The 114,170-nt window shown below is 60.2% G+C and carries 99 protein-coding genes, 4 tRNA genes, 3 rRNA genes and 1 other annotated feature (2 of these 107 only partly in view); of the genes, 43 read left to right on the forward strand and 63 right to left on the reverse strand.

Features of this window, described 5'->3' with window-relative positions; genetic code table 11:
• The 4 genes from I5P96_RS12185 to xerC form a co-directional block, all read left to right on the forward strand.
• Positions 1-1,133, forward strand: the 3' portion of a protein-coding gene (locus I5P96_RS12185; protein ID WP_223382357.1) for a phage/plasmid primase, P4 family. It extends 184 nt beyond the left edge of the window; the window shows 1,133 of its 1,317 coding nt (coding positions 185-1,317); the start codon falls outside the window, past its left edge; it ends in the stop codon at positions 1,131-1,133.
• A gap of 375 nt (positions 1,134-1,508) precedes the next feature.
• Entirely contained in the window at positions 1,509-2,774 is a 1,266-nt protein-coding gene (locus I5P96_RS12190) for a plasmid recombination protein (protein ID WP_223382359.1), read from the forward strand.
• Positions 2,775-2,816: 42 nt separating this feature from the next.
• Positions 2,817-3,131, forward strand: coding sequence for a helix-turn-helix domain-containing protein (locus I5P96_RS12195; RefSeq protein ID WP_223382361.1), 315 nt, complete (start codon positions 2,817-2,819; stop codon positions 3,129-3,131).
• A gap of 15 nt (positions 3,132-3,146) precedes the next feature.
• Entirely contained in the window at positions 3,147-4,535 is a 1,389-nt protein-coding gene (gene xerC / locus I5P96_RS12200; protein ID WP_223382363.1) for a tyrosine recombinase XerC, read from the forward strand.
• A 162-nt stretch (positions 4,536-4,697) separates the two neighbouring features.
• Here xerC and I5P96_RS12205 read toward each other — a convergent pair.
• The 15 genes from I5P96_RS12205 to I5P96_RS12275 all read right to left on the reverse strand — a co-directional run bounded on the left by I5P96_RS12205 (position 4,698) and on the right by I5P96_RS12275 (position 19,528).
• Positions 4,698-4,773: transfer RNA gene (locus tag I5P96_RS12205), tRNA-Lys, on the reverse strand.
• 3 nt (positions 4,774-4,776) lie between these two features.
• Positions 4,777-4,851 (reverse strand) — tRNA-Glu (locus tag I5P96_RS12210).
• 7 nt (positions 4,852-4,858) lie between these two features.
• Positions 4,859-4,975, reverse strand: a 5S ribosomal RNA gene (rrf, locus tag I5P96_RS12215).
• 125 nt (positions 4,976-5,100) lie between these two features.
• Positions 5,101-7,935: ribosomal RNA gene (locus I5P96_RS12220) — 23S ribosomal RNA — on the reverse strand.
• A gap of 205 nt (positions 7,936-8,140) precedes the next feature.
• Positions 8,141-8,217: transfer RNA gene (locus I5P96_RS12225), tRNA-Ile, on the reverse strand.
• 3 nt (positions 8,218-8,220) lie between these two features.
• Positions 8,221-8,296: transfer RNA gene (locus I5P96_RS12230), tRNA-Ala, on the reverse strand.
• Positions 8,297-8,421: 125 nt separating this feature from the next.
• A 16S ribosomal RNA gene (locus tag I5P96_RS12235) occupies positions 8,422-9,932 on the reverse strand.
• The 16S, 23S and 5S rRNA genes sit together here with 4 tRNA genes alongside, the layout of an rRNA operon.
• 397 nt (positions 9,933-10,329) lie before the next feature.
• A complete protein-coding gene (locus I5P96_RS12240; protein ID WP_223382365.1) occupies positions 10,330-11,004 on the reverse strand; it encodes a sigma-70 family RNA polymerase sigma factor in 675 nt (224 codons plus the stop codon).
• A gap of 21 nt (positions 11,005-11,025) precedes the next feature.
• A complete protein-coding gene (gene spoIIAB, locus I5P96_RS12245) occupies positions 11,026-11,466 on the reverse strand; it encodes an anti-sigma F factor (protein ID WP_097791705.1) in 441 nt (146 codons plus the stop codon).
• Positions 11,467-11,468: 2 nt separating this feature from the next.
• Positions 11,469-11,795, reverse strand: a complete 327-nt coding sequence (locus I5P96_RS12250) for an STAS domain-containing protein (RefSeq protein WP_223382366.1) — start codon at positions 11,793-11,795, stop codon at positions 11,469-11,471.
• Positions 11,796-11,884: 89 nt separating this feature from the next.
• Positions 11,885-13,150, reverse strand: coding sequence for a folylpolyglutamate synthase (locus tag I5P96_RS12255; RefSeq protein WP_223382367.1), 1,266 nt, complete (start codon positions 13,148-13,150; stop codon positions 11,885-11,887).
• A gap of 4 nt (positions 13,151-13,154) precedes the next feature.
• Positions 13,155-13,664 carry a VanZ family protein gene (locus I5P96_RS12260; protein ID WP_207685939.1) on the reverse strand — a complete coding sequence of 170 codons (510 nt, stop codon included), beginning with the start codon at positions 13,662-13,664 and terminating at the stop codon, positions 13,155-13,157.
• Between the two features lie 5 nt (positions 13,665-13,669).
• A complete protein-coding gene (locus I5P96_RS12265; protein ID WP_207685940.1) occupies positions 13,670-16,375 on the reverse strand; it encodes a valine--tRNA ligase in 2,706 nt (901 codons plus the stop codon).
• A gap of 59 nt (positions 16,376-16,434) precedes the next feature.
• Positions 16,435-16,669 (reverse strand) — a binding site (T-box leader).
• A gap of 44 nt (positions 16,670-16,713) precedes the next feature.
• Entirely contained in the window at positions 16,714-17,694 is a 981-nt protein-coding gene (locus tag I5P96_RS12270; protein WP_223382368.1) for a glycosyltransferase family 2 protein, read from the reverse strand.
• 43 nt (positions 17,695-17,737) lie between these two features.
• Positions 17,738-19,528: a bifunctional homocysteine S-methyltransferase/methylenetetrahydrofolate reductase gene (locus I5P96_RS12275; protein ID WP_223382369.1), complete on the reverse strand. Its 1,791-nt coding sequence runs from the start codon at positions 19,526-19,528 to the stop codon at positions 17,738-17,740.
• 79 nt (positions 19,529-19,607) lie between these two features.
• Between I5P96_RS12275 and I5P96_RS12280 the strand changes: the two genes are divergently transcribed.
• From I5P96_RS12280 to fabZ, 14 genes are all read left to right on the forward strand, one after another.
• Positions 19,608-19,874, forward strand: a complete 267-nt coding sequence (locus I5P96_RS12280) for a type II toxin-antitoxin system prevent-host-death family antitoxin (RefSeq protein WP_097791698.1) — start codon at positions 19,608-19,610, stop codon at positions 19,872-19,874.
• A complete protein-coding gene (locus I5P96_RS12285; RefSeq protein ID WP_223382370.1) occupies positions 19,871-20,203 on the forward strand; it encodes a type II toxin-antitoxin system RelE/ParE family toxin in 333 nt (110 codons plus the stop codon). Before I5P96_RS12280 ends, I5P96_RS12285 begins: the two co-directional genes overlap by 4 nt.
• A 164-nt stretch (positions 20,204-20,367) precedes the next feature.
• Entirely contained in the window at positions 20,368-20,970 is a 603-nt protein-coding gene (locus tag I5P96_RS12290) for a GNAT family N-acetyltransferase (RefSeq protein WP_223382371.1), read from the forward strand.
• Between the two features lie 72 nt (positions 20,971-21,042).
• Positions 21,043-22,308: a GTPase HflX gene (gene hflX, locus I5P96_RS12295; RefSeq protein ID WP_118552520.1), complete on the forward strand. Its 1,266-nt coding sequence runs from the start codon at positions 21,043-21,045 to the stop codon at positions 22,306-22,308.
• A gap of 260 nt (positions 22,309-22,568) precedes the next feature.
• Positions 22,569-22,796, forward strand: coding sequence for an acyl carrier protein (gene acpP, locus I5P96_RS12300; RefSeq protein ID WP_097791694.1), 228 nt, complete (start codon positions 22,569-22,571; stop codon positions 22,794-22,796).
• An 11-nt stretch (positions 22,797-22,807) separates the two neighbouring features.
• Positions 22,808-23,680, forward strand: a complete 873-nt coding sequence (gene accD / locus I5P96_RS12305; RefSeq protein WP_097791693.1) for an acetyl-CoA carboxylase, carboxyltransferase subunit beta — start codon at positions 22,808-22,810, stop codon at positions 23,678-23,680.
• Entirely contained in the window at positions 23,677-24,630 is a 954-nt protein-coding gene (locus I5P96_RS12310) for an acetyl-CoA carboxylase carboxyltransferase subunit alpha (RefSeq protein ID WP_097791692.1), read from the forward strand. The genes accD and I5P96_RS12310 overlap by 4 nt, the downstream gene beginning before the upstream one ends.
• Complete coding sequence (locus I5P96_RS12315) at positions 24,627-25,577, forward strand: beta-ketoacyl-ACP synthase III (protein WP_223382374.1); 951 nt, start codon at positions 24,627-24,629, stop codon at positions 25,575-25,577. The genes I5P96_RS12310 and I5P96_RS12315 overlap by 4 nt, the downstream gene beginning before the upstream one ends.
• Positions 25,574-26,509, forward strand: a complete 936-nt coding sequence (locus tag I5P96_RS12320) for a DUF561 domain-containing protein (RefSeq protein WP_223382375.1) — start codon at positions 25,574-25,576, stop codon at positions 26,507-26,509. Before I5P96_RS12315 ends, I5P96_RS12320 begins: the two co-directional genes overlap by 4 nt.
• Entirely contained in the window at positions 26,503-27,570 is a 1,068-nt protein-coding gene (locus I5P96_RS12325; protein ID WP_223383763.1) for an NAD(P)H-dependent flavin oxidoreductase, read from the forward strand. The genes I5P96_RS12320 and I5P96_RS12325 overlap by 7 nt, the downstream gene beginning before the upstream one ends.
• Positions 27,567-28,502, forward strand: a complete 936-nt coding sequence (locus tag I5P96_RS12330; protein ID WP_207685948.1) for an ACP S-malonyltransferase — start codon at positions 27,567-27,569, stop codon at positions 28,500-28,502. Before I5P96_RS12325 ends, I5P96_RS12330 begins: the two co-directional genes overlap by 4 nt.
• Positions 28,499-29,248 carry a 3-oxoacyl-[acyl-carrier-protein] reductase gene (fabG, locus tag I5P96_RS12335; protein WP_118552514.1) on the forward strand — a complete coding sequence of 250 codons (750 nt, stop codon included), beginning with the start codon at positions 28,499-28,501 and terminating at the stop codon, positions 29,246-29,248. Before I5P96_RS12330 ends, fabG begins: the two co-directional genes overlap by 4 nt.
• Positions 29,249-29,263: 15 nt before the next feature.
• The gene (fabF, locus tag I5P96_RS12340; protein WP_223382376.1) at positions 29,264-30,502 is read left to right on the forward strand and encodes a beta-ketoacyl-ACP synthase II; all 1,239 of its coding nucleotides are present in this window, start codon (positions 29,264-29,266) and stop codon (positions 30,500-30,502) included.
• Positions 30,503-30,505: 3 nt separating this feature from the next.
• Positions 30,506-30,979 carry a 3-hydroxyacyl-ACP dehydratase FabZ gene (gene fabZ / locus I5P96_RS12345; protein ID WP_223382377.1) on the forward strand — a complete coding sequence of 158 codons (474 nt, stop codon included), beginning with the start codon at positions 30,506-30,508 and terminating at the stop codon, positions 30,977-30,979.
• A gap of 106 nt (positions 30,980-31,085) precedes the next feature.
• On the opposite strand, the gene I5P96_RS12350 is transcribed toward fabZ, so the two are convergent.
• Complete coding sequence (locus I5P96_RS12350) at positions 31,086-32,201, reverse strand: ABC transporter ATP-binding protein (protein WP_223382378.1); 1,116 nt, start codon at positions 32,199-32,201, stop codon at positions 31,086-31,088.
• Between the two features lie 130 nt (positions 32,202-32,331).
• Between I5P96_RS12350 and I5P96_RS12355 the strand changes: the two genes are divergently transcribed.
• Positions 32,332-33,192, forward strand: coding sequence for a helix-turn-helix domain-containing protein (locus I5P96_RS12355; RefSeq protein ID WP_223382379.1), 861 nt, complete (start codon positions 32,332-32,334; stop codon positions 33,190-33,192).
• 28 nt (positions 33,193-33,220) lie between these two features.
• Here I5P96_RS12355 and I5P96_RS12360 read toward each other — a convergent pair whose 3' ends face one another.
• Positions 33,221-34,519: an MATE family efflux transporter gene (locus tag I5P96_RS12360; RefSeq protein ID WP_223382380.1), complete on the reverse strand. Its 1,299-nt coding sequence runs from the start codon at positions 34,517-34,519 to the stop codon at positions 33,221-33,223.
• A 316-nt stretch (positions 34,520-34,835) separates the two neighbouring features.
• Between I5P96_RS12360 and I5P96_RS12365 the strand changes: the two genes are divergently transcribed.
• Positions 34,836-35,663: a PfkB family carbohydrate kinase gene (locus tag I5P96_RS12365; protein WP_223382382.1), complete on the forward strand. Its 828-nt coding sequence runs from the start codon at positions 34,836-34,838 to the stop codon at positions 35,661-35,663.
• A 521-nt stretch (positions 35,664-36,184) separates the two neighbouring features.
• Here I5P96_RS12365 and I5P96_RS12370 read toward each other — a convergent pair.
• The 5 genes from I5P96_RS12370 to I5P96_RS12390 form a co-directional block, all read right to left on the reverse strand.
• Positions 36,185-37,540: a GntP family permease gene (locus I5P96_RS12370; RefSeq protein ID WP_223382384.1), complete on the reverse strand. Its 1,356-nt coding sequence runs from the start codon at positions 37,538-37,540 to the stop codon at positions 36,185-36,187.
• Positions 37,541-37,637: 97 nt separating this feature from the next.
• On the reverse strand, positions 37,638-39,425 hold the full coding sequence (ilvD, locus tag I5P96_RS12375) for a dihydroxy-acid dehydratase (protein ID WP_223382385.1): 1,788 nt from the start codon (positions 39,423-39,425) through the stop codon (positions 37,638-37,640).
• A 282-nt stretch (positions 39,426-39,707) separates the two neighbouring features.
• Positions 39,708-40,448: a FadR/GntR family transcriptional regulator gene (locus tag I5P96_RS12380; protein ID WP_097791679.1), complete on the reverse strand. Its 741-nt coding sequence runs from the start codon at positions 40,446-40,448 to the stop codon at positions 39,708-39,710.
• A gap of 136 nt (positions 40,449-40,584) precedes the next feature.
• The gene (gene rlmD / locus I5P96_RS12385; protein ID WP_223382387.1) at positions 40,585-41,742 is read right to left on the reverse strand and encodes a 23S rRNA (uracil(1939)-C(5))-methyltransferase RlmD; all 1,158 of its coding nucleotides are present in this window, start codon (positions 41,740-41,742) and stop codon (positions 40,585-40,587) included.
• A gap of 151 nt (positions 41,743-41,893) precedes the next feature.
• The gene (locus I5P96_RS12390) at positions 41,894-42,316 is read right to left on the reverse strand and encodes a BlaI/MecI/CopY family transcriptional regulator (protein ID WP_097791676.1); all 423 of its coding nucleotides are present in this window, start codon (positions 42,314-42,316) and stop codon (positions 41,894-41,896) included.
• A 317-nt stretch (positions 42,317-42,633) separates the two neighbouring features.
• Here I5P96_RS12390 and serC point away from each other — a divergent pair, with 317 nt between their 5' ends.
• A complete protein-coding gene (gene serC, locus I5P96_RS12395) occupies positions 42,634-43,716 on the forward strand; it encodes a 3-phosphoserine/phosphohydroxythreonine transaminase (protein ID WP_223382389.1) in 1,083 nt (360 codons plus the stop codon).
• 77 nt (positions 43,717-43,793) lie between these two features.
• Complete coding sequence (locus tag I5P96_RS12400) at positions 43,794-44,954, forward strand: phosphoglycerate dehydrogenase (protein ID WP_223382391.1); 1,161 nt, start codon at positions 43,794-43,796, stop codon at positions 44,952-44,954.
• Positions 44,955-45,050: 96 nt separating this feature from the next.
• On the opposite strand, the gene I5P96_RS12405 is transcribed toward I5P96_RS12400, so the two are convergent.
• The 9 genes from I5P96_RS12405 to I5P96_RS12445 are packed head-to-tail and all read right to left on the reverse strand — an operon-like array spanning position 45,051 to position 56,867.
• Entirely contained in the window at positions 45,051-46,391 is a 1,341-nt protein-coding gene (locus I5P96_RS12405) for a DUF4832 domain-containing protein (protein WP_223382393.1), read from the reverse strand.
• Entirely contained in the window at positions 46,384-47,049 is a 666-nt protein-coding gene (locus I5P96_RS12410) for a DUF4956 domain-containing protein (RefSeq protein ID WP_223382395.1), read from the reverse strand. The genes I5P96_RS12405 and I5P96_RS12410 overlap by 8 nt, the downstream gene beginning before the upstream one ends.
• Positions 47,050-47,072: 23 nt before the next feature.
• Positions 47,073-47,846: a polyphosphate polymerase domain-containing protein gene (locus I5P96_RS12415; protein WP_223382397.1), complete on the reverse strand. Its 774-nt coding sequence runs from the start codon at positions 47,844-47,846 to the stop codon at positions 47,073-47,075.
• A complete protein-coding gene (locus tag I5P96_RS12420) occupies positions 47,836-49,620 on the reverse strand; it encodes a CotH kinase family protein (RefSeq protein WP_223382399.1) in 1,785 nt (594 codons plus the stop codon). Before I5P96_RS12420 ends, I5P96_RS12415 begins: the two co-directional genes overlap by 11 nt.
• Positions 49,617-51,083, reverse strand: coding sequence for an exopolysaccharide Pel transporter PelG (pelG, locus tag I5P96_RS12425; protein ID WP_223382401.1), 1,467 nt, complete (start codon positions 51,081-51,083; stop codon positions 49,617-49,619). The genes I5P96_RS12420 and pelG overlap by 4 nt, the downstream gene beginning before the upstream one ends.
• Entirely contained in the window at positions 51,059-52,519 is a 1,461-nt protein-coding gene (pelF, locus tag I5P96_RS12430; protein ID WP_223382403.1) for a GT4 family glycosyltransferase PelF, read from the reverse strand. The genes pelG and pelF overlap by 25 nt, the downstream gene beginning before the upstream one ends.
• Before the next feature lie 3 nt (positions 52,520-52,522).
• The gene (locus I5P96_RS12435; protein ID WP_223382405.1) at positions 52,523-54,370 is read right to left on the reverse strand and encodes a DUF2194 domain-containing protein; all 1,848 of its coding nucleotides are present in this window, start codon (positions 54,368-54,370) and stop codon (positions 52,523-52,525) included.
• Complete coding sequence (locus I5P96_RS12440) at positions 54,367-55,101, reverse strand: hypothetical protein (protein WP_207685966.1); 735 nt, start codon at positions 55,099-55,101, stop codon at positions 54,367-54,369. The genes I5P96_RS12435 and I5P96_RS12440 overlap by 4 nt, the downstream gene beginning before the upstream one ends.
• A complete protein-coding gene (locus tag I5P96_RS12445; RefSeq protein WP_223382407.1) occupies positions 55,098-56,867 on the reverse strand; it encodes a hypothetical protein in 1,770 nt (589 codons plus the stop codon). The genes I5P96_RS12440 and I5P96_RS12445 overlap by 4 nt, the downstream gene beginning before the upstream one ends.
• Positions 56,868-57,250: 383 nt before the next feature.
• Here I5P96_RS12445 and I5P96_RS12450 point away from each other — a divergent pair, with 383 nt between their 5' ends.
• From I5P96_RS12450 to I5P96_RS12470, 5 genes are all read left to right on the forward strand, one after another.
• Positions 57,251-59,161 carry a 5'-nucleotidase C-terminal domain-containing protein gene (locus I5P96_RS12450; RefSeq protein WP_223382409.1) on the forward strand — a complete coding sequence of 637 codons (1,911 nt, stop codon included), beginning with the start codon at positions 57,251-57,253 and terminating at the stop codon, positions 59,159-59,161.
• A gap of 4 nt (positions 59,162-59,165) precedes the next feature.
• Positions 59,166-61,715 carry an ATP-binding protein gene (locus I5P96_RS12455; protein WP_223382411.1) on the forward strand — a complete coding sequence of 850 codons (2,550 nt, stop codon included), beginning with the start codon at positions 59,166-59,168 and terminating at the stop codon, positions 61,713-61,715.
• Positions 61,716-62,099: 384 nt separating this feature from the next.
• A complete protein-coding gene (locus I5P96_RS12460; RefSeq protein ID WP_223382414.1) occupies positions 62,100-63,785 on the forward strand; it encodes a diguanylate cyclase in 1,686 nt (561 codons plus the stop codon).
• A gap of 22 nt (positions 63,786-63,807) precedes the next feature.
• The gene (locus tag I5P96_RS12465; RefSeq protein ID WP_223382416.1) at positions 63,808-64,635 is read left to right on the forward strand and encodes a substrate-binding periplasmic protein; all 828 of its coding nucleotides are present in this window, start codon (positions 63,808-63,810) and stop codon (positions 64,633-64,635) included.
• Positions 64,625-67,204, forward strand: coding sequence for a response regulator (locus I5P96_RS12470; RefSeq protein WP_223382418.1), 2,580 nt, complete (start codon positions 64,625-64,627; stop codon positions 67,202-67,204). Before I5P96_RS12465 ends, I5P96_RS12470 begins: the two co-directional genes overlap by 11 nt.
• 97 nt (positions 67,205-67,301) lie before the next feature.
• Here the strand turns inward: I5P96_RS12470 and tig are convergent, their stop codons facing one another.
• Positions 67,302-68,444, reverse strand: coding sequence for a trigger factor (tig, locus tag I5P96_RS12475; RefSeq protein WP_223382420.1), 1,143 nt, complete (start codon positions 68,442-68,444; stop codon positions 67,302-67,304).
• A gap of 649 nt (positions 68,445-69,093) precedes the next feature.
• Between tig and I5P96_RS12480 the strand changes: the two genes are divergently transcribed.
• From I5P96_RS12480 to I5P96_RS12495, 4 genes are all read left to right on the forward strand, one after another.
• Positions 69,094-70,266 (forward strand): NADP-dependent malic enzyme, encoded by a 1,173-nt coding sequence (locus tag I5P96_RS12480; RefSeq protein WP_207685972.1) that lies wholly within the window; start codon positions 69,094-69,096, stop codon positions 70,264-70,266.
• 12 nt (positions 70,267-70,278) lie between these two features.
• Complete coding sequence (locus I5P96_RS12485; RefSeq protein ID WP_097791656.1) at positions 70,279-71,118, forward strand: fumarate hydratase; 840 nt, start codon at positions 70,279-70,281, stop codon at positions 71,116-71,118.
• Positions 71,119-71,168: 50 nt separating this feature from the next.
• On the forward strand, positions 71,169-71,723 hold the full coding sequence (locus I5P96_RS12490; RefSeq protein ID WP_223382422.1) for a Fe-S-containing hydro-lyase: 555 nt from the start codon (positions 71,169-71,171) through the stop codon (positions 71,721-71,723).
• Between the two features lie 196 nt (positions 71,724-71,919).
• Positions 71,920-72,315, forward strand: a complete 396-nt coding sequence (locus I5P96_RS12495; RefSeq protein WP_097791655.1) for a metal-dependent transcriptional regulator — start codon at positions 71,920-71,922, stop codon at positions 72,313-72,315.
• Positions 72,316-72,372: 57 nt separating this feature from the next.
• Here I5P96_RS12495 and I5P96_RS12500 read toward each other — a convergent pair whose 3' ends face one another.
• Entirely contained in the window at positions 72,373-72,723 is a 351-nt protein-coding gene (locus I5P96_RS12500; protein ID WP_097791654.1) for a type II toxin-antitoxin system PemK/MazF family toxin, read from the reverse strand.
• 93 nt (positions 72,724-72,816) lie between these two features.
• A complete protein-coding gene (locus I5P96_RS12505) occupies positions 72,817-73,236 on the reverse strand; it encodes a holo-ACP synthase (RefSeq protein ID WP_118552466.1) in 420 nt (139 codons plus the stop codon).
• 186 nt (positions 73,237-73,422) lie between these two features.
• Here I5P96_RS12505 and I5P96_RS12510 point away from each other — a divergent pair, with 186 nt between their 5' ends.
• Positions 73,423-73,668, forward strand: a complete 246-nt coding sequence (locus tag I5P96_RS12510) for an IreB family regulatory phosphoprotein (protein ID WP_097791652.1) — start codon at positions 73,423-73,425, stop codon at positions 73,666-73,668.
• Between the two features lie 56 nt (positions 73,669-73,724).
• Here I5P96_RS12510 and I5P96_RS12515 read toward each other — a convergent pair whose 3' ends face one another.
• Complete coding sequence (locus I5P96_RS12515) at positions 73,725-74,666, reverse strand: tRNA dihydrouridine synthase (protein WP_223382424.1); 942 nt, start codon at positions 74,664-74,666, stop codon at positions 73,725-73,727.
• Positions 74,667-74,759: 93 nt separating this feature from the next.
• Positions 74,760-75,692: a cysteine synthase A gene (gene cysK, locus I5P96_RS12520; RefSeq protein WP_223382426.1), complete on the reverse strand. Its 933-nt coding sequence runs from the start codon at positions 75,690-75,692 to the stop codon at positions 74,760-74,762.
• A 326-nt stretch (positions 75,693-76,018) separates the two neighbouring features.
• Here cysK and I5P96_RS12525 point away from each other — a divergent pair, with 326 nt between their 5' ends.
• Complete coding sequence (locus tag I5P96_RS12525; RefSeq protein WP_097791649.1) at positions 76,019-76,450, forward strand: RrF2 family transcriptional regulator; 432 nt, start codon at positions 76,019-76,021, stop codon at positions 76,448-76,450.
• A gap of 123 nt (positions 76,451-76,573) precedes the next feature.
• The gene (locus I5P96_RS12530; RefSeq protein WP_207685977.1) at positions 76,574-76,987 is read left to right on the forward strand and encodes an EamA family transporter; all 414 of its coding nucleotides are present in this window, start codon (positions 76,574-76,576) and stop codon (positions 76,985-76,987) included.
• A 209-nt stretch (positions 76,988-77,196) separates the two neighbouring features.
• On the opposite strand, the gene I5P96_RS12535 is transcribed toward I5P96_RS12530, so the two are convergent.
• A complete protein-coding gene (locus tag I5P96_RS12535) occupies positions 77,197-77,403 on the reverse strand; it encodes a hypothetical protein (protein ID WP_223383775.1) in 207 nt (68 codons plus the stop codon).
• A gap of 25 nt (positions 77,404-77,428) precedes the next feature.
• Between I5P96_RS12535 and I5P96_RS12540 the strand changes: the two genes are divergently transcribed.
• The 4 genes from I5P96_RS12540 to I5P96_RS12555 are packed head-to-tail and all read left to right on the forward strand — an operon-like array spanning position 77,429 to position 80,371.
• Positions 77,429-78,268, forward strand: a complete 840-nt coding sequence (locus I5P96_RS12540; protein WP_411703333.1) for a metal ABC transporter substrate-binding protein — start codon at positions 77,429-77,431, stop codon at positions 78,266-78,268.
• Between the two features lie 14 nt (positions 78,269-78,282).
• Positions 78,283-78,993: a metal ABC transporter ATP-binding protein gene (locus tag I5P96_RS12545; protein WP_223382430.1), complete on the forward strand. Its 711-nt coding sequence runs from the start codon at positions 78,283-78,285 to the stop codon at positions 78,991-78,993.
• Complete coding sequence (locus tag I5P96_RS12550) at positions 78,990-79,838, forward strand: metal ABC transporter permease (protein ID WP_118552452.1); 849 nt, start codon at positions 78,990-78,992, stop codon at positions 79,836-79,838. The genes I5P96_RS12545 and I5P96_RS12550 overlap by 4 nt, the downstream gene beginning before the upstream one ends.
• Positions 79,835-80,371, forward strand: coding sequence for a hypothetical protein (locus I5P96_RS12555; protein ID WP_118552450.1), 537 nt, complete (start codon positions 79,835-79,837; stop codon positions 80,369-80,371). The genes I5P96_RS12550 and I5P96_RS12555 overlap by 4 nt, the downstream gene beginning before the upstream one ends.
• A 71-nt stretch (positions 80,372-80,442) precedes the next feature.
• Here I5P96_RS12555 and I5P96_RS12560 read toward each other — a convergent pair whose 3' ends face one another.
• The 6 genes from I5P96_RS12560 to I5P96_RS12585 all read right to left on the reverse strand — a co-directional run bounded on the left by I5P96_RS12560 (position 80,443) and on the right by I5P96_RS12585 (position 89,684).
• On the reverse strand, positions 80,443-80,691 hold the full coding sequence (locus I5P96_RS12560; protein WP_223382432.1) for a DUF6061 family protein: 249 nt from the start codon (positions 80,689-80,691) through the stop codon (positions 80,443-80,445).
• A gap of 301 nt (positions 80,692-80,992) precedes the next feature.
• Positions 80,993-82,504 (reverse strand): lysine--tRNA ligase, encoded by a 1,512-nt coding sequence (gene lysS / locus I5P96_RS12565; protein WP_223382434.1) that lies wholly within the window; start codon positions 82,502-82,504, stop codon positions 80,993-80,995.
• 20 nt (positions 82,505-82,524) lie between these two features.
• Positions 82,525-83,010, reverse strand: coding sequence for a transcription elongation factor GreA (greA, locus tag I5P96_RS12570; protein ID WP_118552388.1), 486 nt, complete (start codon positions 83,008-83,010; stop codon positions 82,525-82,527).
• Between the two features lie 308 nt (positions 83,011-83,318).
• Complete coding sequence (locus tag I5P96_RS12575) at positions 83,319-85,403, reverse strand: elongation factor G (RefSeq protein ID WP_223382436.1); 2,085 nt, start codon at positions 85,401-85,403, stop codon at positions 83,319-83,321.
• A 620-nt stretch (positions 85,404-86,023) separates the two neighbouring features.
• On the reverse strand, positions 86,024-87,601 hold the full coding sequence (gene rny / locus I5P96_RS12580; RefSeq protein WP_223382438.1) for a ribonuclease Y: 1,578 nt from the start codon (positions 87,599-87,601) through the stop codon (positions 86,024-86,026).
• 322 nt (positions 87,602-87,923) lie between these two features.
• Positions 87,924-89,684 (reverse strand): tyrosine-protein phosphatase, encoded by a 1,761-nt coding sequence (locus tag I5P96_RS12585; RefSeq protein ID WP_223382439.1) that lies wholly within the window; start codon positions 89,682-89,684, stop codon positions 87,924-87,926.
• A gap of 171 nt (positions 89,685-89,855) precedes the next feature.
• On the opposite strand from I5P96_RS12585, the gene I5P96_RS12590 reads away from it, so the two are divergent.
• Positions 89,856-90,224, forward strand: coding sequence for a RidA family protein (locus tag I5P96_RS12590; protein ID WP_097791611.1), 369 nt, complete (start codon positions 89,856-89,858; stop codon positions 90,222-90,224).
• A gap of 139 nt (positions 90,225-90,363) precedes the next feature.
• Here the strand turns inward: I5P96_RS12590 and I5P96_RS12595 are convergent, their stop codons facing one another.
• From I5P96_RS12595 to I5P96_RS12605, 3 genes are all read right to left on the reverse strand, one after another.
• Positions 90,364-90,963, reverse strand: coding sequence for an ECF transporter S component (locus I5P96_RS12595; RefSeq protein WP_223382441.1), 600 nt, complete (start codon positions 90,961-90,963; stop codon positions 90,364-90,366).
• Positions 90,964-91,085: 122 nt separating this feature from the next.
• Positions 91,086-92,057, reverse strand: coding sequence for a Gfo/Idh/MocA family protein (locus I5P96_RS12600; protein ID WP_223382443.1), 972 nt, complete (start codon positions 92,055-92,057; stop codon positions 91,086-91,088).
• A 23-nt stretch (positions 92,058-92,080) separates the two neighbouring features.
• Positions 92,081-92,959, reverse strand: coding sequence for a type III pantothenate kinase (locus I5P96_RS12605; RefSeq protein ID WP_118552378.1), 879 nt, complete (start codon positions 92,957-92,959; stop codon positions 92,081-92,083).
• Positions 92,960-93,158: 199 nt separating this feature from the next.
• On the opposite strand from I5P96_RS12605, the gene coaBC reads away from it, so the two are divergent.
• Entirely contained in the window at positions 93,159-94,355 is a 1,197-nt protein-coding gene (coaBC, locus tag I5P96_RS12610; protein WP_223382444.1) for a bifunctional phosphopantothenoylcysteine decarboxylase/phosphopantothenate--cysteine ligase CoaBC, read from the forward strand.
• A 93-nt stretch (positions 94,356-94,448) separates the two neighbouring features.
• On the opposite strand, the gene murC is transcribed toward coaBC, so the two are convergent.
• Positions 94,449-95,825 carry a UDP-N-acetylmuramate--L-alanine ligase gene (murC, locus tag I5P96_RS12615; protein ID WP_223382445.1) on the reverse strand — a complete coding sequence of 459 codons (1,377 nt, stop codon included), beginning with the start codon at positions 95,823-95,825 and terminating at the stop codon, positions 94,449-94,451.
• 336 nt (positions 95,826-96,161) lie between these two features.
• On the opposite strand from murC, the gene I5P96_RS12620 reads away from it, so the two are divergent.
• Positions 96,162-97,004: a DegV family protein gene (locus I5P96_RS12620; protein ID WP_223382446.1), complete on the forward strand. Its 843-nt coding sequence runs from the start codon at positions 96,162-96,164 to the stop codon at positions 97,002-97,004.
• A gap of 61 nt (positions 97,005-97,065) precedes the next feature.
• On the opposite strand, the gene atpC is transcribed toward I5P96_RS12620, so the two are convergent.
• The 15 genes from atpC to I5P96_RS12695 all read right to left on the reverse strand — a co-directional run bounded on the left by atpC (position 97,066) and on the right by I5P96_RS12695 (position 112,135).
• Complete coding sequence (atpC, locus tag I5P96_RS12625; RefSeq protein ID WP_097791604.1) at positions 97,066-97,467, reverse strand: ATP synthase F1 subunit epsilon; 402 nt, start codon at positions 97,465-97,467, stop codon at positions 97,066-97,068.
• Between the two features lie 3 nt (positions 97,468-97,470).
• On the reverse strand, positions 97,471-98,865 hold the full coding sequence (gene atpD / locus I5P96_RS12630) for a F0F1 ATP synthase subunit beta (RefSeq protein ID WP_097791603.1): 1,395 nt from the start codon (positions 98,863-98,865) through the stop codon (positions 97,471-97,473).
• A gap of 19 nt (positions 98,866-98,884) precedes the next feature.
• Positions 98,885-99,733, reverse strand: coding sequence for an ATP synthase F1 subunit gamma (gene atpG, locus I5P96_RS12635; protein WP_097791602.1), 849 nt, complete (start codon positions 99,731-99,733; stop codon positions 98,885-98,887).
• A gap of 18 nt (positions 99,734-99,751) precedes the next feature.
• Positions 99,752-101,272 carry a F0F1 ATP synthase subunit alpha gene (gene atpA, locus I5P96_RS12640; protein WP_097791601.1) on the reverse strand — a complete coding sequence of 507 codons (1,521 nt, stop codon included), beginning with the start codon at positions 101,270-101,272 and terminating at the stop codon, positions 99,752-99,754.
• 48 nt (positions 101,273-101,320) lie between these two features.
• A complete protein-coding gene (gene atpH / locus I5P96_RS12645) occupies positions 101,321-101,860 on the reverse strand; it encodes an ATP synthase F1 subunit delta (protein ID WP_097791600.1) in 540 nt (179 codons plus the stop codon).
• The gene (gene atpF, locus I5P96_RS12650) at positions 101,857-102,363 is read right to left on the reverse strand and encodes a F0F1 ATP synthase subunit B (protein ID WP_097791599.1); all 507 of its coding nucleotides are present in this window, start codon (positions 102,361-102,363) and stop codon (positions 101,857-101,859) included. Before atpF ends, atpH begins: the two co-directional genes overlap by 4 nt.
• 39 nt (positions 102,364-102,402) lie before the next feature.
• Positions 102,403-102,684 (reverse strand): ATP synthase F0 subunit C, encoded by a 282-nt coding sequence (gene atpE / locus I5P96_RS12655; protein WP_055187653.1) that lies wholly within the window; start codon positions 102,682-102,684, stop codon positions 102,403-102,405.
• Positions 102,685-102,725: 41 nt separating this feature from the next.
• On the reverse strand, positions 102,726-103,469 hold the full coding sequence (locus I5P96_RS12660) for a F0F1 ATP synthase subunit A (RefSeq protein ID WP_223382447.1): 744 nt from the start codon (positions 103,467-103,469) through the stop codon (positions 102,726-102,728).
• 3 nt (positions 103,470-103,472) lie between these two features.
• Positions 103,473-103,973, reverse strand: a complete 501-nt coding sequence (locus I5P96_RS12665; protein ID WP_097791597.1) for an ATP synthase subunit I — start codon at positions 103,971-103,973, stop codon at positions 103,473-103,475.
• Positions 103,974-103,990: 17 nt separating this feature from the next.
• Positions 103,991-104,251, reverse strand: coding sequence for an AtpZ/AtpI family protein (locus tag I5P96_RS12670; protein WP_223382448.1), 261 nt, complete (start codon positions 104,249-104,251; stop codon positions 103,991-103,993).
• Between the two features lie 338 nt (positions 104,252-104,589).
• On the reverse strand, positions 104,590-106,008 hold the full coding sequence (locus I5P96_RS12675) for a glycogen synthase (protein ID WP_223382449.1): 1,419 nt from the start codon (positions 106,006-106,008) through the stop codon (positions 104,590-104,592).
• 127 nt (positions 106,009-106,135) lie between these two features.
• Entirely contained in the window at positions 106,136-107,263 is a 1,128-nt protein-coding gene (glgD, locus tag I5P96_RS12680) for a glucose-1-phosphate adenylyltransferase subunit GlgD (RefSeq protein WP_223382451.1), read from the reverse strand.
• Complete coding sequence (locus tag I5P96_RS12685) at positions 107,257-108,450, reverse strand: glucose-1-phosphate adenylyltransferase (RefSeq protein WP_223382452.1); 1,194 nt, start codon at positions 108,448-108,450, stop codon at positions 107,257-107,259. Before I5P96_RS12685 ends, glgD begins: the two co-directional genes overlap by 7 nt.
• A gap of 84 nt (positions 108,451-108,534) precedes the next feature.
• Positions 108,535-110,784, reverse strand: a complete 2,250-nt coding sequence (gene glgB, locus I5P96_RS12690) for a 1,4-alpha-glucan branching protein GlgB (RefSeq protein ID WP_223382453.1) — start codon at positions 110,782-110,784, stop codon at positions 108,535-108,537.
• A 286-nt stretch (positions 110,785-111,070) separates the two neighbouring features.
• Positions 111,071-112,135, reverse strand: coding sequence for a 3D domain-containing protein (locus I5P96_RS12695; protein ID WP_223382454.1), 1,065 nt, complete (start codon positions 112,133-112,135; stop codon positions 111,071-111,073).
• A gap of 632 nt (positions 112,136-112,767) precedes the next feature.
• Between I5P96_RS12695 and I5P96_RS12700 the strand changes: the two genes are divergently transcribed.
• Both I5P96_RS12700 and I5P96_RS12705 read left to right on the forward strand, forming a co-directional pair.
• Positions 112,768-113,397, forward strand: a complete 630-nt coding sequence (locus I5P96_RS12700) for a GH25 family lysozyme (RefSeq protein WP_223382455.1) — start codon at positions 112,768-112,770, stop codon at positions 113,395-113,397.
• A 34-nt stretch (positions 113,398-113,431) separates the two neighbouring features.
• On the forward strand, positions 113,432-113,674 hold the full coding sequence (locus I5P96_RS12705; RefSeq protein ID WP_223382457.1) for a phage holin: 243 nt from the start codon (positions 113,432-113,434) through the stop codon (positions 113,672-113,674).
• Between the two features lie 151 nt (positions 113,675-113,825).
• On the opposite strand, the gene rpsI is transcribed toward I5P96_RS12705, so the two are convergent.
• Positions 113,826-114,170, reverse strand: partial view of a 30S ribosomal protein S9 gene (gene rpsI, locus I5P96_RS12710; protein ID WP_097791584.1) — the 3' portion only. It continues 54 nt past the right edge of the window; only the last 345 of its 399 coding nucleotides appear in the window; the start codon falls outside the window, past its right edge; the stop codon is at positions 113,826-113,828.

Below are 114,170 nucleotides of genomic sequence, written 5' to 3' on the forward strand. Positions count from 1 at the left end.
ACATCGAGGAATATGTCACCTCCGGCCTGTCCAAAAAGGTCACCAACATTCTGGAGACTATCAAGCTGCTGGCTTTTTCCGACCCGTTCCCCATCGAACAGGACTGCATCCACCTCCAGAACGGCGTGTACCATCTGCCGGACGGCTCTTTTCAGGAGAGCCGCCTGTTCTGCCAGAACCGCCTGCCTGTGAGATATGACCCCAAAGCCGCCAGCCCTGACCGCTGGCTGACCTTTCTGCACGAGCTGCTGGACGATGCCGACATCCCCACCTTGCAGGAATATCTGGGCTACTGCCTTATTCCCAGCACCAAAGGGCAGAAGATGATGCTCATTGTCGGCAAGGGCGGCGAGGGCAAGTCCCGCATCGGGCTGGTGCTCAAGCGACTCATGGGAGATGCCGCCAGCAATGGCAGCGTCCAGAAAGTCGAGAACAACCGTTTTGCCCGCGCCGATCTGGAACGCCGCCTGCTGATGATTGACGATGACATGGACATGAACGCCCTGCCCAAGACGAATTATATTAAGACCATCGTGACCGCCGAGGCCAAGCTGGACTTGGAGCGCAAAGGTGTCCAGAGCTACCAGCGGGACATCTACGCCCGGTTCCTCTGCTTCGGCAACGGTGCGCTGACCTCGCTGTACGACCATTCGGACGGTTTCTTTCGCCGCCAGCTCATCCTGACCACCAAGGACAAGCCCACCGACCGCACGGATGACCCCTTCCTTGTGGAGAAGATGTGCGCCGAGTTGGAAGGCATCCTGCTGTGGTGTCTGGAAGGGCTGCACCGGCTGGTGCAGAACGATTTCCGCTTCACGGTCAGCGAACGAGCCGCTGCCAACGTGGACACCATCAAGCGCAGCAGCAACAATGTCATCGACTTCATGGAGTCCGAGGGCTACTTCCGTTTCAAGGCGGACTACTCCATCAGTTCCAAGGAGTTCTACGACATTTATAAGCAGTGGTGCGAGGACAACGCCTGCCACAGCGTATCGGCGATCCGTTTCAGCGCCGAACTGCGCCAGAACGACCGCCGCTACAACCTTGAAGCCACCAACAACATCTATCTGCCCGGTGGCCGCAGAGTGCGGGGCTTTGTGGGCATCGAACCGCTTGTCCACCCCTGCCCGTAAAAAGTGCATTTTTCACAGAAGAAGTTCGTACAACCTGTACGGTCTGTACTTGTACGCATCTGTACGGCGAATTAAAGCGTTTTAAAACGTGTTATCGTTTATATTTCGCATTTCCGTACGTCGTACGAACCGTACAGGTTATTTGAAGTCCGTACGCAATTTTTTCAGATGCGTACGGAGCAATCAAGTTCGCATTGTGCGAACTTGATTGTAGCTCTCCCGCAGGAGGCGTTCCCCCTCGGAGAGTCCTCGAAGAGCCCACTACACTTTGCAGCCCATAGGGATGAAAGTGTTATAGTGGGTTATTACACTTCCGAAGAAGTGCATCTTCGTTCCCCGTCACCTTTCGATGAACCTTGAAAGGAGGGATGCCCTTTGGCAAGAAACGATGGCGTTGACCGCACCAGTGTCCGGAATCTCGCCGTTTCGGACAAGGCCGTTGGCAACACCCAGCAGCACAATGAGCGTGAAAAGGACAGCTATCGGAACCCCGACATTATCCCCCAGCGCACTGCATGGAACGTCCACTTCAAAAAGCCAACTGCCAGCTACACCGACCTATTCGCCCAACTGGAAGCCGCCGGAACCATCTCCACGCGCGGCTTGAAGCCGGATGCTATCCACTACTGTGAACTTGTCTTTGATGTCAACTCTGCCTACTTTGACAATCACGGCGGCTATGAGTTCGCCAAGCAGTTCTATGAGGATGCCTACAAAGCAGCCGTTCAAATCGTGGGCGGTGAGCAGTATATTCTCTCGGCTGTCATGCACGCCGATGAAATCAACCGCGCCATGACCGAAGCATTAGGCCGGGAGGTCTACCACTACCATCTTCATGTGGTCTATGTGCCTGTGGTGGAAAAGCAGATCCTGTGGTCGAAACGCTGCAAGGACAAGGCTCTGGTCGGCAAAGTCAAGGAGACCGTCATGCAGGTCAGCCGGAGCAAGAAGTGGGCATCCAAGCCCCTGCTGGACGATGCCGGAAAGCCTGCGCTGCAAAAGAACGGCAAGCCAGTCCTGAAGAAGTCGTACAGTGTCCTGCAAGACGATTTCTTCAACTATATGCGCAACGCCGGGTACACGGATGTAGAGCGCGGTGAACGCGGCAGCACTGAAGAACACCTGACCGTCACCCAGTTCAAAGTCCAGCGGGAGCAGGAACGGCTGGACACCCTGACCACCCAAACCGACCAGCAGGCACAATCGCTTGCTAAAACCAGTCAGACCCTCTCCCAAAAGGAGAAAGAACTTGCCTTCATTCAGAAAAAGACCACGCTCACGAAAGAAGCCCTCATTCATGCGCGTGATCTGGATTATATCGGCAAGCGCACCTTTCTCGGCAACTACTCGCTGACCGAAGAAGAATTCTCCAAGCTGAAAAAACAGGCCGACCACGGCTATATGATGGATGTGGAGAACCGCCGCTTGAAAGAAGAACTTTCCACCGCCAAGAAGGAAGCTGCTCATTGGGGTCAAAAGTATCATGAACTCTGGTATGAAGTGAAGCCCTATCTGGACGCGCTCCACCGTGCGCCTGAACTGGTGCGCAGCTTTTTGGAAAAGATTCTTGCCCCCAAGCAGGAGCGCACCATGAATGTGCCACAGCGAAACCGCAAGCGTGGGCAGGATGTAGAACTTTAAGCTGAATTTTTAGATGATATGACAATATAAGGAGCAATGCTTATGGATTTTGACCGTAATTCTATGACCGTCCCTGTGCAATCTTCCGATTATACGAATAAGTTCTTGCAAAAGGACTCGAATCTCACTACAATGGAGGTGGTCACTCAAACCAATGCCGTCAAGTCTCCGACTGACAGCCCAGCAACCACGAAGCTGGTGTACACGGTGGAAGAGATCGCACGAATGCTGGCCATCAGCCTGCGCTCTGCCTACAACCTGTGCAACAGCACCACCGAGTTCCGTGTCCTGCGGGCAGGCGGAAGCATCCGCATCCCGAAAGACAGCTTCGATGCGTGGCTCCACCGGGCAGCTTGATAAGGAGGCAAATCTATGGCATATATCACGAAACGCGGCAGTTCTTACAGTGTCCGCTACACCTATCAGGACGAGCACGGCAAGAGCTGCGACAAATGGGAGAGCTTTCCCACCAAAGAGGAGGCAACGAACCGAAAGAAGCAGATCGAACATGAACTGGCCGCTGGCACATTCCTGATTCCGTCCTCGGTGACGGTGGCAGAGTTCCTCATGGACTGGCTGCCCAAGCAATGCAGCAAACACAAGTGGGCACCCAAGACCTACGAATCCAATCTATCTACCATCCAGAACCTGATTATCCCCTATATCGGCAGCATGGAGATGCAGAAGCTCAAGCCCTACCACATGGAGAACCTCTACACGACCCTGAGCAAAACGCCCTGCGGTTCGTATATCGAGGGAAAGAAGCAGGAGCTCACCGAAAAGCAAAAGCAGCGGTTCCTTTCCGGCACCACAATCCATGAGGTGCATCGGCTACTGGGTACTGCGTTCCAGTATGCCGTGGAATGGGGCATCCTTGTCAAAAGCCCTGTTCCCGTGGACAGTCCCAAGAAGTCCACACAGGAGCGCACCATCTGGACGGTAGAGGAGATGCGAACGGCACTGGACAGCATGGAGGATCCCATCCTGCATCTGGCGGTGCACCTCACGCTGGTGGGCGCACTGCGAGAGGGCGAGATCGTGGGTCTGACCCCAGAGGATATCGACTTTGATGCTGCGGATGGCATCGGAACGTTCCGTATCAACAAGTCCATGCAGCGGGTGCGAAAAGAAGCCCTGAAACAAGTAGACGATGGCTGCATCATCAAGGTATTCCCGGACAAGCTGGAACGCAGCACCACTTCCCTCATCCTGAAAAGTACCAAAACGGCATCTTCCTGCCGCACCATCTTCATGACCTCCGCACTGAAAGAGGAATTGAAGAAGTGGCTGAATCAACTGGCAGCAGACGAGAGGAAGGACCCGACACGCTACCACGACAGCGGAATGCTGTTCCGTCTGCCCAACGGCCTGGCGGTGGAGCCTGTGCTCATCCGCAAGAAGTTCCTGAAATGGCAGGACGCACACCCGGAGTTCCCACGTATCGTATTCCACGGTCTGCGTCATTCCAGTGCGACCTATCAGCTGATGATCTCCGGCGGCGATGTGAAGGCGGTGCAGGGAACTACTGGACACGCAACGGCAGATATGCTGGTGAACACCTACGCCCATATCCAGCAGTCCTCCCGTGTGGAGCTGGGCAAGAAGTTTGAAAGCGGCTTCTATGCCAAGCCCGACACCCCCAGCCCACAGGCTGTACCCGCCGCAGGCGAACCAACCATCTCTATGACTGCTCTGCTGGAACTTCTGAAGAACGCCGACCCAGAGGTAAAGGCGCAGCTCCGTCTGGCACTGCTGACCTGATGCAAAATTTACCACGCATTTCAAAGCAATTCCAGCCTATGCAGAGGATTCCCACGAAAAAGCCGACCGTGCAAAAACCGTGCATTGACCGTGCAGACCCCGAATTTTCGGGGTTACACAACAAAAAAGAACGCCAAATCTTACAATTTGACGTTCAATATCTGGTGCACCTCCAGGGACTCGAACCCTGGGCCCACTGATTAAGAGTCAGTTGCTCTACCAACTGAGCTAGAGGTGCATATGGTGACCCGTACCGGAATCGAACCGATGTTAAAGGCGTGAGAGGCCTCTGTCTTAACCGCTTGACCAACGGGCCATACAAAAGTCGGCGACTACCTATTTTCACAAGCCGTTTCCAGCTAACTATCTTGGGCACGAGTGAGCTTAACTACTGTGTTCGGAATGGGAACAGGTGGGACCTCACCGTCATCGTCACCGACCATATGACTGAATCAGTATAACATACTTGTTTTACTGTGTCCAGTGTTTTTTGAAGGACGTGCCTTCAAAACTGAATAATCACTGCTAACATTTTTTCGTTGACTCTTTGAGTCTCAAGCGAATTGTGGTCAAGCCCTCGATCTATTAGTACACACTTGCTGAATGGATCACTCCACTTACACATCGTGCCTATCAACCTTGTAGTCTTCAAGGGATCTTACCTGATCAAATCAGTGGGATATCTTATCTTTGGGTCGGCTTCACGCTTAGATGCTTTCAGCGTTTATCCGATCCGTACGTAGTTGCCCAGCTATGCTCCTGGCGGAACAACTGGTGCGCCAGAGGTACGTCCGTCCCGGTCCTCTCGTACTAGGGACAGCTCCCATCAAATATCCTGCGCCCACGACAGATAGGGACCGAACTGTCTCACGACGTTCTGAACCCAGCTCGCGTACCGCTTTAATTGGCGAACAGCCAAACCCTTGGGACCGAATACAGCCCCAGGATGCGATGAGCCGACATCGAGGTGCCAAACCTCCCCGTCGATGTGGACTCTTGGGGGAGATCAGCCTGTTATCCCCAGGGTAACTTTTATCCGTTGAGCGATGGCATTTCCACTCACATACCACCGGATCACTAACTCCAACTTTCGTTACTGCTCGACCCGTCAGTCTCGCAGTTAGGCTCGCTTCTGCGTTTGCACTCTTTTGCTTGATTTCCGTTCAAGCTGAGCGAACCTTTGAACGCCTCCGTTACTCTTTAGGAGGCGACCGCCCCAGTCAAACTGCCCACCTAACAATGTCCCCCGACTCGATTCAGAGCCGCAGGTTAGAATTCCAATATCGCAAGGATGGTATCCCAACGTCCTCTCCATGACCGCCAAAGCGATCACTTCCCAGAGTCCCATCTATCCTGTGCATGCAACATCGAAACCCAATATTAGGCTACAGTAAAGCTCCATGGGGTCTTTCCGTCTTGTCGCGGGTAACCGGCATCTTCACCGGTACTACAATTTCGCCGGGCGGGCTGTTGAGACAGTGCCCAAATCATTACGCCTTTCATGCGGGTCAGAACTTACCTGACAAGGAATTTCGCTACCTTAGGACCGTTATAGTTACGGCCGCCGTTCACTGGGGCTTCGATTCAATGCTTGCACATCTCCTCTTAACCTTCCAGCACCGGGCAGGCGTCAGCTCGTATACGTCATCTTTCGATTTAGCACAAACCTGTGTTTTTGGTAAACAGTTGCTTGGGCCGATTCTCTGCGGCTCCATCTCTGGAGCACCCCTTCTCCCGAAGTTACGGGGTCAATTTGCCGAGTTCCTTAACAACCCTTCTCCCGTTGGCCTTAGAATCTTCTTCCTACCTACCTGTGTCGGTTTGCGGTACGGGCACCTCAGAAATCCACACAGCTTTTCTCGCCATCTTCCATCCCAGACTTCGGTACTATTTTCCCTCGATCTCTACCGGAACCAACACCCGGCTCTGAGACTTCTTATGTGTCCCTGTGCTTAACTCTTTTGGTGGTGACGGAATCTCTACCGTCTGTGCATCGGCTACGCCTTCCGGCCTCACCTTAGCTCCCGACTAACTTGGAGCGGACGAACCTTCCTCCAAAAACCTGAGGCTTTCGGCCATGCAGATTCTCACTGCATTCGCGCTACTCATTCCGGCATTCTCACTTCTATACACTCCACAGCCGCTTGCGCTACTGTTTCGCCGCGTATACAACGCTCCCCTACCCAACGTATTACTACATTGCCTAAGCTTCGGTGCCAGGTTTAGCCCCGTTAAATTCTCCGCGCAAAGACGCTCGACCAGTGAGCTATTACGCACTCTTTGAATGAGTGGCTGCTTCTGAGCCAACATCCTGGTTGTCTGCGTATCTTCACATCGTTTTCCACTTAACCTGACTTTGGGACCTTAGCTGTAGATCTGGGCTGTTTCCCTTTTGACAATGACATTTATCTGACACTGTCTGACTCCCAGGCATCAATATTCTGGCATTCTGAGTTTGATAAGCTTCGCTAACCTCTCGGCCGCTAGGCTATTCAGTGCTTTACCTCCAGATATCTAACCTGAGGCTAGTCCTAAAACTATTTCGGGGAGAACCAGCTATCTCCGGGTTCGATTGGAATTTCTCCGCTACCCACAGTTCATCCGCCGCCTTTTCAACGGAGGTCGGTTCGGTCCTCCATGGAATTTTACTTCCACTTCAACCTGACCATGGGTAGGTCACCCGGTTTCGGGCCCATTGTATGCAACTTAACGCCCTTTTCAAACTCGCTTTCGCTTCGGCTCCAGTCCTGAAGACCTTAACCTTGCTGCATACAATCGCTCGCCGGACCGTTCTACAAAAAGTACCCTATCACACTTTGACGTGCTCTAGGTGCTTGTAGGCACAGGGTTTCAGGTTCTATTTCACTCCCCTCCCGGGGTGCTTTTCACCTTTCCTTCACAGTACTATACGCTATCGGTCACTGGGTAGTATTTAGGGTTGGAGGGTGGTCCCCCCGTATTCCGACCAGGTTTCACGTGTCTGGCCGTACTCTGGAACTTGCTCAGCTCTTGTCGTTTTCACCTACGTGGTTCTCACACTCTCTGACCGGCCTTCCCATGCCGTTCGGTTAACAACTCAAGTCTTAAATGCAGTCCGTACCCCGGAAGTCTTTCGACTCCCGGTTTGCCCTCTTCCGCGTTCGCTCGCCACTACTTACGGAATCTCGTTTGATGTCTCTTCCTCGCCCTACTTAGATGTTTCAGTTCAGGCGGTTCCCTCGATCTACCTATTTTGAAGTTCAGTAGATCGTACCTGAGTATGAACCCAGGTGAGTTTCCTCATTCAGAAATCTCCGGATCAATGCTTATTTGCAGCTCCCCGAAGCTTATCGCAGCTTATCACGTCTTTCATCGGCTCCCAGTGCCAAGGCATTCGCCCTGCGCCCTTGTTCGCTTGACCTTTCAAACGTTCTTTCAAGAACATTTGGTATCCTCTTGATTCTCTCTTGCCAACGAAGATTATGTTACCCTTCCTTTTGAAATTGTAATATTTCTTAAAAAGAACTTACTATAATCTTTGTTTCGCAGTTATTATTCAGTTTTCAAGGTACGTCTTGGTGATGTCCCTCAAAGCCCAGTTTCCTGAAACTTCGATTTTCATCACATGGTGGGCCAAAATGGACTCGAACCATCGACCTCACGATTATCAGTCGTGTGCTCTAGCCAGCTGAGCTATTGGCCCATGTGGTGGAGATTAAGGGAATCGAACCCTTGACCCCCTGCTTGCAAAGCAGGTGCTCTCCCAGCTGAGCTAAACCCCCACATAAGGTTTTGAGTAACCCCTTTTCAGGGCCCTCAAAATCGAACAATATCTACTCTACTTGTCTCTGTCACCTGTTCCAGGAAGAAACCATCTTCGATGCTTTCTTCCTGCCTGACTCCTTAGAAAGGAGGTGATCCAGCCGCAGGTTCTCCTACGGCTACCTTGTTACGACTTCACCCCAATCACCAGTTTTACCTTCGGCGGCGTCCTCCTTGCGGTTAGACTACCGACTTCGGGTCCCCCCGGCTCTCATGGTGTGACGGGCGGTGTGTACAAGGCCCGGGAACGTATTCACCGTGGCATGCTGATCCACGATTACTAGCAATTCCGACTTCGTGCAGGCGAGTTGCAGCCTGCAGTCCGAACTGGGACGTTGTTTCTGAGTTTTGCTCCACCTCGCGGTCTTGCTTCTCTTTGTTTAACGCCATTGTAGTACGTGTGTAGCCCAAGTCATAAAGGGCATGATGATTTGACGTCATCCCCACCTTCCTCCGTTTTGTCAACGGCAGTCTGGCCAGAGTCCTCTTGCGTAGTAACTGACCATAAGGGTTGCGCTCGTTGCGGGACTTAACCCAACATCTCACGACACGAGCTGACGACAACCATGCACCACCTGTCTCTGCGTCCCGAAGGAAAGACATATTTCTATGTCCGTCGCAGGATGTCAAGACTTGGTAAGGTTCTTCGCGTTGCGTCGAATTAAACCACATACTCCACTGCTTGTGCGGGCCCCCGTCAATTCCTTTGAGTTTCAACCTTGCGGTCGTACTCCCCAGGTGGATTACTTATTGTGTTAACTGCGGCACTGAAGGGGTCAATCCTCCAACACCTAGTAATCATCGTTTACGGTGTGGACTACCAGGGTATCTAATCCTGTTTGCTACCCACACTTTCGAGCCTCAGCGTCAGTTGGTGCCCAGTAGGCCGCCTTCGCCACTGGTGTTCCTCCCGATATCTACGCATTCCACCGCTACACCGGGAATTCCGCCTACCTCTGCACTACTCAAGAAAAACAGTTTTGAAAGCAGTTCATGGGTTGAGCCCATGGATTTCACTTCCAACTTGTCTTCCCGCCTGCGCTCCCTTTACACCCAGTAATTCCGGACAACGCTTGTGACCTACGTTTTACCGCGGCTGCTGGCACGTAGTTAGCCGTCACTTCCTTGTTGAGTACCGTCATTATCTTCCTCAACAACAGGAGTTTACAATCCGAAGACCTTCTTCCTCCACGCGGCGTCGCTGCATCAGGGTTTCCCCCATTGTGCAATATTCCCCACTGCTGCCTCCCGTAGGAGTCTGGGCCGTGTCTCAGTCCCAATGTGGCCGTTCAACCTCTCAGTCCGGCTACCGATCGTCGCCTTGGTGGGCCGTTACCTCACCAACTAGCTAATCGGACGCGAGGCCATCTCAAAGCGGATTGCTCCTTTTCCCTCTGGTCGATGCCGACCTGTGGGCTTATGCGGTATTAGCAGTCGTTTCCAACTGTTGTCCCCCTCTTTGAGGCAGGTTCCTCACGCGTTACTCACCCGTTCGCCACTCGCTCAGAGAAGCAAGCTCCTCTTTGCTCGTTCGACTTGCATGTGTTAGGCGCGCCGCCAGCGTTCGTCCTGAGCCAGGATCAAACTCTTTATAAATGATATTTATCACTTAAAAAGTGTTAAATCTTTTTCGCTCAGCACGCAATCGCTTGCGTCCTGTGTGAATTACTTTGTTTGGAATTGTTTACCGTGTTTTTCCAACACGAAAATAGGTTCCGTTACAAGTTTTTCGATATTGTTCAATTTTCAAGGTCCTGTCTCTCAACCTCAGCGGCTGACAGCTTAAATATTTTACCAGATTTGGTTTTGAATGTCAAGCACTTTTTTCAGAAGTTTTTGAATTTCTTGGAAGAACTCGTGAAACTTCGTACTTTTTCATCCGTTTTTGTTGAGATTTGTCTGTCAGACGTCCGCCTGACAGTAATGTATTTTAGCACATCCCCGGACAAAAAGCAAGCCCTTTTTTCAATTTTTTCAAGAAAATCCAATTTTCTTACTCCTCCAGCAATTTTGCCCGCATCAGCTTGAGGAGCTTGCGCTCCCGCCGGGAGATCTGCACCTGGGTGGTGTGCAGGATCTTTGCCGTTTCGCTCTGGGTGCGGTTCGCATAAAAGCGCAGTCGGATGAGGCGCTGATCTTCCTCCGGAAGCGTCCCCAGGACCTCTGCCAGCCCGATTTTATCCGCCAGCGCCTCTTCGGGCGATTCTACCGGGATGTCGATTTGGCGGTCCGGCTCGTCCCGATTCTCCGGCGTCAGGCTCATGATGGGCTGCGCTGCCTGAACAGCCAGTGTGATGTTCTCCACGCTCTCCCCCAGCTCTTCCGCCAGCTGCGAAAGCGTCGGCTCGGTGCCGCAGAGCTTCCGGTGATGCTCCCGCGCTGCGTTGATCCGCAGATTCAGTTCTTTCAGCGACCGGCTCACCTTGACCGTGCCCCCATCCCGGAACAGCTTTTTGATCTCGCCGAGGATGACCGGCACCGCGTAGGTGGAAAAGCAGACGCCGCGCTCCGGGTCAAAGGCATCGCAGGCTTTGACGAGCCCCATGCAGCCTGCACTGTAGAGATCGTCGTATTCGATGCCGCGCCCCCGGAAGCGTCCGGCGCAGGAATGCACCAGCCCCAGGTTCTGTTCGATAAACTCACTGCGCCGGGTCTTGTCCGTTACCATCGTATCCCCTCGTTTTCTTTTTTATGTAGAGGGCTTTTCCTCCAGTCGCTTGGTCAGGGTAACGCGGGTGCCGTGCCCCGGCGTGGAGCTGACCCGTACCTTATCCATAAAGCTCTGCATGACCGCGAAGCCAAGGCCGGACCGCTCTTCGGGGTTTCCAGTGGTGAACAGCGGCTCCATCGCCTTGGGGATATCCGGAATGCCGACGCCCCTGTCTGCCACCGTGATCTTCACCAGCCTCCCCGGATAGACCGCCAGCGTCATCACGATCGGGCCGACCCGGTCCGGGTAGGCGTGAACGATGCAGTTGGTGACCGCCTCGGACACGGCCGTCTTCAGGTCTGCCAGCTGGGGCACGGTAGGGTCGTACCGGGCCAGAAAGGCCGCCGCTGCGCCGCGGGCATAGGCCTCGTTGACGCTGAGAGAGTCAAATTGAATTTTTGTGGTGTTTTCCGCTTTCATCCTCATTCCTCCTGTTCTTCCCGGCCGGGCTCGTCCGCGCACGAAATGCCCGCAAGCCGCAGCACACGGCGCAGCTGTTCCGGGGCGTGCTGGATGCGCAGGGTCCCGCCGAGGCTCCGCGCACAGCGCTGCCGCCCCAGAATGAGCCCCACGCCGGACGAATCCATAAAGCCCACCCCGCCCAGATCCAGCACCAGCGTGTGGGGTGTGCGGGTGAGCAGCGCATCGTCCAATTGGATGCGAAGGTCCTGCGCGGCATCGTGGTCGATCTCGCCCGCCAGATAGGCATAGAGCAGATCGTCCGCCGCGCTGAAGGTCACAGTCGCCATGTTATCAACTCCTTGATGGCATAAAAAAGAGCCTGTACACAGCTTCAGTGTACAGGCTCTTCGGGGTAGATTTTAGAAAACGGTGTCGCTCAGCGGGCTTCCAGCTTCTGTTCGGCTTCCAGCGCGATGGCTTCGCTGCCGCAGATCAGAAGACCGCGGCGGCTGTTGGCTCTGGCCAGACCGATGGCTTCGTCCAGGCTCGTGCAGCGCTCAGCGTCGAAGTGATACCGGGCCTTTTCCAGCAGGCGCTCGGTCAGAGCATCGTCGATGCCCTGCGGCGTGACGAGGAACACCTTATCAAAGGGGCTGTCGCTCATGCCGGGCATGGACTGTTTGTCCTTCTTCTGCTCATCCGGGGTCAGGCCGGTCTCCAGCGCGGTGAAGAACGCCTCGGCGCCTTCTTCCTCGGTCAGGCCGATGACGGCGCTCAGATGGCGCACCTTGGCCATATTGAGGACGCGGAGCAGGGCCATGGCCTGCTGCGGGGTGCGGCAGGCGTCCAGAATGATGAGCGGGCGCTGCGACAGCACCCGGATGCTGCTGCGGTTCTCGACGGCAGCAAGGCCTTCGAGGATCGCTTCGTCCGGGATGTCGAGGCCCTTTTTGCAGAGGGCCAGCGCCGTCTCAACTGCAATGGCCGCGCTGCCCGCCGCATGACGGCCCAGAAAGGCCAGCGGCACGGTGTAGCCGCCGTAATCCACCCTGCTTGTGAATTTCTCGGCTTCGAGGAAGGTGATGTCGTCCGGGTCCGGTACGACCAGTTCACAGTCCTCGCGGCCAGCCGCCACGATAAGCTCGCTCAACGCGGCCTTGGGCTGCTCCGGTGCGGTGACGCAGATGGCACCTTCCCGCATGACGCCTGCAGCCAGAGCCGCCGAACGCTCCACCGAACGGCTCACGCCGTCCGGGCCGATGGAGGTCACCACGCAGACCGGCATATGGGAGAGCGCTTCGGCCAGACCGGCATCCGGCAGCTCCACCACCGCCAGCCTGCAGCCCGCAGCCCCAAAGCAGGCGGCTGCTGCGGCCAGCTCTGCTGCTGCGCGGGGCAGCGGCCTTGCACGGCTCAGCGTTTCCGCTGCGGCGCAGAGCAGGGCATCTGCCACCGGCTCGCCGTTGATGCAGACCCGCTGTTCCAGCGGCTCACAGCCTGCACGGTACAGACCGGTGACGAAACCGGCGGCCTGAAGCACGGCTGCCGTCAGGGCGGCGGCAGCGGTCTTGCCCGCCGTGCCGGCCACCCCCACATAGGCCACCTGCTGCGCCGCTGCGGGCAGCGCCGCGCGCAGTTCTTCCGCCGGGGCGAACCCCTCCGGCAGAGCAGCAAAATATTGATTTGCCTGTTCGATGGTCATTGCGTCAATCCTCGTTTCGATGTTTATAGAGCAGGATGCACATCCGGATGAGCCCCAGCAGGATCAGCCCCACGATGAGGCCGGTCATCACGCCGGAAAAATCGATCCAGACGTCTGTTACCTGACTGCTGCGCCCCGGCACGAACAGCTGGATGGTCTCATCGGTCAGCGCCGTGAGCAGGCCGCCCAGGATGGGCCACGAGACATGCTTGAGCACATGTTTGGTGTAGACCCGCAGGCAGAGCATGAACAGGAAGCCCTCCAGCAGATATTCCGAGAAGTGCGCCAGCTTGCGGATGATGTGCATCGTGAGATGGTTTGCCGCGCCGGGCATGCCCAGCTTGCGCAGGACTTTCTGCATGAAGTCCAGCACCCGTCCGCTGGCTCCCTCGGAGACAGCTGCCACCTGCATCGAGTTCGAGAAGATGAAGACGATGCAGCCGATGAGCGCAAAGGTAAAGATGACCCGCCAGGCGATGAGCCAGGGCGAGGTGCGATTTGATGTTTCTGCCATTGTATTTAACCCAGCGCCTGGATGCTCTGTTCGATGTTGGCCAGCTTATCCTGGCTCTTTGCGTGCTTTGCACGGATATCCTCGACCAGAGCCGCCGGGGCGCGCTCCACGAACTTGGGGTTGTTGAGCTGGTTTTCGAACATGGCCAGTTCCTTTTCGGCCTTGGCCTTTTCCTTGTTCAGGCGGGCCAGCTCCTTCTCGCGGTCGATCAGCTCCATCATGGGGATAAAGCCGCGGGCCGCGTGGGTGGAGACCTGCACCATGCCGTCGGTGCTGCCCTCGTACTTGGCGGTGAAGGTCACCTCGGTGGCAAAAGCGAACTTTGCCAGATAGACCTGTGCGTTCTGGAACGGGGTCGCATCGGCGGTCTCGATGATCATGCTGGTCTTCTTGGCGGGGTGGACGTTCATCTCGGTGCGCATGGTACGCACCGCCTTGATGTAGTCCATGACCTTCTCAAAAGCTTCCTCTTCCTCCGGCCAGTTGTGGGCCTCGTCCACGGTCGGCCAGGCCTGGGTCATAATGGTCTCGGCAGAGCCGGGAAGCGCCTGATACAGCTCCTCGGTGACGAAGGGCATGAAGGGATGCAGCAGTTTGAGGGCCTTGTCCAGCACATACACCAGCACACGGCGGGCGGTGTCAGCCTGCTCGGCATCGCCGGAGTTCAGGCGGGGCTTTGCGATCTCAATGAACCAGTCGCAATAGACATCCCAGATGAAGCTGTTGATCTTGGCAGCGGCCAGACCCATCTCGTAGTGGTCGAGGTTGTCGGTCATGGCACCGGCCACCTGGTTCAGTTTGGTCAGGACCCACTTGTCGCTCATGTCCAGCCGGTCGTCGGCGGGCAGGCCCGGCTCAAAGTCTTCGGGCAGGTTCATCAGCACAAAGCGGGTGGCGTTCCACAGCTTGTTTGCAAAGTTGCGGGCAGCCTCCACCTTCTTCTCGCTGTAACGCATATCGTTGCCGGGGGTGGAGCCGTCCAGCAGCATGAAGCGCAGGGCGTCCGCGCCGTACTTGGCGATGACCTCCAGCGGGTCGATGCCGTTGCCCAGGCTCTTGGACATCTTGCGGCCCTGGCTGTCGCGGACGATGCCGTGGATGCAGACAGTGTCGAACGGTGCCTTGCCGGTATAGGCCAGACCGGAGAAGATCATGCGGCTGACCCAGAATCCGATGATGTCGTAGCCGGTGACGAGGGTGTTGGTGGGGTAAAAATACTTCAGGTCGGCGCTGTCCTCATCGGGCCAGCCCAGTGTGCTGAAGGGCCACAGCGCAGAGGAGAACCAGGTATCCAGAGTATCCGGGTCCTGGGTGAACTTGCTGCCGCCGCACTTGGGGCAGGTGCAGGGGGCGTCCTTGGCGACCACAGTCTCGCCGCAGTCATCGCAGTAATACGCCGGGATCTGGTGGCCCCACCACAGCTGGCGGCTGATGCACCAGTCACGGGTGCCCTTCATCCAGTTCATATAGTTCTTGGTGAAGCGCTCCGGCACGAACTTGATCTCGCCCTTTTCCACGCTTTCGATGGCGGGCTTTGCCAGCGGCTCCATCTTGACGAACCACTGCTTGGAGACCATCGGCTCGATGGTGGAGTGGCAGCGGTAGCAGGTGCCGACCTCGTGCTTCAGAGGCTCGATCTCCTTCAGGAAGCCGCCCTCCTTCAGGTCGGCCAGAATGGCCTTGCGGGCTTCGAGGGTGGTCATACCGGCATACTTGCCGCAGTCCAGCACTTCCGGCTCGTTCACGGTGTTCTTGCCTGCGGCGAAGATGGCATCGGCCGCCGCCTTGTCGGCAGCGCCGGTCATGCGGCCGTCGTAGGTGAAGACGCGGACGATGGGCAGGTCGTGGCGGAGGCCGACCTCAAAGTCGTTGGGGTCGTGGGCCGGGGTGATCTTGACGACACCGGTGCCCTTGGTCATGTCGGCGTGTTCGTCGCAGACGATGGGGATCTCCTTGTTCAGCAGCGGCAGGATGACATGGCAGCCGTGCAGGTGCGCATAGCGGGGGTCCTCACCGTTGATGGCAACGGCGGTATCGCCCAGCATGGTCTCCGGGCGGGTGGTGGCCAGCTCCAGCATCTCGCCGGTCTCCTTGACCGGGTAGAGCAGGTGCCAGAAGCTGCCGTCCTTCTCCTCATACTCGACCTCAGCGTCCGAGATGGAGGTGTTGCAGTGCGGGCACCAGTTGACCATGCGGTTGCCGCGGTAGATCAGCTGCTTGTCGTACAGGCGGACGAACACTTCCTTGACGGCATCCGAGCAGCCCTCATCCATGGTGAAGCGTTCCCGCTGCCAGTCGCAGCTGGTGCCGAGCTTCTTCAGCTGGCTGACGATGCGGTTGCCGTACTTGGTCTTCCAATCCCAGGCGCGCTCCAGAAAGCCGTCGCGGCCGACCATCTCCTTGGTCAGACCCTCGGCGCGCATGGCCTCCACGACCTTGGCCTCGGTGGCGATGGACGCATGGTCGGTGCCGGGCACCCACAGGGCAGCGTAGCCCTGCATCCGCTTGGTGCGGATGAGGACATCCTGCATGGTGTTATCCAGTGCATGGCCCATGTGCAGCTGGCCGGTCACGTTCGGCGGCGGCATCACGATGGTGTAGGGTTTCTTATCGGGGTCTGCTTCCGTGTGGAAGTAGCCGCCGTCCAGCCAGAACTGGTAGATGCGGTCTTCCACCTGGCTGGGGTCGTACTGTTTTGCGAGTTCTTTCATAGGGGTTCCTCCCAAACTGTTGATGACGTGGGACGAAAAAAGCCGCCCCACGGAACGTTCCATGGGACGGCTGTAAATCAATTACACCGCGGTACCACCCAAATTGCACAAAAAGCGCCTTGCATTTTTGTGCCCCTTGATGCCCCGATAACGTGGGACAGGCCCGGAGGCGACTACTGATTTCCCCGCCTCTGCTCAAAAGCGACAGCGCATCTCCGCACACTTACCGGCTTTCACCTGCCCCGGCTCTCTGGAAAGCTGCCTGCGATGCACACTCTTTTTCATTGCATTTATACAAAGAATATAGCCGTTTTTGGGCGTTTTGTCAATCTCTTTTTTCAGAAACCGATCTTGTTCATCCAGCTTTTGGTCAGCAGCGCCGCGCGGTACAGCGTTGGAGAACAGAGGAACAGCCGGAACTTGATCCGGTCGGCCCGCGAGCCGCTCCCGCTTTTCAGCAGGGTCTTTGCCAGCGCGTTCATCCGGCCGCGCATCTCTGCGCACCACCGCCGCTGCGCCGGCTGCAGGTCCTTCCGCCTGTGGGCCTGCGCAAACACCAGCATCGACGTCTTGGCTGCTTCTATGGCAAGCCTGGTGAGCTGCTGCTCCTGCTCGAAACAGGCCCGCTGGAAAATGCCTTCTGCCAGATCCATCGTTTTCTGGGGCGAATCGGTATGGATGATGCTGCCGCCCCGCTGCACATAAAAATACAGCGGCTTTGCTGCAATCGTGATCCGTTCACACTGCCAGTAGAACTGATGCGCCGTGTATTCATCCTCGTGAATCTTCCCCACCGGAAAGCGCACCATTTCAAAGAGCTCCCGCCGGTACAGCCGGTTCCATGCCACTTTGAAGTGGCCCCGGTTCATCTGTTCCAGCGCCCCCACACGGTCGAGCACCTTGTCTTCCTCCAGACGATACGACGACGGAAGCGGTTCTCCGGCTTCCGTCACCAGCAGGTAATCGCAGACCGCGATCTGTGCCCCGTCCCGCCGAGCGTAGGTGAGCAGTGTCTCGTACATCTCCGGGGCGATGCTGTCATCGCTGTCCACAAAACCGATCCATTCCCCGCGCGCAGCCTCCACCCCGGTGTTCCGCGCAGCGGAAAGTTCGGCGTTCTTCTGGTGGATGACCCGGATGCGCGGGTCGCGCGCTGCTGCTTCCTCGCACAGCGCCGGGCAGTTGTCCGGGGAGCCGTCGTCTATGAGAAGGAGTTCAAAGTCCCGGAAAGTCTGCGCCAGAATGGAATCCACACATTTTTCGAGGTAGGCTTCCGTTTTATAGACCGGGACAATGATGCTGATGGTCGGTTCTGCCATAGATTGTCGCTCCTTTCATCGAATCGTTTTGCTGTTTCCCTCTTCAGGACTCCTGCAGCACCTCAGTGCGGAGCCGGGCGATGAGCCGTTCCATCAGGGCGACCCGGTTGAAGGGAGTCATTAGATAGAAGCCGTCGGCATAGGGCAGGGCCTCCCGCACCATCTTCAGCGAGATGGAAAGGCCCAGCTCCTCGCCCTGGGCGCGGTCCAGCCCGGCAAACTGCCGGATGATGTCCTCCTCCACATGGATGCCGTTGATCTCGTTCTCCATGAAGATGGCGTTCCGCTGGCTGACCACCGGCATGATGCCCGCCAGGATCCTGGCCCGGCTGCCCAGCACCTCCCGCGCATGGCGGAGGTTCTCCACCGCCTGCCCGGACAGCACCGGCTGGGTCAGGAAGCCGGACATGCCGTGTTCCAGCTTCTCACCCGCCCGGCGCAGTTCCACTTCAAAGTTGCGGGCATTCAGGTTCAGCGCACCAAAGACGGTCATCGCCGACGGCATCTCGCGGCCCTCGCCTGCCAGCGAGACGATGTACTGCGCCAGCTTGCGGGAGTTGAACTGATAGACGTTCTTCACCTCGTCCCGCTCTGCCGTGGGGATGGGGTCGCCGGTGATGGCCAGCACCTCCCGCACTCCCTCGGCATACAGCCCCAGCAGCAGCGCCTTGGTGGCGTTCAGGTTGCGGTCCCGGCAGGTCATGTGGGGCAGGGTGCACATCCCCAGCTCCCGGTGCACCCGGCAGGCCACCAGTGAGGAATCCATCCGGGCCTGCGCGATGGGGCAGTCCGCAATGGTCAGCAGGTCTGCGCCCGCCGCCTGCAGCTTCCGTGCCCCCTCCAGATAAGCCGTCAGGTCTGCATTGCGGGGGGAGTCCAGCTCAATGGCAATGACCTTTTCGCCCGCATTCAGCTTGCGCAGGAAGGCGTCCTCGTTTTCCACCGGTTTTGCCTCCGGTGTGGAAAATTCTTTCGTCCGCGCCGGAGCCGCCGTTTCGGGCAGGGCGTCCAGCGCAGCCCGCAGGGCCGCGATGTGGGCCGGTGTCGTGCCGCAGCAGCCGCCCAGAATGCGGACCACGCCGTCTGCCGCCAGCCCGCTCAGTTCCTGCGCAAAATATTCCGGCTTGCCCTGATACCGCACCTGCGTCCGGGTCACGACCGGGTAGCCCGCATTCGGCATCACCGACAGCGGCAGTGCACTGCTCAGGCTCCGGGCCAGCGTGCGCATCGCGCCGGGGGCCGACACACAGTTCAGGCCCACCGCATCCACGCAGCCGCTCTCGCTCATCCGGCGGACAAGGTCTTTGCAATACAGACCTTCGCGGGTGTAGCCGTCCGGCAGCACCGCAAACGAGACGAGCACAAAGGCGTCCGGCTCCGCGGCCTTGAGTGTGCGCACAGCCTCCAGAATGCCTGCATCCGAGCTCAGCGTCTCGAACAGGAAGTTCTTTGCCCCCAGCTTCCGGAACTGCTCAGCCACCGCCGTGTAGACCTGCGCCGCCGGGAGCGCTTCGGTCTCCGGAGCCGGGCCAAGGTCTGCAAACACGAAGGCACCGGTCGGCACCGCTGCCGCCTCAGCCAGCTTCCAGCCCGCTTCGGCCAGCGCTTCCCAGCCCGGCATATGCGCCGCCGCCATCCGGGGCAGGCCGAAGGTATTGGTCTTGATGGCATTTGCCCCGGCTTCCAGATATTCCCGGTGGACTGCCTGCACCCCGGCCGGGTCAGTCTGGTTCGCCCGCTCGCACTCAATGCCCGGTGCCGCTTTATAATAGGTACCCATACCGCCATCGAACAGCAGCGGCCTGCGGGATAAGAATTCTCGAATATCGTTCATATAAAAGCCCCTTTTTCCTATTTCGCTTGCTTTTGTACAAAAATTCGGATATAATTTTGTTATAAGGGAGGTGTATTCTATGCCCAAGATCCGTTCCAGCGCAGACCTGCGCAACAACTACAACGATATTTCCACGTTCTGCCACACCTATGCCGAACCCGTGTTCATCACGAAAAACGGCAAGGGAGATCTGGCCGTGATGAGCATCGAGACCTACGAAGAGATGGTCGGCCGTTTTGAATTATACGGCAAACTTCAGGAAGGCCTTGACGATGTCGCCGCCGGGCGGACGCGCCCACTGGAAGATGTTATTTCCGATCTGCGCAGCCGGAGGAATTTCCGATGAATTATTTCGTCCATGTAACCGACAAGGCCGACCAGGACTTGGGAGAATCATTCGACTATATTGACCTTACTCTGAAAAATCCATTGGCTGCCGATGTTCTTGTCGATACCGCCGAAAAGAAGCTGGCACAGCTTTCCACTTTTCCCAAACGCTATCCCGTTGTCCGTGACCCATTTCTGGCCAGCCTTGGCATCCGGTTTGTGCCTGTGCAAAGCTACCTGGCCTTTTATCAGGTCGATGAAGCTGCACAGACCGTCCATATCCTTCGGTTCCTTTACGGCAAAAGCAGTTGGGAATCCATCCTGAAGACCGATCTTGCACCTCATTGAACCCTCTCCCCGATCCTTCGGGGATTTTTTCGTTCTCTCTTCAGTTTAATGAAGTTTTCGCCCTTGTCAAGCATTTTTTCGGCGCATGGGACGGTTTTTGCTTGCACCGGGGGCAATTTTGTGCTATCCTATGCGTAACTTTTATGGATGGGAGTGGAAGAACCATGCGCCATGCAGGCACACAGGAGATCGAAACGGAGCGGCTGATCTTGCGCCGCCTGACCCCGGAAGATGCCGGAATGATGTACACGAACTGGGCCAACGACCCGCAGGTGACCAAATACCTGCGGTGGGAGCCGCACAAAAACGCCGAAGAGACCCGCGAACTGCTGACCGCATGGGCACTGCTCTACCCGAATGGAGATTACTACGAGTGGGGCATCGTGGAAAAGGCCACCGGGCAGGTGTTTGGGTCCATCGGTATTTTCACATCCAGTTCCGCCGAACCGGAGCGCGACCCCTGGCCCGGTTTCGACCACACGAACGGCGTGTGGGAAGTGGGCTACTGCATCGGCAGAGCGTGGTGGAACAACGGGTTTACCACCGAAGCCCTCCGCGCAGTTGTAGAATACTGGTTCAAAAGTACAGACAGTAACTGGCTGGCCTGCGCACACGCATTCGAGAACCCCGCCAGCGGCAGGGTCATGACCAGGGCAGGCTTCGTCTACGACCATGATTCGGCATACCACAAATTCGACGGCACCCCGGTCCCCTGCAAGTGCTATGCTTTGACAAGAGAACATTACAACACCCTTGCCTGCCGGTAAGGGCAGCATTTTCTGCCCGTTTTTCGCAACATTTTGTTGAGTGAACGAGCAATTCAACAGAGAGGAACTATTTTGAGCGAACTTTACGATATTTTAGTCGAAACACCCCCGGCAAAGGTCATCCTTCTGGCACTGGACCAGGGCCTGTGGGACTGCGAGCGCAGCCTTGCCGAGTTGTCGGCCCTGTGCGAAGCCAACCACATGGAGGCCGTGGCCGAGGTGACCCAGAAGCGCCAGACCCCGGAGACCGGCATCGTGCTGGGCAGCGGCAAGCTGGAAGAAGCCCATCTCGCCGCCGAGGAGCTGGGCGCTGTGTGCGCCGTCTTTGACGGCGAGCTGACCGGCAGCCAGATCCGCAACATCTCCACCGCGCTGGGCGGGCTGGAAGTCATCGACCGCACCATGCTGATTTTGGAGATCTTCCGCAGCCGCGCCGTGACCAACGAAGGCAAACTGCAGACTGAACTGGCCCTGCTGCGCTACCGTCTGCCCCGCCTGCAGGGCATGGGCGAGAGCCTGAGCCGCCAGGGCGGCGGCGGTGGCGGCGGCGGTGGTGCCCGCCGCGGTGCCGGTGAGACCAAGCTGGAGCTGGACCGCCGCCACGTCCACGCCCGCATCGACGCATTGGCTGAGAAGCTGGCCGAGATGGAGAAGCGCCGGGGCGAGAGCCGGAAGGCCCGCGCCAAGACCGGGATGCCGGTGGTCAGTCTGGTGGGCTACACCAACGTGGGCAAATCCAGCCTGATGAACGCCCTGTGCGGCCCCAGCGTCGCCGAGGCCGACATGCTGTTCGCTACACTGGACCCCACCAGCCGGAAACTGGTGCTCCCCAGCGGCATGGCGGTACTGCTGGTGGATACGGTCGGCTTCGTCTCCCGCCTGCCCCACAACCTGGTCGAGGCGTTCAAATCCACGCTGGAAGAAGCCGCCTGGTCGGACGTCATCGTCCGGGTGGCCGATGCAGGCGACGAACAGCGCGAAGAGCAGCTGGCCGTCACCGACGAAGTTCTGGACGGGCTGGACTGCGCCGATATCCCCCGCCTGACCGTCTACAACAAGTGCGACAAGCCCGGTGCCCTGTCCTTTGACCCGGATATCCTGCTGACCAGCGCCAAGACCGGCTACGGTCTGGACAAACTGCTGCAAAAGCTGGACGAGACCCTCAGCGACCGGGTCCACACCCTCAAGGTCCTGCTCCCCTACGACAAGCTCGGCCTCGCCGCCCCCATGCGGGAGCGCGGCAGCGTGCAGGTGGAGGAGTACCGGGAAGACGGCCTTTATCTGGAAGGCATCGTCAAGACGGAAGACCTCCACTGCTTCGAAGGGTATCTCGTCTGACGAACGGCGCTGTAGAAAGTAAAATAGGTACGGTCTGCCGGACCGTGCCAGCCGCAAAGCGCGGAGTTTTTGGCCATTCGGCCAAAAACTCCGCGCTTTTTTCGTGCAATTGGAGGAGCCAAAGTGTGTCAGAATTGTAAAAGATAAAATATTTTAACTATTTTTCTTGACTTATCCAACGATTTGGGTATAATGGTCGTGTTCGCAAGAAAACTCAAATTATTTAGATAATCATTGAAACAATAAAGGAGAAACCTACCATGACGTTTGAAGAGATGAAGAAGATCGTTGTTGACACCCTGAACTGCGATGCCGACAAGGTGACTATGGAAGCCAGCCTGACCGAGGACCTCGAAGCCGACAGCCTGGACGCTGTGGAGCTGAACATGGCGCTGGAGGATGCCTGCGGCGTCTCCATCCCGGACGAGGAACTGGCAAAGCTCAAGACCGTGGGCGACATCTACAACTACATCACCGCACACGTCTGAGGCTGAACGCTATGAACGATATCCGAGACCTGCTCCCCGGCCGGATGCGGGAGCGCACCTTCCAGCTGAAGGCCAAACGGGATGCCGGAGCCATCTGGCACGAACCACAGTTCGTGGAGTGCAAGCAGTGCGGCCGCCGCGCCGCCCGCACCCTGTGGACGAAAAGCCTTTATGTCTGCCCCAACTGCGGCTATCACATGCCCATCGGCGGGTATTACCGGCTCAGTCTGGTGCTGGACCACGGCAGCTTCCGGGAGCTGGATGCAGATCTGGCCCCGCAGGATGTGCTGCATTTTCCGGAGTATGAGGAAAAGCTGACCGCCGCCCAGAACAAGACCGGCCTGCGCGAAGCTGCTGTCACGGCAACGGGCCGCATCGGCGGGGTCGCCTGTGTGGCCGCCGTGCTGGACAGCCGGTTCTTCATGGGCAGCATGAGCACCGCTGTGGGCGATAAGATCACCCGCGCCGTAGAGTATGCCACCGCCAAGCGCCTGCCGCTGGTCATCTTTTCTGCCAGCGGCGGTGCCCGGATGCAGGAGGGCATCTTCAGCCTGATGCAGATGGCAAAGACCTCGGCCGCCATCCAGCGCTTTTCCGCCAAAGGCGGGCTGTACGTCAGCGTACTGACCCACCCCACCACCGGCGGTGTGACGGCCAGCTTCGCCAGCCTGGGCGACATCATGCTGGCCGAGCCGGGCGCCCTCATCGGCTTTGCCGGGCCGCGCGTCATTGAGCAGACCATCGGCGAAAAGCTGCCCGCCGGGTTCCAGCGCAGTGAATTTCAGATGGAGCACGGCTTTGTGGACCAGGTGGTGCCCCGCAGTCAGCTGCGGGATACCCTGATCCAGGTCTTGCAGCTCCATGCAGGAGGAAAACACGCATGATCAAAGAGATTTTAGAGCAGCTGGCCCCGCTGGATGCCCAGATCGCCGCGCTGAAAGGCAGCGGCAATGACATGGAGGCCATCACGGCCCATGCGTCCGAACTGGCCGAGCTGGCCGTGGAAGAGGACGAGATCCTGCGCTCCTGCGGCCCGCTGACCGCCGAGGACCGGGTCTTTCTGGCCCGGCACCCGGAGCGTCCCCACATCGACGAAACGGTCTCGGCTCTGTTCACCGATTTCTTCGAGCAGCGGGGCGACCGCCAGTGCAAGGAGGACAGCGCCATCCTGGGCGGCGTGGCCCGGTTCCATGGGCTGCCGGTGACCGTCATCGGCCACCGCAAGGGGTCCACGCTGGAAGAGAATCTGGCCTGCAACTTTGGGATGCCCGGCCCGGAAGGGTACCGCAAGGCCCTGCGTCTGATGAAGCAGGCTGAAAAGTTCGGCCGCCCCATCATCACCTTCATCGACACGCCGGGCGCATACCCCGGCAAGGATGCCGAGGAGCGCGGGCAGGGTGAAGCCATTGCGCGGAACCTGATGGAGATGAGCGGCCTGACCGTTCCGGTCATTGCCGTCGTCACCGGCGAGGGGTCTTCCGGCGGTGCACTGGCACTGGGCGTGGCCAACCACATCCTGATGCTGGAAAACGCCGTCTACTCGGTGCTCAGCCCGGAGGGCTTTGCCAGCATCCTGTGGAAGGATGCCTCCCGCAGCGGCGAAGCCTGCGAGATGATGAAGCTGACCGCGCAGGACCTGTACCGTGACGGCATCGTGGAAGAAGTGATCCCGGAGCCGCTGGGCGGCGCACAGCGCGGCCATGCGGCCCTGTTCGAACACCTGGATACTGCTCTGCGCAACCACCTGCGGGAGCTGTGCCGCATGAATGGCCGACAGCTGGCCGACCAGCGCTATAAAAAATACCGCCAGATCGGAGAAACGAGGAACGCATGAAGGGTTTGCAGCTGATCGCCACCGGCGGGGCACTGCCGGGCCGGACGGTCACAAACGAGGACTTGAGCCGCATGGTGGACACCAGCGATGAATGGATCACCAGCCGCACGGGCATCCGCACCCGACACTGGTGCACAGACGAAGAATCGGCTGCAACGCTGGCCGTCCGGGCGGCAAAACAGGCATTGGAGCGCAGCGGCCTTGCCCCGGCGGACATTGCCTGCTGCATCTGCGCCACGCTGTCTGCGCCGGACGCCACCCCCAGTGTGGCCTGCCAAGTGCAGGCGGCGCTGGGGCTGCCCGAAGACCGGCCTGCGCTGGACATCAACGCGGCCTGTTCCGGCTTCCTCTACGGCATGGGCGTGGCGCGGGGCCTGCTGGCGACACTGGGCGGGCAGTATGCACTGGTCATCGGGTGCGAAGCACTTTCCCGCCTGATGGACCCGGCCGACCGCTCCACCTGTGTGCTGTTCGGAGATGGAGCCGGTGCCGCAGTCTTCCGGCTGGCGGACACCCCCTTTGCGCTCACGCTGGGCGCGCGCGGCAGCGATGTGCTCCACGCCGGCGGGCCGTCCCGTGCAGGCTCCGCGCCCATCACGATGGATGGAAAGGCCGTCTTCCGCTTTGCCGTGGAGGCGCTGCCCCACTGTCTGCACACCGTGCTGGACGAAACGCAGCGCACCCTCGACGATCTGTCGTGGGTGGTCTGCCATCAGGCCAATAGCCGCATCATCGACCACTGCGTCAAGGCGCTGCGGGCCGACCCGGCAAAGTTTTATAAGAACATGGACCGTCACGGCAACACCAGCGCCGCCAGCATTCCGGTCGCTCTCAACGAGCTGGCCGAAAGCGGGCAGCTGAAGCCCGGCCAGCTGCTGGCCTGCATCGGCTTCGGCGGCGGGCTGACCTGGGGCGGCGCGATTTTTCAATACAAAGAGTGCGTATGAAACTGTTGAATGAAATTTTAGGCACAAAATACCCCATCATCCAGGGCGGCATGGCCAACATCGCCACCGGCGAGTTTGCCGCTGCCTGCTCCAACGCAGGTGCGCTGGGCATCATCGGCGCAGGCGGCATGAACGCCGACACCCTGCGTGAGAACATCCGCCGCTGCAAGCAGCTGACGGACAAGCCCTTCGGCGTGAACATCATGCTGATGCACCCGCAGGCCGATGAATTTGCAAAGATCGTGGTGGAAGAGGGCGTGCAGGTGGTCACCACCGGTGCAGGCAATCCGGGCAAATATGTGCCCGCATGGAAAGCCGCCGGCATCAAGGTGATCCCCGTGGTCGCCGCCGCCGTTCTGGCAAAGCATCTGGAGCCGCTGGGAATTGACGCCGTGATCGCCGAAGGCACCGAAAGCGGCGGCCATGTGGGCGAAATGACCACCATGGCGCTGGTCCCGCAGGTCGTGGACGCCGTCAACGTGCCCGTGATCGCAGCGGGCGGCATCGCCGACGGCCGTCAGCTGGCCGCCGCGCTGGCACTGGGTGCCTGCGGTGTGCAGGTGGGCACCTGCCTGCTCGTGAGCGAGGAGTGCCCCATCCACGAAAACTACAAAGCGGCCCTGCTCAAGGCCAAGGACAGCGATACCATCGTGACGGGCCGCATCGGCGGCTCGCCGGTGCGTGTGCTGAAAAACCGGATGAGCCGGGAATATGTCCGGCAGGAAAAAGCCGGAGCCGACAAGATGGAGCTGGAAAAGTACACGCTGGGCAGCCTGCGCCGCGCCGTCTTTGAGGGCGACACCGCCACCGGCAGCCTGATGGCCGGTCAGGTGGCCGGTATGCTCCACGAGGTGCGCCCGGTGGCAGACATCCTCGACGACCTGTGGAACAGCGGGAGGCAGCGCATCGCCGCGCTGAACGAGGAATGCTGACCCTCGGCAAAAAGGCCCTGTCCGTCCCCATCCTGCAGGGCGGCATGGGCGTAGGCGTTTCGCTGGGCGGGCTGGCCGGGGCCGTGGCGGCCTGCGGCGGCATGGGGTGCATCTCCACCGCCGATGCAGGCTACCGGGAACCGGATTTTGCCCGCGACCCGGTCCGCGCCAACCACCGCGCGCTGGCGGCGGAGATCCGAAAGGCCAAAGACCTCGCCAAGGGTGCGGGCATGGTGGCCATCAACGCGATGGTAGCCACGCAGGACTATGCCGCCGCCATCCGCACAGCGGTCGAAGCCGGTGTGGACGCCGTGGTGTCCGGTGCGGGTCTGCCGCTGGAACTGCCCGGCCTTGTGGACACGCCGGACGTGGCCATCGCCCCCATCGTATCCAGCGGCCGGGCGGCAAAGCTCATCCTGCGCCGCTGGGCCAAGGCCTTTGGCCGGACCGCTGACTTTGTGGTGATCGAAGGCTGCAAGGCAGGCGGGCACCTCGGCTTTTCGGAAGAAGAGCTTCTTGCCGGGGCCTGCCAGACGCTGGACGACATCCTGCCGGAGGTCCTGGCCGAAGTCCGGCCTTATGAGGCACAGTTCGGCCACCCCATCCCGGTCTTCGTGGCGGGCGGCGTCTACACTGGTGCCGACATGGCCCATTTTACGAAGCTGGGGGCCGCAGGCGTCCAGCTGGCCACCCGTTTCATCCCAACGGTGGAGTGCGATGCTGCGCAGGGGTACAAGGACGTTCTGCTGAAGGCCCGCCCCGAAGATGTGCGCATCATCCACAGCCCGGTGGGGATGCCGGGCCGGGCACTGAACACGCCGCTGGTGCAGGCGCTGGCGGAAGGCCGCCGCTTTCCGCCCCGGCACTGCGCCCGCTGCCTGAAGACCTGCGACCCCGCCTGTGTGCCCTACTGCATCACCCATGCACTGATCGAAGCGGTCAAGGGCAATGTGGAGGAAGGTCTTTTCTTCTGCGGGGACAATGTGGGCCGGCTGGACCGGATGTATACCGTCCGTGAACTGATGGACGAACTTGTGACCGAATGGAGGCAGAACGCATGAAACTTGCCGTGTTGTATGCCGGCCAGGGTGCGCAGCACCCCGGCATGGGCAAAGAATTTTACGAAGCATCGCCCGCCTTCCGGGCCGCATTCGACAGCGCCGTGCTGGATTTTGACCTGCACCGCGTCTGCTTCGAGGACCCGGACGGCGTTTTGGGGCAGACCCAATACACCCAGCCCTGCATGGTGGCCTTTGCCTGCGGCGTGACCGCAGTGCTGGCCGAAAAGGGCGTACAGCCCGCATACACCGCCGGGCTTTCCCTCGGCGAATATTCCGCACTGGAAGCAGCCGGGGTGTTCACCGCGAAACAGGCCATCGAGCTGGCCGCCTACCGCGGCAAAGCCATGGCCGATGCCGCCAACGGCATCGACTGCGGCATGACCGCCGTGCTGAACCTGGACCGCGAGACCCTTGCGCAGTGCTGCGAACAGGCTTCGGCTCTGGGCTGTGTCCAGATCTGCAACTACAACTGTCCGGGTCAGCTGGTCATCGGCGGCGAAAAGGCTGCGGTGGAGCAGGCTGCTGCGCTGGCGAAAGCCGCCGGTGCCCGCCGCTGCATCCCGCTCAACGTGAGCGGCCCCTTCCATACCCGGCTCATGGCCCCCGCCGGGGACGCCCTCGCCCGCCGGTTCGAGACCGAATCCTTCGGCGAAATGCGCGTTCCGGTGCTGTTCAACTGCCTGGGCCGCGAAAAGGCTGCGGAGGACAGCATCCCGGCCCTGCTGGTCCGGCAGGTACAGAGCAGCGTCTACATGGAAGATACCCTGCGCCGTCTGGGCGAGCTGGGCGTGGACCACATTCTGGAAGTCGGCCCCGGCAAGGCCCTGAGCGGTTTTGTGAAAAAGACTCTGCCCGGCGTCGAATGCGCTGCGGTGGAGACCCCGGAAGAACTGGACGCCGTGCTGGACGCATGGAAAAAGGAGACCGTATGAGCGAACAGACTCTGACCCGCGCCGCCGTCGTGACCGGCGGGAGCCGCGGCATCGGCCGCGCCGTCTGCACGGCACTGGCAAAACAGGGCGTGAACGTGGTGGTCAACTACTGCCACGGCGAAGCCGCTGCGGCCGAGACCGTCGCGCTGTGCAAAGCCGCAGGCGCAGACGCCGTGGCCGTGCAGGCCGATGTTTCCACTGCCGCAGGCTGCAAGGCGCTGTTTGACGCCGCCGCGGCCGCCTTTGGCCGGGTGGATATCCTGGTGAACAACGCGGGCATCACCCGCGACAACCTCATCCTCCGCCTGACCGAAGAGGACTTTGACGCCGTGCTGGACGCCAACCTCAAGGGTGCTTTCCTCTGCTGTAAGGAAGCCGCCCGCCGCATGGTGCGCCAGCGGTATGGCCGCATCGTGAACCTTTCCAGCGTTGTGGCGCTGCGGGGCAATGCCGGCCAGACCAACTATGCCGCCAGCAAGGCCGGCCTCATCGGCCTGACCAAGAGTCTGGCGCGGGAGCTGGCCAGCCGGAACGTCACGGTGAATGCCGTTGCGCCCGGCTTTATTGAGACCGATATGACCGCCGCTCTGCCGGAAGCCGTCCGCGCCGAAATGGCCAAAGGCATCCCGGCGGGCCGGGCCGGCAGCCCGGAGGATGTGGCGAACGCGGTGGCATTCTTCACCGCCGAACAAAGCAGCTATCTCACCGGGCAGGTGCTCTGTGTGGATGGCGGCATGGCAATGTAAAAGGAGAACTTTCGCATGGAAAAACGCAGAGTCGTGATCACCGGCCTTGGCACTGTGAACCCGCTGGGCAACAACGTTTCCGCAAGCTGGGATGCTGCCATGGCAGGCAAATGCGGTATCGGGCCCATCACCCAGTTCGATGCCAGCGAATTCAAGTGCAAGCTGGCAGGCGAAGTCAAGAACTTTGACCCGGAGACCGTCGTAGACAAAAAAGAAGCCCGCAAGATGGCCCGTTTCACCCTGCTGGCGCTGGCTGCGGCCGCCGAAGCCATTGCAGACAGCGGCCTGGACACCGAAGCGGAAGCCCGCCAGATCGGCGTCATCCTTTCCAGCGGCATCGGCGGTCTGCCCACCATCGAAGAGCAGCACACCCGCGGCGAGGAAAAAGGGATGGAGAAGGTCAGCCCCTACTTCGTCCCCATGTCCATCGCGAACATGGCCGCAGCGCAGATCGCCATCCGCTTCGGGCTGAAGGGGATGTGCACCTGCCCGGTGACTGCCTGTGCAGGCGGCACCAACGCCGTGGGCGATGCTTTCCACCGCATCCGTGATGGCTATGAGCCGGTCATGGTCTGCGGCGGTGCCGAAAGCTGCATCAGCCCGCTGGGCATCGGCGGCTTCACCAGCATGAAGGCGCTTTCCACGGCTTCCGACCCGGATGCCGCCAGCCTGCCCTTCGATGCCCGCCGCAGCGGCTTCGTCATGGGCGAGGGCAGCGGTGTGCTGGTGCTGGAAGAACTGGAGCACGCGAAGGCGCGCGGTGCGCACATCTATGCCGAGGTGGTGGGCTACGGTGCCAACTGCGACGCCTACCACTTCACCGCACCGGCACCCGGCGGCGCAGGCGCCATCGACTGCATGAAGCTGGCACTGGCCGATGGTCAGGTCGCGCCGGAAGCCATCGACCACATCAACGCCCACGGCACCGGCACCCACATGAACGACAGTTGCGAGACCGCCGCCATCCATGCGGTGTTCGGTGCCCATGCCGGGGACATCGCCGTCGTTTCGACCAAGAGCATGACCGGCCACCTGCTGGGCGGTGCAGGCGGCGTGGAAGCCGTGTTCACCGCGCTGGCGCTGCGCGACCAGTTTGCGCCGCCCACCATCCACTACGAGCAGCCCGACCCGGAATGCGACCTGGATTACGTTCCCAACACCGGCCGCTCCATGAAGATGGAATACGCGCTCAGCAACAGTCTGGGCTTTGGCGGGCACAATGCCTGCCTCGTGTTCCGGAAATGGGAGGGCTGAGCCATGGCTGAACCCCGCATCGTGCGCGAAACGCCCCATGCCCTCACGGCAGAGCAGATCGCAGCCATCCTCCCGCACCGCTACCCCTTCGCCCTCGTGGACCGCATCCTGGACTACGAGCCGGGCCAGTGGGCCATTGGCCGCAAATGCGTGACCCGCAACGAAGATTTTTTCAACGGCCACTTCCCCGGTGCGCCCGTCATGCCCGGTGTCCTCATCCTCGAAGCACTGGCCCAGACCGGCGCTGTGGCGGCGCTCAGCCTGCCGGAGAATCAGGGCAAGCTCGCCCTTTTCGGCGGCATCAAAAATGCCCGCTTCCGCAAACAGGTCACACCCGGCGATGTGCTCACCCTCCACTGCGAACTGGTGGAGCAGCACGGCCCGGTGGGCATCGGCAAAGCCTCGGCCTATGTGGACGGCAAGTGCGCCGCCACCGCAGAGCTGACCTTTGTGCTGACCGAAAAGGCAGACGCCTGACATCCGTTTTTTCAAGCGAATAAAATACGCAAAAACAGCAGCCGCCGGGAATCTCTTCCCGGCGGCTGCTGCTATTAGGAGGACCAAAAACGATCCCTGGAAAAACTTAGTTCAGGATGGTCTGCTCGGTCTCGACGTCGAAGACATGGACCTTGTGCGGATCGAAGGCGACCTTGACGGTGTCTCCGTTGCGGGCCTTGGAGGTGGGAGCCACACGAGCGGTCATCTTGTTGCCCTTGTACTCCAGGTACAGGTAGATCTCAGCGCCCATCATCTCGGAGACGTCGACCTGAGCTTCCAGGTGGCAGTCCGGATGCTTTGCCATAAATTCGGGCTCGTCGTCGATGTCCTCAGGACGGATGCCCATCTTGACCTTCTTGCCGACATAGGAGTCCAGCTTGCCGTCTGCCGTCTTCTCCTTGGGCAGGGGGATGGAATCGCCGCCCAGGTCGATGGCATACTGGTCACCATTCTTGGTCACGGTGCCGTCCAGGAAGTTCATCTGGGGGCTGCCGATGAAGCCTGCGACGAACATGTTGCAGGGCATGTCATACAGGTTCTGCGGGGTATCGACCTGCTGGATGATGCCGTCCTTCATAACGACGATGCGGTCGCCCATGGTCATAGCCTCGGTCTGGTCGTGGGTAACGTAGATGAAGGTGGTAGCCAGCTTCTTGTGCAGCTTGATGATCTCGGTGCGCATGCTGGTACGCAGCTTTGCATCCAGGTTGGACAGAGGCTCGTCCAGCAGGAAGACGGCCGGGTTACGGACCATTGCGCGGCCCAGAGCAACACGCTGGCGCTGGCCGCCGGACAGAGCCTTCGGCTTACGGTCGAGCAGGTGCTCGATCTCCAGGATCTTGGCAGCCTCGTGGACGCGGCGGTCGATCTCGTCCTTCGGGGTCTTGCGCAGCTCCAGACCGAATGCGATGTTCTTGTAAACGGTCATGTGGGGGTACAGAGCGTAGCTCTGGAACACCATGGCGATATCACGGTCCTTCGGGGGAACGTCGTTGATCAGACGGCCGCCGATGTACATCTCGCCCTTGGAGATCTCCTCCAGGCCGGCGATCATGCGCAGGGTGGTGGACTTGCCGCAGCCAGAGGGGCCGACGAAGATGATGAATTCCTTATCCTGGATCTCCAGGTTGAAGTCGGTAACAGAAGGAGCGGTAGCGCCCGGATAGATCTTGTAAATGTGCTGGCAGCTAATCGAAGCCATAGGTCATTTGCCTCCATTATTTTTTATCAGGTTCGCACCGCTTCTTGACGAGGGGTGCTTTCGTTGTTATTATAATAGCAGATTATTTTGTGATATAAAATAGCATTTTATTGATTTGAGGTGTCAGATATTGATTTTTGATTGGAGCACCACCGCAGCGCTGGCCTCGGTGCAGGATGTCCAGCCCGAAAGCCCCCTCACGCTGGCGGGCGAAGGGCTGTGGGTGTGCCTGGTCTCCAGCGGAAAATGCACGGCTTCCCTGCCCGCTGCCGGGCCGTCCCCGGCGGGGTCGGCTCTCGTCCTGCCGCCCCAGAGCGTGTCTGCCGGCCATCTGATTTTGAGCCGCGCCCCGCTGGCCCTTGCCCCAGAGGGCGGCTGCCATCTGCTCTGCATCCAGCTCACCGGGCAGGCGGCGGCCCAGTTCCTCGCCGGGCTGACCGAGCTGCCCTTTCTGGCCCGCGGCGAGACCTGCCCTGCCGCCGCCGAACTGATGGGGCGGCTGGCCGCAGAGGCCGGAGCAGAGCTTCTCGGCACCCCGCACAGCCGCGCCGTCAGCCAGCTCGCCTTTGCACTGCTGTGCGAGCTGTCAGGGGCCGACAGCGCTGCGCCCTCCCTGCCGCCCCTCGTCACCGCCGCCATCGAGGACATCCGCCAGAACTACGCGGGCCTCTACGGCGTGGAGGAGCTCAGCGAGCGGCTGGGCGTCTCGAAAAGCCACCTCGTCCGCACCTTCACGGCCGCAGTGGGGGTACCGCCGGGGCGATATCTGACCACCATCCGCATCGAAGCGGCCATGCGTCTGCTCCTTCACCGGGAATACACGCTGGACGTCATCGCCAGCCTGTGCGGCTTTTCCGGAGCGAACTACCTCTGCCGCGTCTTCAAAAAAGAGACCGGCCACTCCCCCGCGCAGTGGCGGGCCATGGCCGGTCAGGCAGTGCGCCCCCTCTCGCCCGCCGAAAGCAAACGGGAGCAGGAGCTTTATATCTAATGTACCGGGGCTGCTCTGCCCCGCTTTTTTATGCCCTTCCGGCCTTCCGCTTCAGCAGGAAGACGGTCAGCGACAACGTGATGGCCTCCGAGACCGGGAACGCCGCCCAGACGCCGTTCATCCCGAACAGTGCGCTCAGCACCAGCGAACAGACCACGATGGCCACCATGCCGCGGCACAGCGAGGTGATGGAGGCCTCCGCCGGGCGGTTGACGGCTCCCAGATAACCTGCCGCCACGATGTTGCAGCCCGCGAAGAAGTATCCCACGAAGTAGATGCGCATCCCGCTGTGGGCAAACTCAGCCATGAGCGCGGAGTTCTCGCTGTTGAAGAGGGCCGTCAGCGCATCGGTATACCCGAACACGACGCCGTACAGCAGCGCCGCCAGCCCCAGCGCCGTGCCGCAGCCCAGCAGCAGGAGCTTTCTGGCCCCGACCATCTCATTTTTGCCGTAGCACTGGCTCACCAGCGGCTGAGCGCCCTGCGCCACGCCGTTGAAGATGGCCGTTGCCACCAGCGCAAAGTTCGCCACGACGCCATAGGCCGCCACGGCCACATTGCCCGCCAGGCGCAGCAGCAGGAAGTTGAATACGGTGGTCGTCACGCCGGAGGAAAGCTCCCCGACAAAGCCGGAGATGCCCAGCTGGCAGCTCTGGGCCAGCAGCCTGACGGACGGTGCCTTGCGCACAAAGGTGATGGTGTTGCTCTTCTTTATAAAATGTGCGCTGCATACGGCAATGCTCAATATCGGCGAGATGGCCGTTGCCAGCGCCGCACCGGGCAGACCCAGGCCCATCGGGAAGATGAAGATGTAGTCGAACACCACATTGAACAGACTGCCGCTCAGCGTCGCCACCATGGCCAGCGAGGGGTCGCCGTCGTTGCGGACGAAGGACGCCACCACATAGTTGCACATAAAGAAGGGGGTGAACATCAGAAAGATGCGGGCATAGTTCATGCCCAGCGCCACGATGTCCGCATCGCCGCCCATCAGCCGCAGCAGGCCGTCCGGGCGGAAGATGCCCACCAGCATGAACGGCACCGCCAGGATGCAGACGCTGAAAATGGCATTGGAGAAATAGCGCTGCGCCCGCGCATCCCCCTGCGCCCGCAGGATGGCATAGCGGGTGGCCGCGCCCAGACCGATCATCGAGCCGAAGGCAAAGATGAGATTATAGATGGGCAGGCAGAGGTTCAGCAGGGTCACGCCGTCGGTGCCCGCCGCCTGCGCAATGAAATAGGTATCCGCCAGGATGTAGCACGACGTTCCCAGCAGGCCGAAAATGTTCTGGGAAACGTATTTGAAAAACTGCTTTGTCAGGTTCATGAAGCGTCCTTTCTGTCCATTCTTACACTTGCTCGCCAGTTTAGCACAGTTTTACGCAAAATGTCAATCTCGTGCGGCAGACCACTCCCACGGAACGGTTGCTTTTCCCCGCCGCACGAGGGGAGTTTTACCGGCGAGTATCCGAGGTGGGGACCCGACGCGAAGCGTTGGGGAGGGCATGGAATGCCCTTTGACTCGCCGGGAAAAGCTCCCGGAGATGCGGCTCATGTAGAGCTCCCGCCAGATTTCCCGTTGACGAACCGCTTTTACCGGGTGTATACTTGTACCCTATTTTGATGGAAAGGAGGGAGCCGCCATGCCGGAAAAGCCCCTGCTCTGCCTGGGCGAAACCTGGCTGGAGCTGACCGCTGACACACCGCCGGAGCTTGCCGGACAGTTTCAGGTGCAGGTCGGCGGCTGGGGGGCCGGACTCTGCCGCGCCTACACCCGCTGCGGCGGGCGGGCGGTGCTTCTCTCCCAACTTGGGGCCGACCCCTTTGGCCGCAAGGCAGCAGCCCAGCTGGCGGCAGACGGTGTGGACTGCTCCCGCCTCTGCTTCACGGATGCAGCCCCCACCCCGGTGGTCTTCTCCGGCGCGGGCGAGACGCTCCCCTATCGCACCCGCTCCTCCGAGCTTTGCTATGCCCCGGAACAGCTGGACGCCGGCGCTTTCCGGGACGCCTTCGCGCTCTGCTTCTCCTCCGCCTGCCTGCTGGACTCCCCCGCCCGGCTGACCCATCTCAAGTCCATTGCCGCCGCGCGGGATGTCGGCACCTTCGTCTGCTATGCGCCCCGGATGACCGAGTCTGCGCCTTTCTGGCCGGACGCTGCTTCTCTGCGGGAAACGGCCCGCGCATTTTTTCCACAGGCGGACGTTTTGTTGTTGAAAAGCAGCGACCTTTTTCCGCTGTTTGGCTCCCATGAGCTGCGCACGGCCCTGTTTGCCCTTTTTTCCGGCCATGTTCAGCTGATTTTTTATTCTGATTCGGAAAATATTCATCTTTTTACACGGAGCGTACTGCTTTCTGCGGCAAAAAACGACTTTGCCGAGGCCGAACTGCTCCACCGGCTCTGCCGCCTGAACACCTGGCCAGACAAGCTGGCCGGCCTGCGGGAAAGCACGCTCCGCAAGCTCTTATTCTGAACTGCCTTTCATCCGCCCGCACCCCGTACAACGCACAAGACCCCCGGCCTGCGCCGGGGGTCTTGTGCTGCATTCTGCCAAAAATGCAAAAACAGGCAGCGCCGTGGAAAGGAGGAGAAAGCGGCGCTGCCTGTCGTATGAGAACTCCCAAACATTTGCGGTTGTCAGGAGATGGTTGGTAGTCTGCCCGCCGCATTGGCTATTGCCTCGCATCCGCGGGGGACAGTGTTTTTTTCAAAGGGGGCCGCAGCATCGGTTTTCTGCCGAGGTATGCGGTTTTCATTGCCTGCATTGGCATCCTGCGGGAGGTTCTTTCGTTCCTCCCTGACTGCACCCTTATTGTACCGGATAAAAATGGAGTTTCTTTGTGAGGTTTTTGAACAAATTGAAAATAAAAAAATCAGCCGCTCCGGGCAAAGCAAAAACCGGAGTGGCTGATTTCGAAGGAGGTAATTAGATAAACGAATCGGATCGGAGAACATCCAGACGCTCATCCGGGGGTGCAGGCCCCGGACGGGCGGTCAGGCAAAGAAGGAGATGACCAGTGCCACCAGGAAGCCCACACCGCCGACCAGCGTTTCCATGATGGTCCAGGTCTTGAGGGTGGTCTTTTCATCCATGCCCACAAGGCTCTTGACCAGCCAGAAGCCGGAGTCGTTGAAGTGAGAGCAGACGGTGGAGCCGCCCGCGATGGCAGCGGTGACACAGGCGAGGTACAGCGGGCTCAGCTCGCTGATGCCGGGCATGGCGGAGATGATGCCGGCGGCCATGGTCATGGCAACGGTGGAAGAACCGACCGAGATGCGGACCAGAGCGGCCACGATGAAGGCGACCAGCACCAGCGGCAGGCTGGCGTTTGCCACGGCGTTGCCGATGACATCGCCCAGGCCGGAGTTCTGCAGCATGTAGCGCAGCACACCGCCGCAGGCAGTGACCAGCAGGATCATGCCGGTGGGCTCCAGAGATTTGGTCATGATCTTTTCCAGCTGGGCGTTGCTGTAACCGTGGCGGGTGCCCAGCAGATACATGGCATCGATGGTGGCCAGCAGCAGAGCCATGAACGGCTCGCCGAGGAAGGCCAGGACCGGCTGGATGCCAGCCAGAGCGGGCACAACCTTGGCCACAGAGTTTGCGATGATGAGGACCAGCGGGATCAGGATGATGCCCACGATGGTGCCGAACTTGGGCAGCTTGCTCTCGTCGATATCATCCTGCTGCGCCACATGTTCGGGGACTTCGATTCTGTATTTCCTGCCGCAGATGGAACCCCAGATGGGGCCGGCGGCGATCATGGCGAAGATGCCGCAGAAGATGCCGATGAGGATGACCCAGCCCAGGTCCACGCCCAGCATGGTCGCCACCAGCACAGGGCCCGGCGTGGGAGGGATGAACGCATGACCGACCGCCAGACCGGCCAGCAGGGGGATGACGTAGTACAGAACGGAGCGCTTGGTGCGCTTTGCCAGCGAGAACGCCAGCGGGATGAGGATGATCAGACCGGCATCGAAGAAGACCGGCATGGCCACCACCAGACCGGTGATGCCCAGTGCCCACGCAGCTTTTTCGTCGCCGAACTTCCGTACCATGGTCACGGCCAGCGTCTGTGCTCCGCCGGATTCTTCCAGAATGGCACCGAACATGGAGCCAAGGCCCACCAGAAGGGCGATGCCTTTCAGGGTGTTGCCGATGCCCTCATTGACCGAGCCAACGATGTCGGACAGGGGCATCCCGGCCATCAGGCCGATGCCAACGGCACCCACCAGAATGGAGATCATGGCGTGGACTTTGAATTTGATGATGAGAATGAGCAACAGGATCAGGCCGGCTACGGCAGCAAATACCAGCCGTGCCGCATCGGGAGTCGCAACTGCTGTCATAATAGTTCCTCCATTTTTTGATTTTTGGTTGCACTTATCCAAGCCGTCCGGAAAAACGCACCGGGCAGTTTCCCTTTTGTTATTTCTTCGGCGTGTTTTACTCCATGTAAGCGCCCTTCATGGGGCTGACGGCATGTTGGGAGTAGAGCTTCAGCAGGCCCTTGGTGTACTTGGGAGCCTTGGGCTTCCAGTTGGCGCGGCGCTCGGCGAGGATGGCGTCCATTTCTTCGGGGGTCTTCGGCTCGCCCTTCACGCCCACGATGGCCAGCTTGCGGTTGTGGACGTCGATCTGGATCAGGTCGTCCGGCTCCACCAGTGCGATGGGGCCGCCCACGGCAGCCTCCGGGCTGACATGGCCGATGACCGGGCCGCGGCTTGCGCCGGAGAAGCGGCCGTCGGTGATGAGGGCCACGCTGGAAGCCAGCTTCGGGTCGGCGCAGATGGCTTCGCCCGTGTAGAACATCTCCGGCATACCGCTGCCGCGGGGGCCTTCGTAGCGGATGAAGATGGCGTCGCCGGGCTTCACCTCGCCGTGCAGCACAGCGGAGATGCACTCTTCCTCGCTGTCGTAGGGCTTGGCGCGCAGGGTGGCTTCAAACATGTTCTTGGGGCAGGCGGTGTGCTTGATGACGCAGCCTTCCGGAGCCAGATTGCCCTTCAGGATGGCGATGCTGCCGTCGGTGCCCTTGGCGTTATCAAAGCTGTGGATGATGTCCTCGCGGCTGACCGGGCGGGTAAAACCGGCGGTCTTTTCGGCCAGGATGGCGTCGCAGTGCTCATAGAAGCCGTTCTTCTTCAGCTCTTCGAGGTTCTCGCCCAGCGTCTTGCCGGTGACGGTCATCACGTCCAGATGCAGCATGGACTTGATTTCCTCCATCACGCGGGGCACACCGCCTGCATAATAGAAGTACTGTGCGGGCCAGTCGCCGGAGGGACGGATGTTCAGCAGGTAGTGCGCACCCCGGTGCATCCGGTCGAAGGTGTCGGCGTCGATCTCAATGCCGAACTCATGCGCGACAGCGGGCAGGTGCATGGTCGCGTTGGTGGAGCCGGAGATAGCGGCGTGGACCATAATGGCGTTCTCAAAGCTCTCCTTCGTCACGATGTCCTTGGCGGTGATGCCCTTCCTGACCAGCTCCATCAGCTGCTTGCCGGCATCGTAGGCGGCCTGCTTCAGCTCCGGAGCGGTGGCGGGCATCAAAGCGGTGCCCGGCAGCATCAGACCCAGTGCTTCGGCCATGACCTGCATGGTGGAGGCGGTGCCCATGAAGGAGCAGGCACCGCAGCTGGGGCAGGCGTTGTGCTTGTAGTAGTCCAGCTGGCTGTTGGGGATGACGCCGGTCTTTTCCCAGGCGTCAAATTTGCCGATCTGCTCCAGCGTCAGCAGCTCGTTGATGGCGCAGGCCGGGTCGTTGACCACATACTCTTTCGGCAGGGTGTGAGCCTCCATGACGCCGCCGGTGACGACGATGGCGCTCATATCCTTCAGGCGGCCGATGCTCATCAGCATGGCGGGCACGGACTTGTCACAGCTGGCGATGAACACGCCGCCGTCGTAGACGCTGGCGTTGGCCTGTGCTTCCACCAGATTCACGATGGCGTCCCGGTGGGGCAGCGAGTAGTTGATGCCGTCATGACCCTGTGCAATGCCGTCGCACATATCGGTGGCAAAATAGCGGGCAGCCTTGCCGCCGTTCTCGTTGACCGCCTGCACGGCCTCTCTGACGAATTGATCCAGATGAGCGCTGCCAGGGTGGCTGTCGCCGAAGGTGCTCTCCACCAGGATCTGGGGCTTGGAAAGGTCCTCGACCTTCCAGCCCATCCCCATTTTCAGCGGGTCGTTTTCAGGTGCCAGCGTGCGGACTTCCTGTGAACGAAGTTCCATAATCCCTACCTCCAAATATCGCTTGTTCTCGTCCTTTTTTCTGTGGGACTTTTTGTGATTCAATTGTAAATCTGCAGACATCTTTTTGCAAGTTGTTCCATATACGTCCTACTATTTGCGCAAAAAATCTGGGATACATCATGCACTCTGCCCAATTTCGGGCGACTTTTTCATAAAATTCACCCTCACAGCCGGTTTTTGCAAACTGCCGGGGTAAAAAGTCATCAGATGACTTTGGACATAAAAATACCCTGCACGGTATTTCGCCGTGCAGGGCCGGTATCATTTGAGAAATCCCGCCATTCCAACGGTCCCATCATCGGGATCTTCGCCGTCGTAGATCTTCTTGATATAGGTGCGGTTGAAGTTCAGGTGCATCACCATGGCCGACTTTGCCCCGATGGGGTCGTGCCTGGCGATGGCCTCCGCGATCATCCGGTGGGTCATGATGGTCTCGTCGATGAGCTTTTTGTGGGTGACGTTCACGAACATCATCACCGCCGTATCAATAATGGGGATCAGCTGCCCCACCACCAGATTCTTGCTGCTCTCGGCAATGCAGGTGTGGAAGGCGATGTCGTCTTCAATGTAGCGGTCGCCATTGTGGATCTTGGTCTCGACCCGCTCGCACAGCCGCCGCAGCCGCTCAATGTCCTCGTCGGTCGCGTTCTGGGCCGCGATCTCCGCGATGCCCGGTTCCAGCAGCAGCCGCAGGTTGACCAGATCAAAAGCCAGCGCATTCTTATCCTGCACACTGCGCAGATTCAGCGGGTCCGAAAGCCCTTTCACCGTTGTGACCACATAGGTGCCGGAGCCCTGCCGCACCTCCACGATGCCCTTGCTGGACAGCAGCTTCACCGCCTCCCGGATGGTGCTGCGCCCCACCCGGAACTTTTCCGCCAGCGCAAACTCGTTGGGCAGCTTTGCCCCCGGCTCCAGCGGGGTATCCAGAATATAATGGTAGATCTGGTCTTCGACCTGCTCGGCCAGCAGCTTGTTTTTTAAGTGTGAAAATTCGCTCATGGCTTCCTCCCCTTTTGTACCGCTTATGGGTCAGGGTCTCCCGCACGAGATCCCAGCGCTCCGCGCAAAGGCCAGAAAAAACGTTTCTGCTTTTTGTTCCGGAACTTGCTGAACGTTGTCCGGATGCACAGGACGCTCAGCGCTTCTGTCGGGACAGGGCACATACCACCTCAATATGTTCGCTGTTCGGGAACATATCGACCGGGGTGAAGCCCTCGGCCCGGTAGCCTTTTTTCGTCAGCAGGGCCAGGTCACGGGCCATGGTCTCCGGGTTGCAGCTGACGTAGACCACCCGTCTGGGGGCCATGCGGACGACGCTCTCGATGAACTGGGGCGTCGAGCCTTCGCGGGGCGGGTCCATGAAGATGACGTCGGCCCGCTCCCCGGCGGCAGCGGCTTCGCAGATCCAGGCCGTGGCGTCGGCGACAAAGAACCGGGCGTTTTTGACGCCGTTGTGCTTCGCGTTTCCGATGGCGTCGCGCACTGCGTCCCGGTTGATCTCCACGCCCACCACCTGCTTTGCCCGGTCGGCGGCGGTCAGGCCGATGGTGCCGATGCCGCAGTAGGCATCCAGCACGACCTCTCTGCCGGTCAGCTGGGCGGCCTCCACGGCCAGACCGTAGAGCACCGCCGTCTGCACCGGGTTCACCTGATAGAAGCTGCGGGGGCTGAGCGCGTAGGTCTTGCCGCAGAGTTCATCCAGAATGAACCCCTTGCCATAGAGCACCTTTTCCTGCTCGCCCAGCACAACGCTGGTGCGGCGGGGGTTGTAGTTCTGCACGATGGTCGTCACGGGGACCTGCCGCTTTTCAGCCTCTGCCAGCAGGGCGCGGACAAAGTTCTTTGCGCCGGGCAGAATGGGCTGGGCCGTGACCAGCACCACCATCACCTGCCCGGTGGCGGTGCCCCGGCGCAGCAGGCAGTGGCGGAGCAGGCCGGTGCCCTGATCTTCCCGGAAAGGCTGATAACGGCAGGCCGCTGCCGCTGCGCGGACGGCTTCCAGCACGGTATCCAGCACCTCGTCTTCCAGCAGGCAGCGCTCCACTGGCAGCACCTTATGGGTCCCGGCGGCATAGATGCCGGACACGAGTTTTCCACCCTGCCCGGCGGCAAAGGTCGAGATCACCTTATTCCGATAGTGGTAGGGCGTCTCCATCCCCCGGATGGGGTGCACCGGGCCGTATCTGCCCAGCAGGGCGCGGACTCTTTCCTCCTTCTGCTTCAGCTGGTCTGCATAGGGTAGTTCCAGCAGCGGGCAGCCGCCGCAGTTCTTTGCACGATTTTTACAGTTCATTTTACTCTCCTTTATCTCTGCTCCCGCTGCCCAATCAGCGGAGCCCTGTCGTTCCTCATTTACAAAAGCCTTTTCACCCAGCACAACTTGACCGGCCTGCCAATGGCTCTCCCTTCGGGAGAGCTGGCACGCGAAGCGTGACTGAGAGGGCTCACCCATATGGGTCATACAGATCGTATTCTTCGGCCTCGGCGTGCTTTTCTTCCAGCACGGCCATCGCCTGTTCCAGCTGGCTTTGGGAGCAGCCGCTCTCGCTGACAAGGGCGCGGACGGCCTCGGCCAGGTCGCCGCCAAAGACGGTATCCAGCCGCTGGCGCATGGTCCAGACGCCGTAGGCGCGTTTCGTGAGGGTGGGCGTGTAGGTGTTGCGGTTCTGCTCCTTGCCGCTCTTCACCCAGCCCTTGTCTTCCAGCCGGTAGAGAAAATTCAGCACGGTGGCCGGCCGCCAGCCTTTTGCGGCCAGCTTCTCTCCGATGTCCCGCCGGGAGGCGGGCTGTTTGCAGCTCCACACGGCCAGAAGCACCTGTTCTTCCGCCGCCGAAAGCGGTCTCAGACGGTCCGGGATGCCATACATTGCAGGGTTCGCCCTCCTTTTTTGTTTTACATTTGTCTCTGTTTATTTGATTTTACCGAAAAGTCCTGCTTTTTTCAAGGGCAGAATTTTGGCTGTTCTGCCCTGTTTTGCGGTCTATTTTACATTCGTCTCCGTTTTTGTATTTGTATCAAATACATTTGTGCGTTCCGTGCTTTCAGTGCGCAGTCAGGTGAGCATCTTTGTGCAAAGATGCTCTTGTTTTCGCACCCTCAAAACCATTATACTACGGACAAAACCAGAGCACAATGCCGCCGGAGGTTCAGGCGGCGCGGAATCAGGAAAGGGAGAGTCGCATTATGGCACGAGTTTACAATTTCAGCGCAGGCCCCAGCATGCTGCCCGAAAAGGTCCTGAAGCAGGCCCAGGCCGAACTGCTTGAATACGGCAGCAGCGGCCAGAGCGTGATGGAGATGAGCCACCGCAGCAAGTGGTTCGATGCCATCATCACCGAGACCGAGGCCTCGCTGCGCCGGGTGATGAACATCCCCGACAACTACAAGGTCGGCTTCTTCCAGGGCGGTGCGACCCAGCAGTTCGCCATGGTGCCGCTGAACTTCATGACCACCGGCAAGGCCGACTACCTTGTCACCGGCAACTTCTCGAATCTGGCCGCCAAGGAAGCCGCCAAGTTCGGCGAAGCCAACATCGTGGCCTCCAGCAAGGACAAAAACTTCACCTACATCCCGGATGTGAACGCCATCGCCTACGACAAGGATGCCAGCTACATCCACATCTGCCAGAACAACACCATCTTCGGCACCCAGTACGTCGAAGTCCCACAGGTGGAGGGCATCCCGCTGGTGGCGGACATGAGCTCGATGATCCTTTCCAAGCCCGTGGACGTGACGAAGTACGGCTGCATCTACTTCGGTGTGCAGAAGAACGTTGCCCCCGCCGGCATGGCCATCGCCATCGTCCGGGACGACCTGCTGGGCCACGCCGCTGACACCGTGCCCACCATGATGAACTACACCACCCTGCTGGCCAAGGACAGCATGTACAACACGCCCCCCTGCTGGTGCATCTACATGACCGGTCTGGTGCTTCAGTACCTCGAAAACGACATCGGCGGTCTGGCCAACATGCAGAAGATCAACGAAGCCAAGGCCAAGGTGCTGTACGATTACCTCGATGGGCAGGACTTCTTCACCAACCCTGTCGAGCATCGCTACCGCAGCACGATGAACGTCACCTTCACCAGCCCCAACGCCGATCTGGACAAAAAGTTCTGCGCCGAGGCCGCAGAGGCAGGCTTCGTCAACCTGAAGGGCCACCGCCTCGTCGGCGGAATGCGCGCCTCCATCTACAACGCCATGCCCGCCGAGGGCGTTGACAAGCTGGTCGATTTCATGGAGCAGTTCCGCAAAAACAATGCGTGAACCGCCCCGTCTCGCTCCCGCTCGACCGGGCCTTGTTTTCAAACAAACGTTTGCGATTACAGAAGGGATATGCTTCTATGTTTACGATCAAAACTTTGAACGCCATCAGCCCGGTGGGCCTGGCGAAGCTGAACAAAAACCTTTTTGACGTCTCGGTGGGTGCCGACGCGCCGGACGGGATCCTCGTCCGCAGCGCCGACCTGCTGAACACCACCTTCAACGAGAATCTGCTGGCCATTGCCCGCGCTGGTGCCGGTGTGAACAACATCCCGCTGGACCGCTGCAGCGAGCAGGGCATCGTGGTCTTCAACACCCCCGGTGCCAACGCCAACGCCGTGGCCGAGCTGGTCATCGGGATGCTCATTGCCGGCAGCCGCAATGTGGCCGCCGCCGCCCAGTGGACGCAGGGCCTTGCGGGCGACCCCGCTCTGGCCAAGAGCGTGGAAAAGGGCAAAAAGCAGTTCGTGGGCAACGAGATCAAGGGCAAGACGCTGGGCGTCATCGGTCTGGGTGCCATCGGCTCCCGCGTGGCCAACTGCGCCATTGCGCTGGGCATGGAGGTCTACGGCTACGACCCCTACATCTCCATTGATGCCGCCTGGAACCTGAGCAGCCAGGTCCACCACTGCGTGAACCTGAACGACATGCTCCCCCTGTGCGACTACATCACCATCCATGTGCCCTATCTGCCCACCACCAAGGACACCATCAACGCCCAGACGCTGTCCCTGTGCAAGGACGGCGTGAAGATCCTGAACTACGCCCGCGGCGAGCTGGTGAACACCCCCGCCCTGCTGGAGGCGTTGGAGAACGGCCGGGTCTCCGGCTACATGACCGACTTCCCCGCCGAAGCGCTGCTGGGCAGGCCGGGCGTCATCTGCACCCCGCATCTGGGCGCTTCCACTCCGGAAGCCGAAGACAACTGCGCCGTTATGGCCGCGCAGGAGATCAGCGATTACCTCAAGAACGGCAACATCACCCACTCGGTGAACCTGCCGGAGGTCGTCCAGCCCCGTGCGGGCGGCCGGCGCATCTGCATCATCCACAAGAACGAGCCCGGCATGATCAGCCAGATCACAGCGCTGACCACCGAGGCCGGTCTGAACATTGAGAACATGGTCAACAAGAGCAAAAAGAGCATGGCCTATACCATGCTGGATGCCACCGGTGCCGTGAACGTGGCTCTGGCCGACAAGCTGGCGGCGATCCCCGCTGTCATCCGGGTGCGCATCCTGTAAGTTTCTGCCATTCTCCATTTCCTATATTCCTGATCGCTGCATCCGCAGCCCAAAAAGCCTGAGGCCTTTTTTGCAAGGTCTCAGGCTTTTTGGGCTCTATTCTCCCGCAAAGAGGACGGTGCGGCCGCCCTCCTGCGCCGTCTGCATCGCAAATCGGACGGCATCCCGCCCGGTCATCGGGTCCACGATGCCCAGCGTGATGCGCCGGTCCTGCTCCTCCCACCAGCGGCCCGGCACACCGGCCAGTTTCGTTTTCACGGTCTGGCAGCCGCCGGGCAGCAGATCCGGCAGAGAAAGCGCCAGCGGCTGGGCCTCCACGGTCGTGCCGTCCGCCTCCTCCACATAGACGTTCACGGGCCAGTCCCAGTAAAACGGGGCCGTACCATCGTTCGTAAAAGTCAGGGTCAGCACCGTGCCGCCCGTCACCCGCCGCAGCGACGCTTCCGTGACCCGCAGCCGGTAGCCGAGAGCGGCCAATACGGCATCATACCCCTCCCGGAAAGCGGTCTCCGCCGTCTTCGGCCCCAGAAAGCTCATGTGCGACTGCCGGATGAGGGAAACGGTCTGGCTCAGGTCGGTGGTGAGCAGCTGCTCCATCGAAAGTCGGCTGGTCAGCTCCCCGCCGATGGGGGCCGTCTGCCAGGCGTCCGGCATGGGGACCAGCCCCTCCGGGTCGCCCTCATACCAGCCGCCGCAGGCGATCCAGCCCAGCCACTCTTCGGTGTCTTCGGGCAAGCCGGTCATGTCGTTGTAAAGGCCGAGCCCGTGTTCGGCCGCGAACCGGAAGGGCCGCCGCATCAGCAGCGCAGCCTGCGGGAATGCCTCCCGGTAAAGCGCCGCATAGCGGTCCCGGACAGCCTCATCGGGCATGGAGGGAAGCCCCTCCCCGGACTTGACGTGCCACTCGCCCCAGTGGCCGAGGCTCCCCAGCTCCACATAGCTGACGAAACCGTCGGCCCCCAGCCGCTCCCCCACCGCCCGCAGCAGCCGCTCGTGGGCGGCAAAAAACACAGGGTCGGTATAGTCCGGCGCATAGCCCTTTCCGTAGGCGATGTCGTACCAGCGGCCGGTGCCGGTCTGTTCATAGAGCCAGTCCGGGATGTCGAGATGTGCTTCGTCCCCCGGCTCGTCGCAGGAGATGCGCAGCACCAGATGGACACCCCGCGCCCGCAGTTCTGCCAGATGGCAGGTCTGCTCGATGGCCTCCCAGGCGTAGGCCCCCTCTTCGGGTTCCAGCTGCCGCCAGGTCAGGCCCAGATAGCGCAGGGTGGCACCCTCGGTGCCGCTGTCCAGCACACCGGGCGCATAGCCGATCTGCGCATTGGGGAAGGCGCTCTCGTCCGGCAGATAGGTCACGGTCCGCTTCCGCCCCGCCCAGACCAGGCACCCGGCCAGCAGCAGGCAGGCGGCCGCCGCAGCGGTGTGCCGCTTAGCCATGGTATTCTCCGTTGTACTGGATCATGGTCACGTCCTCCACGCCCTCGATCTCCTGCAGCCGGTCGGTAACATCCCGGACATCGTCCCTGCAGCAGACCTCCACCGCCATCTCGACCGCCTCGCCCCGAAGCGTCTTCGATTTGACCGCGTACCGGTTCCGCCCCAGGGCACGGACGATTTCATCCCCCGGCTTTTCGCCCTGATAGTGCAGCACCGCCACATAGATGCGGCCTGCCGTCTGCCAGCGGGAGAGCAGGGCGAGGGCCCCGATCATCACCGCAGACGCCGACGCGGCCAGTAGGTACATTCCCGCGCCGGTGGTGATGCCCGCCGTGATGGCCCAGAACAGATACAGCAGATCCAGCGGGTCCTTGACCGCCGTGCGGAACCGCACGATGGACAGTGCGCCCACCATGCCCAGTGAGATGACCACATTGGAGCTGATGGCCAGCGTGACCATGCAGGTGAGCACCGACATGCCCACCAGCGTCATTGCAAAACTGCGGGAAAAGAGGACCCCCGCATAGAACCGCTGGTAGACCCAGTAGATGAGCGCCCCCAGCAGCACAGCCGCCAGCAGAGCCGCCGCCATCTGCGGGACATTGTAGGGACTGAAATTTTCCAGCACCGATTTTTTGATGAAATCCTTCACACTCATAGCGTTGTTCCTTTCGCATTGGTTCAGCCCTGCCAGCCGGAACTGCCGTGGCAGTAGGCCGTTTTGTCGCAGCAGAGCACATATTTGGACACGGCCGTCCACTCCTGCGCTTTGGGCGGCAGCAGCTCCCGGAGGGTCTGGGGCAGAAATTCCGTAAACTTCACCTCCATCACCAGGGTGCCGGGGTCCAGCACCGGCAGGGTGGGCAGGTGCTGGTCGAACAGGTCCCAGCCGCCCACTGCCGCCCGGATGTCCCGGTCAAAGGTGATGCGCACCGTTCCCTCCTTCTGCACCCACGGTTCCCGCTCGTAGTCCACGACCACGCGGGGCCGCAGCAGGTTGGAGACGCACTCGAAGTAAAACTCCCGGCAGAGCGGCTGCGGCGAAGCGAGCAGGAAGCCGTAGTCCCCGCTCAGAAGTTTCTCCAGCTCCGCACGAGTGAGGGCGGCCTCCTCTTTGCAGATCCAGCTGCCCACTTTTTTCTTCCGCTCCAGCCGGATGACGGCATCACTGCCGTTGTAGATGCGGATGCGGTATTTTTTGCGGGCCAGGATGCCCGCATCCTTTTCGGCATAGGCGGAGTTCCAGCAGTCGTCAAAATAAAGGCTCCGGATGAGATACCCGCCCGGCCCGGCGTGGGCGTCCCGCTGCAAAAGCGGCGCGAGCCGCAGCTCCAGCACCGCCTTTTCGCCGTACGAGATGCGGTACTTCAGCTCATGGCGGTAGCGTTCGCCGGTGCAGGTGCGCGGCTGCGTTTTTGCGTGGGCCGGTGCGGGGAAGATGGTCTCACTCTTCATACAGGTCCTCCGTCACGCTGCCGTCGGCCTCCACAAAAAAGCTCTTCATGCCGTAGGCCTTGCCGGTCTCCATCACGTAGTAATCAAAGGCATCCTGCGTGTAGCCGGAGGCGTTCGTCGCCCGCACCCGCAGGAAATAGTGCCCCGCCGGGAGGGCATAGACCACCGTTTCCGGCAGCCGGATGTCCGCCTCCGACCAGAACGTTGTCGTGAACTGGTAGTCCTTCGCCAGCTCGGCGGTGTAGACGATGTCCTCGGCGTTCAGGTCGAACGAGGCATCCCACAGCAGCCTCAGCTGTTCACCGGCTGGCTCCGGCATCCCGATGTAGAACGGCATCGGCTTGTGCAGGCTCTCACGGTAGGCGTCCCGGTTCTCGGTGATCTCCCGGTGCAGCCCTCTGGCCACGGTGTCGTACTCCGTCCGGCTCAGCGGCTCGTGGAGGATATCCGGCTGCTGCCAGACGAAAGGCTCCACCACGCTGCGGTACTGCGCCGTCATCTCCCCGATGCGTTCCGCGCTGCAAAAGCGGAACAGTTCCTCCACGGCGGCGTCCAGCTTTTCCCGGAAGCACCGGGTCTGCAGACAGCGGCGGAAGAGCACGTTGCCCCAGTAGTTGCTCACGCCCCGCTCCCAGCTCAGGCTGTCGGAATAGTTCCGGAACGCCCACTCGGTGCGGGAAAGCATGGCGTCGTTGTCCCAGTCGAGGAGATACCACCGCGCGCTGTTCAGCGGGCTGTAGAGGTACATGTTCCGGCTCTGGGTGTCGGTGTTGCCCATCAGGAGCTGAAACGCCATCCAGTAGGCGATGTTCTCGGTGTCGAAGGTCGTCTCAAAGAGTTCCTCCATCGGCACGGTCTCGTCGTTGAGCGCTTCCAGCATTTCGATGAGCTTTGTGTGGTCGTCACTGCCCTTGATCTCCAGATGCTGTTCAAAGGCGACCGGGTCATAGGCCGGGTCGGTCTTCCGGCGGATGGCGTCCTCATACCGAAAAAACTCGAAGAAGTTCACCTTGTACAGCTGGCCGTTCTGGTCCAGCCCATGGGCCTTCAGGGCTGTCGGGTTCAGCTGCTCCACCTGGGTATAAAGCCCGTAGTCCACAAAGGCCCCACTGTTCGCCTGAGTCAGGTCCTTCACATACAGATGCACGAACTGGGTGCGCAGGCCCACCATCTGAGGGATGCCCCGGATGAGGTCATACGCCATCTTGTTGCGGAAGCGCAGGCCGTCGCCCTGATGCTTGTTCAGTGCAATGGTCCGCTGGCCCCGCCAGGTCCCCTTGTTCTTCTTCAGCTTGATCTTATAGTTTTTCTGGGCGTTCCGGCTGGACGTCTGACCGCGGATCTGGACCGTCGCGTTCGGCACCGTCTCCCCATAGCCCACCTCCGAGAGGAGCGGGCCGTTCTCGTCTCCCACCTGCAGCAAGGCCGCCGTCTGGTAGCGGGGCACCTGCATGTACTCGTAGTCGTAGACCGAATAGGAATTGATCTCCGCCCAGGTATGGTCGGTGTTCTCGGCTTCGTTCCCACGGGTGACGGTCAGATACATGGTCACGACGCCGCTGTCGTCATAGACCGTATACAGCCCGTCATTGTCCCGCAGGTGGATGCTGTCATCGGGCTGTTTTTCCACCGGCGTTCCCGAAATCGTGGAAACTTCCTCCGACGCCGCCGTTTCCTCCGCCGTGGGCAGAACGCTGCACCCCACGCAGAACCCCGCCAGTGCAGCCCCCAGGGCCAGCACCCTGCGGCGGGGGATCGTTTTTCCCTGCATCATGCTTCCTCCTTTTTCTGCAGGCTGTGCCGCTCCAGAAACAGCCCCAGCCGGGTGAATACCCCGGCCTTTTCCTCGGCCACGACGGGCTGCTGGCCGAGGATGCGGTAGGGCAGGTTCCGGGTGAACCGGTCCAGCCGCAGCAGCGCCGTCAGGAACAGCACCGCTGCCCCGGCCAGGAACCCGAAGCCGTAATACGCCGGGTCAAAGCGCAGGGACAGGGCCGTCAGCCCCGCAGCCGCCCCCGCAAAGCTCAGCGCCGCCCCCAGCGCCCCCTTGTAATCCGTGAAATAGAGCAGGATGAGCAGCACCGTGTTGCCCACCGCATACAGCCCGTACCCCACGCAGAGGGTGCGGAAGTATCCGTGCATCAGATCATTGAAGCCGAGCGGCAGATACCCCATGACCAGCGCTTCCAGCGAGATGACCCCTGCCGTGGTGAACAGCTGCTTGAGGGCCGTGTAGAAAAGTTCCCGGTTCAGCACCGCCAGCATCTCTTCCCCGGCGGCGGTGATATCGCCCACCACGCCGCCGTCGTTGAACAAGCTGTAATAGGTGCGGTAGCGGGGGTAGAACTGCACTTCCACCGACACCACGAAGTTCACCGTGGTGACCAGGATGCTCAGAAAGGCCAGCAATGCCGGGACGTCGTAATACGGTGCCCCGTAGAACAGCCCCTTCACCTGCACACCGATGGGGCCCAGCCAGACCAGCACGAGGTGGGCAAACAGCCCGATGTCGGTACACAGGCCCGTCAGGGCCAGCGGCAGAAAGCGGTCCACCCAGCGCAGAAAGAGCCAGGGGCTGCCCTGCCGGTCCGGAAAATAGCGGCAGAGCCGCCAGACGTCCAGCATCAGCATGACGCCGTACCCCAGCGCCACTGCAAAGAGAAAGCCTTCCAGCGCCGGAGCGCGCGCCAGCAGCACCAGCAGCGCCCCGGCCCCGAAGGCCGTGCCCACCGCCGCCGCAAAGGCGATGAGGACGCTGCGGTAGTCCTTGAGGGCGGTCAGGAAGCTCATGGCGTTCCAGTTCACGATCATCTCCGCAAAGAGGGCCAGGCAAAGCAGCCCCTGCAAAAGCGTCGCACCGGACACCAGCAGAAACAGCCCATACAGCCCACATCCGCCCGCCAGCAGCAGAGCGTTCGCGCCCCAGAATGAGGGCAGCACCAGCTGCTCCTGCTCTTCATAGAGCATGTCCGCCAGAAACCGGGTCACCGGCATGGCAAACAGGCTCGTCACGGTGAGCGAAGCCAGCAGGGTGTCCGTCACCATGCAGACCAGAAGGTCCTGCTCGGTCTTCGCCGCCCCGGCCCAGCCGCAGAGCACCAGGATGCCCAATTGCAGCAGCACACCCAGCAGCATTGGCCCGGTGCAGAGGATGCCCGCGCAGCCGTAGGCCCGCAGACCCGCCAGCAGCCCTTTGCGGCGGAACAGCTTTTTCAGTTCGAACCCAATTCCAGCCATAACTCCTCCGAATCCGTTTCATCCGGCAGACCGTGCGCCCGCGCGGTCTCTGCATACAGAGCACGGTACTGCTCCAGCATCTGTTCGCAGCGGTAATCCTGCGCCACCCGCTTCTGCCCGACCGCGCCCAGCTTCTCCCGCAGGGTGCGGCTCGCGCAGAGTTTCTCCATCGCGTCCGCGAGGCCCTGCCGGTACATGGGCGGCACACAGTACCCGGCCCGGCCCAGTGTGTCACCGGGGGCTCCTTCCAGCAGCTCCCGGCAGCAGCCCACATCGGTGGTCACACAGGGGCGGCGGGCCGCCAGCGATTCCAGCACCGAGAGCGGCTGCCCCTCCGAAATGCTGGTCAGGACGGTGAAGTCCAGCCGGTGCAGGTACGCGGCGCTGTCCACCCGCCCGGTGAACCGGACGTTCTCCAGCCCCAGCTGCCGGGCCAGTGCCGTGCACTCGGCCGCGTACTCCGCATCGTCCACCCCGCCCAGGATGTGGAGCCGGACGTTCTTCCGCCGGGCGCTCAGTTCCCAAAAGGCATAGAGCAGGGTCTTGATGTCCTTGATGGGAGCCAGCCGCACCAGCGCCCCGATGTCCACCCAGCCGTCCTCCGCCTTGAGCGGGATGCCGCAGAAGGTCTCGTACGGGATGCCGTTCGGGATGACGACGCACTTTTCCGCCGGGCACCCCATCCCGATCTGGATGCTGCGGGCGCTCGTGAACAGGCTCGTCACCCGGAACGCCTGCCGGTAGATCTGCTCCGACAGCATGTAGAAGAATCGGATCCACCGCTCCTTGAAATCCGGCCGCACCCACTCGGCCCGGATGATCTCCTCCTCCCGCTCGCGGGTGTAGATGCCGTGTTCCGTCAGCAGCACCGGCCGGTGAAAGGTACTGCCGCCCCGGCAGGCCAGCAGCCCGCCGTAGCCGGTGCAGATGGCATGGTAGAGGTCCGCTTTGGGCACCTCCCCCGTGAGCAGATAGAGCACTGGCAGCAGCATGGACCGCACCGTGTGGAACGCATCCGCAAAGGCCGTGTAGGGGTACTCCTCCGCGCAGATCTTTGTGAACATCTGCATGAACGCCCGGCTCTGCAAAAAGGCCAGCGGGTGCGCCTTTTTTTCGCCGAACAGCCGGAACAGCACCGCCCAGTCCGGGCTGCCCAGCCGCACCAGCTCCTCCAGCGCGGCCTGCTCCTCTTCGGTGAACGGCTGCGGCTTTGCCTCCCCGCGCAGCCGCAGCGCATCATCCAGAAATACTTCGTGCACTTCCACCACGTTGGGCGGCAGCTCATAGACGAAGCGGCCTCTGTCCTTCGCGTTCGCACCGATGACCCAGAGAACAAATTCGTGCTCCGGCATGGAGCGGATGCAGCTGTGCATCCAGGTGGATACCCCGCCATAGACATACGGGTAGGAACCTTCCAGCACCAGACAGATGCGCATGATTCACCCCTCCTTTCGTTCGATGGTCACGACCGCGTTTTCCGCCTTGAGCAGGTAGAGTTTCCCGGTCAGGCAGGTCAGCTGCCCGCCGGTCACGCGGCCGGGCACCCTCTCGTTCGCGCGGAACAGCAGCCACGCTTCGTCGGTGAAATTGCCCAGCGTCAGGGTCCAGGCGTCAGCGGCGCTCTGCAGCGTCACATTCACGCCCGAAAACCGCTGGATGGCCCCGGCGCACTCGCTGGCCGTCTGCATCCGCAGGCCGGGCGCTGCCGTCGAGAGCCAGGTCAGGTAGCGTTCCAGCCCGCCCTTGTAGACCTCCCAGCCTTCCGCCGCGCCGCGGTCCACGTCCAGCAGGTCATCCGGGTGCATGAAGTGGGTGCTGACGAAGTGGAAGTTCAGCTCGCTCAGCGCGGCCAGCTGCATATAAGGCTCGTTCACCATGCCGCCGGACACAATGCGCGGTTCTTCCACGATGCCGTCCGCTGCCACGCCAAATTCCTGCACATAGGGCAGGTCGGTGCCGTCTTCGAGGTAGGAGCTGGCGATGGTGCGCACCTGCGGCACCCGCTGGCCTAAGACCGCCCGCCCGGAGGCCGACAGGATGTTGGACGGCGGCACATACACCGAACCGGCGGCATAGGGCAGGACCGCCCGCTGGAACGCCGTCAGCTCGTCCATGGCTGCGACGATGGCGTCGGCGCTGGGCCATGGGTTGTAGTCGTACAGACCGGCGTAATCGGTCTGTGGCAGAACGAGGGGCTGGTGGTTGTAGCCGTGGAAGCCCACCTCCCCGCCCTGCCGCAGCAGCAGCCCGCCAAAATAGCGGAACGGCTGGGTATCGCTCTGGCGGAGGGGCGGGGAGGTGGTGTCGTCCTCATAGTTCTCGATCATGACGCCCGTGTACCGGATGCCGAACCGCTCGGCCAGCTGGACGAGGTCCGGCCACCAGACCTTGGCGTAGAAATCCGCGATGCTCAGGCCGTAATCCTGCCGGATGTACTGGCCGTCGCCCTCCGGCACCGGCGAGGGAAAGTCGTCCAGAAAAAAGACGGCGCTGTTGAGCACCGGGTAGGCGCAGGCCTCCCCCAGCAGGCTGTACGAGGCCGCATAAAAGCCTCGCATGACCTTGTCGTAGACGCCGATGTTGTCCACCACCACCCGGCCCTTGCCGAGTTCGGTGCTCCAAATCAGCGGGACGCCCTCGTCCCCGGTGACGGCATACACCGCCGCATCGTCTCGCAGCTGCACCGCCATGGAGGATTCGAACGGGTCGCTCAGCTCATACCGCTGCCCGCCGCCCAGCAGGAAGCCCTCGGCCGGCACGATGCTCTCGGCCGTTTTGCAGTTCCACGCCGAGGCCAGCACCCCAAGTTTCTGGGCCACCACATCGAACGCCCCGCACTTTTCGGGCGTCATCGCAAAGAGGACATTGCCGCCCTGCTCCACCCAGTCCATCAGGTCGAGCAGGCGCAGGCCCAGCGGCTCGAAGTTCGGCACCAACACCACGATGGTCTCGTAGTTTTCAAAGGCCGGAAGTGCTTCCGGGGCGGTGTCGGCAAGGTCTGCGGCCTCGGCGGGGACCTTCATATCCTGCAGGATCTGTTCCAACTGTTCTTTTGCCTCTGCCACGCTCACCTGGCGGCTGTCGCAGAGCAGCAGGCAGACGGGGGCCTGCCCCGCCAGTGCTTCTTCCTTGGTCAGGGCATGGTCGAGCGCCCCGATCTGAACATGGGCCGCGGTGTACTGCACCCCGCTGCGCTCCGCAAACAAAGCTCCTGCCAGCAACAGGAACACCAGCCAGACCAGCAGCAGCCTGCCCCACCGGAACCGCCCCTTCCACAGCCGGTTCATGCGGCACCTCCTTTCCAGAACGCCAGTTCCTGCCGCCCCGCAGCGCTCAGGTAGACCTGGGTGCGCTCCATCTGCTGCAGGATGCTCCGCACTTCGGCACCGCTTTTCCGGGCGGCGGCGCTGCGCAGCCGCAGCAGCCAGGGCGTTTCCCGCACCGGCCAGCGGCGGACCAGCTCTTCGAGCGTCTGCTCCGCAGCCTTGTATTCCTGCAATTGCAGCTGCACCTCTGCCAACCGGCAGCCGAGGCTGTAGCCCTCCTCTCTGGGGCTGTCGGCCAGCTGCAGCTTGAGCAGCCGCTCCAGCTGTCGGCGCTGCAGTTCGGCTGCGCGGCCCTGCGCCAGCCCCAGCTTCAGCGAGCGTTCCAGCGCGTTGGCGTAAGCCGCCAGCACCTCCCGGTCATTCGGGTCGTCGGCAAAGCGGCGGGCGTCCTGCTGCAAGGCAAGGTCCGCCTGCTTGGAGATCTGTGCCATGGCCGTGGCCGCGTAGTGCACCACCTCGCTGTCGTCGTTCATGCGGGCCTGCTGCAGCAGGTCGTAATACTGCACCGGGTCCTCTGTGAGCACCGACAGGATCAGCTTCCGCCGCTGCTCGGCGGTGTCCAGGATCAGTGCCTCTTCCAGCGGCACCGTTGCCGCCGTGCCGGCCCGGTCTTCGACCCGGATGCTGCGGTGGAGCTCATCGTCTACCCGCAGTTTTTCCACAAGGTCTGCGTGCAGTCCGTTCCGTCTCATACCCGCACCTCCTGCTTTGCTGCGGGCTTCGTTCCGGCCCGCACCATGGCCGTTTCGGCCAGCCCGCAGAGGATGCGGAACATGTTCTGGTAATAGAGCGACATCTGCTCCCCTGCCGCATCGTGCAGCAGGATCAGCGCCCGCAGCTCCCCGTTTTCCCGCACGGCCGCGCCGAACATGGGCAGGCCGGGCGTCAGTTCCCGGTTCACCCACAGCCCGTCCTGCTCGATGCCACGCAGCACCGGGCCAAGGCCCGTGCCTTCCAACAATTGCGGGCAGCGGGCGGCAAAGTCCGCGCTGCAGGCGGCCCGCCGGGCCAGATGCCGCCGGGCGTCCACGCGGTAGACCGCCGCGCTGTGATTTTCGAGCACATCTTCCAGCACCTCCACGATCTTCCGGGGCAGCTCCTGCGCCGGGGCCGCGTCCAGTGCTTTGGTCACGGCATACACCTTGCCGAAGCTGTCTCTCCGGCCCAGGATCTGCCGCCGGAACGAGCGCTTGTCCTCCAATGTATCCTGATACAGCTGCCGCACGAACCGCAGCCGCTCTTCCAGCAGTTTCCGCTCCTCCTCGGCAAAGCGGAGGTCCTCGGCGCTGCGCAGCTGCACATAGCCGCACACCGCCCCCACCACGAAATACACGAGGAAGGCCAGCCAGTTGGACGGCTCGTAGAAGAGCAGCAGCGGCGACGCGCCCTCTGCCCAATAGCCCGCCGCCAGCGAGAGCGACGCCAGAAACGCCGCCGCCACGCCTGCGTTCAGGCCGTAGACATCGGCGATGAGCACGATGAACGCCAGCCGGAAATCCACCACCCGGAACTGCGCCTGGGTGCTGGTCATCCGCACCAGCAGTTCGGATACGCCCCAGGCCCCCAGCAGTTCCAGCACCGGGGCCAGCAGCTGGTGCCGCACGGCAAAGCCGCTGAGCCGTTCCGGCCATTTTTTGCGGCGGGGCTGCTTTTCCTGCCGGAAGAATCGGGGCAGGTCGTCCAGCAGGTCGTACCGGGGGAACCACCCATACGCCCGGCGCAGCTGGCCGTCGTCGGGCGGGTACTCCCGGACAAGGTCGCTGCCGTAGGTCACGGTCAGGCCGGGGCAGAGGGCTTTCCACGCCTCGCCCAGCTGCTCATAGTTCCAGTGGAAGACCACCGGGGCGGTCAGGCTCTCCCACTCCGGAGTCCAGTTGTCGAACACCCGCAGCACCAGCTCGGACAGGTCTTCCATGCACAGAGCCGCCACCGGGGCAAGGGCCTGCTCTTCAAAATGCAGTTCCCCGCTCTTCGGGCGGGTCAGCAGCTGCGCGATGCCCACCGGCGCACCGGTGCAGTCGGTACCGTAGAGATAGGGCAGGTGCAGCACCTTGATCTGCACCCTGCTCGTCTCGGCGTAATGGCGGCAGAGAGCCTCCGCCGCCTGCGCCAGCACCGATTTGCCGATGAACGGCGTCAGCACGGCTTCCGGCCCAGCCAGATAAAGCAGCTGGCTGGGCCGCTCCCGGTTGGCCTGCAAAACACGGCGCAGGCGGTCCAGTTCGCCCTCCTGCTCGCTGTGCGGGGTCAGATACTCCGAGAAATAGACGATGCGGTCAAACTCGTAGCTGTCCACCAGCTGGCCGATGCGCTCCTTGCTGTCCAGCGTGATGGTCCGGATGCGCGGCGGGTGCGGCTGGCCCCGTGCGCAGGTAATGAGGACATGGTCCTCTGGGAACGCCATCTCCACCCAGGCAGGGGTCACGAAACAGGTGTTCCCGGTCAATAGAATCTCCACAGCAGTTCCTCACTCATCCTCAACGTTCTACCGGCCCGCCCCCTCTCCGGCAGGGGCGTTCCGCTAGGGCAATTATAAGCGGTATCCGCCGCAAGGTCAAGCAAAAAGATGCGACAATACGCATATTTTTGTTCACTGTTTCGATTTACTTCGGATGCTTGCCCGCGCATTCTGCAGCATCCGACAGCCTTTTGGGCGCAGCATTTTCACACAAGTCGGAGGTGCACGTCTTCTTTCGGGTCGCTCCACTGCGCCGCATTTCGCCAAAATCCACATGGATTTGCAGAAACATTAACGAACTTTATGTTGCGTTTGTTCCAACTTTGCTGTAAAATGAAGAAGCGACAGTCTTGGAAATATCAGGAAACTGTGAGGACGATAGTATGATGAAAAAGCTCTCCCGCCGCTCGTTTCTACAGGCCACCGGTGTGCTGGCAGCCACGGCAGCGCTGACCGCCTGCGGCGGCAAGGCTGAAGCCGACAAGAGCAGCAGCCAGAACGGCAAAATTCAAATCACCTTTTATCTGTGGGATCGCTCCATGATGAAAGCGCTTACTCCGTGGCTGGAAGAAAAATTCCCGGAGTATGCGTTCACCTTCATTCAGGGCTTCAACACCATGGACTACTACCGCAACCTGCTGAACCGTGCGGAGCAGCTGCCGGATATCATCACCTGCCGCCGCTTCTCCCTGAACGATGCGGCACCTCTGGCAGAGCACCTGATGGACCTGAGCACTACCGAGGTCGCAGGCACCTTCTATTCCAGCTACCTGAACAACAATCAGGAGCCGGACGGTGCGATCCGCTGGCTGCCCATGTGCGCCGAGGTGGACGGCACGGCTGCCAATGTTGATCTGTTTGCGCAGTACAACATCCCCCTGCCCACCAACTATGCCGAGTTCGTGGCGGCGATCGAGGCCTTTGAAGCGATCGGCATCAAGGGCTATCAGGCAGACTGGCGGTATGACTACACCTGTCTGGAAACCATGCAGGGCTGCGCGATCCCGGAGCTGATGAGCCTGGAGGGCACCACATGGCGCATGAACTACGAGAGCGAGACCGAGGACGGCTCCACCGGTCTGGACGATGTGGTATGGCCGAAGGTCTTTGAAAAATACGAGCAGTTCCTCAAGGATGTGCGGGTGCAGCCCGGTGACGACCGGTTGGAGTTGAACCCCATTGCCAAGCCTTTCTATGCGCGGCAGACCGCCATGATCCGCACCACCGCAGGCATAGCGGATGTAATGCCTGACCAGTACGGCTTTAACGCGTCTATTCTGCCCTATTTCGGCGAGACCGCCAACGATAGCTGGCTGCTGACCTACCCCATGTGTCAGGCGGCAGTTTCCAACACGGTAGCGCAGGACGAAGCGAAGCTGGCTGCTGTGCTGAAAGTGCTTGAGGCTGTGTACAGTGCAGAGGGTCAGAGCAAGATGGCGGTCGGTGCTGCCGTGCTTTCTTATAACAAGGAGGTCGATATTACCTCCTCCGCTTCTCTGGAACACGTTGCGGATATCATCAGCGCAAATCATCTGTATATGCGTCTGGCCTCCACTGAGATGTTCCGTATTTCGGAAGACGTAGGGCACAAGATGATCACCGGCGAATACGATGCCAAGGCCGCATACGATGCGTTCAATGAGCAGCTGGTCACCCCCAGAGCAGACCCCGAAGCCGAGGTGCTGTTCACCCAGAATACCGCATACTCCATCGACATGACCGACCACGGCAGCGCTGCGGCTTCCTCGCTGATGAACGCCCTGCGCGCCACCTACGATGCGTCTATTGCAGTCGGCTATTCGCCGCTGGTGTCCACCTCCATCTACTGCGGCGATTACAGCAAGCAGCAGCTTTTGTGGGTGATGGCCGGCAACTACGCTGTCTCGCAGGGGGAATATACCGGTGCAGAGCTGCGGCAGATGATGGAGTGGCTGGTAAACGTGAAGGACAACGGTGCAAACCCCATCCGTCACCGGAATTATATGCCCGTGACCAGCGGTATGGAATACAAGGTGACCGAATACGAACGGGGCAAGTTCCGTCTGGAAGAAGTCACCATCAACGGTGCACCGCTGGACGATACCGCCACCTATACCGTCTTTGTGGCGGGCACGGATGTGTGGATAGAAAATGAGGCCTACTGCAACTGCCCCATGCCGGAGAACCTGAAAACCAAGCGGACGGAATACGCCATTGAAGGGGCAGAAAGCCGCTCCTGCCTGAAGGATTCGCTGGCGGTCAGCAGGCAGTTCCCCGCCCCCTCCGAGTATCTGACCATTGTACAGGGAGAATAAACTCTTGAAGAATGAAACTAAGATGTGGTCTACGATAAAAAAACGTATCCTCGCAGTTTTAGCAGCACTGCTGCTCGGCATCGGTATTTTGACGAGCCTTGTTGTCTTTACGGATTTCATGGAGCAAACCATCTACGAGGAAAGCACGGCACACCTTACCGAGATCTACCATCAGGCAAACCAGACCCTTTACAATAAGGTATCCTTCAACTGGGGTGTCATGCGGATGTGGACACCTTATCTGGAACGTTCGCAAAGCGATGCCGATGTCTGCTCTTTCCTTGCACAGGCAAAAGAAGAATACCAGTTTACAGACTTTTTCTTCGTCTCACGGGATGGCTCCTATATCACGCTGGACGGCGAACAGGGCTATCTCGATCTGGGACGAATGCTGTCGCAGCTGATCCTGGAGCAGCAGCCTATCGTGGCAAACTCGGTGGTCCCGGACAAGCCGGAGATCATGGTGTTTGCCGTTCCCACGGCAAAAGGCAGCTATCAGGGCTTTGCGTACGAAGCCATTGCCGTCACCTACAACAACCGAGATCTGGTGGACTCCCTGAAGATCTCTGCCTTTGAGGGGCACGGCAGCACCTTTGCCGTGCTGCCGGATGGCCGTGTGGTACTGGACAGCAGCAGTGCGGACATGCGCGGTGTGCACAACATCCTTGCCATGCTCAAAAATTCGGCTGGTTTTACGGACGAACAGATCACTGCCCTGCAAAAGGCTTTTGCCGCCGGGAAGAGCGGCAACCTTGAGTTTTCCATCCATGGCGTCGGCTATTACATGGTTTATGGTTCTGCCTCCTTCCAGAACTGGACGGTCCTTGGCATTGCCCCCAAAAGCATTGTGAACGCCAACATGAACCGGCTGCAATACACCACCATGGCTGTGATGAGCGGCATCGTGGGGATGCTGGCCGTTACCGTTTTGCTGCTGATGGTACAGAGCAACCGGCAAAAGCTGCGGAAAAAGGATCAGCAGCTGCTGGCCCGTGAAGAGCTGTTCTCAAGCCTTTCTCGCAACGTGGACGATGTGTTCCTGATGATCGACACCGGCACCGGCAAGGTGGAATACATCAGCCCCAACGTCCGGCGCATTCTGGGCATCTCCCCCGAAACGGTGCAAGAGGATTTCCACGTTCTATGTTCTGCCGAGGGCGATAATTGCACATCACGGCTGGACGGTCTGATGCAGATGGAGCAGGGTACGCAGCAGGAATGGGATCGGGAGTTTATCCATCAGGAGACTGGCGAGCCACACTATATCCACGTGACCGGCTTTATCAATGAGGTACAGGGCGCAAAAAAGTGCATCGTGGATCTGTCTGACCGCACAGGCGAGCACCAGACCACGCTGGCCGTGGAAGCCGCACTGGAAGTAGCCGAAAAGGCCAGCCAGGCCAAGACCGACTTTCTTTCCAACATGAGCCACGATATCCGCACCCCCATGAACGCCATCGTCGGGTTGACGACCCTGATGGAGAACGAGCTGGACCAGCCGGAAAAGCTGGCCGAACACCTGCACAAGCTGGAAAGCTCCGGCCAGCTGCTGCTGGGCATCATCAACAACATTCTGGATATGAGCCGCATCGAGAGCGGCAAGACCACCCTGAGCGTTGAGCCGATGCACCTTTCCCAGCAGCTCGACCAGCTCAGCACGATGATCCGCGCACAGGCCAGCGAAAAGGCGCAGACCTTCACCGTCTCCACCCATCTCCGGCACGAAAACCTGCTGGCCGACCCCACCCGCCTGAATCAGGTGCTGATGAACATCCTCTCCAACGCGGTCAAGTATACCCCCTGCGGCGGGCACATCCGGTTCGAGGTCGAAGAGCTGCCCCGGAACGAGCACTACGCCAAATACAGCTTTGTGGTGCAGGATGACGGCATCGGCATGAGCGAGGCTTACCAGAAGACCCTTTTTGACCCCTTTACCCGCGAAGAGCGCTCCGGCACCAACAAGGTGCAGGGCACCGGCCTTGGCATGGCCATCACCAAGAACATCGTGGACCTGATGGGCGGCTCCATCAGCGTGGAGAGTGCCACCGGCAAGGGCACCCGCTTTGAGGTCGTGCTGGAATTTCCCATCGACGCCGAAGCGGACGCGGTGCCAAAGGCGCAGGCGCTTCCGGAGGAGCCGGAAGACGTCTCTCCCCTGTGCGGGATGAACTTCCTCTGCGCCGAGGACAACGCCATCAACGCCGAGATCCTGGAGCTGCTGCTGGAATCCAAGGGCGCACACTGCAAAATTTACCCCAACGGGCAGGAGCTTGTGGATGCGTTTGTCCGCGTCAAGCCCGGCGAGTATGACATGATCCTGATGGATGTGCAGATGCCGGTGATGGACGGCCTCGAAGCCGCCCGCCGCATCCGCAGCAGCGAAAACCCGCTGGGCCGGGTCATCCCCATCCTCGCCATGACGGCAAACGCCTTCTTGGAAGATATGCAGAAGAGCAAGGAAGCCGGGATGGACGAGCATCTGTCCAAGCCCGTGGACATCGACGCGCTGGAACAGACCGTCAAGCGCTTCCGCGTTACCCCCCCCCGAAAATAAATAGTGGAATCGCACGGTTTCGCAGATGACCGACACCCACGACCTGGCAGGGCCGCCCATTTGCGGCCCAGCTCTTTTTTGTGAGAGAGCAATCATGATGAATCAAAGGATTGGATGGTATTGCGTATGGAACGACAGCCAAATAAAATTCAGCCTATGTTGCTATCGGCACTTGCCCAATTGAGCGCCTGCCTGATCGTCTGGAATTTTCATATTCCAAATCCAAATATCGTGCTTTTTGTTGTTCTTTCTGCTGTGCTCGTGAAATGCGGCTATGCAGCAGGAATCGTAAGCGGCCTCATTGCATTCCTATACTCCGCGTTTTTCTTTTCTACCGACCACAGCTTTTTTCTTTACACCTCTTTGAACCTTCAAAAGCTCATCGTGATCGGCCTTGGTATCGCTGCGAACATTCTGCTGATCGGTCATCTGCAAAGGCAGTTCGAGTGTTCCAACATGGAAAAGATGCAGGCCGAAACCGAGGAAAAGCTTCAAGAAACAACAGAGAGCTACCGTGCAAAACTTTACCATGATGCCTTGACTGGCACATACAACCGCCGCTACTATGAGGATATCGCATCCCGTATCGTCGGCTCCGCAGGCATCGCGCTGATGGATGTGGACGATTTCAAGATCTGCAACGACACCTATGGGCATCACGCCGGAGATCTGGCGCTGGAAGCAGCGGCAAACGCCATTCAGTCCTGCATCCGCAGCTCCGATCTGCTCATCCGCTACGGCGGGGATGAATTTCTGCTGGTGCTGCCCGGCATTCCGAGCGATATCCTGCAAACCAAGCTGGAGCAGATCAGAGCCGCCGTGCAGCAGGCTACTGTACCCGGTTATCCGCATTTTCGCCTCTCACTGAGCATCGGCGGAACGATGCAGGCCATCACCGACTCGATGGAGAATGCGGTTCGCCGGGCAGACCGGCTGATGTATCAGGCAAAGTGCCGTAAGAATGCCGTCACGGTGGAACTCCCCGAAAACGCGCTGACCGCGCAGGAAGAACTGGTGGAGGAGAAGCCGCAGATCCTTCTTGTGGATGACTCTGAAATGAACCGCCTCATCCTGGCCGAAATCCTGCAAGGCGACTACCGTATTCTGGAAGCAAAAGATGGCCGGGAATGTATGGATGCCTTGCAGGCCGAAGCCGGGAATCTTGCACTGGTGCTGCTGGACATCAACATGCCGGTCATGGATGGTTTCGAGGTGCTCAAGGCCATGAACGCCAACCACACCATCGAGGACATCCCGGTCATCATGATCTCCAGCGACGACTCCGACGCCGCGATCCGGCGCTCCTATGAGCTGGGAGCCAGCGATTACGTCAACCGCCCCTTCGATGCCCGCATCGTCTACCGCCGCGTGACCAACACCATCAAGCTGTATGCCAAGCAGCGGCGGCTGGTGCAGATGGTGTCGGACCAGATCCGCGCCCGCGAAAACAACACCGATATGCTGGTGGGTGTGCTGAGCCATATCGTAGAGTTCCGCAACGGCGAGAGCGGCGCCCATGTGCGGCACATCCGCATCATCACCGAGCTGCTGCTCCACCGCCTGCTGGAGATCAGCAGCCAGTACCCCATCACCGCCGAGCAGCAGGACAACATCCCGCTGGCCTCCGCCCTGCACGACATCGGCAAGATCGGCATCGACGAAAAGATCCTCAACAAACCCGGCAAGCTGACCCCGGAAGAATTCGAGGTCGTCAAGACCCACAGTATGCTGGGGGCCGAGATGCTGCACCAGCTGGAAGACTTCAACGAGCAGCCGCTGCTGCAGACCGCCTACGAGATCACCCGCTGGCACCACGAGCGCTGGGACGGGCGCGGCTACCCGGATGGGCTGAAGGGCGATGCGATCCCCATCAGCGCACAGCTGGTCGCGCTGGCCGATGTGTACGATGCACTGACCAGCGAACGCTGCTACAAAAAAGCCTTCTCCCACGAAAAAGCCGTGCAGATGATCCTGAACGGCGAGTGCGGAGCCTTCAACCCCTTGCTGCTGCAATGCCTGACGGATGTGCAGACCGACCTGAAAGTCCAGTTGCAGCAGCGGACGCAATAACAACAGGAGAACAAAAGTCCCCATGAAACACCTCATCTCACGCCGTGCATTCCTGAACGGATGCACCCTGCTGGCGGCCTCGACGGCCCTCGGCGGCCTGACTGCCTGCGGCGGAACGGACGCGAAGAACAGCGATCTGCCGCAGATCCTCATCGGAAGCGACACCTACCCGCCCTATATTTATCTGAACAATGACGGCACCCCGACCGGGATCGACGTGGAGATCGCCACCGAGGCATTCCGCCGCATGGGATACGCTGCACGATTTGAAGTCATCGACTGGGAGCAGAAGACCGCCCTTGTGGAAAGCGGCGCCATCGACTGCATCTGGGGCTGCTTTTCCATGCAGGGCCGCGAAACGCTCTACCGGTGGGCCGGGCCTTACATGGTGAGCCGTCAGGTCGTGGCCGTGAACGCCGACAGTAGCATCCAGTCCCTCAGCGACCTTGCCGGGAAGACCGTTATGGTGCAGAGCACCTCCAAGCCAGAGAGCATCTTCCTCAGCGGCTCCGACCCGCGCATCCCGCAGACCGTCGAGGTGTTCAGCATCGAAGACCGCAGTGTGCAGTATGCCATGCTGGCCTGCGGCTATGTGGACGCCATCGCTGCCCACGAGACGGCCATCCTGCAATACATGAAAGACAACAACGCGGTGTTCCGCATCCTCGAAGAGCCGCTGCTGGTCACCGGGCTGGGCGTTGCCTTTGCCAAAAATGACAGCCGCGGGCTGGACCACCAGCTGAATGATACCTTCGCGCAGATGCGCGAGGACGGCACACTGGAACGGATCGTCGGCAAATACCTGGAACATGCTTCGCAGTATCTGGAGGTGGACACCATTGACGCGTAACAACAAAACCACTCCGAACACGCGGACCTGGGTGCTCTACATTCTCGTCGGTGTGCTTTTCATGGCGGGGGTCGTCCTGGCTTCCGGCTGGAAAGCCCTGCATGCGACCGAAGAGCGTTTCTGCCAGACGATCGCGTTCGTCAAATCGCAGTCCACCAGTTTTGAGCAGTACAACGATACCATCACGGCCAAAGCGCTCCGCCGCACGGCGGTCTCGGTGCACCAGCTGGCCGGTGACGCCGCACTCGACCTCTCCGACCCGCACTGCCTGAAACAGCAGACTGAGACGCTCTGGCTCACCGGCATTTCCGTGCTGCGCCCGGACGGCACGCTCCTGTGCGAGTACACAGCGAACGGCATCGGCTACGCCCAGCTGGAAGACCGGCTCAAAAAGGAGACCGCGCTGGACGTCTTCCGCTTCCCGCAGAAGACCTACCTGAAGCGCGTTCTGCTGGCAGACGGGTCTGCCGTGGATGTGGCGGCACACCGGGCCGACCACCAGGAGGTCATCCTGCTGGCCTATCGCTGCACCCCGGCCAAATTTGTCGAGGGGACGGCACTGTCGGTCCAGAGCATTCTGGACGGCTACCCAGAAGAGACCAGCGGCACCCTGTTCATCGTGCAGAACAATCAGGTCATTGCGTCCAACCGCCCGGAGCTGATCGGGCAGGACACCACCGCAAGCCCGCCGGTGCAGGAGATCCGCAGCACCGGGCTTGCGGAAAAGCTGACGCCCACCCACGGCTGGAACGGCTCCGGCTGCTATTTCGGCATGTACAGCCACGGCCGGTCGTTCGACCTCTATGCGTACACGGATGAAAAAACCGTGTTCCACGAGTCGCTCACGCTGGTCTTAACGGCACTGGTCTGTTACATCCTGCTCGTTTCGGTCTTGCAGATGCTGCGCCGACGCTCGGTGCAGGAGATGGAGCAGCAGAAAAAAGAGCAGGAGAAGAAGTATCAGACCCAGCTGGAAGAGCAGAACCGCAAACTGGAGATCGCGCTCCAGCACGAGGGCGCGGCCAACCGCGCCAAGCGGGAGTTCCTGTTCAACATGAGCCACGATATCCGCACCCCGATGAACGCCATCATCGGCTTCACCTCGCTGGCTGCGACCCACATCGACAACCGCGAGCAGGTGCTGGACTACCTGAAAAAGATCTCTACCTCCAGCCAGCATCTGCTCTCCCTCATCAACGATGTGCTGGATATGAGCCGCATCGAGAGCGGCAAGGTCAAGATCGAGGAAAAGGCGGTGCATCTGCCCGACCTTGTCCACGATGTGCGCTCCATCATCCAGCCCAACGTTGCGGCCAAACGGCTGTCGCTCTTCATTGATACCATGGACATTGAGGATGAGGACATCATCACCGACCCACTGCGGCTGAACCAGATCCTGCTGAACATCCTGTCCAACGCCATCAAGTTCACCCCCACCGGCGGCATGATCAGCATCCGCATCGCCCAGAAGAACGGTGCGCCCAAGGGCTGCGTCTGCTATGAGTTCCGCATCAAGGACAACGGCATCGGCATGAGCGAAGAGTTCCAGAAGCACATCTTCGAGGAGTTCAGCCGGGAGGAAAGCTCCACCGTCAGCGGCATTCAGGGCACCGGCCTGGGAATGTCCATCACCAAAAACATCGTGGATCTGATGGGCGGCACCATCGCCCTCACGAGCGAGCCGAGCAAGGGCACCGAGTTCATCGTGACCCTCTGCTTCACACGCAGCGGGCAGAAAGCAGAGCCCAAGCAGCTCCCCCAGCTGGAAGGGCTGCGCGCACTGGTGGCAGACGATGATACCAACACCTGCCTGAACGTCAGCACCATGCTGTCCAAGATCGGGATGCGGCCGGAGTGGACGATCTCCGGCAAGGAAGCGGTCATCCGCACCAAATATGCGGTGGAGCAGGGCGATGAGTTCAGCGTCTACATCATCGACTGGCTGATCCCCGATATGAACGGCATCGAGATCGTGCGGCAGATCCGCAAGGTGATCGGGAATCGCTGCCCCATCATCATCCTGACCGCCTACGACTGGGCGGACATCGAGGACGAGGCCCGCGCTGCCGGAGTGACCGCGTTCTGCGAAAAGCCGCTCTTCCTCTCGGAGCTGCGCCGCGTTCTGGCCGAACCGTTCCGTGCAGAGCCTGCCTCCGAGCCCGCTCAACCCACTGCGGCCGACCTCAAGGGGAAGAAGCTCCTGCTGGTGGAAGACAACGAGCTGAACCGTGAGATCGCGCTGGAGATCCTGAAAGAAGCCGGTTTTGTGGTGGATACCGCCGAGGACGGCGCGGTCGCCGTCCAAAAGATAAAGCAGGCGGCCCCCGGCCAGTATGACCTGATCCTGATGGACATCCAGATGCCCAATCTGGACGGTTACGAGGCCACGCGGCAGATCCGCGCCCTGCCGGACGCTGAGAAGGCCAGCATCCCCATCTTTGCGATGACGGCGAATGCCTTTGAAGAAGACCGTCAGAACGCGCTGGCGGCCGGTATGAACGGCCATATCGCAAAGCCGCTGGACGTCCCGCACCTGCTGCGCGTCCTCGCAGATGCCCTGAAAAAATAACCCCCAAAAAAGCCGAAACGGCCTGAACTCTGTGTCGCACAGGGTTCAGGCCGTTTGTGGTGTTATTCGATTTTGGGGGCGCAGGAACAAGATCGGATCACTTCACCTGTGCCCCGGTGGTCAGCGCCTCGGACACGGCGTCCATCAGCGCGACCATGGTGCAGTAGTTGGCACCGTAGGTCTCGGTGTAGGCAGAGTAGGTGTCGATCTGCTCCTGCGTGGGGGCGATGTCCATCGCCTCAGCCACTGCCTGGTAGAGCAGCGCTTCGCGGGCATACTCGGTGATGCTGTCGCTCATGGCATCCAGCAGGTCGTCGGCACTGTTGTAACCGGCAGCAGCCTGCAGGAAGCTGTCGAGATCATAGCCGTAATACTGGGCCATGGTGTAGTAGTAGTTCAGGCACTGGTTGACCTGATAATCGGTCACTTCCTTGGGCAGGTCCTTGAAGGTGGAGTTTGCCAGCAGGTAATCCATCACCGCAGTGTTCAGGTTGTTCTGATACAGCATCTTCTGGTATTCGGCCCGCAGGTCTTCCACGGTGTGGACGCCGTCGGTGCTGCTGAAATTCTCCTCGACCCAGGCATCGGTCAGTTCCGGCAGGATCTCCTCGCTGATGTAGTTCAACGTGACGGAGAAGACCGCCTTTTTGTTGCTCAGGACCACCGCATTGCCCTCGGCGTCGGTGGAGTCGCTGTAGCCGTCCGGGAAGGTGACATTGACATCGAAGGTCTCGCCGGGCTTGTGGCCCACGATCTGGTCTTCAAAGCCGTCGATGAAGGAACCGCTGCCCAGCGTCAGGCTGTAGCCGCTGTAGGTGCCGCCGGTAAAGGCCACGCCGTCCACAGTGCCCACATAGTCGATGTTGACGGTGTCGCCGTCGGCGGCGGCACGGTCGGTGATCTGCTGCGTGGTGGTGTTCTGGCTGAGCAGGCTGTCGATCTGGGACTGCACGTCCTCCTCGGTCGGCTCGATGTCCGCCTTCTTCAGCGGGATGGAAGCGTAGTCCTCCGGCAGGGTCACATAATCCAGTGCGCGGATGCCGGACCAGTAGCCGTTCTCGTCCAGACCGTCACTGTAGGCAAAATTCTGGTAGTCATAATCCGAAGCGCTGCCGTAGACAGACGCTTCCGAGCTGGCCGATGTGGAAGAGGACGCCGCAGACTTCGAGCAGCCCGCAGCCGCCAGCGCAAGCGCACCGGCGCAGAGAAGGCAGACTGCCTTCGAGATGATTCGTTTCAAGTGGATACCTCCTGTATCCCGGACGCCGCCGGGAACTGCATTTTTTTCAGACAAATCTTATTATAAAGGGTAAAAATGAAAAAGAAAAGGATTTTGCGAAATTTCCACAAGTTTCACGCTGCCTGCCACGTGAGGTCGTTGCTTTTCGTCAAAAGCTGTGATATCCTATAATTGCCGCAGCAAAGCGGCAAGGCGCTGTGTCCAGAACGCAGGCGGCAACTCCCTACCGGATGGCTTTGTTTCCATAAACAGGGCGCCGGGAGGGCGACTTTTGAACGTTTCTCCCCGGAGGCTCTGGCCGAAAGGGGGAATGTACCCATGACATTGACCGAGATTCTTACGCTGTTGACGTTCCTCGTCACAACGGTTTACGACACGATCGACATCGTGCTCCGATTCCGAGAGTTTCGCACAAAAAATGGACAAAAGAAATGACCGCCCCACGTTTAGCACCCGTTGGCGGTCATTCTTTTGATCTGCTGGTAGGGAGCTAGCCGTTTGTTGGGCCAGCGCCTTTTCTATTTGTAGTATAATCGTTCTATCGTCGTTTGTCAAGCTGTCGCCCCGCACACGCAAAAATCCTCTTGCGCTGCGGGGCCTGCGGCTTTATTATAATAAGAGAAGCACATCAACACAAGGAGGAACATCCATGGATTACAACAAAGCCGCTCTCGAAATGCACGAGAGCCACCACGGCAAAGTCGGCATCGTGAGCAAGGTCGAGGTCAGGACCCGCGACGACCTGTCCACGGCTTACACCCCCGGCGTCGCCGAGCCCTGCCGCAAGATCAAAGAGAACCCCGACGACGTGTACAAGTACACCTTCAAGAGCAACATGGTGGCCGTCGTGTCCAACGGCACCGCCGTGCTGGGCCTGGGCGACATCGGTCCCGAAGCCGGTCTGCCGGTCATGGAGGGCAAGGCCGTGCTGTTCAAGGAATTCGGCGGCGTGGATGCCTTCCCCATCTGCATCGACGCCCACGACGCCGCCAGCGTCATCGCGGCCTGCAAGGCCATCGCACCGACCTTCGGCGGCATCAATCTGGAGGACATCAAAAGCCCGGAGTGCTTCGAGATCGAAGAAACGCTGGAGCGTGAGCTGGACATTCCCGTCTTCCATGACGACCAGCACGGCACCGCCATCGTCGTGACGGCTGCGCTCATCAACGCCCTGCGCGTGGTGGGCAAGAAGATGGAGGATGTCCACATCGTCCTGAACGGCCCCGGTGCCGCCGGCACGGCCATCATCAAGATGCTGATGACCGCCGGTGCCAAAGACATCGTGGCGGTGGACCAGTTCGGCACCCTGTACAAGGGCTGCAACAGCGCCGAGGCCCACAAGAACTGGCTGGGCGAAGTGACCAACCCCCGCCAGATCAAGGGCGGCCTGAAGGAGGCCATCGAGGGGGCCGACGTCTTCATCGGCGTGTCCCGCCCCGGCATTCTGACCACCGAGCTGTGCAAGACCATGAATCCGGACGCCATCGTTTTCGCCATGGCCAACCCCACCCCGGAGATCATGCCCGACGAGGCCAAGGCAGGCGGTGTGCGGGTCATGGCCACCGGCCGCAGCGACTTCCCGAATCAGGTGAACAACGTGCTCTGCTTCCCCGGCCTGTTCAAGGGTGCCCTGAGCGTCCGCGCACGGGACATCAACGATGCCATGAAGCTGGCCGCAGCCTACGCCATCGCCGACCTCATCACGGATGAGGACCGCAGCGAAGAGAACATCATCCCCGGCGCATTCGACCCCCGCGTGGCCGAGGCCGTGGCCTCTGCCGTGGCAAAAGCTGCCCGCGAGACCGGCGTGGCCCGTCTGTAAAGGAGGCGCGGTATGAGGACGATCTCCGCACAGTCCATCACCGATACCGTCGCCCGCCTGTGCATCGAGGCCAACACCCGCCTGCCCCAAGACGTGGAAGCGGCTCTGGCCAGAGCGCGGGAGGAAGAGCCGTGGCCGCTGGCGAAAACCACCCTCGACCTGCTGTGGTCGAACCTCGGTGCGGCGCAGGAGAAGGCTCTGCCCATCTGTCAGGACACCGGCATGGCCTGCGTCTTCGTGGAGCTGGGGACGGATGTCCACATCGACGGCAGCTTTGAGGCCGCCATCCACGAGGGCGTCCGCCGGGGCTACACCGACGGCTACCTGCGCAAGAGCATCGTGGCCGACCCCCTGCGCCGGGGCAATACCGGCGACAACACCCCTGCCGCCATCACAGTCCACCTCGTGGACGGCGACGGCTGCACCATCACCGTGGCCCCCAAGGGCTTTGGCAGCGAGAACATGAGCCGCATCCAGATGCTCAAACCGGCCGACGGCGTGGAAGGGTTCAAGAAATTCGTGCTGGAGACGGTCACGCTGGCAGGCTCCAACCCCTGCCCGCCCATCGTGCTGGGCATCGGCGTGGGCGGCAGCTTCGACAAGGTCGCCTATCTGGCCAAAAAGGCTCTGCTCCGCCCGCTGGACATCCCCAACCCGGACCCCTACTATGCCGCCCTCGAACGCGAACTGCTGGCCGCCGTCAACGAGACCGGCATCGGCCCGCAGGGCTTTGGCGGCAGGACCACCTGCCTGGGCCTTGCCATTGAGCAGATGCCCACCCATGTGGCGGGTCTGCCCGTGGCCGTGAACGTTTCCTGCCATGTCACCCGCCGTGCCAGCGCGACGCTGTAAACGATCCCCTTTCCGTCAAAGGCGTGAGCCTATTAGGAGGCTTGATGAACATGCAATACGAACTGACCACCCCCTGCACCGCACAGGACCTGGCCCCGCTCCAGGCGGGCGACACCGTTCTGCTGTCCGGTGTGGTCTACACGGCCCGCGACCAGGCGCACAAACGGATGCTGGAAGCACTGGACCTGGGCGAACCGCTCCCCTTCGACCTCGAAGGCAGCGCCATCTACTACGTCGGCCCCACACCGGAGCGCCCCGGTGCGGTCATCGGCTCGGCCGGGCCCACCACCAGCGGCCGGATGGACGCGATGAGCCCCCGCCTGCTGGACCTGGGCAACAAGGTCATGATCGGCAAGGGCAAGCGGGATGCCGCCGTCAAGGAAGCCGTCGTGCGCAACGGCGCGGTCTATCTGGCTGCGCTGGGCGGGGCCGGTGCCCTGATGGCCAAGAGCGTCAAAACGCTGGAAGTCATCGCCTGGCCGGACCTCGGCTGCGAAGCCGTCCGCCGCCTGACTGTGGAGCAGATGCCCCTGACCGTCATTCTGGATGCCCACGGCGGCGACCTCTATCTCTCCGGCCCGGAAGCCTACCGCGCGTCCAGATAAGCACGTTCCACAAGATTTCAGGCCCTGTTTCCGGTCAAAATAGCAAAATCATGCAGAAGAAGCTCAGTTTGTTTTAGCAAACTTCCGTCGAACGACTTGCATCCCCCGGCAGAATGTGGTATCCTATAACAAACCGAACCGATGTGCGTTTTTCTGCTCCGGGCCGGAAATCAAGAAAGGCAGGAGGCCGACAACCATGCAGATCCACCAATCCGCAGAAGATTACCTTGAAACGATCCTGATGCTGAATCAGAGGATGGGCCGCGTCCGTTCCATCGACGTGGTCAACGAACTGGGCTACACCAAAGCCAGCGTCAGCATCGCGATGAAAAAGCTGCGGGAGAACGGCTACATTGCGGTGGACGGTGAGGGTAACCTGACCCTGCTGGAGCCGGGCCGCGAGATCGCCGAGCGCATTTACAGCCGCCACCGGCTGCTGACCCACTTCTTCGTGCAGCTGGGCGTGGAAGAGGACATCGCCGCAGAGGACGCCTGCAAGGCAGAGCATATCCTCAGCGAGCAGACGCTGGAAAAGATCCGCGAGTATGCCCTGCTCCACGACGCCGAGAGCACCCTGAAAAACGAAGACTGACCCAAAACCAGAAAAGGGACTGCCCGAACCGGCAGTCCCTTTTCTGGTTTCACATCTTCAGTAGGCATCCAGCCCCAGGCTGACATCCAGTGCCTGATCGACCCGTTTCTGGTCTTCCGGCGTGATCTGCCCTGCGCGCTCCCGCAGGCGGTGTTTGTCCAGCGTGCGGATCTGCTCCAGCAGCACGACGCTGTCCTTGGCGAGGCCGGTGTCCGCTGCCCGGATATTGATATGGGTGGGCAGGCGGGCTTTGTCCAGCCGGGATGTAATGGCCGCCGCGATGACGGTGGGGCTGTGGCGGTTTCCGATCTCGTTCTGCACGATGAGCACCGGCCGGATGCCGCCCTGCTCGGACCCCACCACCGGCGAAAGGTCTGCGTAGAAAACTTCTCCTCTGTGTACTTCCATGGAATCAACCCTCCCTGTCTGCCTCTAGTATGGGCTGTGCCGGGCAGCGGTATGCACGCGGGGGCTTTCTTCCATTTTATGCAGCGGAGTGGATCAGGTTTCCGCCTGTTCCAGGACGCAGAACGCCAGCGCCATACCGCCGTCGTGGCTGAGGGAAAGGCGGGCCGTCACGTGATGCTCCTCCACCCAGGCCGCCGTCCGGCCGGAGAAGCGATACACCGGTGCCCCGGAGGGCAGGCGCAGCACCTCGATCTCGCAGAGCGAAAACGGCTCCCGCAGGCCGGTGCCCGCCGCCTTGAGGAAGGCTTCCTTCGCCGCAAAATCCGCAGCGGCGCTGGCGGCTCTGTGGGTGCACCTGCGGGCGGAAGGGTCGGCCCGACACTCGGCCAGCGCAAGCGCCTGCCGCTCCCCGGTGCCAAACACCCGCGCCTCAAACGCCGCCCCGTGCGCCCCAAACAGGCTTTTTTCCATCCGTGCCACCTCACAAAGATCACATCCTACCCCGAACAGCATGAAATCCTCCCCTTTCCAGGGCAAACGCCCCGTTGTTTTGACTTAAAATTTCCGTTGATTTTGGTGAATATGTGCAAATAGAGTCTGGAATCTTGAAGTTTACACTCGCTTCGTGTACAATGAACTATAGTTCTAGTTCCACTTCCGCTTTGGGCGTGGATAGAAATACCGAAGGGGGTGTACTGCGTGGGCGACGCAACTGCTATTTTTTCGATCCACGACAAAAAGGACGACGAAATTCATGAGATCGTACAGCAAGTGTACGACGCATTGAAGGAAAAAGGCTACAATCCGGTCAATCAGCTGGTGGGCTACATCCTGTCCGAAGATCCCACTTATATCACGACCTACAAAGGAGCCCGCTCCCTCATCCGTAAAGTTGACCGGGACGATCTGCTGCAGGCTCTGCTCCGCAGCTACCTGAACGTCTGATCCGCTTTGTCCTTTCCGGCCCGCTGTCTCGCAGAAGACGGCGGGCTGTTTTTTATTTATTTCAGCTGCCGCGTAAAGATCTGGTTCACCACCGTCTCATACTCCCACCCCTCGCGGGCCTTGCGGAGAGGCTTTTCCAGCGGGTCGGCCCCTTCGAACCGATGGATGAGATAGAACCAGTGCGCCTTCATCCGGCTGACGGCACAGCTGGCCGCGCCAAAGGCCTCGGTGTAGCCGTGGTAGAGGTCGTCGCAGTAGCCGCGCAGTTCCTCTCTGGAAGCCGGTGCGCCGCCCCGCGCGCGGCGGAACAGTGCCGGGTCTGCGATGAGCCCCCGCCCCACCATGATGCCCGACAGCTGCGGGAACTCCGCTTCTAGCGTGTGCAGTTCTTCCGGCGTCGTGACATCGCCGTTGTAGCAGACCGGCATCCGGCACTCCGGCAGCGCCGCAGCAAAGGCGGCACGGTCGGCCTCGCCCCGGTACAGCTGCTTCATCACGCGGGGATGGATGGTCAGCTCGCAGATGGGATAGTGATCGTAGATATCCAGCAGAGCCGCAAACTCCTCCGGCTTCTGGACGCCGATGCGGGTCTTGACCGAAACCGGCCCCTCCACCGCCGAAAAGACGGCGTCCAGAAAAGCGTCCAGCCGGGCGGGGTCCCGCAGCATCCCGGCTCCCTTGCCCTTGGCCGTCACCGTGCCAGAGGGGCAGCCGAAGTTCAGGTTGACCTCCGTGTAGCCCAGCTTCCGCACTTCGCCGATCATCCAGGCGGCCAGTTCGCCGTCTCTGGCCAGCAGCTGCGGGATGACGACCGTGCCTGCATTGGCCTCCGGGGCCAGCTCCGCCATCTTTTTCGGGATGAGGACGCGGTTTTCCGGCGGCGACAGGAACGGCGCATAGTAGCGCGTGGGCGCATCGGCTGCGCCAAACCATTTCTGGTGCACCTGCCGCCAGATGCGGTCGGTCAGCCCCTCCATCGGGGCAGCGTAATAGTTCATAGAAGACCTCACAGTGTTAAGATGTCTCTATTGTAGCACAAAAAATGCCGCCGCGCATCTGTTTTGCGCAGCGGCATTGCTCTATCTTGCGGGTTATTCGGCGAACAGCGGCGTGGACAGGTAGCGGTCGCCGGTATCGGGCAGGAGGACAACGATCTTCTTGCCTGCGTTTTCGGGGCGCTTTGCCAGCTCCAGAGCAGCCCAGACAGCTGCACCGGAGGAGATGCCCACCAGAACGCCCTCCTTGTGGCCGATCAGACGGCCGGTCGCAAAGGCGTCTTCGTTGGTGACGGGGATGATCTCATCGTAGACCTTGGTGTCCAGCACAGCGGGGACGAAACCGGCACCGATGCCCTGGATCTTGTGTGCGCCTGCAACGCCCTGGCTCAGCACCGGAGAGGATGCAGGCTCCACGGCCACGACCTTGACGCCGGGGTTCTTGCTCTTGAGGTACTGGCCCACACCGGTGACGGTGCCGCCGGTGCCGACGCCTGCCACGAAGATGTCCACTTCGCCGTCGGTGTCTTCCCAGATCTCCGGGCCGGTGGTCTCAATGTGCGCCTTGGGGTTGGCCGGGTTGACGAACTGACCGGGGATGAAGGCGTTCGGGATCTCCTTTGCCAGCTCATCGGCCTTGGCAATGGCACCCTTCATGCCCTTGGCACCCTCGCTCAGGACCAGCTCTGCGCCGTAAGCCTTCATCAGCTGGCGGCGCTCCACGCTCATGGTCTCCGGCATGACGATGATGATGCGGTATCCCTTGGCCGCCGCCACAGCGGCCAGACCGATGCCGGTGTTGCCGGAGGTCGGCTCAATGATGACGGAACCAGGCTTCAGCTTGCCGGTGGCTTCTGCATCGTCGATCATCTTCTTGGCGATGCGGTCTTTGACCGAACCCGCCGGGTTGAAGTATTCCAGCTTTGCCAGGATGGTGGCCTTCAGGTCCTCCTGCTTCTCGATGTGGGTCAGCTCCAGCAGCGGAGTGTGACCGATCAGCTGATCTGCGGACGTATAAATCTTGCTCATAAGAATGTTCCTCCCTCTGCGGGCACCCGGCCCGGAACGATTTCGTCTCTCCATATTCCCTGCAAACCAACATCGTTTATGGGTTTGATGGTATTATAGCCCTCTTTCCCCCGGTTGTCAATGGAAAAGTGCAAAAAACAGATTGAAAAGTTATAAACCCCATTGTATAATAGGTTAAAATCAAAATTTCTCCCTCCCCTGCGGTGACATCTCCCCTGTTCGGAGGTCGGGCGGGCCGCTCTACGGCGTTGTCGCCTGCGGCTGCTGCCCATTTCCGCAGGACCAACGGTGAGACGGAGAGGTTGCTATACAATAAGGAGTGCACTATGATCGTTTCAACCAAAGGCCGCTATGCGCTGCGTGTGATGATCGACCTGGCCGAGCATCAGGCCGAACGCTATGTCCCGCTGAAGGAGGTCGCCGCGCGGCAGGATATCTCGGAAAAATATCTGGAGAACATCCTGAAAGTCCTGGTGCAGAACGGCTTTCTGGAAGGGCTGCGCGGCAAGGGCGGCGGCTACCGCCTGACCCGCAGCCCGGACCAGTACACGGTGGCGGAGATCCTGCTGCTGACGGAGGGCAGCCTTGCCCCGGTGAGCTGCCTGACGCCGGGAGCCCCGGCCTGCGAGCGGATGGCCAACTGCCGCACCTATACAATGTGGAAAGGTCTGAACGACCTCATCGCCGACTACTTCGGCAAGATCACCCTCGCCGACCTCGCCGCACCGGAGCAGGCGGGAAATGATTATGTGATCTGATCTGATCTGCATCCCCCGCATGAAAACGCAGGGAGCACAGAGCGGCCCCACAGCGGCCGTCATACCAGCCGCGCCCACGCCGACCTTCATTCCATGGCAGTGTGAGGAAAAGGAGACTATTTTATGTGGTTTGTTTTTGCGCTGGGCTCTGCGGTATTTGCCGCACTGACTTCCATTCTTGCGAAGATCGGCATTGACGGCGTGAACTCCACGCTGGCCACGGCCATTCGCACCGCCGTTGTGCTCCTGATGAGCTGGGGCATGGTGTTTCTGACCGGGACGCAGACCGGCATCGGGGATATTTCTCACAAAAGCTGGCTGTTCCTGATCCTATCCGGCCTTGCCACCGGTGCAAGCTGGCTGTGCTATTACCACGCCTTGCAGATCGGTGCAGCGTCCAAGGTGGTCCCCATTGATAAACTGAGCGTGGTCATCACGCTGGCTCTGGCATTTTTCATCCTGCATGAGCCGTTCACGGCCAAAAGCCTGATCGGCTGTGCGCTCATTGCTGCGGGGACTTTGTTCATGGTATTATAAAAGAGTATGAAAGCGGGAAAAGGCTGCGGCACGTTGTTTTGTGCCGCAGCCTTTTTTGTGATTCTTCCAGCCTGCTGTGTTACGGTCATGTGAGAGGGAAACTTTGGCAAAAAGAGAGAGGGTTGGACGACACCAGCCCTCCTGACAACAACTTTCCGATAAACGTAGTGTCTACAAAAATTTCCACTTGACAATCCAATGTTGCCTTGCTATAATTCAATTTGCAACCAAGTTGCAAATTCAAGAAGAGAGGGCAATGGGCGCATTTCCATGAAAAAACTCAAACGTATATTCGCTGTATTTTTTTGCCTTTTGCTGGCTGCTGGTATTTTGGGCGGCTGCGGAAAGGCCGAATCCTCGTCCATTTCTGCATCATCCGCATCACAGAGTGGCAGCAAGCCGCTGAAAATCGTCACGACTATTTTCCCGGAGTATGACTGGGTGCGCGAAATTCTCGGCGATAAGGCCGATCATGCCGAAGTTACCATGCTTCTGGACAACGGCGTAGATTTGCACAGTTATCAGCCCACCGCAGATGATATTATTAAAATCTCGGACTGTGACTTGTTCATCTATGTTGGCGGCGAATCGGATGGCTGGGTGGAAGATGCCTTGAAAGAAGCCACCAATAAGGAGATGCAGGTCATCAACCTGCTGGATGTGCTGGGCGAACAGGTAAAAGAGGAAGAAGTCGTAGAAGGCATGGAGGCCGAGGAAGAAGAATCCGAGGACGAAAATGAGCCGGAGTACGATGAACACGTCTGGCTGTCGCTGAAGAACGCTGAAACTCTCTGCAATGCGATCACCGATGCACTGGAAGAGATCGACCCGGCTAACAAAGATGCCTATGCTGCCAACGCTGCATCCTATCTGGAAAAGCTGGCCGCTCTGGATGGCGAATATCAGACGGTGGCGGACAATGCCGCCCGGAAAACTGTGCTGTTCGGCGACCGTTTCCCGTTCCGCTATCTGGTGGACGATTACGGTCTGAGCTATTATGCCGCGTTTGCAGGCTGCTCTGCGGAAACGGAAGCCAGCTTTGAGACCATTTCTTTCCTTGCTGGCAAAGTGGATGAACTGAGACTGCCCTGTGTACTGACCATTGAGGGCGCACAGCACAAAATTGCCGAAACTATCGTGCAGAATACCGCCGAAAAGAATCAGTCCATCCTGACGCTGGATTCCATGCAGTCCACCACATCCACCGATGTGGCAAACGGCACGACCTACCTTTCCGTGATGGAAAGCAATCTGGATGTGCTGAAACAGGCTCTGAACTAAAGGAAGGAACCGTCATGTCTCAGCTCATTTGTAAGAACCTTCTCGTTGGCTATGAGGGAAAGGCCATTCTGGATCCTCTGAACTTTGAGATCCACACAGGCGACTATCTTTGTGTAGTTGGTGAAAACGGTGCAGGAAAAAGTACCTTGATGAAAACTCTGCTCGGTTTGCAGCAGCCTATTTCCGGGCAAATCGAGATGGGCGATGGCCTGCGCCGGAACGAGATCGGCTATCTGCCTCAGCAGACCATCGTGCAGAGGGATTTTCCAGCGTCGGTGCAGGAAATCGTGCTGTCTGGTTGCCAGAGCCGTTGTGGACTCCGCCCATTTTACAGTCGAGAGGAAAAGCAGCTTGCGCAGGATGCCATGCACAAAATGCAGATCGGATCGCTGGCAAAATGCTGTTACCGGGAGCTTTCCGGCGGTCAGCAGCAGCGCGTCTTGCTGGCGCGCGCCCTCTGCGCTACCCGGAAAATGCTGCTTCTGGACGAGCCTGTTTCCGGTCTTGACCCAAAAGTGACTACGGAAATGTACCATCTGATTGAAAAACTGAACCAGCAGGAGGGCATTACCGTCCTGATGATCTCCCACGATATTCAGGCTGCGGTTTGCTACGCAAGCCACATTCTTCATGTTGGTGAAACGATCTTTTTCGGCACACGGGAAGCGTATCTGCAAAGCCCGCAGGGGCGGCTGTTTGCGGCTGGGAAAGGCGGTGCCGTATGAATGTGTTGGAAAAGCTGATCTTTTACTGGAACTATCCCTTTGTCCGCTATGCGCTCATCGTGGGCGTTCTGATTGCCCTGTGTTCTTCGCTGCTGGGCGTGACGCTGGTGCTGAAACGGTTTTCCTTTATCGGAGATGGCCTTTCTCATGTGGCGTTCGGCGGCATGGCCATTGCGACCGTGCTGGGAATGTCCGACCATATGCCGCTGACGCTGGCCGTGACTGTGGCCTGCGCGGTCCTGTTGCTGCATACCGGACAAAACACCCAAATCAAAGGTGACGCTGCCATTGCTATGGTGTCCGTTGGCGCGCTTGCAATGGGCTATCTGCTGATGAATCTGTTCTCGACCTCGGCGAATCTGTCTGGCGATGTGTGCAGCACCCTGTTCGGCTCTACCTCGATCCTGACCCTGACAAAATCGGAAGTTTGGCTCTGCATCGGGCTTTCCATCATCGTGGTCGCAGTGTTTATGCTGTTCTACAACAAGATCTTTGCAGTCACCTTTGACGAAACCTTTGCACAGGCCGTCGGAACCAATGCAAACGGATACAATCTGCTGATTGCCATTGTCATTGCCGTCATCATTGTGCTGGCCATGAACCTTGTCGGCTCTCTGCTGATTTCTGCACTGGTGATTTTTCCGGCTCTTTCGGCCATGCGCCTGTGCAAGAATTTCCGCGCTGTCACCATCTGCTCAGCGGTATTGTCCGTGAGCTGTGCCTTTGTGGGCATCGTGGCTTCCGTCCTGGCCGGAACGCCGGTTGGTTCGACCATTGTTGCGGTTGACATGGCGGCGTTTGGCCTGTGCTGTCTGGCCGGAAAACTGCTGGGGAGGGCATCATGAAACGACTTTTGAAGGGCTTTCTGCTGCTCTGTGCCGCCGCTGCATTGACCGCCTGCGGTGCAAAGCCCGAAGCGGCATCTTCCGTGGCGACGGTCTTGCCGGAGTCTGCATCTTCTAGTGCTGTTACTGCACCCGCCCCGGAACATTCTGTGCAGCTCCCGGAAAGCAGCACTGCTGGCGCAAGCGATATTCACACCGGTATGGATGCAGACATTGACCTGACCTTACTCAGCGATACGGTTGTGAACGCAGAAGTTTACAATATGCTCGTTACCCCGGAGAACTACACCGATAAAATTGTTCGTATGACGGGCGAATATCAGGAGTACACAGATGAGCAGACTGGTGAGCTGTACCATTCCTGCGTCATCTACGATGCGCTTGCCTGCTGCCAGCAGGGAGTGGAGTTCGTGCTGACCGATGGCGATTACCCGGAAGAAGGCACAACCATTACCGTAGTGGGGCGGTATGAAACCTATACTACGCCTTATTATGATTATTTTCATCTGGTGGATGGAGTAAGGGAAAAGTAAATCAAACAAAACGAATCCCGGCAAGTGCCTACCTTGTAGAACACCTGCCGGGATTTGTTGTTATGTTGGACTTAATCTTCCAGCCTGCCATGCTCACATCCCAGTGACAGATAGTGCTCAATCTCCCCACTCAGCACAAGCTGAGCATACTCCAGCGGATTATTGTACAGCAGCCAGTCCAGCTCTGCCCGCTGTGCCGGGGTGTTGCCGTATTCGTCCTCGATGGCGATGCAGTCAATGGCAACGGTGGTGCCATCCTCGAACCGGACTTTCACCCGGTCGGTATCCATATTGAAGTGGCAGGAAAGCAGTTTGTTCATAAGTGTAACCTCCAATTTTTCACTTCAACTTCTCTTCCGGTGGAAAGTTCCGGCTGTCCGTTTGCAGATTTATGAATCCGTTTTCTGATGTATCTCCTTACGAGCCTACATCCATCCACCGCATCTTCAATTTCATCACCAAACCGGAACAACACTCTTTTTGCACTGCATTAATCTTAGCACCGTTTGGCGTAAAATTGGCGTATGGTGTAAAAATTGCTGGAAATCGCCGTAAACAAAAAGCCTGAAACTTCTCGGTACATCAAGAAGTTTCAGGCTTTTCTAATTGCAAATTGGAAATTTACTGCTCAATCGGCTTCATCGTGGGGAACAGCAGCACATCACGGATGGAGGCACTGTCGGTCAGGAGCATGACAAGGCGGTCCACGCCGAAGCCGAGGCCGCCCGTGGGAGGCAGGCCGTACTCCAGAGCGTTGACGTAGTCGTAATCGACCTGGGCCTTGCAGTCGGGCTCGATGGCCTTACGCTCGGCGACCTGGCGCTCGAAGCGGCCCTTCTGGTCGATGGGGTCGTTCAGCTCGCTGAAGGCGTTGCCGTACTCGGTGCAGTCGATGAAATACTCGAACCGCTCGGTGAAGGCGGGATCATCCGGCTTGCGCTTTGCCAGCGGGCTGATCTCGACGGGATAATCGTAAATGAAGGTGGGCTGAATGAGCTTGTCCTCGACGAAAGCGTCGAAGAACTCGGCCAGAATGGCACCCTTGGTGGGCACTTCGGGCAGCTCGACGTGGTGCTCCTTGGCCGCAGCGATGGCATCCTCGTCGGTCTTCCAGTCGTTGAAATCCACGCCGGAATACTTCTTGACGGCCTCGATCATGGTCAGACGCTCCCAGTGGCCCATGTCGATCTGCTTGCCCTGATACGGGATGACCATACCGCCGCAGATCTTGAGGGCCAGGCGCTTGTACAGCTCCTCGACCAGGTCCATCATGCCGTGGAAATCGGTGAATGCCTGATACAGCTCGATGGTGGTGAACTCCGGGTTGTGCTTGGGGTCCATGCCCTCGTTGCGGAAGATGCGACCGACCTCATACACACGATCCATGCCGCCGACAATCAGGCGCTTCAGATAAAGCTCCGTCTCGATGCGCAGGACCATGTCCATGTTCAGGGTGTTGTGGTGGGTGTAGAAGGGGCGGGCCGAAGCGCCGATCTCAAACGGAGTCAGGATGGGGGTATCGACCTCCAGGAAGCCCTTCTCGTCCAGATATGCGCGGATCTCCTTCAGGATCTGGCTGCGCTTGACGAAGGTCTCCTTGACTTCGGGGTTGGCGATGAGGTCCACATAGCGCTGACGGTAACGGGTCTCGGTATCGGTCAGGCCGTGGAACTTCTCCGGCAGGGGGCGCAGGCTCTTGGCCAGCAGGGTGAGCTCTTCCGCGCGGACGCTCAGCTCACCGGTCTTGGTGCGGAACACTTCGCCCTTGACGCCGATGATATCGCCGACGTCCAGCTTCTTGAACGCAGCGTAGGACTCTTCGCCCAGCTCATCGCGGCGGACGTACAGCTGGATATCGCCCTTATCGTCGCGCAGATGGGCAAAGCTGGCCTTGCCCATGACGCGCTTGGACATCATACGGCCGGCCAGAGCCGCCTTCTTGCCGGAATCGGTCTCGTTGGGCAGGTCCTTGAATTCTTCCTTCAGGTCAGCCGAATAGGCATCCTGCGGGAACTTGGTCAGGGTGAACGGGTCGTGACCCGCAGCCTGCAGATCGGCCAGCTTCTGGCGGCGCACCTGCACCTGTTCGCTCTCGCTCAGACCGGCAGCAGGATTTCTCTTTTGTTCTTCCATTGCTTCCTCCCGTGTTCTGCTCAGTTGGCTGCGTGGGTGATGCTCCGCACCGTGTACTCCACGGTGTGGCCGGTGGGCAGCAGGACCTCTGCCTTCTCGCCCACTGCCTTGCCCAGCAGGGCATGGCCGACGGGGCTTTCATCGCTGATCTTGCCGCTCAGGGGGTCTGCCTCGGTGCGGCCGACGATATCGTACTCCTCGGTCTCATCCTCGCCGGTCATCAGGATGGTGACATGGGTGCCGACGGCAACGTTCTCCACGCTCAGCTCGCTCTCGTCGATGACGACAGCGTTCTTGACCATCTGCTCCAGCTCGGTGATGCGGTTCTCGACCAGGCCCTGGGTGTTCTTGGCCTCATCGTACTCGCTGTTCTCCGACAGGTCGCCGTGGCTGCGGGCTTCCTTGATCTCTTCTGCCAGCTCCTTGCGGCGGACGGTCTTGAGGTATTCCAGTTCATCCTGCACGGCCTTCAGGCCGGCAGCGGACATCTTGATTTCTTGTGCCATTTTGGGATTCTCTCCTTGTCTATTGGATTGGCGCAGCCGCAAAGCCGCGCACGAGTGCTATTTTGACTGTTCTATTATAATGGCAAGCCTGGATATTGTCAACAAAAACGACGGTTCTGCAATGCAAAAAACTGCAAAAGGCCCCACCGGCAGAGGGAATTGCCGACGGGGCCTTGAAGATGTTGATGTTTACCCTCTCAGTCATCGCTGCGCGATGCCAGCTCTCCCGAAGGGCGAGCCATTGGCAGATCGGGCAGCGAATACGGACTGCTTGGGTTCAATTGGCGGTAAAATAGCGGGCGCTGTGCTCAATCATCCGCAGCTTCGTCCAGGTTGCCCAGCTTTCTGGCCTGCTCGACGACGGCGGGCACCAGCATTTCGGGCAGGATCTCATAGCGGGCAAACTCGGTGGTGAACCAGCCGCGGCCCTGCGTGGTCTGACGGATGAAGGTGGTGAAGCTGCTCAGCTCGGCCAGCGGCACTTCGGCGATGATGGTCTGCATCCCGTCCTCATCCGGCTCCATGCCCAGCACACGGCCGCGGCGCTTGGTGACGTCGCCCATGATATCGCCGGTGTTGTCGTTGGGAACATGCGCTTTCAGGGTGTGGATGGGTTCCAGAATGACGGGGCCAGCTTCGGGCATCGCGGCCTTATAGGCCAGCTTGGCCGCCATAATGAAAGCCATTTCGGAGCTGTCCACGGGGTGGTAGCTGCCGTCCAGCAGGGTGGCCTTCAGGCCGACCACAGGATAACCGGCCAGCACACCCTTTTCTGCGGCCAGACGGACGCCCTTTTCAACGGCCGGGAAGAAGTTCTTCGGGACACTGCCGCCGAAGACCTTTTCCTCAAAGACGACCTGCTCGCTGTCGCAGGGCTCGAAGTTAATGACGACATCGCCGAACTGGCCATGACCGCCGGTCTGCTTCTTATGACGGCCCTGTTTCTGGCAGGCCTTGCGGATGGACTCGCGGTAGGCGATGCGGGGAGCCTCCAGACCGATCTCAACGCCGAACTTGTTCTTCAGCTTGGCCTTGACGACGTCCAGATGCTGCTCACCCAGACCACCGATGATCTGCTGATGGGTCTCGGCGTTGTTCTCGTAGCTCAGGGTGGGGTCTTCTTCCATCAGGCGGGCCAGCGCACTGCTGATCTTACCCTCGTCGCCCTTCTTGGCCACGGTGACGGCCATGAACAGGCTGGGCAGCGGGAAGACCGGTGCGGGCAGTTTGACCACGCGGGAAGCATCGCAGAGGGTATCGCCGGTCTTTGCGCTGACCAGCTTTGCCACAGCGCCGATGTCACCGGCACCGATGCCGTCGTTCTCAATCTGCTTCTTGCCGATGACGGTCAGGGGCTTGTTGATCTTTTCGATGTCGCCGGTGCGGGCATTGGTCAGGGCCAAACCTGCGGTGACTTTGCCGCTGATGACGCGCAGATAGCTCAACTTGCCCACGAACGGATCGGCCACGGTCTTGAAGACGTAGGCTGCGGTAGGCTCCGATTCGGTGCAGTGCAGCTCGACAGACTCGCCGTTGGCGTCCTCGGCCATGGTGCACTCCTCGTGCTCCGGGCTGGGCAGCAGCTTGTGCATGTTGAACAGCAGCATATCCAGTGCCTGCTGGTTGACCGCGCTGCCGCAGAAGACAGGGGTGATGAGGCCGTCCTTGACGCCCTTGCGCATTCCCTCGACGATCTCCTCGGTGGTGAAGGGCTCACCGCCGAAGAATTTCTCCATCAGCTCATCGTCGGTCTCGGCGATGGCCTCGCTCATGGCCTCGATCAGGCCCTGGAAGCGGTGGCCGATGTCGGGCAGATCCACCTGGATTTGTTTGCCGCCCTCATACTTGAAGGCCTTCTGGCTGAACAGATTGATGTACACTGGGGTGCCGTCGTCGAGCTTGGCCGGGACGACGCAGGGGCAGATCGTGGAGCCGAAGCGGATCTTCATATCTTCCAGGATCTTGAAGTAGTTCGCGTTTTCCAGGTCGCACTTGGAAACAAAGACCATGGTGGCTTTGCCGTTCTTGCGGGCCAGTTGGAAGGCCTTCTCGGCACCAACGGTCACGCCGCTGCGGCCGGAGACACACACCAGCACACTCTCCGCAGCCCGGATGCCCTCATACTCACCGGCCTCAAAATCGAACAGGCCCGGTGCATCAATGAAGTTGTACTTGATGCCCTCGTACTCCACGGGGACGACCGACGCCGACAGGCTGGCCTTGCGCTTTGCTTCCTCAGGGTCAAAGTCCGAAATCGTGGTGCCGTCTTCGACCCGGCCCATACGCTCCGCTGCGCCCGAAAAATAGACCAATGCCTCAGTCAGCGTCGTTTTGCCGCTGCCGGCATGGCCTGCAATCAAGATATTACGGATGTTGTTGCTTGCGTATTTCATATCGGTTTTTCCCTCTTTCCGCCGCACGGAGCGTTCTCTCCGTTTTTGTGGCATATTTTACAAAGATAATACCACACTTCAAGCGATTTTCAAATAGATTGCTTTAAAATTTTGCTCCTTGACCCGCCAAACTTGCCGCCCTGCTTTTGTGCATTTTGACCGTCCGGCTCAAAAATCGACTAAAAACCGCGCAGAACGTTCTCGTAAGCAGAGGGCCGCCCGCTCACTCCCGCCGTGCGCATCGACCGCCGGAGTATCTTCCCCCGCCAGTGCAGGCCTGAGCGATGGTACAATGGCAATGGCACGGTATCCCCTCTCCTCAGTCAAAACCACCGGCTGAGCCGGTGGCTTGAGTAAGCCCTAGAAGGGCACCTTACTGGCAAAGCCCCTGCAAGGGGCCACGAGCAAGCATCTTTCATCTGCATTACTTGCCCTACCGCTCTAACGAGCTATGCCCATAAAGTGCATCTTCTAAGATGACAATTTCTTTGTCATCTCGCTTCGCTCGAAGCTTATAGCTAAAGCATTTTTACTCCACCAGCCTAGCTGGTGGTTTTGAATCGCTCAAGCTAACTAAAAGAAGCCCGCTGCAACCATACAGCGGGCTTCGGGAAAGGATCTTATTTTGCGTAATCGACGGCGCGGCTCTCGCGGATGACGTTGACCTTGATCTGGCCGGGGTAATCCAGCGTGTCCTCGATCTTCTTTGCGATCTGGCGGGCCAGCAGGATGACCTGATCGTCGCTGATGACATCGGGCTTGACCATGATGCGCACTTCGCGGCCTGCCTGAACAGCAAAGGCCTGCTCGACGCCCTCGAAGCTGGAAGAGATCTCCTCCAGATTCTCCAGACGCTTGACATAGCTCTCCACGTTCTCACGGCGGGCACCGGGGCGGGCGGCGCTGATGGCGTCGCAGGCCTGGATTATGAAGGCCAGCGGGGTCTTCGGCTCCACATCGCCGTGGTGGGCCTCGATGGCGTGGATGACCTGGGTGTTCTCCTTGTACTTGCGGCAGATGTCCACACCGATCTGCACATGGCTGCCCTCGATCTCGTGGTCGAGCGCCTTGCCGATATCATGCAGCAGACCGGCACGGCGGGCCAGCGTGACGTTCACGCCCATCTCGCCTGCCAGCAGGCCGGCCAGCCAGGCCACCTCCATGCTGTGGGTCAGAGCGTTCTGGCCGAAGCTGGTGCGGTACTTCAGGCGGCCGATGAGCTTGATGAGGTCGGGGTGCAGGCCATGGATACCAAGCTCCATCACGGCCTTCTCGCCCTCGCGCTTCATCTGCAGTTCCAGATCGTGGCGGCACTTCTCCACCGTTTCCTCGATGCGGGCGGGGTGGATGCGGCCGTCGCCGATCAGGCGTTCCAGGGTCATGCGGGCCACTTCGCGGCGGGTCTGGTCGAAGGAGGACAGGGTGATGGCCTCCGGGGTATCGTCGATGATGAGGTCCACACCGGTGGCCGTTTCCAGCGCACGGATGTTGCGGCCCTCGCGGCCGATGATGCGCCCCTTCATCTCATCGCTGGGCAGCGGCACCACGCTGACGGTGGTCTCGCTGCAATGGTCGGCTGCACAGCGGGCAATGGCCTGCCCGATGAGGTTGCGGGCCAGATTGTCGCAGTTCTCCTTCAGGTCGGTCTCGTAGGCTGCCACACGGACGGCCTTTTCGTGGGTCAGTTCCTCGTCCACCTTGTGCAGCAGCACTTCGCGGGCGTCTTCCTGGCTCAGACCGGCCAGCGTTTCCAGCCGCTCCATCTCCTTGGCGCGGATGGCGTCCACCTCCGCCAAATGGGCGTCAACTTCCTCGTTCTTCTTCTTCAGCTCTTCTTCTTTTTTCTCCAGAGCTTCGGTCTTGCGGTCCAGAGCTGTTTCCTTCTGGTCGATGCGGTTCTCCTGACGGGTGATCTCAGCGCGGCGCTGCTTGATCTCCTTGTCGGCTTCCGCCTTCTGGGCATCCACCTCCGCTTTCAGGCGGAAGGCCTCGTCCTTTGCTTCCAGAACAGCTTCTTTTCGTTTTTGGTCTGCGGTCTTGATCGCTTCGTTCACCAGCCGGGTCGCCTCGGCTTCGGCGCTGCCGATCTGGGCCTCGGCGGTCTTTTTACGGTTGTTGTAACCAATAAAATAACCCCCGCCGATGCCGGCAGCAGCTGCGATCACGGCCACGATCAAAACCAATGCGATCGTGGGCATCGTGTTCACTCTCCTTAACGTTAAAGTTCAAATTCAACGAAATACTGGAGACGCTGCCAGGCAAGGCGTGGGCAACAAGACAAAATCAAGCTCTCAACACAAAAGAAGCCGGACCGGAACACACCACCGGAAAGACCCTTCGGGTGCGCGTTCTGCACTTCTTTTTTATTTACAAGGTTTTCATATAAAAACGGGCAGATGAAGCCCCATTGAAATTTGGTTGCGGAATACCCCTGCACACAGCGTCATGGATTCCATACTACTTCTTATATTACGAAACATTTGAAGCAATGTCAAGGGAAGCGGGCGCAATTTTGAAAATTTACTCCAGATACATCCGCCGCAGCCGCATCAGGCGGGCCGGGGTCAGGCCGTATTCGGCTTCGAGGTAGGCCTCGGCGCTGCCGCATTTCTCCCGGATGGCGGAGAGCACCAGGTCCACCGATTCGGGGTGCACCCCTGCGATGCCCTGATAAAACTTCTTCTGTTCCGGGCGGGCGGCGATCTCGTCGGCATGTTCGGCCCAGATCTTTTCCAGCTCCGGGCGGCGGCATTCGTTCGTCCGGACGAAATCCTGACGGATCGTCTCGTCCGAAGCGCCCAGCGCCAGCAGGATCAGCATAGCCGCCACGCCGGTGCGGTCCTTGCCGCCGGAGCAGTGGAAGAGCACCGGCGTCTCGCCCACTTCCAGAGCACGGAACAGCTCCTTGTAGGCCTTGTTGCCGAAGAGCATCTGCCGGTACATGGCATCGGCCATCCGGCGGCCTTCGTCCGGCTTGCCTTCCAGCAGGCGCTCGCGGTCCTCCGGCGAAAAATCCACTTCCTTGCCGTCGTCCAGGCAGAGCCCGCAGATGCGCACCATCCGGGCACCGTCCGGCACATAGTCCGGCATCTTCTCGGCCTCCTGCGCGCTGCGCAGGTCGAGGATGAGGCGCAGCCCAAGGGAATCCAGCAGCTTCCGGTCGGCGTCGCTCGTCAGCAGACCGGTGGGGATGCCCCGGTAGATCTGCCCCCAGCGGACGTGTTTGCCCTCATCGGCCGGGTAGCCGCCCAGCTCCCGGAAGTTGTTCCCGCCCGCAAAGGGCAGCTGGGTTCCGGGCGCGGGGTGGGGCGCAGGCTTTTCCACCGCCGTGCTGGACAGCACCGGGCGGCTGTAGAACGGCTTGGCCGGGCGGCCCCGCCGGGGCGGCAGCGATGCCGTACCGCCCAGCACCTCCATCAGGTAGCTGCGCAGCAGGTCCAGATAGGCCGAGTTGTGGTCCCGCCGCTGCACCATCGAGACGCAGAGCGGCGGCATATCCTCGATGAGCACATCGCGCACCCGGTCCAGCTCCCGCCGTGCCCCCGGCTCGTACCGGGTCAGACAGGTACACAGCTGCTCCTGCACCAGATAATAGGCCTGATAGAAGCTGGGGCCGATCTCGGCGTCGGGCGCAAAACCCGCCTTGGCGCAGGCGTCCCACAGGGGCGCAAACAGGTCCTGCCGCAGGCTGGGCAGCAGCACCCGCTGCCCCCGCAGCGCTGCCAGCGGCACCCGCTCCTTTTCCCAGAAGGGGTGGCCGCGCGGCACCAGCAGGCAGGCAGGGTCTGCCCGCAGGGTCGTGCGGGCCAGCACCTGCGCCGCGCAGCCCAGGTCCATGACCAGCCCCGCGTCCAGCTCGCCCTGCTCTACTCCGTCGGCCACGGCATCGTTGTCCAGCAGGCGGAACCGCATCTCGATGTGCGGGTACTGCTGGCGGAACTTGTCCAGCTGGGTCTCCAGACCGGGCAGATAGTCCGGCACCAGCGAGACGCTGATGCCGATGCGCACCGGCTGGGCGGACTGGATCTCGGCATGGAGGGCCGCCTGCATCTGCTGGAACTGCTCCACCACCGGGGCCGCATGGCGCTGCAGGCTCAGCCCCCGCTCGGTGAGCGAGAGCTTGTGATGGGCGCTGATGAACAGCGGCCCGCAGAGTTCGGCTTCCAGCGCGGTGATGCTCTGCCGCAGCGCCTGCCGCGACAAAAACAGCCGCTGGGCCGCGCGGGTGTAGTTCATCTCCTCGCACAGGACCAGAAAATAATGCAGCTGGCGGATATCCATGGGGCTCCTCCTGAAACAGTGGTTGGTACATAAAGAATACCGCCTTTTGCGCGGAATGTAAAGCCGGACGGCGAAAAAAGTGCCGAACGATTGACAGCACCCGCCCGCCGGGTGTAGACTCAGCATAGCAAACGCATTTCACATCTCAGATGAAGAAAGAAGGAGTATCCTATGAAAGTGATCGCTACAGAAAAGGCCCCCGGCGCCATCGGCCCCTACTCGCAGGGCTTTCTCACCAACGGTTTTGTTTACACCTCCGGCCAGATCCCGGTGAACCCCGCCGACGGCACCATCCCCGAAGGCATCGCCGCACAGGCGGAGCAGAGCTGCAAGAACGTCGGCGCCATTCTGGAAGCCGGCGGCAGCGGCTTTGACAAGGTGGTCAAGACCACCTGCTTCCTGGCCGACATCGCGGATTTTGCGGCCTTCAACGAGGTTTACGCCAAGTTCTTCACCTCCAAGCCCGCCCGCAGCTGTGTCGCCGTCAAGGACCTGCCCAAGGGCGTCCTGTGCGAGGTCGAGGCCATCGCAGAGGCGTGATCCGCCGTCTGTACCCGGTTCCGGGTGCTGCATGAAGCTGCAAAAAAGCCAGAACTGCGCTGCCGTTTGGCAGACCAGTTCTGGCTTTTGTTATTTTATGATCGGGCCGGACGCGCTGCCCTGACGTGTGGCGCGTCGCTTACTTCAAAAACTTGCGCACAGCACGGGCGACGATGCCGCCCAGGATGCCGGACACCAGGAACTCGGCCACGCCCTGCACACCGACCAGCAGGACGACGAACATGAACGGGTTGGCCGCGCCCTTGACGGACACGAGGTTCTGGACATAGTCGCAGCCGTAGAAGGCCAGCACGATGTAGCCCATGAAGAACAGGGTGTTCAGGGCCGGGGCGCACATGGCGCTGAGGATGTAGCTCCAGGTGCCGGGCTTGTCCAGCTTCTTCAGGCCGTTGAAGATGAGGCCGACGCACAGGCCCATCAGCACACGCATCCCCACGCAGAGGATGAAGGTGTTGACCGGGCTGACCTGGAACAGGGCCCCGGTCATGGCCGAAGCGCCGGTGATGGCGTCATAGAAGCTCACCGCGCCGAACACGCCGCCCAGGATGGCACCCGCAGCGGGGCCCATGGTGATGGCACCCACGGCGATGGGAAGGGTCAAAAAGCTCATGTAAAGCGGGCCCATGGGCACACTGCCCAGGCCGATGGCCTTCATGACCAGCTCGATGGCGACCAGCAGTGCCAGCCGGGTGAGAGTACGAAGATCGTTGTTTTTCATTCTGTTTTCCTCCTGCTGCCGTTCCGCCCTTACGTCGGATACGGCGCAAACCTGCCCGCTCTATGCGGGATAAATTTTGTTGATACGGACTTCAGACACGCTTGTCAGGGCATTGTCCGTGGTCAGAACTTGAGTCCTGCTGACCGCCGGGCCACGGTCAGCACCTTGCTGACGGCCACAGAGGTATCCAGCATCCGGCTGCAAAGCTCCTGGTCCCCGCCCTCGATGGCGCGGGCGAACGCATGGAACTCGGCCGCCTGCCGGGGGCGGCCGCCGTTGAGGTTGTAGTGCTCTTCCTTGCCCTCATTGGGGTGGAAGGTCACACCGCCGCACCAGTTGGCGGTGGATTTCTGCAAAATATAGCCCTTCGTGCCCTGGATGATATACCGGGCCGGTGCGCCGCAGTCCTTGGCGGCGATGCTCACCGCGCGGAAGCTGTTGTATTCCATGGTCAGGATGCCGCTGGTGTCGATGCCGCGCTCGATGTTGGCGGTGTAGTGCACCTGATTCGGCTCGCCGAACAGGCCCACGATGTAGCTGATGTTGTAGACGTTCAGGTCCATCAGTGCGCCGCCCGCACGGGCCGGGTCAAAGGAGACCGGCGTCTCCCCGGCGCAGAAGGCATCGTACCGGCTGGAATACTGGCTGAAGTTGCACTGCACCAGCTTCACCTTGCCCACGCGGGGCAGCAGCTCGCGGATCTTGTTGTAATTTTCCAGATACTGGGTGGTCATGGCCTCGAACAGGAAGACTTTCCTGCGGCGGGCCAGATTCGCCAGCTCCTCTGCCTGCAAGGCATTGATGGCCATTGGCTTTTCCACGATGACGTGCTTCCCCGCCTCGATGGCCACCTTGGCATAGCGGGCGTGCTGGTTGTTCGGCACGGCCAGATAGACCACGTCCACGTCCTGTAACAACTCAAAATAGTTGGTGGTATGCTGGGGGATGCCGTACTGTTCGCACAGCTCCCCCGCCGCCTCTGCGCTGCGCTGGGTGCTGCAGATGCACTGCACCGTAAAAGGCGAGTCCGCCCCGGTCAGCCACGGCAAAAATTCCCGCACGATCATGCCCGTGCCCAGAATCCCTAATTTCATTCTCTTCTCCATCCTGTCTGTCGTCAGCCTGCTTTGGCCTCATCCTCGCGGCGCTCCCGGCGCTGCGGGTGGGGTCGGCGGGCGCGGCGGAAGTTCTGGTTCCGCTTTTTGCCGCCGCCTGCGTGGTGCTGCGGCGCATTCATCTGGTACAGCAGCGCCAGACCCTTCATCAGCAGTTCGGGGTCGTAGGTCAGCGGATGGCGGCAGAGCGGGGTGACGTATTTGGCCAGACCGCCGGTCACGACCAGCGTTGCCGGGCGGCCCAGTTCTTCTTCGATGCGCTGGGTGATGCCGTCCAGCAGCACCGCCGTGCCCAGCACCGAGCCGGACAGCATACAGCTCTCGGTGTTCACACCGATGGCGCTCTTCGGGGAGCCGAGACGCACCTGCGGAAGCTGGGCACAGCGCTCCCCCAGAGCCCGCAGTCCGGTGGACAGGCCGGGGCAGATGACGCCGCCCCGGAACACCCGGTCCTCATCCACCACATTGAAGGTGGTGGCCGTGCCCAGGTCCACCGTGATGACCGGCAGCGGGAACTTTGCCGCCGCATAGGCAGCATCGACCAGACGGTCCTTGCCCACGGTATGGGGGTCGGGCACGCCCATGGTCAGGCCGGTGCGGATGTCCGGCGATACGATGACCGGCTTTTTGCCGGTGTAATGGCGGGCGCACTCGGCCAGCGCCCCCGTGATCTGGGGCACAACGCTGGTCAGCACCGCACCCTCAAAGCGCATGGGGCGCTCCGGGTGGCGGCGGTGCGAAAACACCTTTTCCATCTCGGCGCGGTACTCCGCCGCCGTGCGGGTGCGCACCGTATCCATGTGGGCCACAAAGCATACACGTCCGTCCTTGATGCCCCCCAGGGCGACGGTGGTGTTGCCTATATCAATGGCTAAGATCATATTTGGGAAACCTTTCTGAAGATACGTACAACCTCTCCGTCTGCTTCGCATTGACTGAGAGGTTCCTTTCACTCTAAGTCAAGGGTTATTTTACCGCATTTTGCCTTCCGTTACAAGTGCTGCAAAAAGATTTTATTGTGCTGGCGGCAATTTTGCATTATACTAAGGAGAGCAAACCAGAGATTTGGGAGGTTTTTGGATGGATCTGAACGGAAAATGCGTCCTTTTGGGCGTCACCGGCGGCATTGCCGCCTATAAAATGGCGAATGTCGCCAGCGCACTGCGCAAGCTGGGGGCCGACGTCGAGGTCATCATGACCCGGAACGCCACCCAGTTCATCACCCCCATCACGTTCGAAACGCTCACCGGCCACAAGTGCATGGTGGACACCTTCGACCGGGATTTCAAGTTCGAGGTCACTCATATCGCGCTGGCCAAAAAGGCCGATGTCATCCTCGTTGCACCGGCCACGGCCAATGTCATCGCCAAAATGGCCCACGGCATTGCCGACGACATGCTGACCACGACCGTCCTCGCGGCCAAATGCCCGAAGCTGGTCTCCCCTGCCATGAACACCGGGATGCTGGAAAACCCCATCACCCAGGACAACATCGCCACGCTGGAGCGCTACGGCTTCACCGTCATCCCGTCCGAGAGCGGTGTGCTGGCCTGCAAAGATGTGGGCAGCGGCCGCCTGCCGAAGGAAGATGTCCTCATTGAGTACATCCTCCACGCCATTGCCCGCCCGAAGGACCTGGCTGGGCTGCGCATCGCCGTGACCGCCGGCCCCACCCAGGAGCCGCTAGACCCTGTGCGCTACCTGACCAACCACTCCACCGGCAAGATGGGCTACGCCGTGGCCCGCGCCGCCGCGATACGGGGCGCAGACGTCACCCTCATCCACGGCCCCACGGCCCTGCCGCCGGTCCGGTTCACCGAGGATGTGCCCATCACCACCGCACAGGACATGTACGACGCCGTGACCAGCCGCTTTGACGCGATGGACATCCTCGTCATGGCCGCTGCCGTGGCCGACTACCGCCCCGCCACCGTCGCCAACGACAAGATCAAGAAAAAGGACGGCGACCTGTCCATCCCGGTGGAGCGCACCGCCGACATCCTCGGCACCATCGGCCCCCGGAAGACCCGGCAGTTCCTCTGCGGCTTCTCGATGGAGACCCGCGACATGCTGGAAAACTCCTCGGCCAAGCTGACCCGGAAGAACCTCGACATGGTGGTCGCCAACAACCTGAAGGTGGCTGGTGCCGGTTTCGGCGTGGACACCAACGTCGTCACCTTCATCACCCCGGACGGTGCCCGCGAACTGCCCCTCATGAGCAAATCGGACGTCGCCGACGCCATTCTGGACGAGATCCTGAAGCGGCGGAACGGGTGAACAGGCGGTTCGCATCCCACAAAAAAGCTCCCTGCCGCACATTTTGTGCCCGGCAGGGAGCTTTGGTTTTATTGGTCACCGGATGCGGCGGTTTCAGTCCTTTGCCACCATCATCTTGCTGGCCTTATAGATATCGCCGCAGCCGAGGGTGATGACGAGGTCCCCTTCGCGGGCATTGTCCTTGACCCACTGCGCCGCAGCTTCCAGGCTGTCCACCAGGACTGCGTTCGGGATCTGGGCGGCCAGCTTGGCGCTGGTGATGGAGGGGTCGTTCGGCTCACGGCTGCCCATGATGGGGGTCAGCACTGTGATGTCGGGGATCTTGAAGACATCCACGAAGTCGTTGAACAGCATCTTGGTCCGGCTGTATGTAAACGGCTGGTGGACAGCGATGAGGCGCTTGTAGCCCATCTCGCGGGCCGTGGTCAGGGTCGCACGGATCTCGGTGGGGTGGTGTGCGTAGTCGTCCACGACCACTGCACCGTTGCACTCACCGTACAGCTCAAAGCGGCGGCCTGCGCCCTTGAAGTTCAGGGCTGCATCGGCGCACTGCTCTACGGTCAGGCCCACAAAGCGGCAGACGGCGCACATGGCCAGCGCATTGTACACGTTGTGACGGCCGGGCACCGCCAGACGGATGTGGCCGGTGACCTTGCCCCACTCCTGGAGGTCGAACTCAAAGAAGCCGGGCTTGTACTCCTGCACATTGATGGCACGGTAGTCACCGTCGTTGTCGATGCCAAAGGTGCGGACGCGGCGGTCCAGGGTGTACATGACATCCATGGTGTTCTTATCGTCGGCGTTGGCGAAGATCATGAACTGGGTCATCAGGGCGAAGCGCTTGAACGCGAACTTCAGCTCGCCCATGCTGCCGTAGTAGTCCAGATGGTCGTTGTCGATGTTCAGCACGACCGACAGATACGGGGTCAGCTTGAGGAAGGTCTCGGAATATTCGCAGGCCTCGATGACGATGTCGTCGCCCTTGCCGGCCTTGCCGTAGCCGCCGATGAGGGGCAGCTTGCCGCCGATAACGGCAGAGGGGTCGCGGCCTGCCAGCTCCAGCGCCGTGGTGATCATGGACGTGGTGGTCGTCTTGCCGTGGGTGCCGGAAACGCAGATGCTGTCCTTATACAGGCGGCTGACGTAGCCCAGCAGGACGCTGCGCTCCACGGTGGGGATGCCGTAGGAAACCGCCGCATTCAGCTCCACATTGTCCTTCGAGATGGCAGCCGAGTAGACCACGAGGTCGGTGCCAATGACGTTGTCGGCGCTGTGGCCCAGCGAGACCTTGACGCCCATCTCCCGCTCGTACTGGATGATGCTTCCGTCCAGCACATCGCTGCCGGAGATCACATAGCCCTTGGCGTTGAGGATCTGGATCAGCGGATACATGCCGCTGCCGCCGCAGCCAATGAAGTGGATCTTCTTCACATTATCAAGCAGATGCTTGGTATAGTCGGTAACAAACATAATAAGGCAACCTCCAAATAAACATAAAACGGCCGCAGCGCAGACCGATCTCATTTTGATCCATCGTGTGGTACTACTTATTATATAATTTTTGGCGGACAAAATAAACAGTTCCGAGCGAATTTTCGGAAAGAACCATAAAAAACCGGTTTATTTTGTGACAACTGTACACAAATGCCAGCCTTTTTCCGCCAGAATCAGCGATTCACAAAAGATTCACATTTCATTTTTGTGATTGCCTAACAAACTTTAAGCTTTTGTGCTATGATAATTCAGGATTTTGAAGAAACCAACGCGCTGCGGCCCGGCCCGGCGAACAGAAGAGGAGTATCGAACATGAAGATCAAGATTACTGCGGACAGCACCTGTGACCTGTCCGAAACGCTGCTGCGGCAGTGGAATATCTCGCTCATCCCCATGCACATCCTGATGGGCGAGGAAAGCCTGCTGGACGGCGTTACCGTCCGCCCCGCCGATGTATTCACCCATGTGCAGAACGGCGGCAAGATGCCGAAATCCGCTGCCCCGAACCTCGTGGAGTACACGGATTTCTTTACGCCCTTTGCTAAAGACTACGATGCCGTCATCCACATCTGTGTCGGGTCCAAGTTCTCGTCCTGCTGCCAGAACGCAAAACTCGCCGCGCAGGAGTTCGGGAACGTCTCGGTCGTGGATAGCGAGAACATCTGCACCGGGCAGGGCTATCTCGTCCTGCGGGCAGCCAAGCTCGCGGCGGACGGCCTGCCGCCCCGGAACATCTGTATGCGGCTGCAAGCCCTTGCCAAGAAGGTCGATCTCAGCTTCGTGCTCAACCAGTTGGACTACATGGCCAAGAGTGGCCGCTGCTCCGGCGTGCTGGCCTTCGGGGCCAACATTCTGGGCATCAAGCCCAGTCTGGCCGTCATCGACGGCGAGCTGAAGGTGGTCAAGAAGTACCGCGGTCAGCTTCCCATCTGCGTGGGCAAATACATCACCGAGAAGCTGGCTGACCGAGACGACATCGATACCAGTGTCGTCTTCCTCTCCTCCTGCCAGCCCAAACCCGGCTGTTTGGAGGCCGTCAAGGCCGGGCTTGCACAGTACGGCAAGTTCGAGCAGATCATCGAGACGGACATCGGTACCACCATCGGCGGCTACTCCGGCCCCGGCACCATCGGTATCGTTTTTGCCACAAAGTAAATCGCACCGCACAAAAGCACCCCACCGGCAGCAGGCGCTGCGGATGGGGTGCTGTTTGCTGTTACGGGTGGATGGAGGTGCGGACGAGAGCGCGCTTCAGGCGGGCCTGGGCCAGCTCATAGTCGCGCTTGTCCAGGTTCTTCTGTGCCAGAAGCTCTTCGGCGCGCTTTTTGGAGGCCTCGGCGCGGGCCTGGTCGATCTCCTCGGCCCACTCCCAGGTGGTGGCGACCAGCCGGACAGTTCCGTCCAGCACGGTGAGCATCCCGCCCATGCAGGCAGCACGGCGGCGCTGGCCCTCCGCGTCCACGATGTGGGCCTCGCCCATGCCCAGCGCGGTGCAGTAGTCGCCGTGCTTGGCCAGAATGGCAAGGTCACCGTCGATGGCGCGGCAGACCACCCGCTCGGCCTGCCCGTCAAAGGCACAGCCGTCCGGCGTGACCACCGTCAGATGAAAGGTCGTCATGGTTTACCCTTTCTTCGCCTTGGCGAACACATCGTCGATGGTGCCGGCGAACAGGAATGCGCTCTCCGGCAGGTCATCGCACTCGCCGTTCAGGATCATCTTAAAGCCGCGCAGCGTCTCCTTGAGCGGCACATACTGGCCGGGCATACCGGTGAACTGTTCGGCCACATGGAAGCTCTGGGACAGGAAGCGCTGCACCTTGCGGGCGCGGCTGACGGTCCGCTTGTCTTCCTCGCTCAGCTCGTCCATGCCCATGATGGCGATGATGTCCTGCAGCTCCTTGTAGCGCTGCAGCACCTTCTGGACGGCGCGGGCGATCTCGTAGTGCTCCTGACCCACGACTTCGGGGCTCAGGATGCGGCTGGTGGAATCCAACGGGTCCACAGCCGGGTAGATGCCCTGGGATGCGATGTCACGGCTCAGGACGGTGGTGGCATCCAGATGGGTGAAGGTAGTGGCAGGGGCCGGGTCGGTCAGGTCGTCGGCAGGAACGTAGACGGCCTGAACGGAGGTGATGGAGCCCTTGCGGGTGGAGGTGATGCGCTCCTGCAAAGCACCCATCTCAGTGGCCAGCGTGGGCTGGTAACCGACGGCGGAGGGCATACGGCCCAGCAGAGCCGACACCTCAGAACCAGCCTGGGTGAAGCGGAAGATGTTGTCGATGAAGAGCAGCACGTCCTGATTCTTGACATCGCGGAAATACTCCGCCATGGTCAGGCCGGACAGTGCCACACGCATACGGGCTCCGGGAGGCTCGTTCATCTGGCCGTAGACCAGCGCCGTCTTGTTGATGACGCCGCTCTCGGTCATTTCGCCGTAGAGGTCGTTGCCCTCACGGGTGCGCTCGCCGACGCCGGTGAAGACCGAGTAGCCGTTGTGCTCGGTGGCGATGTTATAGATCAGCTCTTGGATCAGAACGGTCTTGCCGACACCGGCACCGCCGAACAGGCCGATCTTGCCGCCCTTGGCGTAGGGGCAGATCAGGTCAACGACCTTGATGCCGGTCTCCAGGATCTCGGTGGTGGACTGCTGCTCCTCATAGCTGGGAGCCGGGCGGTGGATGGGCCAGTAGGCCTCGGCCTCCGGGGCGGGCTTGTTGTCCACCGGCTCGCCCAGCAGGTTGAACACGCGGCCCAGGCACTGGTCGCCCACCGGCACCTTGATGGACTCGCCGGTATCCACGGCGTCGGTGCCGCGCACCAGACCATCGGTGCTGCTCATGGCGATGCAGCGCGCCACATTGTCGCCGGTGAGCTGGGCCACCTCGACGATGAGCTTCTCGCCGTGGTTGTCGATCTCAATGGCGTTGAGCAGCTCCGGCAGCTCGCCATCCTTGAACTGGATGTCCAGCACCGGGCCGATGACCTGGATCACCTTGCCGATGTGTTTTTCGGACATAGGCTACAACTCCTTACTTTCAAATCTCCGCGCCGGCCACGATCTCGGTGATCTCCTGCGTGATGGCAGCCTGACGGGCGCGGTTGTAATACAGATTCAGATGGTCGATCATTTCGCCCGCATTCTTGGTCGCGGCGTCCATGGCGGTGCGGCGGGCGGCCAGCTCGCTGGCCACGCTCTCGCACACGGCACCGTAGACGATGCCCGCGACGTATTCGGGGATGATGGCACGGAACACTTCCTCGCTGCTGGGCTTGTACAGGATCTGGCTGCGGCGGGCCGCTGCCTTCTGCTCCTCGGTCGGCTCGATGCTCAGGGGCAGCACCTCCATTGTGGCGGCCGTCTGGGTCATCATGGAGTCGAACCGGGTGTAACAGATCTTCACGGCGTCGTAATCGCCCTTCAGAAAGCCCTCGGTGATCTTGCGGGAGAGCGAGAAGCACTCGCCCACCGAGATCTCCGCCGCCAGCAGCACCTCGTCGGTGAACAGGTCGGCCTCGTGGTGGGCGAAATACTCCGCCGACCGCTTGCCGATGGGCAGCACGGTCACGGGGCCCTGCTGGGCCTCGGCCTGTTTCAGCACGTTGCTGTTGTAGCCGCCCGCCAGGCCGCGGTCGCCCGCGATGACGATGAGCAGCGTCCGCCGGATCTCGTCCCGGCGCAGATACGGGCTGCGGGCGCGGGGGTCCGCTGCCGCAATGCCGGTCAGTGTTTCGTGCAGGGTCTCAAAATAGGGGCGGCTGTGTTCGACACGCTCCTTGGCACGGCGCATTTTGGAGGAAGCCACCAGCTCCATGGCCTTGGTGATCTGCATGGTACTTTCTACGCTTTTGATGCGCAGCTTGATGTCCTTCATGGAACCTGCCATGCGTTACGCCTCCTTCCCTCAGTGCGCCTTGACGAAGCTCTCGGTGTAGGTGGACAGAACGCCCTTGAGTGCTTCCTCGGTATCCTTGTCCAGATTGCCGGTGGTGCGGATGGTCTCCATGACCTTGGCACCGTCGGCACTGTTGTCGAGATATTCGTACAGGCCCTTTTCGTATTCCGCCACGTCCGGCACCTTGACCTTGACGAGGTAGTCGTGGATGGTGGCATACAGAATGGCCACCTGCTTTTCCACTGCCACGGGAGCCGAACGGTTCTGCTTCAGCACCTCCACGATGCGCTCGCCCTGTGCCAGGCGGGCCTTGGTGTCGGCGTCCAGATCGGAGCCGAACTGTGCAAAGGACTGCAGCTCGCGGTACTGGGAGTAGATCAGCTTCAGGGTGCCCGCGACCTTCTTCATGGCCTTGATCTGTGCGTTGCCGCCGACGCGCGACACCGAGATGCCGGGGTTGACGGCCGGCATGACGCCGGAGTGGAACAGCTCGGTCTCCAGGAAGATCTGGCCGTCGGTGATGGAGATGACGTTCGTCGGAATGTAGGCGGAAACGTCACCCGCCTGCGTCTCGATGATGGGCAAAGCCGTCAGGCTGCCGCCGCCCAGCTCATTGGAGAGCTTGGCCGCGCGTTCCAGCAGACGGGAATGCAGATAGAAAACATCGCCGGGGTAAGCTTCACGTCCCGGCGGACGGCGGATCAGCAGCGACAGGGCGCGGTAAGCGACGGCGTGCTTGGACAGGTCGTCGTAAATGATGAGGACATGCTTGCCCTTGTGCATGAAGTATTCGCCCATGGCACAGCCGGAATAGGGGGCGATATACTGCAGCGGCGACAGCTCGGACGCCGTGGCGGACACCACGATGGTGTAGCCCATGGCACCGGCTTCGGTCAGGCTCTGCACGAGGTTGGCAACGGTCGAGCGCTTCTGGCCGATGGCGACATAGATGCACAGGACGTCCTTGCCCTTCTGGTTGATGATGGTATCGGCTGCGATGGTGGTCTTGCCGGTCTGGCGGTCGCCGATGATCAGCTCACGCTGGCCGCGGCCGATGGGGATCATCGAGTCGATGGCCTTGATGCCAGTCTGGAGCGGCTCCTTGACGGGCTGGCGGTCGATGATGCCGGGGGCCTTGCTCTCGATGGCGCGGAACTCGGTGGTCTCGATGGGGCCTGCACCGTCGATGGGCTGGCCCAGTGCGTTGACGACACGGCCGATCAGTGCGTCGCCCACCGGCACGGAAACGACCTTGCCGGTGCGCTTGACGGTGCTGCCTTCCTTGATGCCGACGTCGGAGCCCAGCAGAACGATGGAGACGGTGTTCTCCTCCAGGTTCTGGGCCATGCCGTATTCGCCGTTGTCAAACTGAAGCAGCTCGCCTGCCATGCACTTTTCCAGACCGCTGGCGCGGGCGATGCCGTCGCCCACCATGATGACCGTGCCGACTTCGCTCTGCTCGATCACGTTCTCATAGTGCTTGATCTGCGCCCGGATGATCTTGGAGATTTCTTCAGGTTTCAGTTGCATTGTCTTGTGTTCACCACTCAATTCTTTTGTTCAAAATCTTGGGGCGGATTAAACGGTAATGCCTGCAATGCTGCGGCGCAGGCTGGCCAGCCGGTTTTTGACCGTGCCGTCCAGCTCGGTGCCCTCGATGTCCAGCCGGATGCCGCCCAGAACGGCTGCATCCACTTTGGTCCTGAGGTCGATCGTTTTGCCGGTGACAGCCTCCAGCTTCTCGTGCAGGCGGGCGGTCTGGTCTGCCGACATGGGCACGGCCGTGACCGCAGTTGCTTCGAGGATGCCATGCGCCTGATTGTATTTCACGCGGAAGGCCCGTGCGCAGCCGGGCAGCTCCCGCAGGGTGCCCTTTTCGCAGAGGATCTTCACAAAGTTCAGCACATAGAGGTGGACTTTGCCCCGGAACGCCTCGTCCAGCAGGGCGCAGCGCTCCTTTTTGGGGATGCTGGGGATGCTGAGCAGGTGGAGGTACTCCGGGTCCTGTTTCAGGATGTCCGCCACCGCGTCCAGCTCTTCCAGGATGCGGGTCTCAAGCCCTTCCTCCGCGGCCAGGTCGTACAGACTTCCGCCGTACATCCTTGCGATCTCGGTCATGATGCTTCACCCACATTTTTGATAAATTCGTCGATCAGGTCCTTGTGGTCGGCTTCCTTGATCTCGCGCTCGACCACCTTGGAGGCGATCTCCATCGCCATGCCGCCGATCTCGTCCTTGGCCTCGTTGACGGCCTTCTTGCGCTCCTGCGCAATGTCGGCCTCAGCCTTCTGCTTCAGGGCAGCAGCCTGGGCGCGGGCCTCACCCAGCAGCTCTTCGCTGCGGGCTGCGGCGGTCTTCTGCGCCGACGCCACGATCTGGTTGGCCTCGTTGCGGGCATTCTGCAAATTCTGCTCATACTCCGCCTTCATGGCCTCGGCCTCGGTGCGGAGCTTCTGGGCGTCCGCGATCTGGCTGTCGGCCTTGGCCTTGCGCTCGGCGATGACCTTTTTGACCGGGTTCAGCAGCAGCTTTTTGAAGATCACCAGCTGGATCATCAGGTTGCAGATCTGGGCCAGAAAGGTCCAGCCATCCAGCGTGATCAATGCCTGATAAAGTTGCATAAGCGTCTCCCCTTTCGTTTCTTATTGTTCGGGGAGTGCTCAGCCCAGATAGTTCATGAACATGCCGGGTGCGAGGAAGATCAGCAGCAGGCCGGTGACGAAGCCGTAGATACCGGTCGTCTCAGACAGTGCAACGCCCAGGATCAGGGTGCTGGTGACGTCGCTCTTGCATTCGGGCTGGCGGCCAACGGCCTCACAAGCCGCAGCGGCGGCGTTGCCTTCGCCGATACCAGGGCCGATACCTGCGATCAGTGCCAGGCCTGCGCCGATGCCGCAGCCTGCCAGAGCGATACCACGAGCCAGAAGTTGAAAGTCAGTCATAATAGTGTCCTCCTGAAAAAATGTTTTTGGGGGATGCCGGCTCAGTCTTCACCGGCAGCACGTTTGATGAAAATGGTGGTCAGGGTACAGAAGATGAATGCCTGGATGCAGCCGCCGAACCAGTCGAAATACAGGCCCGTAAAGGCCGGGATACCGATCTGGAACAGCTGGAGCTGGCTCAGGAAGCCGGGCAGCCAGCCGAATACGACATGGCTCAGGCTTGCCAGCGCCCAGTACAGCAGGGTGGAGATGACTGTGCCGGACAGGATGTTGCCAAAGTGACGGAACGCCATGCTGACGGGGGTCGAAAGCTCCGACAGGACGTTGATGGGTGCCATGATGAAGATGGGGTCGAGCAGGCCCTTCAGATACGAGAGGATGCCGTTCGTCGTGATCTTGTAGTACATGATGAGGACGAAGACGACGATGGCCCACGCAGCCTCGGTGTTGAGGTCGGCCGTGGGGCTCCACAGGCCCACCACGCTGATCAGGTTGCACCCGATGCTCAGCGCGAAGATCGCGCCGACCAGCGGGATATACCGGTCAAAGTGTGTGCCCATGTTTTCGTGCACGAACTGATCGAGCCGTTCCACGATGAACTCGGCGGCGGCCTGCCGCTTGGAGACATTTTCCAGTTTCAGGTCATGCCCCAGCCAGAAGGCCAGCGCCGTCAGCAGCGCCATCACGATCCAGGTACTCACAAGGGTCTGGGTGATCTTGAAATCGCCCAGAATGGGGATATCCGTATGGATGGTATACAGGATCTTTGCGCCGTTCAGTTCCATTTGTTAGGTTTCACCCCCTTTTTCGCCGGGAGCTTCGGCCTGCGCGGCGGCCTGCACCGGTTCGTCTTCCACCGAGACGTCCTGTGCGGGGGCTGCCTGCGCAAGGGGCTTGTACTTGCCCGTTATTTGCAGGTAATAAATGGTGATCCGCGGGAAAAACAGCGGCAGGACACTGGCAAACGGCTGGAAGCAGGGCGCGGCGATGGCCACGATGACCCAGACGGCCTGCAGCAGCATCCGGCTGTTGTGGGAAAGCTGTAGTTTGGCTTTGCGGCGCTTCTCATCCTGCTCGTCGATGATCTTCTGCACCACGAAGCAGATGCCCGCAAAGTTTGCGATGGCGACGGCTGCACCCACCAGACCGCCCAGCACGACCGTGTAGTCGAACCGGACCCAGCCCACAAGGTGCAGCGCTGCAAAGAGCACCCACATGGCCGCCGTACAGATGGCGGTGCCGCAGGCGATGCGCAGCAGTTCCTTTTTGGACTCCGGCTGCAATTTCATAGCAAACCCTCCAACGTTCATTGATGCGAATTGAAGCCGACACGAGAAGTCTTCTCCTTTTTGGTGCGTTCCATCCGCTCCCTGGCAAAGACCCAGAAATTTTGTGCCCCTGCGGCCAGCCCCAGAAAAACGCCCGGAAGATACACCCACTCCGGCCAGCCCCAGCGGTTCACTGCCCACCAGCAGCCGCCCAGACAGAGCAGCAGCGGCAGCAGCATGGACAAGCCCAGCTGCGTCAGCCACACGATATCCTCCAGTGCTTTGTATAAGCCCTTCAACGGCGTTCCTCCTTCTGGTCTGCCCGCCGCAGGCACCCCACGCGGCGGCTCTTTCGCAAAGGATCTTTTCCATGCAAGACCCTCATAGGGATAGTATAATTCAAACCGTCGGTTTTTTCAATCAATTCTCCACCAAATTCTGTGAAAGCTTCATAGTTCGTTTACACTTACTTCACAACTGTCCTCCCCCGGTGGATTTTTGTCCGCCGTTCATTGCATCCTCCACAAAAAATTGGCGGCGTCTTTGTTCAGTCTGCCCCTTGACAGCAAAAAGACCCGCCGGGCCCCTGTGCAGTACAGAGGCCCGGCAGGGCTGGAGTGTATGGAATTGGTCGAATTTACCAGAGGTTTGCGGTCTCGTTGTACAGACCCTCGTAGCTCTTGGCCGAGAGGTCCCAGCTGAAGTCGCATTCCATGTCGTGCTTGACGAGGTTGTGCCAGTCTTCCTTGTTGTAGTAGCGGTCCTGTGCACGGCAGCAGGCGTCATACAGCTCGTGGGCGCTGTAGCCCGCAAAGGTGAAGCCGTTGCCCTCGCCGAGGGTGCAGTCGTGGATGGAGTCGCGCAGGCCGCCGGTCTCGCGGACGATGGGAGGTGTGCCGTAACGGCAGGCGACCATCTGGGCCAGACCGCAGGGCTCGCTCTTGGACGGCATGATGAAGACGTCTGCACCGGCGTAGATCTCCTGCGACAGTGCCGGCTCGAAGCCGATGTAGGTGCCGACGCGGCCGGGGTGGCGGGCGCACAGCTCGGAGAAGAAGTTCTCATACTGGCTCTCGCCGCTGCCCAGGATGACCAGCTCGATGCCGCGGTCCACCAGACCGTCGGCGATGCTCTGCACCAGGTCGAAGCCCTTCATGCCGACCATGCGGCTGACCATGGCGAAGACAGGGCTGCCGTCCTTGTGCAGGCCGAACTTGTCCTGCAATGCTTCCTTGCACTTTGCCTTGCCCTCTTCAAAGTTGGTGATGTCGTAGTTGAAGGGGATCTTCGGGTCGGTGGCGGGATCATTCGCCTCCATGTCGATGCCGTTCAGGATGCCGCACAGCTTATACTGCTTTTCGCGCAGCAGGGCATCCAGACCGTAGCTGAACCAGGGGTCCAGGATCTCCTGCGCATAGGTGGGGCTGACGGTGGTGATCTTGTCAGCCGTCTCGAAGGCACCCTTCATGAAGTTGGCGCAGCCATCGTACTCGACGATGTGCTGGTCGCGGCGGCCGATGCCGCAGGTGTCCTCCAGAATGTCGGTGCCATACTTGCCCTGATAGGCGATGTTGTGGATGGTGAAGATGGTCTTGATCCGGTTGAACTTGTCCAGATGACGGTAGTACAGATTCAGGTAAACGGGCACCAGCGCGGTCTGCCAGTCGTTGCAGTTGATGATGTCCGGGGTGAAGTCGATGTAGAACAGGGTCTCCAGCACGGCGCGGGAGAAGAAGGCGAAGCGCTCGCCGTCATCGTAGAAGCCGTACAGACCGCGGCGGCGGAAGTAATACTCGTTGTCCAGGAAGTAGTAGGTCACGCCGTTCACTTCGGCCTTGAACAGGCCGCAGTACTGGCTGCGCCAGCCCACCGGCACCGAGTAGTTGGTGACGTATTCCAGCCGGTCACGCATCTTCAGGTCACCGTACAGCGGCATGATAACGCGGGCGTCCACGCCGTCCTTGACCAGAGCCTTGGGCAGAGAGCCTGCAACATCGGCCAGACCGCCGGATTTCGCAAAGGGAGTTGCTTCCGAAGCAGCATAGAGGATTTTCATAAGATCGCTCCTTTCAGAAAAGCGGTTGAAACAAAGAGTGGGCGGGGGCAAAACTGCCCCCGCCCCTCTTTCCGAGAGGGGCTACCGGGGAGGGAGCCGCCCCTGTGAAAAAATCAAAGGAAGCGCATCAGACCATGTGGTTCTTCTGCACGTAAACAGGGAAGCTCTCGGTGCCGGACAGCTTCTTGCCAGCGGTCACGCGGACGTTCTTGTCGGTGACAACGCACTCCAGCTGCGCATCGGCTTCCACAATGGTGTCCTGCATCAGGACGCAGTTCTTGACGACCGCACCCTTCTTGACCTTGACGCCGCGGAAGAGCACACAGTTCTCGACCGTGCCCTCGATGACACAGCCGTCGGCCAGCAGAGAGTTCTCCACGCAGGAACCGTTGACGTAGCGGACGGGGTTGTCATCGCGGATCTTGGTGTAGATGGGGCTCTCCTTGGGGAACAGAGCGTTCAGGTTCTTCTCGTCGATGAGCTTCAGGTTCTCGTCGAAGTAGCTCTTCATATCGCAAATGTGGGCCACATAGCCGGTGTACTCCACAGCGCGGATGTTCAGGATGTTGACGTTGTGTGCCAGGATGTCGCGCTCAAAGTAGATCAGGCCGCGGGCGGTGGCGTCCTTGACCAGCTTGATCAGGGTCTCGCGCTCCAGAACGTAGATGTTCAGGTCCAGATTCTGGATGCCGGAGCGGTAATCGTTGAACAGCAGCTCGGTCACGCGGCCGTCGGCATCAACGGTCAGGGTGTAGTTGTCGTTCTTGCGGCCTTCGGGGATCTCGGTCTTCTGGTATGCGATGGTCACATCGGCACCGCTGGCCTGATGAGCGGCCAGCAGAGCGTTGAAGTCGTAGTTGATGGCGATGTTGGCATCGCTCATGACGACATAGCGCTCCTTCTGGTTCTCCAGGAAGTTCAGGATGGAACCCAGAGCCTCAACACGGCCGGAATAGATGCGCACACCCTTTTCTGCAAAGGGAGGCACGATGTTCAGGCCGCCGTGGCGGCGGGCCATATCCCACTCGCGGCCGGTGCCCAGATGGTCCATCAGAGAGTGGTAGTTCTTGCGCACGACGATGGACACGTTGGAAATGCCGCAGTTCGCCATGCTGGACAGCACGAAGTCCACCATGCGGTAACGGCCTGCAAACGGGATGGATGCCATCGCGCGCTCGGTCACGAGTTCAGGCACGGTGGTGTCATAGCTGTTGGGGAAAATGATACCCAACGCATTGTTGTTCTGGCTCAGCATACTTCCTCGCCCTCCTTGACGGAATCAAATACTTTGGCGCCCTCTTTGACGGTCGCGCCTGCACCGACGGTCAGGCCGGTGCCCACATGTGCGATGGCGCCGTCGCCGCCGATCGTTGCACCGGCACCCACGACGACATCCTCAGCGAGGATGCAGCGCTTGACCACAGCGCCCGCCTTGACCACGACGCCGTCCATCAGAACAGCATCTTCCACGGTAGCGCCCTCTTCCACGACGACGCCTGCGCTCAGGACCGAGTGCCGGACATTGCCGTAGATCTTGCAGCCCTCCGTGACGAGGGAGTCCTGCACGACGGCGCGGGGGCCGATCTTCTGGGCCGGCAGAACGGGGTTGCGGCTGTAGATCTTCCAGGTCTTATCGAAGATGTCGATGCCGGAGTGCTCCGGGTCGAGGACCTCCATGTTGGCCTCCCACAGACTGTCGATGGTGCCGACGTCGCGCCAGTAGCCTGCAAAGCGGTACGCATACATCCTGCGGCCGTCACGCAGCAGGGCCGGGATGATGTTCATGCCGAAGTCGTTCTTGGAGTTGGGGTCTGCCTCGTCCTCTTCCAGATACTTCTTCAGGACGTCCCAGTTGAAGATGTAGATGCCCATGGAAGCCAGGTTGGACTTCGGGACCGGGGGCTTCTCCTGGAACTCGGTGATCTTGTCGTTCTCGTCTGCGACCATCAGGCCGAAGCGGGAAGCTTCTTTCCAATCGACTTCCATAACGGCGACCGAGAACTCTGCGCCCTTCTCCTTGTGGAAGCGGAGGAAGTCTGCATAGTCCTGCTTGCAGATCTGGTCACCGGACAGGATGATGACATACTCCGGGTCATAATTGTCGATGAAGCTGATGTTCTGGTAGATGGCGTTTGCGGTGCCCTTGTACCAGTCGGTGCCCTTGGCCTGCTCATACGGCGGCAGGGTGTGCACACCGCCGTGCAGGCGGTCAAGGTCCCAGGGCTGGCCGTTGCCGATGTACTCGTTCAACTTCTGGGGCTGATACTGGGTCGCGATGCCAACGGTATCAATGTTGGAGTTGACGCAGTTGGACAGCGGGAAGTCCACGATGCGGTATTTGCCGCCGAAACCGACCGCCGGTTTTGCCGTTTTCTGTGTCAGCGCATACAAGCGCGAACCACGTCCGCCGGCAAGGATCATTGCCACAATTTCTTTTGCCATAGCTTTATTCTCCCCTTTTACACATTTCCGAGTTGGTTTGGAATTGGAAATGGTCTAACGATGTGAATGGTCTGGGCGCACGGCTCACTCTTTGGGCTCTGCTGCCTTTTTGGCGCGGGGCTTGCGGGTGGGCTTTGCCGGTGCAGCGTCTGCCGCAGGGGCAGCTTCTGCTTTGGTCTTGCGGGTGCGCTTGGGCTTTTCCGCCGGCGCAGCCTTCTCGGCCGGTTCAGCCTTTGCAGAGGTCTTTCTGGGTTTTGCGGCCTTGGCCGGTTTCTCTGCCTTGGCGGGCTTTTCCTCCGCGGCCTTCTCCGTCTTCGCCTTGGTGGCGCGGGTGGTCTTTTTGGGGGCCTTTTCGGTCTTGGCAGCGTTCTTCTTGGGTGCTGCCTTTTCGTCGGCCTTGGCCGGGTCTGCTGCCTTGCGGGTGCGCTTGGTGGGCACCTCGAAGTAGAGGGTGCTCATAGGCGGCAGGGTGATGGTGATGCTCTGTTCAAAGCCATGCAGCGGCTTCTTGTGGGTGCGGACGGCCTTGTTGTGGACCGCGCCCGAACCGCCGAAGGCTTCGTCGTCGCTGTTCAGCACTTCCCTGTAGGTACCCGCCACCGGTGCGCCCAGGGTGTAGCCCTCCCGCAGGACGGGGTTGAAGTTGCAGACGATCAGGATCTGCTTGCCCGCTGCATCCTTGCGCAGGAAGGCGACCACGCTCTGCTGCGAGTCGTCCGGCACGATCCACTGGAAGCCTTCCCAGCTGTAATCGATCTGCCAGAACGCCGGATGCTCTTTGTAGAAGGCGTTCAGGGTCTTGACGTAGTTCTGCAGCTCGGTGTGCTTGTCGTAGCCCAGCAGCATCCAGTCCAGCTGCTTGTTCTCGTTCCACTCGGCGAACTGGCCGAACTCCTGGCCCATGAACAGCAGCTTCTTGCCGGGGTGGGCCATCATGTAGCCGAAGAAGGTGCGCAGGTTGGCGAACTTGGCCTCGTACTCACCGGGCATTTTATTGATGAGGCTCCCCTTGCCGTGGACGACTTCGTCGTGGCTGATGGGCAGCACGAAGTTCTCGCTGAAGGCATAGAAGAAGCTGAAGGTGACTTTGTTGTGGTTGCCGGCGCGGAAGAGCGGGTCGGTCTTCATGTAGCTGAGCATGTCGTTCATCCAGCCCATGTTCCACTTGAAGTTGAAGCCCAGGCCGCCGTCCGATGCAGGCTTGGTGACCATCGGCCAGGCCGTGGATTCCTCCGCGATCATGTACTTGTGGGGGTGGCGGCCCAGGACGGTATCGTTCAGCTTGCGCAGGAACGCAACGGCTTCCAGATTCTCCTTGCCGCCGTCCTTGTTGGGCTCCCATTCACCCTGCTTGCGGTTGTAGTCCAGATACAGCATGGAGGCCACGGCGTCCACGCGCAGGCCGTCGATGTGGTACTGCTCCAGCCAGTACAGTGCGCTGGAGATGAGGAAGCTCTGCACCTCGCTGCGGCCGAAGTCGAACACCATGGTGCCCCACTCCTTGTGCTCGCCGCGCTTGGGGTTCGGGTCCTCGTAGCAGGGCTCGCCGTCAAACCGGTACAGGCCGAACTGGTCCTTCGGGAAGTGCGCGGGCACCCAGTCCATGATGACGCCGATGCCGGCGGCATGGAGCTTATCCACAAAGGCCATGAGATCCTTGGGGGTGCCATAGCGGCTGGTGGGGGCAAAATAGCCCGTGACCTGATAGCCCCAGCTGCCGTCAAAGGGATATTCCATGACCGGCAGCAGCTCGACATGGGTGTAGCCCATCTCGGTGATGTACGGGATAAGCTGGTCGGCCAGCTCGGAATAGTTGTAGGGGATGTTCTCGCCCTTGGTCTTCCAGCTGCCAGCGTGCATCTCGTAGATGTTCATCGGGCCGTTGATGACATCGGCCTTCTTCTGGGCCTCCTGCCATGCGGCATCGTGCCACGCAAAGCCGTTCAGGTCGTAGACCTTGCTGCCGTTGGACGGCCGGGTCTCGGCGTGGAAGGCATACGGGTCAGCCTTGTAGACAAGGTCGCCCGCGCGGGTGGTCACGCAGTATTTGTAAACGTCATATTCCTTCATGCCGGGGATGAACAGCTCCCAGACCGAGTCCTGATCCACCTTGTGCATCGGGTGGCTGCCCGGCTTCCAGCTGTTGAAATCGCCCACCACACTGATGGCGGCGGCATGAGGTGCCCAGACGCGGAACACGACACCGGACTCTCCGGCGCGGGTCTCGATGTGTGCACCGAAGTAGCGGTATGCTTCGCAGTTATTGCCCTGCTTGAACAGATAGATCGGCAGATCCGATGGATCCGTATGGATTTTTTCTTCCGTCGGTTTCATAAACAGCTCCTCCCCGTACAGGCCGCAGAGGGGCCTATACCTTTTTACTCTCTTATATTAAAGAATTTTGGCACATTTTTCAAGGCTTTTTCCGGAAAATGTACCATAATCTTTTCGAGGATATTTTAGTGATATGGACAACCTGGCCAAATTTATGCAAAAATTATAGGTAAACCTGACGGAATATAAAACAAAAAAGAACATCTGCGCCCGTTCTCTGTGCAAAATGCAGCAAAGAGCGGGGGCAGATGTTCTGTTCATTCCGTGTGCGCGGGGGGCCAAAGACTCAGTTCACAACGTAAACATTGACCTGGATCGCCCCATTGATGACCGACTCGGCGTAGGTCTCGTAGAACAGGTCCACGAGGATCTCGCCCTTCTGAACGGCGATGCCGGTGTCGGTCGCGATGGCGTAGCCGTAAACGAAGCGGCCATCGGTGGAAGTGATATACAGCAGGGTGCCGTAGGGGATGACGTCCGGGTCCACGGCAACCGTGCCGTAGCCCAGGCCCAGACCGGAAGAGCCCTTGCCGGACTTGGAATAGTAGCCGGTGGCTTTGCCGGTGAGGACCCTGCTGTAGGAAGCGGGCGCATTGGTGGTGCCGTCCGTGCCGGTCAGCGGCGAGACAGGCGCACCGGCACCGTAGGTCTTGACGACATGATTGGTGGGCTCCACCGTGGTGGTCACATCGACCACCATGCTGTTCTCCAGCTCACCGTCCACCCAGCGCTCGCGGGTGGTCACGGCCTGCTGGCCCTCCGAGCCGTGCTGCAGCGTGGTGGCGCGGCCGGTGTTGCGGAAGTACAGGCTGGTGTAGACATACTCGGTATCGTAGGGGATGGCCTGCGTCTCGACCTTATCCTGATAATCGACGCGGTGGACCACGATGCTGCTGCCTGCTGTGACCAGCTGGTCCAGTGCAGGCTCGGTGTAGTCCTCTTCATCCAGGGTGATGCCGGCGCGTTCCAGCGCATCGGCAACGGTGCCAAAAGCCATCCTCACCGGATACTCCTGGTCGTCTGCCTGGATGGTCACGGTGAATGCGCGCTCGATGTTCAGGGAAGCCAGGCTGCCGCTGAACGCGGTGTAATAGACATGGTCGCCCTCTTCGGCCTCCATGCCGGAAAGGCTCATCACGCGGGCGGGGTCGCTGTCAGCGTCAGTGCTGACCACCAGCTGCCGCGCACCATAGGAGTCAGTGACGTAGGTCAGCCGCAGATTCGCGGCGGTCACGGCCAGCGTGAACAACAGGCTCACGGCCATGACGCAGAACGCCAGCACACGGGGGGCGGCGGCACGGGTGCGGCCGCTCAATGCTTTTTGAAATTTGACGGAAGCGATACGGAACAACTCCTCTCTTTTTACAGTTTGGAATACGATGCGGGCCTTCCAATACCCGCCGTGGCACGGAGTTTCTTCACTCCGTATTCGGGAGCCGCAGTGCGGCTTTTCACTTCAATGTGATGAATTTTATACGCTGCAACGTCCGTTGAGCGGAAGCTATTTTAGCAGACCAAAACCGATTTGTCAAATTTGACATTTCCGGTTTGCCAGATTCTTAACATAGTTTTTTGTGAATTTTGTACACAGTTTTCCCGGATGCGTGAAATTTTCGAGCGATTCTTCCCGATTTTTTTGCAAAATCCGGGCATGATTTGTTCACAATTTTTTAACATTCAAGTGCTGTTTCAAGGCCGGAAATCGACCGAATTTCCCTTGATTTTTGTCATCACAAACCATTCACAGACGCCATTTTCCGCCCGAAAATGCACCCAGAATTACTCTCAAAAAGGCCCTGTTCTTCCCCTGCTTTTCTGCCCCGGAAACACCCCTTGGCAAAATGCCGAACGGCAAAGATCCGCAAGAAAAAAGACCACACTTCCGCATTTCGTATCCCGGCTGTACAATCGGGACAACAGCAGAAAGGAGGTCTGTTCCATGACACAAACACCAGATTCTACTCACCGCCCGGAGGTCATCCGATGACCCCGCTGCGGGTGCTGGATGTCTCACGATGGCAAGGCTGCATAGACTGGGACGCGGTGCAGCGTTCCGGTGCCATCGACGGCGTGATGCTGCGGGTGCTGGGCAGCCGAAACGGCCAGCCCTACCCCGACCCGCAGTTCGAGCGCAATCATGCTGCCTGCACGGCGCGCGGCATCCCGGTGGGCGGCTACTACTACACCTGCGCCGTCACCTCCCGGCAGACCGAAGCCGAGCTCAACGCCCTGCGGGCCGCGCTGCGCGGGAAAACGTTCCAGCTGCCCCTTGCCATTGATGCGGAGGACGCCCGGCTGCGCTCCCTCTCCCCTGCCGCGCTCGCGCAGCGGGTGGCCCAGGCCGCCGCCCAGCTCGAAGCCTGGAATCTCTACGCCATGGTCTACACCTACACGAATTTTGCGGACACCGCCCTTGCGATGGATGCACTCACCGCCTACGACCTCTGGCTCGCCGATTACCGCGGCAAGCGCCCCACCCGCCCCCACGGGATGTGGCAGTACACCAGCACAGGCCATGTGGCGGGCATCGACGGCCCTGTCGATCTGAGCCGCGCCTACAAGGACTACCCCGCCCTCTGCCGCCGCGCAGGGCTTGGCCGCTTCTCCGGCTGAACCCCGCACATCACCCGGAACGAAAGGAGTTTTTATGAAGCACAAGATCTCGCCCTCGACCATTGCCCGCACCGCCGCGCTGGCGCTGGCCCTGACCAACCAGATCCTCAGCGCCACCGGCCACGCGGTGCTGCCCATCGAGTCGGCCCAACTGGAGCAGCTGGTCTCCACCGGCCTGACCGTGGCCGCCGCCCTCGTCAGCTGGTGGAAGAACAACTCGTTCACCCCGGAGGCCATCGAAGCCGATGACTACTTCTACAAACTGAAGAGCGGCTAGTAAACAGATGAGGGCCCGGTGCATGGCGCACCGGGCCCTCCGTGCTGTCCGGGGCCGCGATGCAGCCGCGCACCCCCGTTCAGCGAAAAAACAGCTAGAACAAAAACAACCCTGCCGAAGCAGGGTTGCAAAAATACATTTTGAGGGTAAATCAGCGCTTGCTGAACTGAGGTGCGCGACGAGCAGCCTTCAGACCGTACTTCTTACGTTCCTTCATACGAGGATCGCGGGTCAGGAAGCCAGCCTTCTTCAGGACTGCACGGTTCTCATCGCTCTGCTGCAGCAGGGCGCGGCTCAGGCCGTGGCGGATTGCGCCAGCCTGACCGGAAACACCGCCGCCGGAAACGCGGACGACGACGTCATACTTGCCCTCCAGGCCCAGCAGGACCAGCGGAGAACGGACGATCAGCTTCAGGGTCTCCAGACCGAAGTAGCTGTCGATGTCGCGATCGTTGATGGTGATCTTGCCGGTGCCGGTGTAAACGCGAACGCGGGC

This window comes from Faecalibacterium prausnitzii (assembly GCF_019967995.1).
GTDB classification, from domain to species: domain Bacteria; phylum Bacillota; class Clostridia; order Oscillospirales; family Ruminococcaceae; genus Faecalibacterium; species Faecalibacterium prausnitzii_E.

What these genes read in the sequence shown, in the direction of transcription:
- I5P96_RS12195 (WP_223382361.1), top strand. Translation starts at nt 2,817, where the DNA reads ATGGATTTTGACCGTAATTCTATGACCGTCCCTGTGCAATCTTCCGAT.
- xerC (WP_223382363.1), top strand. Translation starts at nt 3,147, where the DNA reads ATGGCATATATCACGAAACGCGGCAGTTCTTACAGTGTCCGCTACACC.
- I5P96_RS12240 (WP_223382365.1), bottom strand. Translation starts at nt 11,004, where the DNA reads ATGGTAACGGACAAGACCCGGCGCAGTGAGTTTATCGAACAGAACCTG.
- spoIIAB (WP_097791705.1), bottom strand. Translation starts at nt 11,466, where the DNA reads ATGAAAGCGGAAAACACCACAAAAATTCAATTTGACTCTCTCAGCGTC.
- I5P96_RS12250 (WP_223382366.1), bottom strand. Translation starts at nt 11,795, where the DNA reads ATGGCGACTGTGACCTTCAGCGCGGCGGACGATCTGCTCTATGCCTAT.
- I5P96_RS12255 (WP_223382367.1), bottom strand. Translation starts at nt 13,150, where the DNA reads ATGACCATCGAACAGGCAAATCAATATTTTGCTGCTCTGCCGGAGGGG.
- I5P96_RS12260 (WP_207685939.1), bottom strand. Translation starts at nt 13,664, where the DNA reads ATGGCAGAAACATCAAATCGCACCTCGCCCTGGCTCATCGCCTGGCGG.
- I5P96_RS12265 (WP_207685940.1), bottom strand. Translation starts at nt 16,375, where the DNA reads ATGAAAGAACTCGCAAAACAGTACGACCCCAGCCAGGTGGAAGACCGC.
- I5P96_RS12270 (WP_223382368.1), bottom strand. Translation starts at nt 17,694, where the DNA reads ATGGCAGAACCGACCATCAGCATCATTGTCCCGGTCTATAAAACGGAA.
- I5P96_RS12275 (WP_223382369.1), bottom strand. Translation starts at nt 19,528, where the DNA reads ATGAACGATATTCGAGAATTCTTATCCCGCAGGCCGCTGCTGTTCGAT.
- I5P96_RS12280 (WP_097791698.1), top strand. Translation starts at nt 19,608, where the DNA reads ATGCCCAAGATCCGTTCCAGCGCAGACCTGCGCAACAACTACAACGAT.
- I5P96_RS12285 (WP_223382370.1), top strand. Translation starts at nt 19,871, where the DNA reads ATGAATTATTTCGTCCATGTAACCGACAAGGCCGACCAGGACTTGGGA.
- I5P96_RS12290 (WP_223382371.1), top strand. Translation starts at nt 20,368, where the DNA reads ATGCGCCATGCAGGCACACAGGAGATCGAAACGGAGCGGCTGATCTTG.
- acpP (WP_097791694.1), top strand. Translation starts at nt 22,569, where the DNA reads ATGACGTTTGAAGAGATGAAGAAGATCGTTGTTGACACCCTGAACTGC.
- accD (WP_097791693.1), top strand. Translation starts at nt 22,808, where the DNA reads ATGAACGATATCCGAGACCTGCTCCCCGGCCGGATGCGGGAGCGCACC.
- I5P96_RS12310 (WP_097791692.1), top strand. Translation starts at nt 23,677, where the DNA reads ATGATCAAAGAGATTTTAGAGCAGCTGGCCCCGCTGGATGCCCAGATC.
- I5P96_RS12315 (WP_223382374.1), top strand. Translation starts at nt 24,627, where the DNA reads ATGAAGGGTTTGCAGCTGATCGCCACCGGCGGGGCACTGCCGGGCCGG.
- I5P96_RS12320 (WP_223382375.1), top strand. Translation starts at nt 25,574, where the DNA reads ATGAAACTGTTGAATGAAATTTTAGGCACAAAATACCCCATCATCCAG.
- I5P96_RS12325 (WP_223383763.1), top strand. Translation starts at nt 26,503, where the DNA reads ATGCTGACCCTCGGCAAAAAGGCCCTGTCCGTCCCCATCCTGCAGGGC.
- I5P96_RS12330 (WP_207685948.1), top strand. Translation starts at nt 27,567, where the DNA reads ATGAAACTTGCCGTGTTGTATGCCGGCCAGGGTGCGCAGCACCCCGGC.
- fabG (WP_118552514.1), top strand. Translation starts at nt 28,499, where the DNA reads ATGAGCGAACAGACTCTGACCCGCGCCGCCGTCGTGACCGGCGGGAGC.
- fabF (WP_223382376.1), top strand. Translation starts at nt 29,264, where the DNA reads ATGGAAAAACGCAGAGTCGTGATCACCGGCCTTGGCACTGTGAACCCG.
- fabZ (WP_223382377.1), top strand. Translation starts at nt 30,506, where the DNA reads ATGGCTGAACCCCGCATCGTGCGCGAAACGCCCCATGCCCTCACGGCA.
- I5P96_RS12350 (WP_223382378.1), bottom strand. Translation starts at nt 32,201, where the DNA reads ATGGCTTCGATTAGCTGCCAGCACATTTACAAGATCTATCCGGGCGCT.
- I5P96_RS12360 (WP_223382380.1), bottom strand. Translation starts at nt 34,519, where the DNA reads ATGAACCTGACAAAGCAGTTTTTCAAATACGTTTCCCAGAACATTTTC.
- I5P96_RS12365 (WP_223382382.1), top strand. Translation starts at nt 34,836, where the DNA reads ATGCCGGAAAAGCCCCTGCTCTGCCTGGGCGAAACCTGGCTGGAGCTG.
- I5P96_RS12370 (WP_223382384.1), bottom strand. Translation starts at nt 37,540, where the DNA reads ATGACAGCAGTTGCGACTCCCGATGCGGCACGGCTGGTATTTGCTGCC.
- ilvD (WP_223382385.1), bottom strand. Translation starts at nt 39,425, where the DNA reads ATGGAACTTCGTTCACAGGAAGTCCGCACGCTGGCACCTGAAAACGAC.
- I5P96_RS12380 (WP_097791679.1), bottom strand. Translation starts at nt 40,448, where the DNA reads ATGAGCGAATTTTCACACTTAAAAAACAAGCTGCTGGCCGAGCAGGTC.
- rlmD (WP_223382387.1), bottom strand. Translation starts at nt 41,742, where the DNA reads ATGAACTGTAAAAATCGTGCAAAGAACTGCGGCGGCTGCCCGCTGCTG.
- I5P96_RS12390 (WP_097791676.1), bottom strand. Translation starts at nt 42,316, where the DNA reads ATGTATGGCATCCCGGACCGTCTGAGACCGCTTTCGGCGGCGGAAGAA.
- serC (WP_223382389.1), top strand. Translation starts at nt 42,634, where the DNA reads ATGGCACGAGTTTACAATTTCAGCGCAGGCCCCAGCATGCTGCCCGAA.
- I5P96_RS12400 (WP_223382391.1), top strand. Translation starts at nt 43,794, where the DNA reads ATGTTTACGATCAAAACTTTGAACGCCATCAGCCCGGTGGGCCTGGCG.
- I5P96_RS12405 (WP_223382393.1), bottom strand. Translation starts at nt 46,391, where the DNA reads ATGGCTAAGCGGCACACCGCTGCGGCGGCCGCCTGCCTGCTGCTGGCC.
- I5P96_RS12410 (WP_223382395.1), bottom strand. Translation starts at nt 47,049, where the DNA reads ATGAGTGTGAAGGATTTCATCAAAAAATCGGTGCTGGAAAATTTCAGT.
- I5P96_RS12415 (WP_223382397.1), bottom strand. Translation starts at nt 47,846, where the DNA reads ATGAAGAGTGAGACCATCTTCCCCGCACCGGCCCACGCAAAAACGCAG.
- I5P96_RS12420 (WP_223382399.1), bottom strand. Translation starts at nt 49,620, where the DNA reads ATGATGCAGGGAAAAACGATCCCCCGCCGCAGGGTGCTGGCCCTGGGG.
- pelG (WP_223382401.1), bottom strand. Translation starts at nt 51,083, where the DNA reads ATGGCTGGAATTGGGTTCGAACTGAAAAAGCTGTTCCGCCGCAAAGGG.
- pelF (WP_223382403.1), bottom strand. Translation starts at nt 52,519, where the DNA reads ATGCGCATCTGTCTGGTGCTGGAAGGTTCCTACCCGTATGTCTATGGC.
- I5P96_RS12435 (WP_223382405.1), bottom strand. Translation starts at nt 54,370, where the DNA reads ATGAACCGGCTGTGGAAGGGGCGGTTCCGGTGGGGCAGGCTGCTGCTG.
- I5P96_RS12440 (WP_207685966.1), bottom strand. Translation starts at nt 55,101, where the DNA reads ATGAGACGGAACGGACTGCACGCAGACCTTGTGGAAAAACTGCGGGTA.
- I5P96_RS12450 (WP_223382409.1), top strand. Translation starts at nt 57,251, where the DNA reads ATGATGAAAAAGCTCTCCCGCCGCTCGTTTCTACAGGCCACCGGTGTG.
- I5P96_RS12465 (WP_223382416.1), top strand. Translation starts at nt 63,808, where the DNA reads ATGAAACACCTCATCTCACGCCGTGCATTCCTGAACGGATGCACCCTG.
- I5P96_RS12480 (WP_207685972.1), top strand. Translation starts at nt 69,094, where the DNA reads ATGGATTACAACAAAGCCGCTCTCGAAATGCACGAGAGCCACCACGGC.
- I5P96_RS12485 (WP_097791656.1), top strand. Translation starts at nt 70,279, where the DNA reads ATGAGGACGATCTCCGCACAGTCCATCACCGATACCGTCGCCCGCCTG.
- I5P96_RS12490 (WP_223382422.1), top strand. Translation starts at nt 71,169, where the DNA reads ATGCAATACGAACTGACCACCCCCTGCACCGCACAGGACCTGGCCCCG.
- I5P96_RS12495 (WP_097791655.1), top strand. Translation starts at nt 71,920, where the DNA reads ATGCAGATCCACCAATCCGCAGAAGATTACCTTGAAACGATCCTGATG.
- I5P96_RS12500 (WP_097791654.1), bottom strand. Translation starts at nt 72,723, where the DNA reads ATGGAAGTACACAGAGGAGAAGTTTTCTACGCAGACCTTTCGCCGGTG.
- I5P96_RS12505 (WP_118552466.1), bottom strand. Translation starts at nt 73,236, where the DNA reads ATGCTGTTCGGGGTAGGATGTGATCTTTGTGAGGTGGCACGGATGGAA.
- I5P96_RS12515 (WP_223382424.1), bottom strand. Translation starts at nt 74,666, where the DNA reads ATGAACTATTACGCTGCCCCGATGGAGGGGCTGACCGACCGCATCTGG.
- cysK (WP_223382426.1), bottom strand. Translation starts at nt 75,692, where the DNA reads ATGAGCAAGATTTATACGTCCGCAGATCAGCTGATCGGTCACACTCCG.
- I5P96_RS12525 (WP_097791649.1), top strand. Translation starts at nt 76,019, where the DNA reads ATGATCGTTTCAACCAAAGGCCGCTATGCGCTGCGTGTGATGATCGAC.
- I5P96_RS12530 (WP_207685977.1), top strand. Translation starts at nt 76,574, where the DNA reads ATGTGGTTTGTTTTTGCGCTGGGCTCTGCGGTATTTGCCGCACTGACT.
- I5P96_RS12545 (WP_223382430.1), top strand. Translation starts at nt 78,283, where the DNA reads ATGTCTCAGCTCATTTGTAAGAACCTTCTCGTTGGCTATGAGGGAAAG.
- I5P96_RS12550 (WP_118552452.1), top strand. Translation starts at nt 78,990, where the DNA reads ATGAATGTGTTGGAAAAGCTGATCTTTTACTGGAACTATCCCTTTGTC.
- I5P96_RS12555 (WP_118552450.1), top strand. Translation starts at nt 79,835, where the DNA reads ATGAAACGACTTTTGAAGGGCTTTCTGCTGCTCTGTGCCGCCGCTGCA.
- I5P96_RS12560 (WP_223382432.1), bottom strand. Translation starts at nt 80,691, where the DNA reads ATGAACAAACTGCTTTCCTGCCACTTCAATATGGATACCGACCGGGTG.
- lysS (WP_223382434.1), bottom strand. Translation starts at nt 82,504, where the DNA reads ATGGAAGAACAAAAGAGAAATCCTGCTGCCGGTCTGAGCGAGAGCGAA.
- greA (WP_118552388.1), bottom strand. Translation starts at nt 83,010, where the DNA reads ATGGCACAAGAAATCAAGATGTCCGCTGCCGGCCTGAAGGCCGTGCAG.
- I5P96_RS12575 (WP_223382436.1), bottom strand. Translation starts at nt 85,403, where the DNA reads ATGAAATACGCAAGCAACAACATCCGTAATATCTTGATTGCAGGCCAT.
- rny (WP_223382438.1), bottom strand. Translation starts at nt 87,601, where the DNA reads ATGCCCACGATCGCATTGGTTTTGATCGTGGCCGTGATCGCAGCTGCT.
- I5P96_RS12585 (WP_223382439.1), bottom strand. Translation starts at nt 89,684, where the DNA reads ATGGATATCCGCCAGCTGCATTATTTTCTGGTCCTGTGCGAGGAGATG.
- I5P96_RS12590 (WP_097791611.1), top strand. Translation starts at nt 89,856, where the DNA reads ATGAAAGTGATCGCTACAGAAAAGGCCCCCGGCGCCATCGGCCCCTAC.
- I5P96_RS12595 (WP_223382441.1), bottom strand. Translation starts at nt 90,963, where the DNA reads ATGAAAAACAACGATCTTCGTACTCTCACCCGGCTGGCACTGCTGGTC.
- I5P96_RS12600 (WP_223382443.1), bottom strand. Translation starts at nt 92,057, where the DNA reads ATGAAATTAGGGATTCTGGGCACGGGCATGATCGTGCGGGAATTTTTG.
- I5P96_RS12605 (WP_118552378.1), bottom strand. Translation starts at nt 92,959, where the DNA reads ATGATCTTAGCCATTGATATAGGCAACACCACCGTCGCCCTGGGGGGC.
- coaBC (WP_223382444.1), top strand. Translation starts at nt 93,159, where the DNA reads ATGGATCTGAACGGAAAATGCGTCCTTTTGGGCGTCACCGGCGGCATT.
- murC (WP_223382445.1), bottom strand. Translation starts at nt 95,825, where the DNA reads ATGTTTGTTACCGACTATACCAAGCATCTGCTTGATAATGTGAAGAAG.
- I5P96_RS12620 (WP_223382446.1), top strand. Translation starts at nt 96,162, where the DNA reads ATGAAGATCAAGATTACTGCGGACAGCACCTGTGACCTGTCCGAAACG.
- atpC (WP_097791604.1), bottom strand. Translation starts at nt 97,467, where the DNA reads ATGACGACCTTTCATCTGACGGTGGTCACGCCGGACGGCTGTGCCTTT.
- atpD (WP_097791603.1), bottom strand. Translation starts at nt 98,865, where the DNA reads ATGTCCGAAAAACACATCGGCAAGGTGATCCAGGTCATCGGCCCGGTG.
- atpG (WP_097791602.1), bottom strand. Translation starts at nt 99,733, where the DNA reads ATGGCAGGTTCCATGAAGGACATCAAGCTGCGCATCAAAAGCGTAGAA.
- atpA (WP_097791601.1), bottom strand. Translation starts at nt 101,272, where the DNA reads ATGCAACTGAAACCTGAAGAAATCTCCAAGATCATCCGGGCGCAGATC.
- atpH (WP_097791600.1), bottom strand. Translation starts at nt 101,860, where the DNA reads ATGACCGAGATCGCAAGGATGTACGGCGGAAGTCTGTACGACCTGGCC.
- atpF (WP_097791599.1), bottom strand. Translation starts at nt 102,363, where the DNA reads ATGCAACTTTATCAGGCATTGATCACGCTGGATGGCTGGACCTTTCTG.
- atpE (WP_055187653.1), bottom strand. Translation starts at nt 102,684, where the DNA reads ATGACTGACTTTCAACTTCTGGCTCGTGGTATCGCTCTGGCAGGCTGC.
- I5P96_RS12660 (WP_223382447.1), bottom strand. Translation starts at nt 103,469, where the DNA reads ATGGAACTGAACGGCGCAAAGATCCTGTATACCATCCATACGGATATC.
- I5P96_RS12665 (WP_097791597.1), bottom strand. Translation starts at nt 103,973, where the DNA reads ATGAAATTGCAGCCGGAGTCCAAAAAGGAACTGCTGCGCATCGCCTGC.
- I5P96_RS12675 (WP_223382449.1), bottom strand. Translation starts at nt 106,008, where the DNA reads ATGAAAATCCTCTATGCTGCTTCGGAAGCAACTCCCTTTGCGAAATCC.
- glgD (WP_223382451.1), bottom strand. Translation starts at nt 107,263, where the DNA reads ATGCTGAGCCAGAACAACAATGCGTTGGGTATCATTTTCCCCAACAGC.
- I5P96_RS12685 (WP_223382452.1), bottom strand. Translation starts at nt 108,450, where the DNA reads ATGGCAAAAGAAATTGTGGCAATGATCCTTGCCGGCGGACGTGGTTCG.
- glgB (WP_223382453.1), bottom strand. Translation starts at nt 110,784, where the DNA reads ATGAAACCGACGGAAGAAAAAATCCATACGGATCCATCGGATCTGCCG.
- I5P96_RS12700 (WP_223382455.1), top strand. Translation starts at nt 112,768, where the DNA reads ATGACCCCGCTGCGGGTGCTGGATGTCTCACGATGGCAAGGCTGCATA.
- I5P96_RS12705 (WP_223382457.1), top strand. Translation starts at nt 113,432, where the DNA reads ATGAAGCACAAGATCTCGCCCTCGACCATTGCCCGCACCGCCGCGCTG.